Source organism: Thalassospira marina (genome assembly GCF_002844375.1).
Classification (GTDB): Bacteria; Pseudomonadota; Alphaproteobacteria; order Rhodospirillales; family Thalassospiraceae; genus Thalassospira; species Thalassospira marina.
Window position 1 is genome coordinate 1349348 of sequence record NZ_CP024199.1, and the last position, 115343, is coordinate 1464690.

The following is a 115343-nucleotide window of genomic DNA, read 5'->3' on the forward strand; positions in this document are numbered from 1 at the left end:
GCGGGCATTGGCATTGGCGATAACCTCTTCGGCTTTGTCGGACTTACCGGTCAGTGCACCAAGTTTGCGCAAAAGATCTTCGGCATGGTCAAAGGCCGGGCCGCTGCGGTTATAAATTGAATAAACCAGAGTCGGGGCAATATCGCCCAGCTTTTCATAGGCCATTCCCAGGTCGGAACTGATCAGGATTGCATCGGGTTTGCTATCGCGCAGGGCTTCAAAATTGGGTTCGGTACGGGTGCCAAGATTGGTGAAATCATCGGGCAGGGGCGGTTCCACCACCCAGTCGCGATATCCATCCGCGTCAGGAATGCCCACCGGGGCAATGCCCAGCGCCAGCAGGCTTTCGGTCAGCGACCAGTTTGTAGCGGCAAAACGGGTGGGCGCGGTTTTAAAATCGGCCGTACCATTTTCATGCATATATGTTTCTGCTGCTGCTGGCATGGCAATGGCGGGCAGGGCGGCAAATGCCAGCATGCAACCCAGTGCGACCCGGCCGAATTTTTGCAATTGCATGTTTTATCCTGTCCCTGTTTACGGCTGTTTGGTGCGGAAAAATGCGGGCGTTGGTGTGGGGGTTCAGGCAAATGAATTCCTTGCATCCCGCAGCGCCAAAATGCTGCGAATGCTTATCAATTTCGCACCCAAAAAGCAACCGTTACAGGGCTGAAAACAGCAGAAAACAGGCGGATTTCGTTGATATTTCAGGCATCGGTCACAGGCAATCCGTGTGGCTGCCTTGTGCCACATTTTAACGGGGATCATAATTTTGGGGCGGGGTTGGATGCTGGCCTGTTTATACCCAGGAAAAAGCACGTTTTAGTTCGGCAATGGCGTTGCTGTCATACCAGCGACCATGGGCCAGAATGACGCGATCGGGTTTCCAGGCGATCATTTGGTCAACCGCGTTTCGCAGGGCCGGTTTATGGCCCATAAAGGTTGCCCGCATATCACGCGGCGCGGCACCATGCGGGTCCATCGAGCCAAATAACCGCACCAGAAACCGCCAGATCGGGCTTTTGATTTTGCCGGGTTCAAAATTTTCGATCAGATCGGTCAGGATCAGGGTGCGTGATGCCCGATGGAAAAAGACCGCCTCGGTCAGATAACCGCCGCGCACCACCAACTGGTCAATTTCGCCAGACCAGCCGGGGTCGGCAACATCGCCCAGCAAATGATCAAATTTAACCTCGATGCCATTGGCTTTGGCGCGTTTGGCAATGCCTTTCACCCCGAAACTTTGCGCATCCGGATAGGCGCGCTGCCATTGCGGAATGCTGGCATAATGGATGGTATTGGGCGCAATCAGGTATCGGACGGGGCCTAGCGCATCGATCTGCACCTGCAAGGCGGGCGACAGTTTAACCGGCGAATGCAGCCATATTTCCCCATTGCTTTGGCGGATGATGGTCATGCGGGTAGGAAAAGGCAGGCTTAACCCCAGATAGCGAAAACCGATCACCGGGCCATCTACCAGCCAGATATCGTTATCAACCTGTTTTAAAACATTCAGGGGGTGATAGGTTTCAATTTCAAACATGATCTTCCGCCTGCTGCCAACAGACCGATAATGTTATTTATGGTTGATAACCTTGCCCGGGTTCAAGGTGTTTTGCGGGTCCAGCGCCTGTTTGATTGCGGCTAGCAGTTTTATCTTTGCCGGGTCGGCATAATGCACCAGTTCATCGACCTTCAGGCGGCCAATGCCGTGTTCGGCACTGATAGACCCGCCAAGCCCGGCGACAATGTCATGAATATCGCGGTTAAGGTCTTCCCAATGGGCCAGAAATTCGGCCTTGGGCATGTTTTCAGGCTGGCTGAAATTGAAATGGATATTGCCATCGCCAACATGTCCGAACGGGCAGGGGCGAATGCCGGGAATACGCTTTTGCGCCTGTTTGATGCCCTGTTCAATCAATGCAGGAACGGCTGATACCGGCACGGAAACATCATGTTTGATGCTGCCGCCTTCAAGGGTTTGTGCCTCCGGTATGCCTTCGCGAATGGCCCAAAGATTGGCGCGCTGCTTTTCGGACTGGGCAATGGTGCCATCCAGAATAAAACCGCCCTCAAGCGCACGTTCCAGCACCCCTTCCAAAACCGATGCCAGGTCATCCCTGGGGCGTGATGATGTGATTTCAATCATCGCATACCAGGGCGCACGGGTTTCAAGCGGGGTGATACAATTTTGAATATGGCTGATGCACAAATCCTGCGCAAACTGGCTCATCAGCTCGAACGCGGCAATGGCATCGCCGGTTTCGCGCCGTGCCAGTGCCAGCAGGTCCAGTGCCGCCTCAATACCGGGCAGGGCCACCCAGGCGGTGGCAAGGTGGCGCGGGCGCGGAAACAGCTTTAACGTACAGGCGGTGATAATGCCCAGTGTGCCTTCGGCCCCGATAAACATATCACGCAAATCATATCCGGTATTATCCTTGCGCAGTTTGGAAAGCCCGTTCCAGACCGTGCCGTCGGCCAGCACAACCTCAAGACCCAGCACCAGATCGCGGGTATTGCCATAACGAATAACATTCAGCCCACCGGCATTGGTGGCGATGTTACCGCCAATCTGGCAGGACCCTTGCGCCCCCAGGCTCAGGGGAAATAACAGGTCGTGGTCTTCGGCAGCCTGCTGGATATGATGCAGGATGGCACCGGCCTGCACCGTCATGGTGAAATCGCGGGCATCGGTTTCAAGGATTTTATCCATCCGCGCCAGATTGATCAGGATTTGCCCCGGATCGGCCACCGCCCCGCCGCACCGCCCGGTATTGCCGCCCTGCGGCACCAGGGCAATGCCAGCTTCGTGGCACAGGCGGGCGCATTGGGCGACTTCCCCGGTATTGGCGGGGTAAAGCACCAGTTCGGCCATGCCGGTGAATTTGTTGCGGGCTTCGCGGTTATGCTTTGCCAGAACATCCTGTTCCATGCTCCAGCCGCGCGGGCCAAGAACGGCCTGTAATTCGGCGACCAGCCTGGCAGGCAGGTTTGTTGCGATGGTTGATGAACCGGCAGGTGTAACCGTGGATGGCATGAAAAGCCCCATAAACTGGTGGGTCAGAAAAATCGTTGCGGATCAGGGCTGATCATGCCCGTCCACAGGATTAAATCGGTTTGGCAGGCGTAATGCATACAGGGCCAGATGGCCTGGCATGGTGTTAATGATCCGGATGATCCCAATGATCCCAATGATCCCAATGATCAATCCGCATCTGTTGCAGGCATACGTGGTGCCGCCGCCCGTTTCATGCGGTCATTGATCGCAATGCCCAGCCCCTGATGGGGGATGGGGGCAACGGCAATGCCCTTTACCCGGCTTTGATCCGCCTGATGCAGCAGGGCAAACAGGTTGGCGGCTGCTTCGCGGTCATCCCCGGTTTTGGACAGCCATAACACTTTGGCAAAGCCCCGCGTGGCACATTCCGGGCCAAAGGCCAGCAATACTTCATCGCCAATATTTGCATCTGGCTCGGTCGCATCCAGGCGCACCGGCAGACCGGGCGCATAATGGCTGGTCATCATGCCCGGTGATTTGGGTGCGGTATCATCGGCGCTCGCCATAACGATGTCGCAATCCAGAACGGCCTTGATCTGCTCGGCCGTGATGCCACCGGGGCGCAGCATAACAACACGGTCGGTCGTCAGGTCGATCACGGTGCTTTCCAGGCCAACGCCGCACGGGCCACCATCCAGGATCATGGAAACCGCATTGCCCAGCGATGCGGCAACATGGCCCGCCATTGTCGGGCTGATCCGCCCGGACCGGTTGGCCGATGGGGCGGCAATGGGCCGGTCGGCCGCGCGCAACAGGGCACGGGCCATATCATGGGCCGGTACGCGCACGGCAATGCTGGGCAGGCCAGCGGTGGTCAGTTCGCAAATGTCGCTGTCATCGCGTTTGGGCAATACCAGCGACAGGGCACCGGGCCAGAAGGCAGCAGCAAGTTTATCGGCCCGATCATCAAATACCGCGTGGCGCGCGGCGGCGTCACGATCGGGGAAATGGCTGATCAGCGGGTTAAAGGACGGGCGCTGCTTGGCGGCAAAAATACCGGCAACGGCATCCTTGTTGGTGGCATCCGCGCCCAGCCCGTAAACCGTTTCGGTTGGGAAAGCCACCAGCTCCCCCGCGCGCAATTTGCCGGCTGCCTGCGCCAGGGCACCTTCGGAATAGGGACGTATGGTCAGGGCGGGGGACATGGCACCACCATTGATGAAATTGAAATCTGCTGAAATACCTAGCGATGATGGCCCGGAATGACAAGCTGGAACCGACTTTATCGCTGTTTGAATTGATCGATTGATCCGCACGTTTTAGGATATTTGCCACAGGAAGAACCATGGGATGCGATCATGGTTCGCGCGTGGTGCGTGTTAAGGCCTGTATGTTTTGCATTTCCGGCCTGTTGCAAACACCCGCTCGGGCCCCTGCGCGATGAAAGCCATCGCAAGGAGGGCCGCTTTGCCTTTGCGGATGAATAAATTTTTCCGGTTTCCGGCTTTGCCCACACGCATTGCGGTGCCCCTGGCGCTGGTTAATCTGGCGTCATTTGTCTCGCAAATCATTCAGATCGGCGTGATTGATACATTATTGCCGCTTGCCCTGACCAATGCCGGGCTGGGCGAACAGCATGGCGGCATAATGTTATCGCTTTACTGGCTGGCTGATTTGATTGGTGGTTTTTTTGTTGCGGCAATTTTGCGCAAAACCCATCCCGTCATTCCCCTTGTTATCAGCGGATTGTCGTTCTTCATCCTGATCGTGGTGGTGATGTATGCGCCGCAATCATCCTTTGTTTTACCCGCAACATTGTTTGCCGGGCTGGGGCTGATTTTGCGCTGGGTGGTGTGTGATGGCCTGATCGTGCAACTGGCCCCGATTGATAAAATGGGGCGGGTTGTCGGCTTTCATGAAACGCTGATGGGGCTTGGCATTGTTTTGGGGCCAATCCTGATTGGCTGGCTGGGCGATGATGCGCTGGTGTTATCGGGTATTGCTCTGCTGGCGGCGATTGTGCCGGTTCTGTGCGGTTTTGCCCTGCCACCTATTGAAATGGCATCAACACAAAAAGGCGCCGGTGCTGCCCTGCAACGCTGGATCAGCCATTGGGATCTGGTCCTGATTGCTTTTGCCGCGGGTTTTATCGAAATCTGCTTTTTATCGGTTTTACCCCTGCAGGCACAGCGCGATACCGGCCTTGCCGATGGCGGCCTGTGGCTTGCTGCGGTGTTTGTTTTTGGTGGCACGGTTTGCCAGCCCTTTATTGGTTATATGTCCGATAAAAGCGGGCCGGTGAAACTGGCCTGGATGTGTTTTGCCCTGTTGCTGGTTGGTGCCATGCCGCTTGCGCTGGCCGGTTATGGTGCGTTTGCTGCCATCGTGCAGTTCGCTTTGGGTGTTGCGGTGGCGGGGCTTTATACTGCTGCCGTGCTGATTGCGGCCAGTGGCCGGGGCAAAGGCGGCTATCAGGTGGGCGTGCTGGTGCTGGTGTCGCAAAGCTATACGCTGGGTGCCATTGTTGGCCCGTCTGCGGGAACCGCCCTTTTGGTGATGATTGGCAATTGGGCGTTGCCGATACTGGTTTTGGCTGCTGCGGGGATTTCGGTGGGGCTGCTTTGCATGCGATATTTGGCTCAACGGGCACAACGGGCAAAAATTTGACCCGGACACCGCAGAGCCGCCAATAAATGGCGGCTCTATTTACGCTCTAGTTCGGTATCGCTCCGCGGTAGTGACCCGAACCGCGTCGCCGTGATTCCGGCGGCTATTTACGTCACCTACAACAATGTGTGGCGATGAATATATGCTGCGACAAATTTGCCAAAAAGTCAAGTTTTCTGCGGGTTCTGGGTGGTGCCTGGCATGCGCGTGCCATGGTGCATTGCCAACATGCCAGGCATATGATTGTGAAATGAAATTCCGGCATTTTGCGGCGGCGCAGCACGGCGCTGTTACAAGGCACCATAAATTTTGCTCAACCCGCGTGATATTTTTGCAGCAATTTAGTGTGTTGTTGCCGGGTTTGGCTGCGCAAGGGGGTTACGCGGTGGTTTGCTGGCGATTTGCGTAATCATTAACCCGGCAAGGATCAGGGCAACACCCGATATACGCAGCAGGGTAACGGGTTTTACCGGCAGGCCCACCAGCCCGAAATGGTCAATCAGCAGCGATGCCATCATTTGCCCGGCAATTACGGCAACAATGAAATTGGTTGCCCCCAGTTTCGGGGCCAGCAGCAGGGCGGCGGTAATGTAAATAACGCCCGCCGCACCACCCAGCCATATCCACCACGGGCCTTTTAACGTGGCGGAAAATGTCGGGGCAGAAACCTTGAAACCCGCCATCACCGGAATAATGATGGCACTGCTGATGATCAGCGACACCAGCGTTGCCCACAGGGGATGGCCCAACATACGGCCCAGCGTGGCATTTGCCCCGGCCTGAAAGGGCACAACCGCCCCGGCCAGAAGGGCAAAACCCAGCAAAAGAAGCGATGACATATTTTGCATGATTGAAACTCCCGAAGGTGAAATGCCTGTGCGGGTGGTTATCGATCATTCAAATTGTGAATGGAAATTCGTAATTGGAACATTCAATATATGTTCCATGAATAATCTTGTGGCAATTGATCTTAACCTTCTGGTGGTGCTTGATGCGCTGTTGGCGGAACAGCATGTTTCGCGCGCGGCTTTGCGCCTGAATAAAAGCCAACCCGCTGTTAGCCACGCGCTGGGGCGGTTACGCCTGCTGCTCGATGACCCGTTGCTGGTGCGCCGGGGTGGAAAGCTGTTAGCCACCCCCTTTGCCCGAAGCCTGGCACCGGAGCTGGCGGCGGTGTTGACGCAGCTTCAGGCATTACTGACCCTGCCGGGGTTTGACCCGGCAACGGCACAGCGGACATTTCGCCTTGCCATGTCCGATTACGGGGCGGCCCTTTTGCTGCCGCGCCTGACAAAATTGCTGCGTACAGAAGCACCCCTTTGTGATCTGGTTGTCAGCCAGGCCGGGCGCGAGATGATGCAATCGCAGGTGATTGAAGGCGATATTGACCTGGCATTGGGTGTGTTTCCCGACGGTCGGGCGGATGTGCAGGCACAGGTGCTGTTTTCCGAAGATTTTATTTCGGTAGCAGACAGGGCCAGCTTTGCAGGGGCAACGACCTGTAGTTTGGCCGATTATCTGGCGCGACCGCATATTCTGGTGGCGCTAAATGCCGAAAGCACCAGCGAGATTGAAACGGCCCTTGGCCACCTTGGCGCGTTTCGGCGCAATGCGGTGATTGTGCCGCACTGGCATATGGCGGTGGATCTGGTGCGCGGGACGGATTTGATCTTAACCGTGGCGCGGCGCATTGTGCCGGTCGGGGATCAAACAGGCGGGCTTTTTGTGTTTAAGCCGCCCGTCGATATCCCCAGCTTTGCCTTTCGCCAGATTTGGCATCAAAGACGCGATAATGACCCGGCACATATATGGTTGCGCCAAACGGTCGCCCGGTTGCTGTCGGATTGATGTTTTGCAGCTGAACAGCAAAGGGGCTTGTCCGGCAGGGCGGGTTACAGTTACGCCCTGCCGGATGAAAGCGAAATTTGGCGTTTAGCCCTGATATGTCACCGGCACAGACGGGCTGCGCGCGATGAAAAACGGGTTGGCGAAATCACCCTTGCCATAGGCAAACTGGCTACCATCCAGGTTTTCAACCACACCACCGGCCGCGGCCAGCACGGCGTGACCCGCCCCAATATCCCATTCCATGGTGCGGCCAAGGCGCGGATAAAGGTCCGCCTCGCCCTGCGCAACGAGGCAAAGCTTAAGCGAGCTTCCTGCCGGGCGCATTTCCTGTACTTTCAGGTCGCCCAGAAATGCCTTCATTGCCTCCGGGTCGCCGTGCGACCGCGAACCGACAACAACAACACCCGCATCGGGCATCTCGCGCACGGAAATAGTTGTGGTGACAGGATCGCTGTCATTTTCAATCAGCTTGGCGCCATCCGGCCCGCCGAAATAAAGCTTTTCAATTGCCGGGGCATAAACCACGCCCATCACGGGTACGCCCTTGGCGATCAGCGCGATATTGACGGTGAATTCACCATTGCGTTTGATAAATTCCTTGGTGCCATCGAGCGGGTCAACCAGCCAGAAAAAATCTGTCCCGGCGGAAACATCGGGCACATTGCCTGCCGCAACGCTTTCTTCCGATACGATTTTGACATCGGGTGTCAGGGCGTGAAGGCCGGGCAGGATAATGGCTTCTGCGGCTTCGTCGGCTTCGGTTACCGGCGATGCATCATCCTTGGAGCGGATTTCAAATTCGGTTTTATAGATTTCCATGATCGCGGCACCGGCTTTGCGGGCAATTTCGATCAGGCCGTTTTCAAGGGCTTGGGCATCAGCGGGCAGGCCGTTGGTCATGGGAAATCCTTTATTTCAAAATGCATTTACGCTGCTGTGTTGGACGATGACCTAGGCAATTTTCAGGCAAAGGTCCAGCCCCTATTCCAGCCCGGATTGTGCCCACAGGCTTTCACCGGGGAAAATATCGTGGCTTTCAATGCCGCGGGTCACAAAACGCTGCGCCTGCAGGGTTTCCGACCAGTAATCCATCGAAAAGCCCGCCTTGCGTTTTAAATGGCGCAAAAAGTCGCGCGGGTCGGGCAGTTGGTCCCACACTTGCGGTAAAAACAGGCCACGGCGGGCGCCGTCGCTCAGGATAACGCCATCCTCAAACGGGGTTAACCGCGCAATCAAATCCGCCTCATCTTTAAACGGAAAAGGCTTGGGTGCAGACAGCACGGAAATCGACATGGCAAGATCGCCAGTTAGCTCCGCTGCGCTGATTTTGGCAAAACGCGGATCGGCAAAGGCCGCCTTGAAAGCGTTTTCACAAATATCCTGCCCCAGGGGCCGGTGCGCAATGATGGAGCCAATGCAGCCGCGTAAAGTGCCCTGTTGTTTAAGCGTAACAAAACACGCCCCAGCTTCACGCAGGGCAGGCGGCAGCGTGGTCATATCCGGTGCCAGCGGCGCCCCATTCGCAAGACCATGCTGGATGGCAGCACTGGCAAGGCGCAGCATGTCGCGCCCATGCTGTTTGATAATGGCCTCCGTCCCCTGTGCAAATTCTGTTTCGGCGGTATCGTCCTGGCTGGCTTTTGGCACAGCGCCAGCTTTGCCGTCAAAAAACGCCCAGGCACCATAACCCACCACGCGGGATGTATCGCCGCTGGCAGTGCTGGAATTTTGCATTGAAAGCGTTTTCACTTTCATCGCCCGTTTGCGGGCTACGCGCAACAAGCCGACAATCGGCAGGCAGCCACAGGCATCGTCAAATCCCAGTTCTTCGGCGGTGAAATTCTCAATCAACTGCCGTGTGCGGTCATCCATTTTGCGGGCGGTGGCATCATCATGGAAATGCGAAAGATCCGATGAAATGACAATCAGGGTTTCCGGCCCGGCCCATAATTTTTCAACCACTTCTTCTACCTGATGTGCGGCACAGCGGCTGACCAGCAAGGGCACGATGGCAATATCGGGCTGGTTGGCAAAAATATGCTGGATAAAGGGCAGTTCAATTTCCAGCCCGTGTTCCTGCACATGGGCGGCGTTTAACCGCTGCACCTGCGGCAGGGCTAGAAGGGCATTAATCGCCCCTTCATCCACCGGCACATTCCCCAGCGGGGTGGCAAAGGCCGTGGCATCGGCAATGGCAATGCCCTGAAACGCCATGCGATGCGCCGGGCCGATAATGACGATGCGGCGAATGGTATCTGCCGCCGGCAGGATGGTGGCAAAGCCATCGGCCGCAATGGCACCAGAATAAACCAGCCCGGCATGGGGTACGATAATCGCTTTGGGAATGGCGGCATCCGCACCCGGCTGCCCGGCCTGCGCCATCAGGCTGGCAATGGTGCTGCGCAGGGTTTGGGCATCGGCGGGGTAAAAACTTCCGGCGATGGCGGCAGGGCGAATGACAGTCATGACGCATCCTTGTAACCGGGATGACCCGTTTGGGCTGGCGATCCTTTGCAAAAGATAACGCGGCGCGATAGATTTTCAAAGGATGCTGCATTTTCACAACGGGTGGAAATTTCGCCATGACGACAACCATGACAAGCGGGCAGGGAAACAGCGACGTGGTGCCGGGGCGCTACTGGCACCATCTGGATGATGGTCGTATTCAGTGCGATGTTTGCCCGCGTTATTGCAAGCTGGGCGAGGGGCAGCGCGGGCTTTGTTTTGTCCGTGCGCGGCAGAATGACCAGGTGGTGTTAACAACCTGGGGCCGGTCATCGGGGTTTTGTATTGATCCGGTCGAGAAAAAGCCGCTGAACCATTTTTTGCCCGGAAGCCCCGTTTTGTCCTTTGGTACGGCAGGGTGCAATCTGACCTGCAAGTTTTGCCAGAACCACGAAATTTCCAAGGCCCGGCAAATGGATGCGGTAGGCAGCCTGGCGACACCCGATATGATTGTGCAAACCGCACAACAATGGGGATGTTCGGCCGTCGCCTTTACCTATAACGACCCGGTGATTTTTCTGGAATATGCGGTGGATGTGGCCAAGGCCTGCCGCGCGGCGGGCATTAAAACCATCGCGGTGACGGCGGGTTATATTGGCCGCGAAGCACGGGTTGAGTTTTTTCGCCATATGGATGCCGCCAATGTTGATTTAAAAGGCTTTACCGAGGCGTTTTATCATAAGCTGTGTTCGGCCCATCTGGAGGATGTGCTGGAAACGCTGGTTTATTTAAAACGCGAAACCGGCGTTTGGTTTGAGCTGACCAATCTGGTTATTCCCGGTGAAAATGATGGCGATGATGAATTTGATGCCATGACGCGCTGGATCATGGACCATCTTGGCCCCGATGTGCCCCTGCATTTCAGCGCCTTTCACCCCGACTGGAAAATGATGGACACGCCGCGCACCCCTGCCGCCACCCTGGGCCGGGCGCGCGACATCGCCCTTAAAAACGGGCTGCGCTATGTCTATGTCGGTAATGTGCATGACCACGCGGCATCCAGCACCTATTGCCATCACTGCCATACCCGCCTGATTGGCCGGGACTGGTATGAGCTTTCGGACTGGAAGCTGGATGAACAGGGAAATTGCACAGAATGCGGAACCGCCTGTGCCGGTGTGTTTGCTTCGCAGCCGGGGCAATGGGGCCGGAAACGCCAGCCGGTGCGGCTGCAAGCATCGAGGAACGTAGCAGGAAACCAGCGTTAAAGAATGGTGGATCACAAAGAAATGTGGGTGAGGCGCATGGGGGCTGCTATAGCAATTTGTGAGGGCAGGCACCGGGCCGCCCGGTTTGCAGGATGGCACGATTGAACATAAGACCAGCGATAAATAGCGACGTAGATGCCGTTTTTGCCATTCGCCTGAAGGTGCGCGAAAACGCCCTGACACCGGCAGAGCTTGCCGCGCGCGGCATTACCAGGGCCGCCTGGCCGGGCTGGTTTAGGGAAGGCTATGGTATTTGGGTGGCGCAAATGGGCGATGATATTGCCGGTTTCGCCATTGCCGTACCCAAGGAAGCCACCCTGTGGGCGCTGTTTGTGGACCCGGATTTTGAAGGGCGCGGTGTGGGATCGGCCCTTTTGAAAGTGGCGGAAAACTGGCTGTTTGACAAAGGATGCCGGGAAATATCACTGACCACCGATGCCAACCCGAATGTGCGCGCACACGGGTTTTATGAACGTCATGGCTGGATTTTAACCGGCGATGCCAATGACGGGCAGGTGGAATATATCAAAGGCTATATTGATGATGCAGATGGTTTCTGGAGTGACGAGATGCTGGACCGCCCGGTTTGACATCCCGTCATATCCATGACGCTTAATGTGGATCAGGCCTTTTTAAGCGGTGCGCCAGTCAGGACCGGGGCGTAACGCAGTAAAAACAGCACCCAGCCACCAACCCAGCACAGGGTGGCCGCGGCCAGAAGCATAATATAGCTGCCGCCAAAAACCGGGGCGAGCAGGCGCAATGCCGTTGCCAGCCAGATAAGGGCAAAGGCGGCAGTAAAGATTTTACCCGCAACCAAAGCGCGCCCGGTATGGCCCAGTGCGGCCCGCCCGCCAATCGCCATGATCATGCAGGCCATTGCCCCGGCCCCCCCGGCATGAAGGGCATCATTTACCGCATAAAGGTCGGGTCGGAGCATGGCAAAACCCACCAGAAGCAGGCTGGTCGGCAGCCAGAAATAGGCGGCATGCAGCATGATCACCAGCGGATCGGCGAAGGTGTGAATGCCACGCCAGCGCGACAGGCGGGCGAAATGCAAAAACCCGCTTGCCATTAGCATAACACCAGCACCCTGATGCCAGGGGGTGAATACCAGCGCGATGGAAGCCACAAGCGCCCCCATGCACAGGGCATCAAAACGGTTAAAGGAAACAGGTTCGGCAATGGCGGGCAGTTTGCCATTGCGCATCAGCCAGTTGCGGGTAAAGCCGGGAATAATGCGCCCGCCAATAAGGGCGATCAGCAGCAGGAAAATGAAAATACCAGCGCGCGGGAAAATTTCGGCATCAAGCGGAATGGTATCTGTCGCGGCCAGCACAAAAACCGCATCAATCACGGCAAGAAGGCCAATAATGGCAAGGATTTTAAGGTTACGGCGGTTGTTGCCTGCAATCAGCTCGCGCGCGGCCAACCCCAGCAGGGCAAGGTAATAGGAAAGCTCGATCACCAGTAAAAGGGCGGTGCTGGTTTGGGCCGCAAAAATCATTGCGACCCGGCCTGCCAGCCACAGGGTGGTGAGGGCGATGATGGGCGCGCCTTTAAGGGCTGGTCGGCCTGTCCAGTTGGCAATCGCGGTAAGCAGGAACCCACCCAGGGCGGCCCCGCCAAAAGCAAAAATCATTTCATGGGCATGCCAAAGCGATGTGGTGCCCAGTTGCGGTGCCCAAAGCCCGTGGATCATGGCGCTCAGCCACCAGACAACCCCGATAATCGCCTGCAAACCGGCAAACAGAAAAAGCGGGCGAAAAGCACCGCGCCAGAACGGCAGGGGTTGGGACAGGGAAGAAGCTGCATCGGCCGGTTCGGTCGGCAGAATGGGGATCGGGCGCGAAACCATGATGTCACCTTGCATTACCCGGATGTTTCCGGGGGATTTTCAAGCAATTTTTGGATGTGTGAGGGCCATGGTGCACCGATGAAAAATTGCTGCCTTGATATTTCGCAATTTTTGCCTGGCGGGCCTGCATGGCTGGAATGATTTTTTTGTTTCTTTGCCGGATAACCCTTTATTTCGGCTGGTATCAGGTTAAATTGGGAAGATTGGGTTTTGACCCAGATAGGATATGTCCGCAAACGGGTGGCGGGCCGAGACCAATTCACAGACCCAGAAATTTTCAGGAGTCCTTTCCGATATGAAGATCACTTTTTCCGATCTCGCAGTTCCGGCTTCCGGCGCGGTTGTGGCCTTTGCCACCGAGGGCGGCGATCTGATGCCAAGTGCCGTTGCGCTTGATGAGGCAACTGGCGGTGCCATTGCCCGCGCGATCAAGGCATCCACCTTCAAGGGGAAGGCTGGCCAAAGCCTGCAGATCCTTTCACCCGCAAATGTCGAACTGTCGCGCATTGTTATTTTCGGTATCGGTAGCGAAGCCGAATTTGACGTGGTTGCCGCCCAGAAACTTGGTGGGCAGGTAACGGTTGCCGCACAGGGCACGGGCGAAAAGGAAGTTACCGTCCTGTTTGATATGGACGAACTTGCCAGCGATTTTGCCACGGGTGCCGCCCTGCGCGATTACCGGTTCGATAAATACCGCACCACCGAAACCAAGGATGACAAGCCTGCGCTTAAATCCGTTGCGGTGGCGACCAAAGAACCGAAAGAAGCCAAAAAGCAGTTTGAAAACGCCAAAAAAGTTATCGATGGCGTGTTCTTTACCCGCGATCTGGTTTCCGAACCGTCCAACATTCTTTATCCGGCAAGCTTCGTTGACGAAGTCAAGGCGCTGGAAAAGCTTGGCGTCGAGATTGATGTTCTTGACGAAAAGGAAATGAAAAAGCTGGGTATGGGCGCACTGCTGGGTGTTGCACAGGGTTCGGCACAGAAGCCCTATCTGGTGGTGATGCGCTGGAATGGCGGCAAGAAAAAAGAAGCTCCGATTGCCTTTGTTGGCAAGGGTGTGACCTTTGATACCGGCGGGATTTCGCTGAAACCTGCTGCCGGTATGGAAGACATGAAGTTTGACATGGGCGGTGCCGGTGTTGTTTCAGGCCTGATGAAGGCCCTTGCTGGCCGTAATGCCAAATCAAACGTCATTGGCGTGATTGGCCTGGTTGAAAACATGCCGTCCAGCACCGCGCAGCGCCCGGGCGATGTGGTAACTTCCATGTCGGGGCAGACGGTTGAGGTGATCAACACCGATGCCGAAGGCCGCCTGGTTCTGTGTGATGCGCTGACCTATGTGCAGGAAAAATACGATCCCAGCCTGATCGTGGACCTGGCAACCCTGACCGGGGCGATCATTATTGCGCTGGGCCATGAACATGCCGGCCTGTTTTCCAATAATGATACGCTTTCTGCCCAGATCACCAATGCTGGCCTGGCCGTTAATGAACCTGTCTGGCGCATGCCCCTGGGCAAGGCCTATGACGACCAGCTGAAATCCGACATTGCGGATATGAAAAACGTTGGTGGCCGTCCGGCAGGTTCGATCACGGCGGCACAGTTCCTGAAACGCTTTATCACCAAGGACCGCCCGTGGGCGCATCTGGATATTGCGGCAATGGCCTGGGCCACCAAGGACAGCGAAGTGACGCCGAAAGGCGCGACCGGCTATGGCGTTCGCCTGCTGGACCGTTTTGTGGCCGATAACCACGAAGCCTGATTTTGATGGGATGAACCGGGGCATGGGCAACCTTGCCCCGGTTTTCCTTTGCCCGATTGCCCAAGCCCAATTATGATCCCGTCATGAGCGATATTTGGTTTTACCACCTGACCAACACCCCGCTGGAGCGGGCATTGCCGACCCTGTTGTTTAAAACAATGGAGCGGGAAAAGCGTGCTGTGGTCATGACCAGTAACGATGCCAGGCTTGAGGCATTAAATACCCTGCTTTGGACCTATGAGGCAGCAAGCTGGTTGCCGCATGGCAGTGCCGAAGATGGCGACCCGGAATTACAGCCCGTCTGGCTGACGGTGGGGGATGAAAACCCCAACGGGGCGCAGTTTCTGTTCCTGACCGACCGGGCCGATAGCGAAAAGCTGGCAGATTATGAACGTGTGATCATGCTGTTTGATGACCGCGATTACGATGCCGTGGCCGAAGCCCGCACCCGCTGGAAAACCTGGAAAGATGCCGGGCACAAGCTTTCTTACTGGCAGCAAACCCCAAGCGGTTCGTGGGAAAAGAAAGCGGAAAGCTGAGAACGGCGTTCTGCGCCTCGCATGTTATGTGCTGAGCATTTAACGATACATATCTGCCGCTGGCTGAAGGCTGCGGCCAGATAGCCTTCCGGGGGCATAACCCCCGCAATATCCCCGACATTGGTGATTTTTATCCCGCGCCGGTCTTGCCGGTTCTGGCGGCGGTAAAATTGTATGGGTCTTATCTTCTTCGCTGTCTGGAAGTGGGGGGATGCTATCCCCAAGTGTAGAAAGTGGTTTCTTTGCTGCGCGGTAAAAACCGTGCTCTTGGGAATGCGCAAAATCAAAGCAAGGTACAACCGGCGCATCTAAAAGCGGATGCAGAAAAGCCGGGATAACATCGTGAGGAAAGTCGGAATGCTTAGTCTGAGTTCGGTAAAAATCAGCAGGCGATTGCTGTTTATTGTCGGGGGCGCCGTATTGGCGGCCATATTGGTGGGGGCCTTTGGCCTGTCTGCAATGCGAAGCCAGATGATGGCGGATCGCAAGGATAAAACCCGTGCGCTGGTCAATGCGACGGTGTCGCTGATTGATCACTATTATCAGCAGGCAACATCGGGGGCGATGACCGAGGAGCAGGCAAAAGAAGCCGCAAGCAAGGCTGTCGGGGCGTTGCGCTATGATGAAACCAACTATTTTTTCGTCTTTGACCAGCAACCGGTTGTGCTGATTCACACCGTAAAGCCAGAACTGGTTGGCAAGAATTTGTCGCAATCGGTTGATGGCGCGGGGAAGCGTCACTATCAGGCATTTGTCGATATGGTGAAGCAGAATGGCGCGGGATTTGTTGATTACACCTACATCACGCCCGATAAATCGCGCACGCGTCCAAAGCTTTCCTATGTCAAGATGTTCAAGCCCTGGGGCTGGATTGTGGCAACCGGCATTTACGTGGATGACGTCGAAGCGATTTTCGAGAAAAACCTGCTGACGATGATTGCGGTGGTCGTGGTGATTGCCGGTGGCGTTGTCTTTATTTCGCTGATGATCGGGCGGGGCATTACCCGGCCATTGCAAAACATTTCGGATAATATGTTGCGTCTGGCCGAAGGCGACCATTCCATCGAGGTGGAATATACCCATCATCGCAGCGAAATTGGTGATCTGGCGCGGTCGATGGATATTTTCAAATCCAAGACCATTGAAATGGAAAATCTGCGCCGCCAGCGTGAAGAACAGGAAAAACGCGCCGAACAGGAAAAACACGCTGCCCTGCTGGCAATGGCCGAAAGTTTCGAAGCAAATGTTGGCCATGTCGTTGAATATGTGACCAAGGCCGCAGGCAAAATGCAAACGTCTGCCCGTTCGATGAATGTTACGGCCCGAACGGCAGGTGAAAAATCGACAATTGTGTCCTCGGCCTCGCAGGAAATGTCGACCAATATTGATACAGTTGCAGCCGCGGCAGAGGAACTTTCGGCATCAATCGGGGAAATCAGCACGCAGGTATCGCAATCCTCACAGGTGGCGAACGGGGCTGTTACCAAATCCGAAGATACCTATAAAAAGATCGAACTGCTGGCCGATGCGGCAAACCAGATTGGCGAGGTGATTTCGCTGATTTCCGACATTGCCGCGCAAACCAACCTTTTGGCCCTGAATGCAACAATTGAAGCCGCGCGTGCCGGGGATGCCGGCAAGGGTTTTGCGGTTGTCGCAAACGAGGTCAAAACACTTGCCAGCCAGACGGCAAAGGCCACCGAAGATATCCGAACGCAGGTAAGCGGCATTCAAACGGCAACAGATACCGCCGTCACCGCCATTGGCGAGATTGCCGAAACCATCCGCCAGCTTGATGGATCAACGGGGGCAATTGCCGCCGCTGTTGAGGAACAGGGTGCTGCCACCCAGGAAATCGCCCGCAATGTGGAAGAAGCCGCCCACGGCGCGCGTGATGTGACCCAGAATATCGGTGACGTTTCCACATCGGTTGGTCAAACCCAAACCGTGGCAGGCGAGGTGCAGACCTTGTCTGACGAGCTTGGCCATCAGGCGACGGAACTGAAATCTGCCGTTTCGGCATTTCTGGCCGAAATCCGCCATAAATAACGGCGGGCGATACCATCGCTGGAACCAGATGAAATACAGGCCGGGTCCCCTCGCGCCTGTATTTCTTTTTGGGTCAAAGGCTTGTTGGTTTCGCCATTTTAAACAAAAAATCAATGTAGTTAATTTCGGACTCATACAAGGCATGCGTGAAATGCATAAAAAGGGGCGTTGAATTACATATGCAGACATGTTTATATGATCGCCATCCAACGCGCCGATTTGCTCCTCAGCTTGCGGGCGCGATAAAAATGCGGCTAAAGCGAGAGGGCGTACACGCTCCGAATGTACGACCGCCTCGGTAATGCCGCGGCGGTTTTTTTATGTTCGGAAAGGTTGGGACCATGATCAGGCTCTCGAACGTCCATAAGACTTATCCTGCCCGTCGGGGCAGCCCGGAACATGTGGCATTGCGCGGTATCGACCTTGATATTGCAGCAGGCGAGATTGTGGGCGTTATCGGCCGTTCAGGCGCAGGGAAGTCAACCCTTATCCGCTGTATCAATTTGCTGGAACGCCCGACATCGGGCAGCGTCACAGTGGATGGTACGGATGTGACCACCCTGTCCAAGCGCGATTTGCCGTTGTTTCGCCGCCAGCTTGGCATGGTGTTTCAGCACTTCAATCTGCTGTCTTCACGCACGGTTTACGACAATATCGCACTGCCGCTTGAACTGGCCGGTGCAAGCAAGGCCGACATTGCCGCAGCCATTGACCCGCTATTGCCGCTGGTTGGCCTGGAAGACAAACGCAACCGTTATCCTGCCGAACTTTCGGGTGGGCAGAAACAGCGTGTGGGCATTGCCCGTGCCCTTTCCAGCAACCCCAAGGTTGTTTTGTGTGACGAGGTCACATCGGCACTGGACCCGGAAACCACCCGGCAGATCCTGGCACTTCTGCGCGATATCAACAAACGCCTGGGTCTGACCATGGTGGTGATTACCCACGAAATGGCCGTGGTCAAACAGCTATGTGACCGGGTTGCGGTGATGGATGGCGGCGTGATTGTCGAACAGGGCGCGGTTGATGGCATTTTTGCCAACCCGCAACACCCAACGACCCAATCGCTGCTGGCAGATGAATTTCTTGATTATCCGGTACGCCCGGCGGCACAGGCCGACGCGCGCGAAACCACCAACGGGCAGGAGGCTTGATCACCATGTTTTCAACACTTGCACCCATCCTGCTTCAGGCAACGCTTGAAACCTTTTCCATGGTGCTTTCGGCATTGTTGCTGGGCACACTGTTTGGCATGCCCATTGGTGTGCTGCTGGCAACGTCCGGGCGTGGCGAGCTGTTTGAAGCCCCGATTTTCCATAAAATCATGGGGCCGATTGTGAACGCCACCCGTTCCGTACCCTTCATCATTCTGGCGGTGGCGATTATTCCGTTTACCCGTCTGGTCGCCGGTACGTCCATTGGTACGGCGGCGGCGATTGTGCCGCTAACGGTGGCGGCGATCCCGTTTATTGCGCGCATCATCGAAGGCGCCATTCGCGAGGTTGATGGCGGCCTTGTCGAAGCCGCACAGGCCATGGGCGCACGCCCGTTTCAGGTGGTGACCAAGGTGCTGCTGCCCGAAGCACTGCCCGGCATCATTCATGGCCTGACGCTCACAGCGGTAACCCTGATTGGTTATTCCGCGATGGTGGGGGCAGTCGGGGCCGGTGGGCTTGGCGATCTTGGCATTCGTTATGGCTATCAGCGTTTTCGCCCCGATGTGATGGCAGCCGTTGTCGTCACCCTGATTGTGGTGGTGCAACTGGTGCAAAGCCTGGGTGACTGGCTGGCGCGCAAGGCCGACAAACGCAATATCTGATCGCTTTTTTCGTTTTATCTTTTTGAATTCCCGCAAAACACCACAGTAAACAAGGAGTTTTACCATGCGGTTTCTGCTTAAACTGACGGCTGCTGCCGTTCTGACCGCTGCCCTGACCGGGCAGGCACTGGCGAATGAAAAAATCAAAGTTGGCGTCACCCCGGGTGCGCACGAAGAAGTCATGGAACAGGTCGCCAAGGTTGCGGCCAAAAAGGGCCTTGATATCGAAATCATCAGCTTTTCGGATTACGTGATTCCGAACCAGGCGCTTGATGATGGCGACCTTCAGGCCAACAGCTTCCAGCACAAACCCTATCTGGATAACCAGATCAAGGATCGCGGTTATCATCTTTCGGTGGTTGGTTATAACATCCTGACCCCGATGGGCATTTATTCCGACAAGATCAAGGATCTGAGCGAACTGAAAGACGGCGCGGAAGTTGGTATTCCCAACGACCCGACCAATGGTGGTCGCGCGCTTCTGGTGCTGCAGTCCCAGGGTCTGATCAAGGTTGATCCGGCAGCCGGTCTTTCGGTCAGCCCGCTTGACGTGATTGAAAACCCGAAACACATCAAATTTGTCGAACTTGATGCCGCACAGCTTCCGCGTTCGCTGACCGATCTGGATGCATCGGCGATTAACACCAACTACGCGCTGGAAGCCGGCCTGAACCCGATTAAGGATTCAATCGCGATTGAAGGCAATAACAGCCCGTATGCCAACGTGATTGTTACCCGCACCCAGGACAAAGACGCACCGTGGGTCAAGACGCTTGTTGAATCCTATCACGATGAATCGATCCGTAAATTCATCGAAACCAAGTATCAGGGTTCGGTCCTGCCGGTATTCAAACTTCCTGAATAATCCGCACGACCCGCCTTCATGACAAAAAATCCCGCAGGGTTTGCACCTTGCGGGATTTTTTATTGTGCGGCGGTTTTAACCAGCTTTAACCGGTTCAGGCGTCGGCACAGTCCGTATTTTCCGGTGCGACGGGTTCCACCACAGATAGCGGCGATTGCGATGGAAATGCCGTTTCATTAACGCGCAGCGAAAACACATCGGGCCGTGCATAATGGCCGGCAACATCCAGATCATAGCGGCCACGAATGCACTGGTCGGTATCGATATCGGCCCAGATAACGGCTTCGCGGTCATAAACCGGTTCGGTCAGGCGGGTGCCCATCGGGTCGATGATCACGGAACCACCCCGGATCAGGGCGGTTTGCGGATCGTTGCCCTGGATGCAGTCGTAATCTTCGGGGGCGTCAGCCCGGGTCATATATTGGCAGGCGCTAAGTACAAAGGTGCGGCCTTCATAGGCGATATGACGCATGGATGTTTGCCAGATTTCCCGTTCATCAACAGTGGGCGCACACCAGATATTGATGCCCTTGTTATAATAGGTCTGGCGCAATGGCGGCAGGTAGTTTTCCCAGCAAATGGCAGCGCCGATATTGCCAATGTCGGTTTTGAAAACCGGCAGGGTGGACCCATCGCCCTGACCCCATACCAGCCTTTCGCTGGCGGTGGGCATCAATTTGCGGCGTTTGCCCAAAAGGCTGCCATCCGGGCCGAAAAACAGAACCGCGCAGTAAAGTGAGCCTTTGTCGCGTTCAATAACACCGGTGACAAGATGGGCCTTCATTTTGGCGGCAAAGCTGCCAATCGTGCGGCATTCCAGGCCGGGAATTTCGATGGCGGATTTCCAGTAACGCAAATAATCGTCACGGCCCGCTTCGCTTCGCGTGCCAACACGCGCGCCAAAATCCAGGCCTTTGGGGTATCCGCCCACATAGGCTTCGGGGAAAACGGCCAGTTCGACACTGTTTTGCCGGGCTTCCTCGCACAGGGCCGACATGCGTTCCAGCGTGCGTGGCGTATCGAAAAGCGATGTCCCGGCCTGAATGACGGCAACACGATGTTGCGATGAAGAATGGGTTTTTGAAGACGGTTGCGACATGGAAAACCTGCTGGTTGCGGGACGGGGTTTGTGGATGCCGGTCATCTTGACGGGGGAAATTTTATCAGTCAAATTGGTGTTTATGGTTCAAACTATTAATCTAAATGATATTGCGCGTTTTGATTTTAACCTGGCCATTGCCTTTATGGCGATCTGGCAGGAACGAAGTGTTTCGCGTGCGGCGGACCGTCTATCGCTGAGCCAGTCGGCGATCAGTGCTGCATTGGCACGTTTGCGCGAGGCGGCAGGTGACCCGTTATTTGTGCGTACACGCGGGGCCATGCAGCCGACCCCGCGCGCCATTGAAATGGCAAAAAGCATTGAACAGGGCGCACTGCTTATTCGGGGTGCTTTTGCCAGCGGGCAGGATTTTGACCCTGCCGCAGCCGTGCATCATTTTTCGTTGGGTATGTCGGATGATTTTCAGTTGGCAGTAGGCCCCGCCGTATCAAAGCGGTTATTGCGCGATGCGCCGAATGTTTCGGTATCCTTCCATCAAAGTAACCGCCATACCGTGGAAAAAATGCTCGATACCGGCGAGCTTGATCTGGCCGTTATTGCCCGCCCGCCGGAACGCTCCTGGCTGATGGCCGAACAGGTGTCGCAATCGGGCTATGCCTGCCTTTTTGATGCGCAGGCATGTGGCTGTGATCTGCCCTTGTCGCTGGATGATTATCTGGCACTGCCCCATATCCTGATTTCCTATTCCGGGCGGGAAGGCATCGTGGATGAAAAACTGCGCCCACTGGGTCGCAGTCGCAATATCCAGACCGGGCTGACGCAATTTGCCGCCGTACCATCGTTTTTGCGCGGCGTGGCGGCGGTTTCAACAATCCCGACCCATGCGGCAATGACGCTGGCACGGATCAGCGGTTTGCAGATATGCCCGCCACCACTGGATTTGGGGCACTATCCGGTTTCGCTGGTCTGGCGCCGTGAAATGCAGGACGACCCCGCCATCGCCTGGATGCGCGGGCTGGTTCGTGATGCAGTGAATGAGAATGTAAGCATTTAACAGGTAATTGTTTGTAGACGAGGTTCTTTAACAAAGAAGCTTGTAGTTTTATTAAATTTTGAGTTTTATTTCATGGGATATGTTTCATAGTAATGTACTCTATTGAGTAATAGTCTGCGCTTGTGGTCGGAATTTTTGGGGGGCGTGAATGGCAAAAAAAAACAAAGAGGGCACGTTAACAGCTGAAGAGAAGCCAATTGTAAAGGCATTGCTTTCGCGTGGGTGGCGAAATCAAGATATTCAGTATTTGTTGAATCGGGAAAGAGTTGCCACCATCAATAGTGCCCGGATAACCGAAGTCAAGAAGAATCAAGAAATTGTTCCTGCTAGTGATGATGACGTTGAGTTCTTTATTGTTAAGAAAAAATCTTATGATCCAGTGACGGGGCTAAATTTCTACGACGATGAGAGATTAATTCGTTCTCGAGAAGCAATGATTTTAGCTGTTCAAAGTTTCAATAGCCCTACTTTAAAATTTAAGACAGAACAATTTGCCGTTCAGTCCAACATAGCGTGGACATATTTGCTTCATGAATATTTTGAGCGGAAAATTGGAAAAATAGAAGGCAAGGATGGTCGGACTCTGCTCTTGTCTCAAATGATAAAACGTCGAGATTTTCCTTTGTCACGGGGCGTGGCTAACAATATCAGGGATATGATTGATATCCGACATAATGTCGAGCATAAGATTTTGCGGCATGCAGATAGGCAATTTTTTTCTCTTTTCCAAGCGAATTGCTTGAATTTTGATAAATCGATTTGTGAGCTGTTTGGTGAAAGACTATCTCTTCAAAACGAGCTTTCAATCGCTTTGCAGTTTTCGAGGTTGGATTTTACTCAAGCTATTGAGATTCAGAAGTTCGATGTGCCTGAACATATTGAAACCTTGAACGCTGATCTGCATAACCGATTGAGTGAAGATGAAAGGCGTGATTTGAGTTATAGGTTCCGTGTTGTTTATACACTCGATCATGCCTCAAAAAGTAAGGCTTATTTTGAGTTTATTCAACCTGGCTCAGAAGAAGGTAAAAAAATCCATAGCGTTTTAGAAAAACGAGTGATCGCTGACGATCAATATCCTCATAAACCTTCACAAGCTGCCAAAATGATAAAAGAGAAGTCGGGGCGGGAGTTTACATCTTATAATCATACCCAAGCATGGCGGCGTTATAAGGTGCGACCTACATCTGGATCTAAGGAGTGTGGGCTAACTAATAAGGATTTTTGTATTTTTCACAGATCTCATGGTGATTATACATATAATGATTCGTGGGTTGACTTTGTTGTGGAGAAAATTTCATCAGATGCGGAGTTTTCCGAGTTGAAGAAGGTATCTGTTCGATAATTCTCATGGTGCACGTTTGTTTTGTGAACAAAGTGTGGGTATGTGTTTTATTTAAAATTATTTTTGGCAAGCCAGGTTTCGCGGGTTAGCGACCAGTCAACTTCGTGCCAGCCCTTTTGGGTCATCCAGTCCGGGCCGGGGCGGCTTTGCGTCAGCGTGGCGCCAAACCAGGTGGCAAGATGGGTGATGCGACGATTGCCATTGCCGGTGGAGCCAGTAATGGTGCCAAGGCCCAGTTGGTTAAACCCGTAATCCAGCATCAGATTGATGGCATCTAGCGCCAGTCGATAACGCCCCCAGCAGGCCGGGGCCAGTTCCAGCCCCATAACTGCGACATGGGCGGGCATATCTTGCTGGCGCAGGCCAATGCAGCCCAGGATTTCGTCACTTTTGGCATCAAAAATGCCGATCTGGAAGTTTTTGCGCGGTGTTTCGGCCTGCCAGCCCAAAAAGCGTTCAAAAAGTGCGGTGCTGGTGGTGCGGGTTTCGGGGCTGTCGGGCTGGTTATAAAGGGCGCGATAGCGGGCATCCATTTGATAGGCAACAAAGCCGTCGCAATCAGCAGGCGTAAAATCGCGCAGGGTGATGCGATGATGTTTTATCAAAACCGGATTATTCGCAGCATTTGGCATTGGGTACCCGCATATGAAAATACCCGCCACATGCGGGGCGGGTATTTGTGCGGCCTGTTGGTTAAACAGGCAAGTCTTTATAAGGGGATAGGGGCGTTTTAGGCCACCAGCCCTTCATATTCTTCCTGTTTTTCAAGCCAGACATTTTCGGTTTCGGCAAGGTCGCTTTTAACCTTTGCCATATCGATTTGCAGCTTGTTCAAACGGTCGTTATTGCCGGATGTATACAGGGTCTGATCGGCCAGTTCGGCTTCGATGGCGGCAATTTTGGTGGTGCATTGCGCCATCTGCTTTTCCAGCTTTTCGATTTCCTTGCGCAACGGTGCGGCATTTTTGCGTTTTTCGGCGGCCGCCTGGCGTTCGGCCTTGCGGTCACGTTTTTGTTCTGGCGTTTGCGTGGCTTCTTTGCCTGCTTTGCGGTCCGCACGGGCACGGTCCAGCAGATATTGGCGATATTCGTTCACATCACCGTCAAAGCTGGTCACCGTGCCATCGGCCACCAGAACCAGCCGGTCGGCACAGGCCTCGATCAAATAGGGATCGTGGCTGATGATGATAACCGCACCTTCATAATTGTTGAGCGCATGGTTCAACGCATCACGGGCATCAATATCAAGGTGGTTGGTCGGTTCGTCGAGGATGAGCATATGCGGGGCATCCAGCGTCATCAGGGCAAATAGCAGGCGTGCCTTTTCACCACCCGACAGGCTTTTGACCTTTGTATTGCCTTTATCACCTTCAAAGGCGAAACGGCCAAGCTGCGCGCGCACCTTGCTTTCAATCGCATCGGGCATCAGGGCGGCAAGGTGATCGTAGGGGGTATTTTCCAGGATCAGCTCGTCGGTCTGGTGCTGGGCAAAATAGCCAATGCGCAGTTTGCTTGATGACTTCTTTTCACCGGCCATCAGTTCCAGTTTATCGGACAAAAGCTTTGCCAGTGTCGATTTACCGTTACCATTGGCACCCAGAAGGGCGATGCGGTCATCCATATCGATGCGCAGATTAAGGTTGCGCAGCACCGCCTTGCCGTTATAGCCGACTTCGCCATTATCAATGGTGATGAGCGGCGGCGGCAGTTCCTGCGGGCTGGGGAAGTCAAAGCTGATGGATTTGTCTTCGACCACAGCAATGGCCGGGCCCATTTTTTCCAGCATCTTGATACGGCTTTGCGCCTGTTTGGCCTTGCTGGCCTTGGCGCGGAAACGGTCGATGAAGGATTGCAGGTGTTTTTGCTGCGCGATCTGCTTGTCATATTGTTTGGAGGCAAGCTCCATTTGCTCGCGCCGGGTTTTGGCGAACTTGTCGTAATTGCCGCCATAAAGGGTTAGCTGCGCGTTATGCAGATGCACAATCTGCTTTGCCACCCGGTTCAGAAGGTCGCGGTCATGGCTGACCAGGATGATCGTGCCGGGATAGCTGATAAGATACTGTTCCAGCCAGATGGTAGCTTCAAGGTCAAGGTGGTTGGTCGGTTCGTCAAGCAGCAGCAGATCGGGCTGCAGGAACAGGGTTGCCGCCAGGGCCACACGCATGCGCCAGCCACCGGAAAAATCATCACAGGCGCGCAGTTGGGCTTCGCCATCAAATCCAAGACCCGAAAGAATGGCCGCTGCGCGCGCTTCGGCGGTGTGCGCGTCAATATCGGCCAGGCGGGTGTGGATTTCGGCAATGCGGTGGCCGTCGGTCGCGGTTTCGGCCTCGGCCAGAAGGGATGCGCGTTCGGTATCGGCAGCCAGAACCGTATCAAGCAAAGAGCGCGACCCAGCCGGGGCTTCCTGCGATACCATGCCCATGCGCACACGGGCATTCAGGGTAATGTCGCCACCATCAAGGGTCAATTGACCCGAAATCAGCTTGAGAAGGGTTGATTTCCCCGCACCGTTGCTGCCGATCAGGCCAATTTTATGGCCGGCCGGGATGGTAAGGCTGGTCTGATCCAGGATCACCCGGCCGCCAATGCGGTAGGTGACATTTGAAATATTCAGCATAACGGCGCCTGTATTAGGGAATCTGTTGTTTCGTAAGCCTCTCAATAGGGCAGGGGAGGCCGTTAGGCAAGGATTCTTCAAATTGTAATGAAGGTTGTCAGTGCGTGGGCTTACAGGGGAAAGGCCGCAGAAAAGCGGGCTTTTGCGCATGAATGTTAACCGCAGGGATGATTTTGCGCCGATGCGTGAAACGCAGGGCTGTAATGCGAATGGTTAACTATGTGTTGCTTTGCCACGAAAGGCCGTTTATATAGCGCCAACCTGTTTTGGGGGTAATGAAATTTTACAAGTAGCTAGGTGAAACCAATGGCTATCGAACGCACTTTGTCCATCATTAAGCCTGACGCAACCCGTCGTAACCTGACCGGCAAGATCAATGCAGTGATCGAAGAAGCTGGTCTGCGCGTTGTTGCTCAGAAGCGTGTCCGTCTCACCCGTGAACAGGCAGAAGGTTTTTATGCCGTTCACAAAGAACGTTCGTTCTTCGGCGAACTGGTGGACTTCATGGTTTCCGGCCCCGTCGTCGTCCAGGTTCTGGAAGGCGAAAATGCCGTTGCTAAATATCGCGAAGTAATGGGTGCAACCAACCCGGCAAACGCCGACGAAGGCACCATTCGCAAGCTGTTTGCAGAATCCATCGAAGCCAACTCGGTTCATGGTTCTGACTCGCTTGAAAACGCAGCTATCGAAGTTGCTTACTTCTTTGCCCAGACCGAAATCGTCGGTTAATCCGGGCCTGTCGCAGTAATTGCGGCGCGGAAGTAAAAAACACCCCGTACCGAAAGGTGCGGGGTGTTTTGTTTTGGGCATATGCCGGGCAGTTGTCCGTGGCGATGTTGCGCTCTCCGCCCGGACCTTCCGCTAGCGATGATCCGGGCTGGCAAAATACAAAGGCGGCCCTTGGTGCGACGGGCAAAGGGCGTTAGTTGCGCACCTGTTTGAAAAAACCATCCACCGAATGGCGCAATGAATTGGCGCTGGCACCAAGTTGCTGGGCGGCGGCGGCAAGGTCGCTGGCGGAAAGCTGGCTTTCATTGGCGGCATCGCGAATGGAACTGGCCTTCTGGGATGCCTGGAAGGTGCCATCCGATGCCGATTGAACGTTCTGGGCGATGTTGCGGGTGGCGTCGGCCTGCTGGGTCATGGCCTGGGCAATGGCCGAGGATATTTCATCCATTTGCGAAATCACGCGCGAAATTTCCTGAATGGCGGTGACGGATTCGCGGGTGGCGGTTTGAATGCCAGTGATCTGGCTGCTGATTTCATCGGTTGCGCGCGAGGTTTGGGTGGCAAGGTTTTTGACCTCGGATGCGACAACGGCAAAACCCTTGCCGGCATCGCCCGCACGGGCGGCTTCGATGGTGGCGTTAAGGGCCAGAAGGTTGGTCTGGTTAGCGATATCGGAAATCAAACCCAGAACCTGGCCGATGTGATCGGCCGAATTGGCAAGCCCTTCGACCAGTTCATTGGTGTGCTGGGCCTGGGTAACGGCCTGACGGGCAATTTCCGACGAACTGTTGGCCTGTTGCGTGATATCGCGAATGGATTGTGTAAGCTGATCAGCCGCCGTGGCAACGGTTTGCACGCTGCTATTTGCCTGGGACGAGGCATCGGACACATCTTCGGATGTGGAAACACTGGTGCGCGCGTTGCGGGTCAGGGTATCGGATGTATCGCTGATTTTGCCTGCCGCGCGGGTCACATTGGAAACAACGCTGGCAATTTCGTTGTCAAAGGCGGTAATGGCGGCGTTGCGTTTTTCATTGGCACGCGAAAGCTGTTCCTGCTGGCGGGCCTTTTCGGTGGAAAGGGTTTCGGCGCGTTCCATGGCCTGCTGGAAAATCTGCACAGACCGGGCCATTTCGCCAATTTCATCTTCATCATCAAGATAGGCGATTTCGGCCTGGGCATTGCCCGATGACAGGTCCTTCATGCTGCCAGACAGGCGGCCAATGCGCCCGGAAATGCGTTTACGTGCCGAGACTGTAAAAAAGCCTGCAACAACAAAGCCAAGAATGGTGATGATCGTCATGGTGATGACGGAACCGCGCACATGGGCGCGCATTTCTTCAACGCCGACATCCATATCATCGTGGATCAGTTCTTCGGCCTGATCGGCAAGGGAAATGAATTCGTCAAAGGTGGCATCAAATTTGGCATCGGCCTCGGACCCGGCCTTGAGGTTGGCACCGCTGCCCGCTGCCTCGCGGGCGTCATAGCGCTGATGGGCGCTAGCGGTGAATTCGGCAATGGCGGAAACCACCGTTTTCATCTTGTCGCGCACCGCCTCGCTTCTGCTGGCGATAAAGGTGCCTTCATCGTTGGCGCCACCATTAAGAATGGCATTTGCATACCATGCGCTTTCGGCCAGCAGGTCCCAGACTTCGTTGATGTCTTCGCTGCCGTCCCCCGACATGATTTCTTCAAAAACCAGATGCGCCTTTGTGGCGGTCAGTTTGATTTCCATGGCCGCATCGCCCAGCGGGGCAAGTTCGACGGAAACCCTGTCGCCTTCGTGGCCTGTGGCAATGGTGAAATAGATGCCGGCACTGCCAATGGCAGCGGCGATCAGGGCCATGGCGGCAAATGCCAAAAGCAGGCGCTGGCTGATATTCCGGGTAAGTGACATGGCGAAACCCCAATTTAGAAACTCAATTCGTAAATTGGGCGCCTTTGAAATTGTTCAATATCCAGATGCGCTAAAAGACCAAGAAACCGGCAATTTTGCCGATGGTCCAATGATCGCAAGCATCGCCCGGGCGGGCAAACTGGCCGGGATGGAGCCCGGCCAGTCTGACAGGATCTGATGGGGGAATCAGAGAAAAAAGATCATCAGGAACAGCAATGTTGCTGCTGCTGCCAGCACGTTTGTAAAAAGAAACCAGGCAAATTTATGCCATGACTTCCCTTGTTCCCGGACCAGATGAGGGTCGTATTCACTGCCTTGCATGTTTTCCTCCTTTAAGAAGGCATTGCTTGTGGCCAACGTTGATGTGACCCTTTTTTGATGGAATCATTAAGCAACACCAGAAGGGTGAATTTGTGCCGGGAATGTAACAATTTAATGGCGATCAAATTAAAAATTTTAGTGCAAAAATTGAACTTTTTCAGAGGGATAGCCCGTAAAAACCCTGACGCCATTCCGCCGTGAAAAAGGCAAAAAAAAGCCGCCTGTGCGCAACAGGCGGTTTAATTGCTGCCGGGCGCAGATGCGCCACGGGCGAAATTTTTAAAGTGTCAGGTCGCTGTTTTTACAGCAGAAAAAGCGCCATCAGAACGACAATCGCAATCACGCTGCCGGTGGCATATTTTACAAAACGGGTATAGCCAGCATAGATATCCTTGTGGGTGCTGGTCAGTTCGTAATCATTTCCCTGCACAGGGGCCTCCATCCGATAAAAGATTACAGCCAGAACAACAGGGCACGAAATTGCCATATTGGGGCGCCACCGGCCGCATTTTGCCAGGGCAATTGCGGTGGGGCAGACTGTTCTGGAGTCATTCTTGTTATAAACGCGGGCATCATCGCGTGCAAGACGGGTTTTGACAACATAATTCAACCATTTGCGTAAAACGCCATGGTTGAACAGGGCCGGTTGGGCAAAAGTGCGGCAACACCGGAATATGCGGCCGGGGGCTGGGCCGGGATGATGCCAGAAACCATGCTGGCGCCAGATCCGGCGCCAGCGGTTCTTTCATCCGTTTGCCAATACCGGGTTGATATGGGCGAAATCCGGGCTTTGCGAATCGCGCACGGTAACGCGTCCGTCTTCGCCAACCACAACCCGGTCTTCGGCGATCGCGCGAATCACCTGCGGATAGATCTGATGTTCCTGGCGCAAAATGCGCTGACCCAGGCTGTGGGCATCATCGCTTGCCAGAACCGGAACAACGGCCTGGGCAATGATCGGCCCTGCATCCATTTCGGGCACAACAAAATGCACCGTGCAGCCGGAATATTTAACCCCGGCGGCGATGGTCTGTTCGTGGGCATGCAGCCCCTTGAACGATGGCAGCAGGGACGGATGAATATTGATCAGCCGTCCTTCCCAGCGTTTAACGAAGCTTTCGCTGACCAACCGCAGATACCCCGCCAGAACCACAAGGTCGGCACCGCTTTGCGCGATCAGTTCGCTGACAGCATGGTCATAGGCTTCGCGCCCGCCGGGATAGCCTTTATGCGCAAGGCTTTTGGCCTCGATCCCGGCGTTGCGGGCGCGGTCCAGGCCTTTGGCATCGGGCTGGTTGGAAAAAACCAGGACGATTTCGGCCGGGTAACCGGCGCTATTGCAGGCATCAATGATGGCCTGCAAGTTGCTACCACTTCCTGAAACCAGAACTGCCAGTTTCAGCCGGTTTACTTTTCCCATGCCCGGCCCATGTTTTTGATGATGACCTGCGGGCCATCGCCAGCGCGCGGCCCGATGGTGCCGATCTGGCTGACGGTTTCGCCATGTTCACGCAACAGGGCCTCGGCTTCGTCAGCTTTGTCGGCCGGGACGATTACGCACATGCCAATGCCGCAGTTAAAGGTACGGGCCATTTCGGTTGCCGGAATGCCGCCTTCGCTTGCCAGCCATTTGAAAATCGGCAGGTAATCCCAGCAATCGGCATCAAAAACGGCAGTGGCATTTTCCGGCAGAACGCGCGGGACATTTTCCGTCAAACCGCCACCGGTGATGTGCGCCAGTGCCTTGACCAAACCGGCCTTATGCGCAGCAAGGCAGCTTTTGACATAGATTTTGGTGGGTTCCAGCAGGGCTTCGCCCACTTTCTTGCCCGGTGCAAACGGCGCTTCGTCGTCATAGGCAAGGCCTGCTTTTTCAACGACCTTGCGGACCAGCGAATAACCGTTGGAATGCACACCGCTGGATGCCAGACCCAGAATAACATCGCCTTCGGCAACATTGCTGCCATCAAGCAGTTCGCCACGTTCGGCCGCACCCACGGCAAAACCGGCCAGGTCATATTCGCCATCGGCATACATGCCCGGCATTTCGGCGGTTTCACCACCGATCAATGCACAACCGGCCTGTTTGCAGCCATCGGCAATACCGGCAACAACGTCGGTTGCCTTTTCAACGGCAAGTTTGCCTGTGGCAAAATAATCAAGAAACAGCAGCGGCTCGGCACCCTGAACGACCAGGTCATTCACGCTCATGGCGACAAGGTCGATACCAACGGTGTCGTGTTTGTCAGCCAGGAAGGCGACCTTCAGTTTCGTTCCGACGCCATCGGTGCAGGAAACCAGTACCGGGTCGTTATAACCGGCTGCTTTAAGGTCGAACAGTGCGCCGAATCCACCCAGTCCGCCGGAAACACCGGAACGGCTGGTGGCCTTGGCCAGGGGTTTAATTGCATCGACAAGGGCATTACCGGCATCAATATCAACACCGGAGTCCTTATAGGTGAGGCCGTTGCGGGCGGTCATGGGCGATCCTCGCACTCACTGAATTTGAAAGGGAAAGCGGGAAAGCCCGCGTTTTTCATCGTCACCCGGAAATTGGTAACATGGTAGCGATGATAAACGCGGACTTGATAAATTCCGCTGGCCCGAAAATACTCAAACCCGTGATGAATGCAATGATCTGCTGTGCATGGGAGACTTTTCTTTCCGTCATGCGTTACCTATGCAACAAGGTCTTTGTAAAGCCGCGCTGCTAGAAGGCACAGGCGAACCAAATTCAGGGGCCTGAACCATGACCAAACGGGCAAAGAGGCAAACGTGCTGGATCGATTAAAACCAATTCATCTGCTGACCGGAATGATCGCCGGTATTTTCGTGCTGGTTTCTGCCGGGAATGTTACCCGGGCATCAGCACAGGATTTGTATACTGTTAGCGGTGTTCATGTTGATGAAAGTGCCGATAGCGCCACAAAAGCCCGCGACGCGGCACTGGCAAGCGGGCAGCGGGTGGCATTTTCGCGCCTGATCAGCCGTTTGACCAGCGCGGATAGCGGCGCATCGGTTGGCATGCCCGACCAGAACACGATTACCAATATGGTGCGCGATTTTGGCGTATCGAACGAAAAAACATCGTCGGTGCGCTATATCGCCGATATGAGCGTGCGTTTTAAGGCCGATCAGGTGCGCCGGTTCCTACAGAATCGCAATGTGCCATTTGCCGAGACAACAGCGCGCAAAGTTCTGATTTTGCCGGTATTTTCAGACCAGGGTTATACCAACCTGTGGGATGACCCGAACCCCTGGCGTGATGCCTGGAACCAGGTTTCGGGCGAAAGCGGGCTGGTGCCCGTGACCCTTGCTGTGGGTGACCTTGACGATATTGGGACGGTTTCGGTGGACCAGGCCCAGGCCGGTGACCAGGCCGCGATTGACAAGATTGGCCAGCGTTATGGCGCAAATGTTGCCGTGGTCGATGCCAGCATCAGCGGAACGGGCGATGCGCAGGCGGTTGATGTGTCGGTAACCCGTTATGATGCATCGGGATCGCCGCAGGTATTTGGCGTGCATGAAAACATGGCTGCGGGCGAATCGGTTAACGATATGCTAAAGCGTGCTGCATCGGATGTGCGTTCCCAGCTTGAAAACAGCTGGAAACAGGCGAGCATGATCGATTATGGCGCCGGTGGCGAATTGATGCTGTTTATTCCGATTACGGGCATGGATGACTGGGCCGGTATTGAAAGCCGCCTTGAAAACCTGCCGGTGATCAAACTGATGCGGGTTGTCGCCATGTCGCGCCGCGAGGTGCAGGTCGATGTCGAATTTGCGGGCACCAATGACCAGTTCCGCGTGGCCCTGGCACAGCAGAACCTTGCCTTGCAGCAGATTGACCAGTTGTGGTTTGTCGAACCGTCGGGCAGCAACCGGCTGGCAAAGCTGATGGGCAATCCGTGATCGGGTAAATTGCCTTTCGTCCTGATCGGGCAATGATATAAGGCCATGTGGGCCGAAATTTATGCGGGCGCACGAACACGGGTCGTGTGCCCGTAAATTTGCGTTTACCCATCATCACGGGTTGATCTTGGTGATGGGGCGCGTTATTCGCCGCTGCTCCGGGGATGGGGTGGCATTTGCCATTGAACGGCACAGGGAAAACGGGAAACCGACATGACGATCCGCGATCAGGTGCGTTTCTGGCTTTTGGCCTGTGGCGCGTTCTTTTTTCTGATATGGCTGTTTTCGGGCATTTTGCTGCCGTTTGTGGCGGGCATGGCGATTGCCTATTTCCTCGACCCGCTGGCCGACCGCCTTGAAGCACGCGGCCTTAGCCGCACGCTGGCGACCACGATTATCACGGCGCTGTTTTTCCTGATTTTGGTCTTTGTGCTGTTGTTGATTGTGCCATTGATCGGCAGCCAGCTTGCCGGGTTCCTTGAACGTCTGCCGGGTTATATCAGCGACCTTCGCGCCCAGGCGGCCCCCTATATTCAGCATATTGCCGATAAAATCGCCCCTGAAACGCTTAACAGCGTTGGGGAATCGATTAAGGGGCAAACGGCCAATGCCATTAAGTGGGCTGGCAATATTCTGGGTAACCTTTTGACGGGCAGCCTCGCATTGCTGAATTTCCTCAGCCTTGTGTTCATTACGCCGGTGGTGTCGTTTTACCTGCTGCGCGACTGGGACAAGATTGTTGGCAAGGTTGATAGCTGGCTGCCGCGCTGGCTGGCGGGGGATATTCGCCAGTGTGCGCGCGATATTGACCTGACGCTGGCCGGGTTTGTGCGCGGGCAATCAACCGTCTGTTTGTTGCTGGGCCTGTTTTACGGGCTGGGATTAACGCTGGTCGGGCTTGAATTCGGCTTTTTGATCGGCCTTATGACCGGCATTTTATCCTTTGTGCCCTATTTCGGCATGCTGGTGGGGTTTGCCGTTGGGGTTGGCGTTGCCATTGCCCAGTTCGGGTTCGGTCTGAATGTTGTTTTTGTGGTGGGCGTGTTTTTGCTGGGCCAGTTGATGGAAGGCAATTTCCTAACCCCGAAACTGGTGGGCGATAAGGTTGGCCTGCATGCGGTGTGGGTGATGTTTGCCCTGCTGGCGGGCGGCGCGATGTTTGGCTTTTTGGGGGTTATGCTGGCGGTGCCGGTGGCAGCCGCAATTGGCGTTCTGGTACGCTATGCGCTGGCGCGCTATCTTGAAAGCCGCCTTTATGACCACGCGCCACAACCACTGGCCAGCCTTGCTGGTGGGGGCGATATGGATATGCCGGTTGCCAGCGCGGGCAGTTCTGCCAGCACGGCGGGGCAGGATGTGAATGCCAGCGTTGCAAGCCAAAAACCCGCCGGGCCGAAGGCTGCTGCCGATGGCGGCACAAATGATGGCAAGACTGGCGGATCGGACAAGCCGCAATCCTGATGAATTTGAAACCATAATTATGAACGCACCGACCATGGAAACCCTGATCCCGCAACAATTGCCGCTGGCGCTGGAAATGCGCCCGGCATTGGCGCGTGCGGATTTCATGGTGACCAATTGCAACCGCGAGGCGGTGGCCTGGATTGACCGCTGGCCGGAATGGCCGGTGCCAGCCCTGTGCCTTTATGGTCCTGCCGGGTCGGGTAAAAGCCACCTTGCCGAAGTGTGGCGTGCGCGATCCGGTGCCGCAAGTATTGCCGGAAGCGATCTGATCGGCGCAAATCCCGATGCGTTGCTGGGTGACGATACCGGCCTTGTGATTGAAGATGCCGATATGGCGCTTGATGAAACGGTGTGTTTTCACCTGTATAACATGCTGAAGGAACGCGGTGGGCATTTGCTGCTGACGGCACAACAGCCGCCATCACGTTGGAAGGTGGATCTGGCGGACTTGCGATCGCGCCTTGGCGCGGCATTGGTTTGCGAAATTTCCCCACCCGATGATGATTTGCTGGTGGGTTTGCTGATCAAACTGTTTGCGGACCGGCAAATTGCTCCGGCACCGCAAATTGTCGCCTATATCGTGCCGCGTATTGAACGCTCCTTTGCGGCACTGACCCAGCTTGTCGCCGCGATTGATCGCCGGGCACTGGCGGAAAAACGCGCCGTTACGCTGCCGCTGGTGCGCTCTGTCATGGAAGAAAACCAGTAACCTGCCGTTTTGATCGGGCTTGTCTTGAAATCGTAGCTGTGGCGTGTTAGCGGGCAGGCCACGGGCGTGCGGCTTTTCTTGCAATGCTTCCAGATCGTGCCAAAGTGAAAAAGTCCTGTGTCTTGCAAGAGGTGCGTTAACCTATTGGCATTATACAGGGTGCTTCATTAACAGGCGGGATCAGGTGTGTGGTCGAGAAACGCAGTACGGTTAAGAAGTCCCTTAAAACGCAAACCGATGCCCTGGTGGCGGGGGGGCATGTTCTGGGTTGGCGGGAATGGATCGGCTTGCCCGATTTTGGCGTGCCCCTGATCAAGGCCAAGGTCGATACCGGCGCACGAACGTCGTCTATTCATGCGACGCATCTTGAACTGGTCGAAATTGATCATAAAAAATTCGTCAAATTTGTCTTGCCGCATTATCGCGGGGATGGGCATGGTCCGATACATTGCAAGGCGCCGCTGGTTGCCATTCGCGATATTCGCAGTTCCAACGGCGAGCAGGACGAACGCTATATTGTCTCAAGCCATATCGCGGTGGGGCATCACCGGGTGAAGGTAGAAATATCGCTGGCGAACCGGTCGCTTATGGGCTTTCCCATGCTGCTGGGGCGCACCGCAATCAAGGCCGGAAGATTTTTGGTTCAACCGGCAAAATCTTATCTGGCGGGAAAGCCGGAACAGGTTTATATGGCCGATCCTTCGGTCACTGAATAAAGCTATCCGGCTGGTTGTTGTCCGGTTCGTCGGGTGTTCCACCTGGTCATGTTTAACGGGAGTCCATTTTATGAAAATCGCGATGCTTGCGCGTAACCCCAATCTGTATTCCCACAAACGGCTGGTGGAGGCCGCCGAAGCGCGCGGCCATCAGATCGACGTGATCAATACGCTGCGCGTTACCATGAACATCACCTCGCTAAAGCCCGAAGTTTATTATGGCGGCGAAAAGCTGAGCGGTTATGACGCGATCATTCCGCGTATTGGTGTGTCGGTAACGTTTTTCGGGCTGGCCGTGCTGCGTCAGTTTGAAATGATGGGTGTTTACCCGCTGAATGAATCGGTCGCCATTGGCCGCTCGCGCGATAAATTGCGGTCACTGCAAATTCTGGCACGGCGGGGTATTGGCCTGCCGGTAACCGCCTTTGCCCATGACCCGCGCAAAACCGACGAAGTTTTGTCCATTGTTGGCGGTGCGCCCGTGGTGATCAAGCTTCTGGAAGGAACACAGGGCATTGGTGTGGTTCTGGGTGAAACCGAAAAATCGGCCAAATCCGTGATCGAGGCATTCCGTGGTGCCAATGTGGACATCATGGTGCAGGAATTCATCAAGGAAGCAGGCAATACCGACATTCGCTGCTTTGTTGTTGGCGGCAAAGTGGTTGCCAGCATGGAACGGACCGGCGCGCCGGGGGATTTCCGTTCCAACATCCATCGTGGTGGTGTGGCCCGGTCTGTACGTATTACCCCGCAGGAGCGCGCAACAGCCGTTGAAGCCGCAAAGGCAATGGGGCTAAATGTTTGTGGTGTTGACATTTTACGCTCCAACCATGGTCCGGTCGTGATGGAAGTCAATTCCTCGCCGGGGCTGGAAGGCATTGAAGGGGCAACCGGCAAGGATATTGCCTCCATGATTATCGAATTCATGGAACGTGACTGTCGGCCCGGCAAGGTAAAGACCAAAGGCAAAGGATAAAACGTTGCAGGAATACGACGAAACGGCAGCGCAGAAGCGCCAGAAAAACCCTGATTTCAAACTTGGAAACAGGAAAGTCGCCCCGGGGGCCCGCCAGCTCGTTGATATTCCGATCTCGCTTTTATCGAACCACACACCGGTAAACCTGACGGTGAATGTGGTGCATGGCAAACGGCCGGGGCCAACCCTGTTTGTCAGTGCGGCGGTGCACGGGGATGAAATTGTTGGCGTTGAAATTATTCGCCGTGTTTTGAAATCCCCGGTATTGCGCCATTTGCGCGGTACGCTGCTGGCTGTTCCTGTTGTGAATGCCTTCGGGTTTTTAAACCATACCCGCTACCTGCCGGACCGGCGCGATCTGAACCGCTGTTTTCCCGGCAGTGCGCATGGGTCGCTGGCCGCACAGCTGGCACATCTGTTTTTGAAAGAAGTCGTTGAACGGTCCGATTTCGGGATCGACCTTCACACCGCGGCGGCAAACCGGGTGAATTTGCCCCAGGTCCGCGTGAATGAAGGCGACGACCATATCATGAAATATGCCGAATGTTTTGGTGCGCCGATCATTCTGACATCGCCACTGCGCGAAGGGTCGCTGCGTCAGGCGGGCAAGGATGTTGGTGTGCCGATCCTGCTTTATGAAGCAGGCGAAGGGCTGCGGTTTGATGAAATGGCCATTCGTGCCGGGGTTTCCGGGGTTTTGCGCGTGATGCGCGAATTGGGCATGATTGCCGAAAAAGCCGTGCGGGCACCGCGTGTGCCATCGTTTAAGTCATCGGCCAGCCAATGGTTGCGTGCGCCGGTGGGCGGCATGTTGCGCACCTTCAAACTGGCCGGCGAATTTGTGCGGGCAGGCGATGTTGTTGCCGCCGTTTCCGACCCGTTCGGGCAAAGCGATACCGAGGTGCTGGCAAAGCAGGATGGCCTGATCATTGGCCGCACCAATTTGCCCATCGTCAATCAGGGTGATGCGCTGTTTCACGTTGCGACCATCAAGCGCCCGGCAGAATTGCAGGAACGCATGGATGCCATCGAAACGCATCTTCAGTCTGATCCGCTGCTGGATGAAGACGAAATCATTTAAACCATGTGCCCAATTTCCGTATGATAACGGGCAAGTCACTGGCGCAGGGCGCTAGGCAATGTTATAGCAGGGTTCATGGAAACAATTACAAAAACTGAAGAACTTCGCGTTCTGTGTGAAAAGCTGCGGCAATATGATTATGTGACGGTCGATACCGAATTTATGCGGGATTCGACCTATTGGCCGCAATTATGCCTGGTGCAGCTTTGCAGCCCGGATGCTGCCGATACCGGTGCCGCCGTGGACCCGCTGGCCGAAGGCATTGACCTGACCCCGCTTTTCGAACTGATGCAGGATGAAAGCGTGATCAAGGTGTTTCACGCTGCCCGCCAGGATATCGAAATTTTCGTTCATCTGAATGGCAAGGTGCCGCATCCGGTATTTGATACCCAGGTGGCGGCCATGGTTCTGGGCTTTGGCGACCAGGTTGGTTATGAAACGCTGGTCAACAAGGTGGCGCGTAAAAACATTGATAAATCAATGCGCTTTACCGACTGGTCGCGCCGGCCGCTTTCAACCAAACAGCTTAGCTATGCCCTTTCGGACGTAACGCATCTGCGCACCATTTACGAAGACTTCCACGAACGGCTGGCCGCCAATGACCGTGCGCCGTGGCTGTTTGAGGAAATGGAACGTCTGACCGATCCCGGCATTTATACCGTTGACCCGGCAGAGGCCTGGTTACGCCTTAAAACCCGGTCCAACAGCCCGAAATTTCTGGCCGTTGCCAAGGCACTGGGTGAATGGCGCGAAACCGAGGCGCAGCGCAAAAACCTGCCGCGCAACCGTATCTTGCGGGACGATACCCTGCTTGATATTGCCGCCCGTCAGCCGCAAAACGACAAGGACCTGGATAAAACCCGGGGTGTTGGCCGTAATTTTGGTGCCAGCAAACAGGGCATGGCGATTATTGAAGCCATCCAGAACGCCCTGGCGCAGCCACAGGAAACGTGGCCGCAGCCCAAGGCCCGCACCGAACTTCCCGCTGGTATCGGCCCGACGGTAGAGCTTTTGAAAGTTCTGCTGAAGCTGTGCAGCGAAGAAAAGGGTGTTGCCCAGCGACTGGTCGCATCAAGCGATGATTTGCAAAACATTGCCGCCGATGACAATGCCGATGTCGCCGCCCTGCATGGCTGGCGTCGCGAGCTTTTTGGCCAATATGCCCTGCGTTTGAAACACGGGCAGATTGCGCTGAAGCTTGAAAAAGGTGAAGTCGCACTGGTCGAGCTTGAGCAGAATTCCTGATAATTACCGGCACGGGTTGCATGCAGCCGGATTGCCAAATGATCAAAGACCCCGCCAGCCTGGCGGGGTTTTGCTTTTTGATATTATCGGCGTTTACATGGTATCGCGGCTTACACGGTGGGAACGGTGCCGCCATCAATGGTGTAATCGGCACCATGGATGGACATCGCCCGGTTTGACACCAGAAAAGCAGCCAGTTCGGCGACTTCATCGGGGCGGCCGGGGCGACCAATGGGAATGCCGCCCAGTGACTGCATCAGCTTTTCGCGGGCTTCATCAGCACTGCATCCATCCTGCGTGGCAAGGCGGTTGATCAGGTTGGTGGCGGCGGTGGTTTCGATAAAGCCCGGCGAAATCGTATTTACGCGAATGCCTTTTGGCCCCATTTCCTTTGCCAGTCCCTTGCTATAGGTGCTAAGTGCGGCCTTGGCGCTGGCATAGGCAAGGGTGGCCTCAAACAGGGGCAGGCGGCGCTGGATGGATGAAATATGCAGGATAACGCCATTCTGGCGGTCGATCATGCCGGGCAGAAAACCGCGATCCAGGCGCACCGCGGCCATCAGGTTGGTGTTCAGGGTATAGGCCCAGTCATCATCCGACAGGCCCAACGCCCCGCCACCGGGCGCGATAGACCCGCCAACATTATTGATCAGAATATCAATGCCGCCCAGTTCAGCCATTACGGTATCGACGATTTCGGCTGTGCCTTCGGCGGTTGAAATATCGGCCGAAATAAACAGGCCGGGATGATCGATTGGGGCGCTGCGTGCCGTGCTGGCAACCGTGGCCCCGGCATGATGCAGGCGATGTAAAATGGCCTGGCCCATGCCTTTGGTCCCGCCGGTTACCAGAACACGGCGATTTTTGAATTCGGTCTGGTCAATTTCAAAGGGGGCTTTGTGCATTATTCGATCTCCAGCCCGGAAATTTTGCCGTTTTGCAGGGTGAAAAGATAACCCAGCGTAACAGGGGACCCTTTGAAATTGCCCGAAACCCGCGCCGTGACAGAGATTTTCCCTGCTGTCATGGTTGCAAGTGATGCCGCAGCCGGGGCATCGGCCGAGACGGGTGTGGCATCGATCATTTCGTGGATGGCATCGGTGCTGCCAACGGCGTGCGATATCCATTTTTCGATGGCTTCATGACCATCGATATTCTGTTTTTCATCATAAACATGGGCATCATCGGTAAAGCAGCGGGTGACAGATGCCCAGTCCCGGCTATTGCAATGGTCAAAAAAGCCGTGCAGTGACGGCGGAAGTGCGATTGACATGGTTCATACCTTGCAGCGTGAAGGCGCGCGGGAAGCACGCCGTTATTGTTGTTGGTGCAGGCTGCCGGTATGATGAAAAAAGGACAAGAACCGACAAAAAAGTAAGGTACTTACCCATGAGTAAGAAATGGGGTTTTGGGGCCGATACGCCCGCCGCCGGTGTCGAAGAAATTTTGAAAATGCTGGAAGGCCGATGGAAACTGGTGATTTTGTTTCACCTTTTTGGCGGGCAGGTAAAGCGATTCTCGGAACTGGAACGGGCGATTGATGGCATTTCGCAAAAAATGCTGATCCAGCAGCTTCGCCAGATGGAGGCTGACGGCATTGTGCGCCGTATTGTGTATCACCAGGTGCCGCCCAAGGTGGAATATTGCCTGACAGACTGGGGGCAATCCCTGTGCCCGGCACTGGATGCCCTGTTGAAATGGGCGGATCTGAGGCCGCTGCCCGCACCCACCGGTGAAATGGCGGACAACTGATTAAGGACCAAGGGCTTTGGTCAGGCAAAGGCACCACGACGCATGGCGGAAAATGAAAAAGGCGGGCGCATCATTGGCACCCGCCTTTTTTGCTGTCGCGAAATGCGAACAGATGGGGATCGTTATTTCTGTGCCAGGGCGTCGGTCAGGAAGGCCTCGACCGTTTGGGGCTGGCGGCCCAGAATGTTCGCAGCATCGGCGCTGACATCGTCGTAATCACCGTTTTTCGCCGCAACATACAGGCCGGAAATGGCGATAACCGCGTGTTCCGGCAGGCCAACATTGCGCAAAATGCCTTGATAGACTTCATCAGGCAGGTCAGCGAAGCTGATATCCTTGCCAGTAACCTTGCCGATGATGGCTGCAATTTCGGCATGGGTGATGGCCTTGGTCCCCGTCAGGTCATAGGTTTTGTTGACATGGTTTTCCGGGTTGGCAAGGACGATGGCGGCAATTTCAGCCAGGTTGCTGCGGCTGATATAGGTGATGCCGGCATCTGCGGCCGGGGCGGCATACTGCCCGGTTTCCATGGCATGGGGCACGCCACCCAACAGCAGGTCAGCATAAAAGCTGTTGCGCAGGATGGTGTAATTCAGGCCGCTTTGGGCGATGAATTGTTCGGTATCGGCATGGATCGCCGAATAGGTAAAGGCACTGTCGGCGCGCGGGTCAATGACGCTGGTGTAAATTACATGTTTGACCCCGGCATTTTTGGCAGCCGTAATGGCGTTGCGGTGCTGTCGGATACGGGTTTCGTTATCGGCCTCGGCCGAAACGATCAGGGCGGTATCAATACCGGCAAATGCCTGTTCCATCAGGGCCTGGTCGTCAAAGTCACCTTTGCGAACTTCAACGCCTTTGGCGGCAATAGCATCGGCCTTTTCGGGGTGGCGGGTGCTTACCGCGATGTCGCTGGCAGCAAGGCGGGTCAGGGCATGGTCAAGGGCGAGGGCACCAAAGTTGCCAGTAACGCCGGTAATCAGTTTTTTCATCTTCATTCTCCGAATTTCTGCGGGTTACCGCGTGATTGGCGGTGATCCTGCCGGGAAAATGGCATATGATCAATTCGATGGAATGAATGGAAATCATGCATGAAATTCGATGAATTAGATCTGGATTTTCGGCTGCTGCAGTTGTTCATAACAATTTATGATCAGGGATCTGTCACCGCAGCGGCGGCATTGCTGGGGGTGGGGCAGCCCACGGTCAGCCACGGGCTGGAACGGCTGCGCAAAATTGTGGGTGATCCGCTGTTTGTGCGCGCCGGACGCGGGATTATTCCAACCGCCCATGCCTGTGAAATGGCCCCGCGCATTCGCCAGATGATCGAGGAAATGCGCAGCCTGACGCGCGCCAACGCCTTTGACCCGCATAACCCGGAACACAGCCTTCATTGTTCGATTGGCGCCAATGATTACGAAGTCACGGTGATTTTATCGGTGCTGTTTCACCGCCTGCAGGATTATGAAGCCGATATTGCCTTTAAAATTCGTCCGGTTCGCAGCGGGCAGGAACAGGTGGCGAAATTGCGTGACGGATCGTTTGATTTAACCGTTGCCGCCGATTATGGCGGGGATGCCAGCGACATTATCCAGCGCGCCCTGCTTGATGAAGAAATGCATTGTTATTACGACCCGGCCTTTCATACCGTGCCGCCCGATACGCTGGATGTTTATTGTGCGGCGTCCCATGCGCGCATTGTCTTTGGCGATGATGACAGTGCCGCAATTGACGAGGAACTGGCAAAAATGGGCCGCCGCCGCCGCACGGTTTTGCAGGTGTCGTCCTTTGACAATATCCCGCGCCTGATTGCAGGAACACCGGTCATCACAACATTGCCCACCCGCCTGGCCGGGACAGTGATGGCGGGGTTGGCAACCTGCCGCTGCCCGGTTTCATTGCCGTCGGTGCGGTTTTACCAAAGCTGGCATGTGCGCAATGCGGCATCACAGGGGCATCGCTGGCTGCGGGATCAGATATTTCAGATCGCCCGATCTATTGAATGCCAGGAAGGCAAGGCCGAAAGCTAACTACCATTGGCAGTTGCTGATGGCTGGTTGCTGGTGGTTAAGCGATGGGGGGGCGTGCTGGTCGTTCAGATCAGCGCCTTGCGGGCTACATCCCAGTGCGGGCATTTGCCATCGGCCGTAATTTTTACGCCGCCAACCCAGCGGGTGCCGCAATAGGATGCGAAAAAGCGCTGGTTTCCCCGCATTGTTTCGGTGCCGGTCTTGGTGATGGTCAGGGTGCGCTCTGCCCAGGGCAGTTTGCTGTCATCAATCTCAAACAGGGCTTCGCTGCCGGGGGCGATGGTCGTCATGTCCTCTAACACATGCCAGAACATCAGATCGCCTAGGAAAGGAAGGGGTTCCTTATCGCGCATCAGGCGACCAAAAACACGACCAGCCGTAAGCGGTCCGGCTTCATCAAGAATTTCAAGAACCAGTTGCTGGGTCAGGGACAGGTCATTGTCGCTGGCGGGCAATTCGGCAAGATGGCGTTGCAGGGCCTTTGCCATCAGGGCAATCGGGCGGGTGGCCGATGCCGATTTGGCAAACAGGGCCAGTTCAGCCGGGTCCGAAGCACGTACAGCCTTCCAGACCTTGCGGCCCAGTTCATAGTGGGAATCGCCCACAAGGGTGCGGGTATTTTCCCATGCCCAGCGCAGCTGATCGGGGGCAAGCTGGCCCAGACCGGTGAATTTGCCAACATCAGGCACGGAATTAATGCAGATCAGTTCGATTTTGCCTGGCAGGCGAAGTGCGCCGAAAAAGTCCAGCAGGAAGGCCAGAATAAGCTGATCGTAGCTGTCATGTTCAAACCACAGCACGATATGGCGATAATCGCCAGCGGCCATCAGGGCGCTATATTCAGCATGCTGTCGGTTTTGGGTTTCATCGATATTAAGGCCATAGGCATCGGCGATGAAATCAGCACGGGTCTGCATTAAAACGGGCAGGGGCAGTTCCGGCACCGGCCCCTGGCAGAACGGGTCGGAAAATTCCTGAAAATGGCCCCGAAAACCGGCCAGTTCCAGGGTATTGCGAATATCGGACCCACAGCGGATATGCAGGGTGCCGGGCGTATCGGGCACGGTTAACCAGCCGGTCGCCAGTTGCTGTTCGGTCAGCACCATCTGGTCGATATGGGTTTTCATTTCCGGCCAGCTGATAAAGCCGTGTTCGCGCGCCAGAATTTGCTGGGCATCGGAAACTTTAAGATCGGCGGCCTTGCGATTGGCCCCTTTGGGATGGTGTTCGCGCAGGCGCTTGCGGGCGTCGGCCTCGTCAGCGCGCAATGACTTTAACAGGGTGCGGGACTGCTTTTTAAGTGCATCGATATTCAGGACACCGCGGGAAATTTTTTCATTTACCGTTTTCGTGCCAGTCATTTCGTTGCGATCCCCATTAAAGGCCATGATGTTGTGCGATGCTCACAGCCTGCTTTGGATACAAGCGGGCGGTATTATCCACCCCATATTGTATACAGAATCAAACCGTGAGCTTCCCCCATATCAGGTTGCATCAACAATTTCTATTTTACTGTCACATTCCATCAATTTTGCCAGCTTGGACAGGCGCTGATCGACGACTTCACCGTTAAGATCGCCAATCTTGCGATGAAGGCGCAGGATCAGGGTTTTGTCATCCAGCACCAGTTCGCTATGCGGCAGGATGCCTTCAACACCGCCCGAAAGGGTGTGGCCCAGCCGGATGGCATGACCAAACAGGCGGCCGCTTTTGCGGGTGTCTTCGTCAAGCAGGCGGTCAAAGGCCGCATCACCCCGGAAATTGCCGGTATAGCGCGAACCGATGGTATAGGCGAGGAAGACGCGGTCCACATGGCTCAGGTCAAGATAGGGATGGCGCACCACGCGGTTATAGCTTTGTTCGGCGCGGTAATCGGGGTGGTCGTTCCAGCCGATATCACCAATGATGCAGGCCGCCAGACGCAGGCGGCGCAGATTGGCGGGCTGGTCACGGAAGATGGGATCGGTCCAGCGGTAAAGTTCTTCGCCATGCTGGTGGAAACGTTCGCTGTCCTCGGCAAAGCTGAGGCAGGTTTCAAGCAGCGGGTCGCGATCGCGGACTTCCTGGGGCAGGGCTTCAAACATCCAGCCTTCACGCAGGCCATGGCCGGAAAAGATAACTTCCCTGGCCTTCATGCGGTTGATCAGATGATGCATGACCAGGGCTGCATGGGGCAGGCTGTCGGTTCGGCGTTTGGAAACACCGCCGATTTTTTCCAGCGACGCCCGGCTTTGCTGGGAAATGATTTTGGTCAGGTCAGCGATTTCGCCAAAGGGCATGGTCATGTTATGCACGACCGAAATGGGGTAGTTTTCCTGCGCGATATAAAGTTTGGCTATCGAACGCCAGGAACCACCAACGGCATAAAGCGGCAGTTTTTGATGTTCGGTAAGCCAGGGCACGCTATCAAGGTGGCGGTTGACCTCGTTTTCAAGGGCGTCGCGCTGGCTGCCAAAAACGGTATGCAGGCGCATGGCCCCCAGCGGCAGGCTGACACGTTCCTGGATTTGCCCCTGATCAAGCAGCACCAGTTCAAGCGAGCCACCCCCGATATCCCCCATGATGCCGGTGGCATGCGGATCACCCGAAATAATGCCAAGGCCCGACAGGCGGGCTTCTTCAAGGCCATCAATGATTTTGACCGTCAGGCCGGTTTCATCGAAAACGCGACGACAGAAATAATCACCATCGCTGGCGGCGCGCACGGCAGCGGTTGCCAGCACGTCGACGCGCGAAATTTTCATGGCCAGCAAAAGGGTGGCAAAACGGCGCAGCGCACCGATTGCCATTTCAACCCCTTCGGCGTTCAGTTTACCCGATCCATCAGGGTCACGGCCCAGACCGCACATGACCTTTTCGTTGAAAATGGGCGCAGGGGCGCGCGTTTGACCATCAAAAACGACAAGCCGGACAGAGTTCGACCCGACATCAATGATGGCAATGCGCTTGGAGACCCTTTGATCGGTAAGCATATGGCTGAAAATACCTGGTTATTATTCGTCGAGAACCAGCACCGGCACAGAAGACACGCTGTCTTCATCAAGGGCACTGCCCCGGCCCGAAAGGGACGGGTTGGTCATGAAATAGTCGTGGGCCGAAAACGCATCCTTGCCCGCTTCGCAGCGTTCATAGGACCCGTCAGGTTGCAGATACCAGCTTTGGGCGGTGTCCTTCAAATTCGCAATCATGATTTGTTCGATGATCTGGCGATGGCAAGTGGGATTTTCAATTGGCACCAGACATTCGACACGGCGATTGAGATTGCGCGGCATCCAGTCGGCCGATGAAATGAAAGCCTTGGCCTTGCGCGATGGCAGTTTTGCGCCATTGGCGAAAACCACGATGCGGGAATGTTCAAGGAAACGCCCGACAATCGATTTGACGCGAATATTTTCCGACAGACCCGGTACACCGGGGCGCAGGCAGCAAATACCACGCACCACCAGATCAACCGGCACACCCGCCTGCGAGGCGCGATAAAGGGCATCGATCACCACCGGATCGACCAGGCTGTTCATTTTCGCCCAGACGCCGCAGGGTTTGCCAGCCTCGGCGTTTTCAATTTCCTTTTCGATATTGGCAACCAGGCTGGGGCGCAGGGTGTGCGGGGCAATGGCAATTTTTTCAAGCGAGCGCGGCGTGGCATAGCCGGTCATGAAGTTGAAAATGCTGCCTGCATCGCGGCCCAGTGCCGGGTCACACGAAAAGAAGGAAATGTCGGTATAGAATTTGGCCGTGATCGGGTGGTAGTTGCCGGTGCCAAAATGGCAATAGGTGCGTAGCCCGTGGGTTTCGCGGCGCACAACCAGCGATATTTTGGCGTGCGTTTTCCATTCAAGGAAGCCGTAAACCACCTGGCAGCCAGCACGTTCAAGGTCGGCGGCCCAGCGCAGGTTGGCTTCTTCGTCAAAGCGTGCCTTAAGCTCGACCATCGCGGTAACGGATTTGCCCGCTTCGGCCGCCGCAATCAGCGCCTTGACGATGGGGCTGTTTTCGGATGTGCGATAAAGGGTCTGTTTGATGGCAACCACATCGGGGTCGCGCGCGGCCTGCAACAGGAACTGCACCACCACGTCGAAATCCTCGAACGGGTGATGAACGACCAGGTCCTTTTTGCTGATTGCGGCAAAACAGTCCCCGCCAAAATCACGAACCCGTTCGGGGTAACGCGCGGCATAGGGCGGGAACAGCAGGTCGTGATGCAGGTCGGAATCAATAAGCTGTTTGACGTCCACCACACCCAAAAGGCCATCGACCTTGACGACCTGTTCGGGGGCAACGTTAAGTTCATCGATCACGAAATTCAAAAGGTCTTCGGGGATCGATGCATTGACCTTGAGGCGAATGATGCTGCCACGGCGGCGGCGCTTCAGCGCGGTTTTAAACACGCGCACAAGGTCTTCGGCTTCTTCTTCGATTTCCACGTCCGAATCACGGATGACACGAAACAGGCCATGTTCGATCAGGTCAAACCCGGGGAACAGCTTATCAAGATACATCAATACCGCATGTTCGAGCGGCAGATACCGTTCGGTGCGGCCCGGCAGGCGCAGGAAGCGGCCAATTTTCGGCGGCATCGGGATCAGCCCGCGCATATTGTGCCCGTCTGAGGGGTCAAACAACTGCATGACAATGGCAAATCCCAGGTTCGGAATGAACGGGAAGGGATGTGACGGGTCAATGGCAAGCGGCGTCAGGGTCGGGAAAATTTCCCGCATGAAATAGCCATCAAGCCATTTGCGGTCGGTCTGGGTCAGATCATCGGGTTCGATAACGGAAATGCCCAGATGGTGCATATCGGCGCGCAATTGCTGCCAGATGCGCTGCTGATCCTGCAAAAGCTGGTTGGCATCATAGGTAATGGCGCGAAGCTGTTCGGACGGGCTTAAACCATCCTGGCTAATATTGGTCATGCCTGCCCGGACCTGGCCAACAAGGCCGGCCACACGCACCATGTAAAATTCGTCCAGGTTGCTGGCCGAAATGGACAGGAAGCGCAGACGTTCCAGCAAGGGGTGATTCTGGTTTTGGGCTTCTTCGAGAACGCGGCCATTAAATGCGAGCCACGACAGTTCGCGATTGATAAAGCGTTTTTCCGAATCAGTGGTGATTGCACTGGATTGAATTGCCGCAGCGTGTTTCACGCAAAGCCTCCTGCCATGAGCCATATGGTGTTGGAATTAAAACGCCACCATCTCTCTTGCCCGCGAGTATACGATAACTGTTTGTTAAACTGCAATTTGTAACCCGGAAAAAGCAATTGCCCCGATGACGGCCAGATAGATTCGACGTGGCAGAATAGCCAATAAGATGGTCCTGAAATCCTACAATTATATGTCAGTTTTTTACGTGGTGCCGATGCCCACCTTATGGCATGTCTGTGGGCGAAAACATTGATCCATCGTAAATGGGCAAAGCGGGCGAGAAATTCATGAAAACCTTGTTGCTGTTGCGTCATGCCAAATCCAGTTGGGCGGATCCGGGCCGGGCGGACCATGACCGCGAACTCAACCCGCGCGGCGAAAAGGCCGCCCCGGTGATGGGGCGTTTTTTAATGCGCGAAGGGCTTATGCCCGATCTGGTGTGGTGTTCAACCGCCGCCCGCGCGGTGCAGACACTGGGTCTTTTGGGGCGGCAGTTTGCCGGGGACGACCAGGTGATTTACGCCCAGGACCTTTATATGGCGAGCGAAACAGCCCTGCTGAAATGTTTGCAGCAAACCCATGCAGAAGCCGACCGCGTGATGATGGTGGGGCATAATCCGGGAATGGAAAGCTTTGCCCTGGCATTGACCGGAATCGATGAAAATGGCCATCGCCCCGATATGGAACGCAAATTTCCCACCTGCGCACTGTGCCAGTTCAGCTTTGATGTTGCGGACTGGTCGGCCGTGAAATGGGGGGCAGGGCGGCTGGAACGTTTTATCAAGGTCAAGAATTTGCAGGGTGATGCCCGCCCGACCAATGACGACAGTGACGAGAGTTCGTCCCCTGATAGCGCCAATACTTGACGCGGGCAGGCGAGAAGCGTTTTATACGGAAAAATGAGGGTACTGAGCGGTGCCTGAAACAAGGATGTTTTCGCAAATGCCGCCTGGGGGATGCCGATATGGCACCGCAAGGAGGGGATTTGCGCGTTTTTTGTTTGACAGCGCCGGTCAGCCATGCACCTTTGCGCCCAAATCGCGGCCCAAAATATAACGCAACCTGGAAAGACCATGCATCCTTATCGCTCACATAATTGCAATGCACTTCGCGTTTCCGACGCCGATGCCCAAGTCCGCCTTTCTGGCTGGATCCACCGCAAACGCGACCACGGCAACCTTCTGTTTGTCGATTTGCGCGATCATTATGGTATCACCCAGGTCGTGATCGACATTTCCAGCCCGCTGTTCGAACTTCTGGACAAGGCGCGTGCGGAAAGCGTGATTACGGTTGACGGCAAGGTCGTGAAACGTACCGCCGAAACCATCAACCCGAACCTGCCGACCGGTGAAATCGAAGTTTATGCCTCGAACATCGAAGTGCAGTCCTCGGCTGATGTGCTGCCGATGCCGGTATTTGGTGATGTCGAATATGGCGAAGAAGTTCGCCTGCGTCACCGTTACCTCGATCTGCGTCGCGAAAGCGTTCACAAAAACATCGTTCTGCGTTCGCAGGTCATTTCGGCCATGCGCCAGAAAATGACGGCACAGGGTTTCCTCGAAATCCAGACGCCGATTCTGACCGCGTCCTCGCCGGAAGGTGCACGTGACTTCCTCGTACCTTCGCGTACCCATCCGGGCAAATTTTATGCCCTGCCGCAGGCCCCCCAGCAGTTCAAACAGTTGCTGATGGTTTCGGGGTTCGACCGTTACTTCCAGATCGCACCTTGCTTCCGCGATGAAGATGCACGCGCTGACCGTTCACCGGGCGAGTTCTATCAGCTCGACTTTGAAATGGCCTTTGCCACCCAGGACGACGTTTTCGCTGCGATCGAGCCGGTCCTGCACGAGATTTTCGTTGAATTTGGTGGTGGTCGCGAAGTAACCGATTTCCCGTTCCCGCGTATTCCGTTTGATGAATCGATGGCGAAATACGGTTCGGACAAGCCCGACCTGCGTAACCCGCTGGTGATTTCGGATGTGACCGAAGCATTCCGTGGTTCGAATTTCGGCATCTTTGCCAGCAACATCGAAAAAGGTTCGGTGGTCCGTGCGATCCCGGCACCGGGTGCCGCCAACCGTCCGCGCAGCTTCTTTGACAAGCTCAACGCCTGGGCCCGTGAAGAAGGTGCGGCTGGTCTGGGTTACATCGTTTATGATGAAAACGGCGAAGCCAAAGGCCCGATTGCCAAGAACCTGGATGCTGAACGCATTGCATCGATCAAGGAAACCACGGGTGTTGCCAATGGCGATGCCGTGTTCTTTGCCTGCGACAAGCCGCTTCCGGCTGCCAAATTTGCGGGCAAGTCGCGTGAAAAGATCTGTGATGACCTGGCCCTGCGCGAAGAAGGCAAGTTCAAGTTCTGCTGGATTGTTGATTTCCCGATGTTCGAGGAAGATGACGACGGCAAGATCGAATTCAGCCACAACCCGTTCTCGATGCCGCAGGGTGGCCTGGACGCGCTGGAAAACATGAACCCGCTTGATATCAAGGCGTGGCAGTATGACATCGTTTGTAACGGTATCGAGCTGTCTTCGGGTGCCATTCGTAACCATCGCCCGGACATCATGTACAAGGCCTTTGAAATTGCCGGTTATGGCAAGGAAGTGGTCGAAGACCGCTTTGGTGGCATGCTGAACGCATTCAAATTTGGCGCACCGCCGCACGGTGGTTCGGCCCCGGGTGTTGACCGTATCGTCATGCTGCTGGCCGATGAACCGAACATTCGCGAAGTCATTGCCTTCCCGCTGAACCAGCAGGCACAGGACCTGATGATGAATGCGCCGTCGGTTGTCGAAGACCGCCAGTTAAAAGAACTGCATTTGCGTGTTCAGTTGCCGCCGAAGGCGAAAAAAGACTGATCACGGCATATGCCGCTGACTGAAATCTCCAAAAAGAGCGATTGGCGATGCTGATCGCTCTTTTTTGTTGCGAATTTGCAACTGGTGTTACCCATATATTAAGGTGCTGTGCGTCAGAATTGGACAAGGACGTATTATTCGATGGGAGACGGGCAGTGAAACGGTTTCTGATAGCAGCAGCCCCCCTGTTTCTGAGCGCTTGTGGCGGGTCGGGGGATGACACGACATTATCCAAACTGGCCGATGATCTGATCAGCTATGTCACGACGGGGCGCACGGTTGCCGAAAACCAGCGTGCACTTGTCGCCGGACAGGGCTGTGGTACGGATGCGTCGCTGTTTGGCAATGGCGATTGCAAGGTCGGTTCCGGTGCGGCAATGGGATTTGTTGATCGCGACGGGGCGGGGGCAACAAACCCGCTTTCTGGTGCGCGTTCCACCACCATTTACGCCGTTAATACTCCGGTCGAGGATTGGAGCAAACCCGGCAGCGCCCGCCTGCATCCGTATCAGAATTCGGCCGATATCATGATTGTGGCGGTCCCGCCCGCAGCAAGCCAGCTTGACCAGCGTGCTATTGCCGCCCAGGCATCGGCGGAACCCGCAGACATGGCCGCGCAGGATAACGCGCAAAGCATGGCTGTGGATGACGCCCCCAAGGCGGAAATGGCAGCTTTGCCGGGGGATGATGCCAGCACGGCAATGGAAACAACGGAAATGGACGCGGCCAAAGAGGATGCATCGAGCCAGCCCGGTGGGTTGGATGCTGCTACTGCCGCGACTGCGAAAACCACAAGCAAAGATGTCCGCCCACCGGCACCGGCCAAACTGGAAAGCAGTGATGTGCGCCATAAGGCCATGCTGCCACCTGCACCGGCCGGGGCTGGTGCAGGGGCGGTAACTGGTGCAAAGGCACCAGCGAATGCGTCCCTGAAGGGAGATGCCGCCGGGCCGGATGGCCAAAAGCAGGCATCGGGCAAAGATGCCCTGGCGGGCAAGCAGGTATCGGCACAGCAAAGTGCGCCCGGTGCCCCGGCGAATGGCAAATATGTGGTGCTGGGCAGTTTTACCAGCCACAAACGGGCCCAGATGGCCCTTAATCAATATGCGCAATATCATCCGCAATTGATTCCTGCGACGGTAGAGGGTACGCCTTATCTTAGAATTGCAGTAGGTCCAATGGATATGTCGCGTGCAAATAATCTGCGCCTTGTTACGGCCAAAAATGGCGTCAAGGATTCGTGGATTGTGGATATCGTCGGCAGCGGAGAGTAGATTTGCCAAACATAATGCGAAATGCGGCAGGCCGTTATGCAACAATTGCGGCCGCGGTGGTATTGGGGGCTGCGCTGGGTGGTTGTAGCGCACAGGCAGGACCTTCACCGGCGGCAAATGGTCTGGTTTCGCATGTCGCGGAATATCGGCTGCGCCTGATTTCGACCAGCGCGAACAGTTCGGTTATTGCTGCGCGCGGGGCATTTGGCTTCCGGTTTGAAAAGGTCTGTGACGGCTGGATTTCGGAATTGCGCAATTCGCTGATTTTGCAGGGGCCGCAGGGAAGTGCGATCAATTCATCCTACAGCATGACCCAGTGGGAAGATTTCGCGGCAAAACATTACCGGTTCCGTGTGCGTGATTTTCAGGATGGTTACCTGACCGACGAGGTAAACGGCAACGCCGAACGCCAGGATGACAAGGTTGTCGTGCATTACGAAAAACCGGTTGATGTCACCGAAGAACTGCCTGTTGATACCCTGTTTCCGACCCAGCATTCCATCAAACTGTTGCAGCATGCCATTGATGGCGATGTCTTTGCCAGCGACCGGGTTTTTGATGGCGGGGGCGATACACCGACCTATCAGATTTCAGCCGTTGTCTCCGGCGCGATGGATGCGGACAATAAGGCACGCGATGAAAACCATATCGCAGACAAGCCGTTTCACCGCATCAGCATGGCGTTTTTCCCGATTGATAGCGACGATGACCGCCCGGCTTATGAAATGTCGATTGATTACGGCAAAAACGGCGTTGCCCAGGGGCTGGTGCAAAATTACGGCGATTTCAAATTGCAGGGTGATCTGATCCGCGTGCGCGAATTGCCTGCGCCGCAATGTGATTAAAGGGCTTTAAGCTGCCCGTGATCGGGTCGGCATGTGCGACCCGCCATATGGGGCAGGCAGATGATCAAATAAAATGGCCTGCCGCATCCCGATGACGGCAGGCCATTTCTTTTATGCCTGGGATGCGCGCATGCCCGTTTTATGCGACGTCACTTTCCTCTGTGTCGATGCAGTAAAGCTCGTAGAGGGTTTTGATAACGCGGATGGCTTCATCACCGTGCAGGGAATAATAGATTGTCTGTGCTTCGCGCCGCGTCTTGACCAACTGGTCCCGCCGCAATCTGGCAAGATGCTGGGAAAGCGCAGACTGGCTGAGCCCGATGATCCGTTCAAGTTCACCCACGGATCGCTCGCCATTATGCAACTGGCACAGGATCATTAACCGGCTCTGGTTGCTCATAGCTTTGAGAAGCCCACTAGCCCGTTCGGCCTGTTGTTCTAGTTCTTTTATTTCCATTTGCCTCACTTCATCCCGGATTTACTCCCGGTTGCGAAAGTGTGATAGTTTACCCCGCTATCACAGATGAGACTATGCTCATTTTTTCACAACCATGGCGTTTTATAGACTTATGGGGATAAGCGCAATCCCGTACGCGCTGAAAATGCTGTTCTAAAGTATCGTCTTTTACCTGTTTGAGCAGGTGCCACCTGCGAATTGGGAATTTTGACATTATTTTACGGCCATTTCCGGAAAACTGTCAAAATTGGACTTTGGTAGAGTTTATTTGCAGTTGCGTGTGGTCTATGCCAGGGCAGGTTACGCCAAACGGCGCAATGAAGGGTTAAATTGCAATCGTTTCTTCGTTGCGTCAACCCAAGTGTTACGTAAGGTTACAAGAAGCCGCGCCTGTGGCGACATGCCGCAGGTGAATGCCCGTGTGATGTGCACATATGCAGGGGCAGGCACAAAAAACGGGAGGCAGCAGACAGAAATGGCAACATTGTTTGTCACGCATCGGGCCTGTATCGAACATGATCCGGGGCCTGGCCACCCCGAACAGCCAGACCGCCTGCGGGTGATCCAGCGTGTGCTGGAGGCCGAGGAATTCATGTTCCTGCATCGGGAGGAGGCCACGCGCGCCGATATCGACCTGATCAAAAAGGTGCATGACCCGGCCTATGTGGACCGTATTTTTGCCGCCATCCCGGCCAAGGGCGAAATATCGCTTGATGGCGATACCTATATTTCACCGGCATCGGGCGAGGCGGCCCTGCGTGCGGCAGGGGGCGCATGTGTTGCCGTGGATGCGGTGATGCAGGGCCACGAACGCAATGCCTTTGTCGGGGTGCGCCCGCCCGGTCACCATGCCGAATATGAACGCGCAATGGGCTTTTGCCTGTTTAACAATGCGGCGGTGGCAGCCCATTATGCGCGCGAAAAATACGGCATCAAACGGGTGGCGGTGATGGATTTCGACGTGCATCACGGCAATGGCACCCAGGACCTGTTTTATCACGACCCGGACCTTTTTTATTGTTCGACACATCAATGGCCGCTTTACCCCGGCACGGGTGATCCGATGGATCGGGGCTGCGCAAATAACATTCTTAACGTTGCGCTTTCCGCCGGGGCGGCAACGGCCGAGCTGCAAACGGCCTTTCAGGATTATGTCATTCCGGGGCTGACGGGGTTTGCACCGGAGCTTCTGATAATCTCGGCGGGTTTTGATGCCCATCGCAATGACCCGCTGGCGGGATTGTCGCTGGTGGAAAGCGATTTTACCTGGATGACCGAACAGCTTTTGGCAGTGGCGGCCCAATGCTGCGAGAACCGGGTCGTGTCGATTCTGGAAGGCGGGTATGATTTGCCGTCGCTGGCATCCTCGGTGCTCGCACATGTGCGTGCCCTGATGATGGGATAATATCGCGCCGATATCGCGTGTTTGGGTGCAATTGGCGTGTTACGCGAAAAGAACGGCAGGGCTTTGTGTTGCCCTGCTGTTTCCTTGCGCGTAAACTCCGCCCAGCCAATAAAAAGGAGCAAACATGTCGGACGCAAATCCTGTAATACCCGAAGATATCGCCAAACTGAGCTTTGAGGAGGCCCTGGGCCAGCTTGAAAATCTGGTGCGGCAGCTTGAACAGGGGCAGGTGGGCCTTGATGACGCGATTGCATCCTATGAACGTGGGGCCGCGTTAAAGCGTCATTGCGCTGACAAATTGCGGGCTGCTGAAGAACGCATCGAAAAGATTACCCTGGGTGCCGATGGCCGCCCAAGCGCAACAGCTACCGAAATCGAATAACCACATTCAAGGCGGAGTCCCAGGTGAGCTATGACCTGATTTCTGCGCTGGGAGAGGCTTCTGCCGATCTTGGCGACATGCTTGACAAGATCCTGCCCCGTCCCGATGGACAGATTGAAGAACGCCTGTTTGAAGCCATGCGGTATTCCACCATGGGCGAAGGCAAACGGCTGCGCCCGTTTCTGGTGATGGCATCGTCCGGGCTGTTTAAAGTTTCGCGGACATCGGCATTGCGCGTGGCCGCCGCGATTGAAATGGTCCATACCTATTCGCTGATCCATGATGATCTGCCTGCCATGGATAATGACGATTTGCGTCGCGGCAAGCCGAGCTGCCACAAGCAGTTTGACGAGGCAACCGCCATACTGGCCGGTGATGCCCTGCTGACCCAGGCATTTGAAGTGCTGGCTGATGAAGAAACCCACCCTGATCCGCGTGTCTGCACCCAGCTTGTGCGTGCCATGGCGCGCGCGGCAGGCCCTTACGGCATGGTGGGCGGACAGATGATTGATCTGGCCGGCGAAGGGAAAAGCCTGAGCGAAACACAGGTAACGCATTTGCACCTGCTGAAAACCGGGCGCATGTTTGCCTTTGCCTGCGAAGCCGGGGCGATTTTGGGCAAAGCCCCCACCAGCATGCGTATGGGGCTTCGGGCCTATGCCCATGACATGGGCCTTGCCTTCCAGATCAAGGATGACCTGCTCGATGTGGAAGCCAGCAGCGATGATTTGGGCAAAACCGCAGGCAAGGATGCCGAGCAGGAAAAATCCACCTATGTAAAGCTTTTGGGCCTGGAACAGGCGCGCGAGCAGGCACAGATGCTGTGTGATCAGGCCATTCATCATCTTGATGCGTTTGATGGCGAGGCAGAACCGCTTCGTGCCGTTGCCCGCTTTGTGATTGATCGCAAACGTTAAGCAAAGCGCGGATTGAAGGCGGATCAATGCCCGATACACAGGATAAGCCCGCCTATAGTGCAGGTTTTCGCGACCGGATTTTTGACAAGGATCCGTTCCCGCTGGCTTTGTGGTACCCGGCTGTGGGCGAGGAAACACCCGTTCGCCATATGGGGGTTGCCAGCAAGGTCGCCCGCAATGCCGAATTTGCGCTAGGTGGGCCGTTTCCGCTGGTGATCATTTCGCATGGTTCGGAAGGGCACCGTTTTGTGCATTTCTGGCTGGCGGAACATCTGGCGCGACGCGGCTATATTGTTGCCGCCCCCCAGCATGAAGGCGACAATTACATTGATGCCGGTGATGCTCGGTCGCTGACCATTATCGAACGGCGCCCGTTCGAGGTAAGCCAGGCGCTGGATTTGATTTTGGCGCGCGAGGATATCGCCCCGCATATCGATCAAGGCCGCATTACCGCCCTTGGCCATTCGGCTGGTGGGGCAACGGTTTTGAAACTGGCAGGCTGGCAGTTTGATGCCGGGGAATGGCAGCGTTATTGCGAGATCAACCACGAATCTGATCGCGTGATTTGCGAATTTGTACCTGGCGACCATGATTTGAACCGCCTGGCTGGCAGCCACGGTGCCCCGATTGTACCGGCACGCGATGGGCGGATATCGGCCATCATTGCCATTGCACCGGCCTTTGGTGTGGCGGCAACCCCGGCGGGGTTTGAAGGTGTGGATATTCCCATGCTGGTGATCGAGGCGGATACTGATGAAGTGTTGCTGCATGATGTTAACGCTGCCCGCTTTCGCGAATTATTGCGCGGCAGGGCCCGTTTTGTGCGGGTAAAGGGGGCCGGGCATTATTCGTTTTTGCCGCCCTGTACGGAATATATTGCGCAAAATTTTCCGCATTTGTGCCGGGATTTTGGCCGGGAAAGACACCAGATCCATGACAGCGTAAAGCAGCTTGTTGCGCACTTTTTGGATCGTGTTCACGCGGGCTGATTTTGGCGCAATTTCGGGGTCGCTAATTTTGTGCAACCCCGCTATTTTACGCCCCTTGCAATGGGATCACCAAAGCGTCACCCTGTTGTCATGAAATTCAACGCTGAGAGAACACAAAAATCGAGTTCGGCATGACCACCTCCAAGACCCCGCTGCTTGACACTGTTACGATCCCGTCAGACCTGCGCAAGTTGCAGCCAGCCCAATTGCGCCAGCTTGCCGATGAATTGCGACAGGAAACCATTGATGCCGTCTCGGTCACCGGGGGGCATCTGGGGGCTGGGCTGGGTGTGGTCGAATTGACCGTTGCCATCCATTACCTGTTTGATACCCCGCATGACCGGGTGATCTGGGATGTGGGGCACCAGTGCTATCCGCATAAAATTCTGACCGGGCGGCGCGACCGTATTCGCACCCTGCGTCAGGGTGGCGGTCTTTCCGGTTTTACCAAACGTTCGGAATCCGAATATGACCCGTTTGGTGCGGGCCATAGCTCAACCTCAATTTCGGCGGGTCTGGGCATGGCAGTTGCCAACCAGCTATCGGATGACAAACGCAAAAACGTGATTGCCGTGATCGGCGATGGTGCGATGAGTGCGGGTATGGCCTATGAAGCCATGAACAATGCTGCGGCCACCGATCAGCGCCTGATTGTGATTTTGAACGACAATGACATGTCGATTGCCCCGCCGGTAGGCTCCATGTCGGGGTATCTGTCCCGTCTGATTTCGGGCAAAAGTTACCAGGGCTTGCGCAATGCGGCCAAGGGCCTGACCAAACATCTGCCCCGCCAGATCGAGGAAGCCGCCCGCAAGATTGAAGAATATACCCGTGGCATGATGACCGGGGGCACCCTGTTTGAAGAAATGGGTTTCTTCTATGTCGGGCCGATTGACGGGCATAATCTGGATCATTTGCTGCCGGTTCTGAAAAATGTACGCGATGCCGACCTTGATGGTCCGATCCTGATCCACGCTGTGACGCAGAAGGGCAAGGGCTATGCCCCGGCGGAACATGCGGCGGACAAATATCATGGCGTTGCCAAGTTTGACGTGGTGACGGGCAAGCAGGCCAAGCCGACCCCCAATGCACCATCCTACACTAAGGTTTACGGTGAAACGCTGGTCAAGCTGGGCCAGAAGGATGAAAAGGTAACGGCGATTACCGCTGCCATGCCGTCAGGCACGGGGGTTAACCTGTTTGCTGATGCGTTCCCGGAACGCTCCTTTGATGTGGGGATTGCCGAACAGCATGCCGTAACCTTTGCTGCCGGTATGGCATGCGAAGGCTACAAACCGTTTTGCACCATTTATTCCACCTTCCTGCAGCGCGGTTATGACCAGCTGGTGCATGATGTGGTGGTCCAGAACCTGCCGGTGCGTTTCGCACTGGACCGGGCCGGTCTGGTGGGGGCGGATGGGGCAACCCATGCCGGGGCCTATGACCTGGCCTATCTGGGATGTTTGCCCAATATCGTGCTGATGGCCCCGGCGGATGAAGCCGAACTGGTCCATATGACCACCACGGCCTGGGCCATTGATGACCGCCCCAGCGCGTTTCGTTATCCGCGCGGCGAAGGTGTGGGTGTTGAACTGCCTGCCGAAGGCCAGGTTCTGGAAATTGGCAAGGGGCGCGTTTTGCGCGAAGGCAGCAAGATTGCCATTCTGTCTTACGGTACCCGCCTTGCTGAATCCCTTTCTGCGGCCGAGGATCTGGCTGCACGTGGCCTTTCAACCACGGTGGCCGATGCCCGCTTTGCCAAGCCGCTGGATGGCGAGCTGATTGAAAAGCTGGCACGCAACCACGAAGTGCTGATTACGATCGAAGAAGGGTCGATTGGCGGCTTTGGTGCGCTGGTATTGCAGCATATGGCAGGGCATGGCCTGCTGGATCTGGGCCTGAAGGTTCGGACCATGACTTTGCCTGATACGCTGCTTGATCATGACAAACCCGAAAAACAATATGCCGAAGCAGGGCTTGATGCTGCCGCAATTGTCAGCACCGCACTGGCAGCATTGGGCCTCGATGAAAGCAAGGCACGGGCCTGATTTTAAGTTATCCCATGGCCTGATTGGCCGTTGGCAAACACCTATCGCGCACATAAAAACGCCACCCGGTTTTTCGGGTGGCGTTTTGTTTTTGGGTGCTGTGCCTGTTGGCAGGGTGATCAGAAATCAACCGTCAGCGAAAGTTTGGCCGTCAGCGGTGCGCCCATGGTCAGATACCCGCCATTGGCCGATGCCCAATAATCGTTATTGGTGACGTTTTCGACATTGGCCCGCATGGTAACCGGATAATTGCCAAGTTCGGTTTCATAACGTGCGCCAAGGTCAAGGCGCGTCCAGGACGGAATTTCAAGGGTATTGGCGGCATCGGCATATTGTGATGCCGTGTGGATGACGCGGGCATTGACCGTCGCCCCGTGAAGGAACGGCAAATCATATTCCACGCCCAGTTTTGCAACATAGTCGGGCACGGCGATGGGGCTGTTGCCATTGTTGGTGCCGTTTTGGGTGTCGGTCAGCTGGGCATCCAGCAGGGTGACGCCGCCCAGAATACGTGTGCCTTCAACCGGCTCGCCAAATATCTGAAGTTCCAGCCCACGGTTGCGCTGTTCGCCATCGGCGGCAAATGTGTTGCTGGCATTTTTATAGGCCGACGGCTTTTCGATCTGGAACAGGGCGATGCTGCCGCCAATGGTGCCGTAATCGGCTTTGACGCCGATTTCATATTGTTCGGACGTGTAGGGGGCAAGCTGTTCGCTGGGGTTGGTCAGGGTCGGGTCCGAACCGGCAGAGGGGGCCGTTTCACCCGGCGAAAGTGATTCCATGTAATTGGCATAGACAGAGACCTGTTCGGTCACGTTTCCGACGACACCAAACATCGGCGTGTATTCATCGGCGCTGTAATTGATGGTGCGCGCACCACTGGTCAGGTCGAACTGCCGTGTGGTGACGGACTGGCGACGAACTCCGGCGGTAAAATGAACGCGGTCATCAAGGAAGCTAAGCGTATCGGCAAGGAAATAGCTGGTCAGGTCGTTGGTGTTACGCAGGCCGGGATCGTTCAGATCGCCGGTGGCTGCCCCCAGTGCCGGATAGGATGACGGCGTTTCGCCATAGATATTGCCGCTGTTCCGAGCAAAACCGCTGGCAAAGGCCCAAGCCTGGTGGCTTTTGCTCCACATGCCCGATGCGCCAACATTAAGCTCGTGTGAAATATCGAGTGTATCGAATTTCACCCGTGCGCCGCCCATGGCACTGTTGGTGGTATCCTCACGCACGATATAGGAGCTGCTGTAGCTCATGGTGCCATCGGTGCCATCAATCCGCGAGGTGGAATAAATACCGGATTCTTCCATATGGCGCGTGCCAATGGCGGCATAGCCCATCACATTTTCGCTGAAATCATGTTCAACGCGGCCCTGGACAAAATCATCCTGCAGGTCGGCCCAGGTGCCATCGGCGTTAAAATTATGGGATGCAGACGGGGCATCGGGGATCGCAGTCAGTGCGCTGTTCAGCGTGATCGAGGTGCGGCCATGATCGGTGTTTTTTTCGTTATGGCCGCTATCGATGGTGATGCGGGTGTCGTCGCCGCGATAGTCAAATGACAGGGCACCAGCGATGGTTTCGCGTTCTTCATCATCAATCGCTGTTTCGCCGTCGCTGTATTTCAGATTGGCGCGGATGCCAAACTGGTTGTCCTTGCCAAAACGGCGGCCCACATCAAGGTGGGTGCCAACTTCGCTATCCATGCCATAGGTCGTGGTCAGGCTGGTAATTGGCGTGTCAGTGGCGCGCTTGGGCACCAGGTTAATGGCCCCGCCAATGCCGCTGCCGCCCGGTGACATCCCGTTGATAAAGCCCGATGCGCCCTTGGTGACTTCGACACGATCATACATCGATACATCGACAAGCTGGCGCGGTGCCGTGCCATACAGGCCATCAAGCGAAACATCATCGCCATCAAGCACAAAACCGCGGATCATGTAACGGTCGCCCGACCCGCCATAGCTGTAGGATGTGACAACGCCGGGGTCATTATCGACCACATCGGCAATGGTATCGGCCTGCTGGTCCTTGATCAGTTTTTCGGTATAGGACGATGTGTTGATTGCCGTATCAAGCGTATCCTTGTTCCCCAGAATACCGGCACGCCCGCCGGTGGCAACCTGGCCGCCCGCATAGACGGGTGGGGTGGGATCGCCGGCTTCCTGCGCTGCCTGGCCTTCGATGGTGATCGGTTCAAGTTCGATGGTCTGGTCATCGGACTTCTGGGTGGTTTTGGTTTCCTGTGCAGAAACACTGACCGAAGAAAGTGCAAGCAGACTTGCCGATGCCAGCAAAGCCAACCCGAACGGGCTGCGGCATTTCGCAGAAAGTGACATATCGATTCCCCAAGAATTTTGCGCAGATCCGTGATCTGCAAAACTGCCCTCCGATATCATTATTAATAATCAATCGCAATGATAATGATCATGATTATCAATAGCGATATAAAAGTTCAGTTTTGCAATTTGCCGTTTCAGCAAAACAAAACCTGCGCGTGTAATATTTGGGATTTTTCGGGGATGTTGCGCCTTATGCGGGTATTTTTCCCGTGCTTATGCCAAAAGGCTGGCAAAGGCATTCCTTCGCCAGTCCGATGCTGAAACTGCGAATTTGAAATATTGCGAACGAGTCGCAGATATGCGGGGGTCAGTCCTGATAGATCATTTTATGGGTCATGCCGCCATCAATGCGCAGCGTCTCGCCGGTGATAAAGCCGGACTTTTCCCCATCAAGCAAAAAGGCAACCGCATTGGCAATGTCCGCCGGGATACCCACACGCCCGGCGGGGTGCTGGTTTTTATCCTGTTCGCTATGGGCGGGTGTTGTGCGCCGGGATGATTTTTTCCAATCGCCAACCTCGATCCAGCCCGGTGCAATGGCATTAACGCGCACCGCGCCTGCAAGGCTGACAGCCATCGCATGGGTCAGGGCAACAATACCGCCTTTGGTCGCGGCATAGGCTTCGCTATCTGCTTCGGACTGAAAGGCGCGGGTCGAGGATATATTCACAATCGCCCCGCGGCTTTTGCGCAAATGCTGGGTCGCATGTTTGGCCGCCAGAAACACCCCCCCCAGATTGACATTGATCACGCGCTGCCAGTCATCCCAGTCCAGATGTTCAAATGACCCGTTATGGGGATTGGCGATACCGGCATTGTTAACCAACCCGTCAATGCGACCAAAGCGGTCAATGGTGCGCTGAACGGCGATGGCGATATCCTTTTCACTGGCAACGTCACCGGCAAAAAACAGGCACTTTTCGCGCAAGTCTTCATCAAGGGCGTCCATCGCCTCGCGCCCGGCTTCTTCATCCAGATCGAACATCATCACCTTCCAGCCCGCATCAAGAAGATGGCGACTGATGCCAAGCCCCAGGCCCTGTGCGCCACCGGTTACAAAGGCAACGCGGGGGTGATGTGTGTCGGTCATGAAGATGTCCTTTCAAATGTCGGGCGGGCAGGAAGGATCGAAAACAGGCAAAGAAAATACTGCCACACCATGAATTCAGAATTGCAGCACCGGTTTTTCCAAACGCCCCGGCTGATTGAAATAGGTAATGGCATCTTTCCAGTCTGCCAGGTCAAAAACGGCGATGGGCGGCAGGGTTGCGTCACGCAGCAGCGGCCAAAGGTTTGTGAACCAGTCCTGCCATTTTTGCGCCGAAACGGTTTCAAGCCGGTCACGGATATGAAAACGCTGAATGCGGGCCTGGGCATTTTCCGGCAGGGCAAATAGCTGCCCCGATAACAGGCCATAGGATACCAGGATGCTTCCGGCGGGCATGTGGGCCAGTAAATGGCGGGCAAGATCACCACCAACGGCATCAAATACAAGATCGGCTTTGCCCGCAGCGTTGGTAAGTGCGGCTTCGCTGGCCATATCAATGGCATCGGCACCAAGGGCGGTAATACCGGCCTTGCGCGACGGGCTGCGATAAATACCGCACACCGATGCCGCACCCTGTGCCAGTGCCCACTGCATCAGCAACCCGGCGCAGGATGATCCCGCTGCCGTGATCACGACGTTTTTGTCCTTCACCGGCCAAAGATCAAGCATCAGCCAGGCGGCAAGCGGGTTGATATAGCCGCGCAGGGCAATTTCATCGTCAATGTCATCGGGGACAGGCACCATCCAGGCCGGGTCCGCATCGACAAAATTTTGCCAGGTGCCATTGGCGCGAAGCGGTAATACACGTTGCCCCAGGCCAAAGGGGCAGGTGCTGCCGGTCGGGATTTCGGCAATCGTGCCCAGCCCTTCATACCCGGCAACAAGCGGTGGGGAAATACGGTGGCGATAGGCGCCGGTAATCGGGATCAGGTCAGACGGGTTAATGGGTGCCGCCATCATTTCGACCCGGACCAACCCCTGTTCCAGCGGGGCCAGTGGTGCGGATTTAAGGGATAGAACATCCACCGGCTCGCCAAATTGCCGATACCAAAGGGCCGAATTATTCATGTGAAATTGCCTGCTGCCAGAAGAGAATGCCGACCTTAATGCCTTTGGCAGATAACAGCCAGCCCGATCCCGTTTTTATGCTGCCTTTGGCGTAAAGGGGATCGGGCTGGTGATGGTTCAGGTTTTAACAGGCGTCAGGGAACCAGCAGGATCGCCCCGCTGGAAGACCGGCCTTCAGCCAGTTCGTGGGCGGCCGGGGCGTCTTCCAGGGCGAAGCGCGCACCGATCTGGACTTTGACAAAGCCACGGCCAATTGCATCAAACAGGTCGGCGGCATTGGCGCGGAAACGTTCAGGGTCGGCATTATGCGGGAAAACCGACGGACGGGTTAAAAACAGGCAACCCTTTTTATTAAGGATTTCCGGGGCAATTTCGGGTGCCGGGCCGGATGCCGCACCATAAAGCACCACCATGCCAAACGGTTGCGTCAGGTCCAGCGAATGCAGGAAGGTGTGTTTGCCAACCGAATCATAAACCACGCGGGCTTTGCGGCCCTCGGTTGCCTCCAGCAGTTTTTCAACCCAGTTTTCGCTGTGGTAATTAATGGCAATATCGCAGCCTGCGGCGCGTGCAATGGCGCATTTTTCATCCGATCCGGCCGTGCCAACCACAAATGCGCCCAATGCCTTGGCCCAGCCCGAAAGGATCTGGCCAACACCACCGGCAGCGGCATGCACAATTACCATGTCGCCGGGCTGAACCGGGCAGGTATGTTTCAGCAGATATTGCGCTGTCATGCCCTTGAAAATCGTGGCGGCGGCCTGTTCGTCCGACACATTGTCAGGCAGGGGCACCAGCTTGTCCGCACTGACATTGCGCATATCGGTATAGGCCCCAAGGCCCGCATTCATATAGGCCACCCGCATGCCAACCTTAAGGTCGGTAACGTCGCTGCCAACGGCTTCAATCACGCCGGCGGCTTCATGCCCAATCGGGCTGGGCAGGGAAAGCCGATAGGCACCGCTGCGCTGATAGACATCGATAAAGTTAAAACCAATGGCAGTTTGACGAACGCGGACGTCGTTCGGGCCGGGTTCGGCCAGGGGAATGGTTTTGACGGCCATGTTTTTGGCCGGGCCATGTTCATCGATCATGACCTGACGGGCTGTAAGCGAAGACATTGTTTTGTTCTCCACAGATAGGATGTTTCCGTAATGGGAGTATTCGACAGGATAAAAAGACGCCGGACAACAGCAATTGTTGACCGGCGCAGCAAGGTGAAGCAATTGGTCGGCAGCGGGGCGGCTTTTGCATGTCAAAAGCGCCTGCTGCTGGCAAATCACCGGGAGATCATTTTGTGCCGCCTGTGAAGGTATCGGCATATTCATTGCGCAATTGGGCCTTTTGGACCTTGCCCATCGTGTTGCGCGGCAGTTCATCAATTTTCCAGATGCGTTTGGGCACCTTGAATTTCGCCAGCTTGTCCTGGGTACGTTTGATCAGTTCCTGTTCATCAAACCCGGCGGCATTTGACGGGACGATAACCGCGGCAACCGCCTCGCCAAAATCGGGGTGCGGCAGGCCAAAGACGGCAACTTCGCCAACTTCGTCATAATCACCGATGATTTCTTCGACTTCCTTGGGATAGACGTTAAAGCCACCTGAAATGATCAAATCCTTGTCGCGGCCAACGATGGTGACATATCCATCATCGCCCAGCGTTGCGAGGTCGCCGGTAATAAAGAACCCATCGGCGCGGAATTCGGATGCGGTTTTTTCCGGCATCTGCCAGTAACCCTTGAACACATTGGGGCCGCGAACTTCCAGAACGCCAATTTCGCCATGTGGCAGGATATTGCCATCCTTGTCGCACACCCGGGCTTCAATGCCAGGCAGGGTCGGGCCAACGGCACCGGGGCGGCGTTCGCCATCCAGCGGGTTGGACGTGTTCATGCAGGTTTCGGTCATGCCATAACGTTCAAGGATCTTATGGCCGGTCCGTTCAAAGAACTGGTCGTGCGTTTCCGCCAGAAGCGGTGCCGAGCCAGAAACAAACAGCCGCATGTTTGATGTAACATCGCGCCCGAAACCCGAATGCGCCAGAAGACGGGTATAGAAGGTGGGAACCCCCATCAGAACGGTTGATTTCGGTAGACGTTCGATCACGTCATCAGCATCGAATTTGGATAGCAGGATGATCTTGCCGCCATTAAGCAGCATGATATTGACCGCAACAAACAGCCCGTGGGTGTGAAACAGCGGCAGGGCATGCAGCAACACGTCATCGGGGCGGAAACCCCACGCCTGATGCAGCGTCAGGGCATTCGATGTCAGGTTGCCATGGCTAAGCATAGCCCCCTTTGAACGGCCCGTTGTACCCGATGTATAAAGGATGGCTGCAATATCATCGCGGGTGACATCGGCAATATCGGTGCTGGCGGCGGCGGTGGCGGCCTCGTCATTTAAGGTGCCATCGCCATTGGTGCCAAGGGTCAGAACGGCGGCAACATCGTTTTTGCTGGCCAGGTCCCGGGATGTTTCAAGGCGGTCCGGGCGGCAAACAAAAACACGCGGTGCCGCATCACCCAGGAAATAGGCAATTTCATCGCCGGTATAGGCGGTATTCAGCGGCAGATGGATGGCACCCAGTTGCAGGCAGGCCAGATAAAGCGCGATCACATCGGATGATTTATCGACCTGAACGGCAACGCGGTCTCCCTTGATCACGCCTTTGGCGGCAAGAACGGTGGCATAGCGGCCGGTGCGGTCCAGCAGGCTGGCAAAGCTGACTTCTGAGCCATCATATTCAACCAGGAACGGGCGCGAACGATCGGCCGGGAACCGTTTGATAAATTCTAAAAGCAGATTTTCTGACATGGAAGGCTATCCTTGATTACCGGCAAGCTGCGAAACGGCACGCGACACGGCGATTTTACCGTCATTGACCAGCGATTCGTGGTTTCGTTCAATATCATCGAGATGATAGGCGTAGTTCACCATCAGCCCGCCAGACTGGCGCAGGCCCTTGGTCGAAATATCACCCATCCAGTTAAGCCGTTCGAGCCGCGCCCCATTGCCAAGATGGAATCGCGCGGTGGGGTCCAGCGGCGATTTGCCGCGTTTGGCATGGGCAAGATAACGGGCGCAAAGCTGCATGGTCGGCTTTTTAAGGGCTTCGGCACGCGCGGTATCGTTAACCCAGTTATCGTCTTCCATTGCAGTCAGGATATCGGCGGCCTGTTTTGCATCATCGGCCTTGGATTTTTGCCGCGTGCGCAACCAGCCCATAAAACCGGGAATGGGCGACAGGGTGGCAAACTGTTCAAGTTTGGGAAATTCGCGTTTAAGTTCCTCGACCACCTGTTTGATCAGGAAGTTGCCAAATGAAATGCCGCGAAGGCCGGTCTGGCAGTTGCTGATCGAATAGAAAATGGCGGTGTTGGCTTTGGTCTGGGCGGTTTCGTCAATTTCCGGTGCCAGCAGGGCCTGCACACTATCGGCCAGGCCATGAACCAGGGCGACTTCCACAAAAATCAGCGGGTCATCGGGCATGGCCGGATGGAAAAAGGCGAAACATTTGCGGTCATCGGCGAGGCGGCGGCGCAAATCATCCCAGCCCTGAATTTCATGTACCGCTTCATAACGGATCAGTTTTTCAAGAACCGATGCCGATGTTTCCCAGTCAATATGGCGCAGTTCCAGAAAACCACGGTTAAACCAGCTTGTCAGCAGGTGCTGCATATCCGCATTTAGCGGTTCAAGATGGCGGTTTTCCTTCAGCGCATTCAAAAGCGAATTGCGCATATCAACAATGGCGCGCGTGCCACCCGGTGCCATATTGATCCGGCGCAGCAATTCCTGGCGGGCTGGTTCCGATGCCTGGGTCAAGGCCGCAAGGTTGCTTTCATTGGGATCGGCCTTATAGGCATCCGATGCGGCAATAACAGCGGCCCGGTCGGCGGAAAATTCGTTCTGCATCATATTGAAAAAACGCAGATGGTCACTTTCCGCTAGGTTTTCCCAGCCACGCACCACTTCGCGGGCAAGGGCGGTGCCACGGGCTTCGCCCTTTTGCGACACCAGATCATGGCACAGCGTCGCCAGTCGCATGAACGGGTCCTGCGGGGCGCTTAGCGGCAGGTCAAGCAGCTCGCGCCCCCGGTCGGCGATGGATGAAATCCAGTTGCGAACAGAAATTCCAGACATTAGCGGCCTCCTCCGATCATGGCGTTGGGCAACCAGGTGGCAATTTCAGGGAATACACACAGGATGATGATGGCAACAAACATGCAGGCCACATAGGGCATTGCGCCTTTAAGAATGGTCTGCAGGCGGATATCCGGGGCGATGCCGTTAATGACATAAAGGTTCAGGCCAACCGGCGGGGTGATCAGGCCGATTTCCATATTGATCGTCAGGATCACGGCAAACCAGTAGGGGTCAAAACCGGCATTGATGATAACAGGCAGCAGGATCGGTGCCGACATCAGGATCACGGCAACCGGCGGCAGGAAAAAGCCGCTGATCAGCAGGAACACATTGATGAAAATCATCAATACCCAGCGATTGACATCCAGATCCGAAATCCAGTGGGCGATGGACTGCGTGATGAACAGGCTTGAAAGCATGTAGCTAAACAGGCCAGCCGCACCAATGATCAGCAGGATCATGACCGATTCACGGGTGGTATCACGCAGGATGTGCCACAGTTTGGAGGGCTGCCACATGCGGTAAACAACAACCGCCGTCAAAAGGCAGAACAGCGCGCCAACACCGGCTGTTTCCGAAGGTGTTGCCACCCCGCCATACAGGGCAAAAAGCACAGCGGCAATAATGACCAGGAAGGGCAGGATACGCGGCAGGATTTCAAACTTTTCTTTCCAGCTATAGGAAACCGATGCCAGCGCGGTGCCCGCATGGCCCTGACGCCAGGTAGAATAGATCGACCATGCCATGAAAAGTGCAGTCACCATCAGGCCCGGCATCAGACCAGCCAGAAACAGGCGGCCAATCGATGTTTCGGTGGAAATGCCATAAATGATCATGGTGACGCTGGGCGGAATCAGAATGCCAAGGGTGCCACCCGCAGCAATGGAACCTGATGCAACAGTATCGGGAAAGCCTCGTTCGCGCATGGCCGGAATGCCCATTTTGCCAATCGCCGCACAGGTTGCCGGTGACGAACCCGACAGCGCCGAAAAAATGGCACAGGCACCAAGGTTGGAAATGACCAGCCCGCCAGGAACGCGGGTAAGCCAGCGGTCCAGCGCGGAATAAAGGTCACCGCCAGCCCGCGACGAGGCCACAACCGCGCCCATCAGAATAAACATCGGAATGGCAAGAACTTCAAAACTGTCGAGTTTGCCAAACAGGATTTCGGGCAGAAGCGGCAGCGAGCTTGCGCCATCGAAAATCATGATAAAGCCGACACTGATGACCAGAAGGCCAATACCCACAGGGATGCCGGAAAAAAGAACAAGGGTGGTCGAGATGCCGACAAGGGCAGCAAGAAGCAGGGGATCCATCAGGTGCTCTCCTTATGCAGCGTCTTCGGGGATGTCAAAGGGCAGGGTCCGGTTGGTGACCAGCCCCAGGAAATCGGCCAGGAATTGCAGGAACAGCAGGCAAAAACCAATCGGCAGCGCGCTATAGGGTTTCCAGAGTGCGACACCCCAGACCGTTTCGGAACGCCAGCCACCATTGTAGGATTCAATCACCAGTTCGATGCCGTAAAAGCCAAACAGGCCGCTGATAGCCAGACCGAACAGAAGAATGATGACAGCAAGGATTTTGCGGTTGCTGCGTTTCAGATACATCGGCAGCAGATCGACATTGACGTGCCCGCGGATCATCTGGACATAGGGCAGGCCAACCAAGGTTGCGCCGATCATCAGGAAAATAACAGCTTCGGTTTGCCAGACGGTGGAAGCGTTCAACACGTAACGCATGTAAACAAGCTGGCAAATGATCAGCATGGCAATGGTAAACATGGCAGCCGACGCGGCACCGCATACCTTTGAAAGCATATGCACGCCGTGAATGAAGGCGCCAATCGCGCCGCCTTTGGGCGGGGTTGCCTGACTGCTTCGCGCCGATGTTTCATCTGGCAGCGGTTCGATATCAGGGGGCGGCGGAAACGCGGAATTCGAAGATTTGGTCTGCACAATCCGGGTACTCCCGTAGGGTTCGGGCATGTCAATCGGAAGCGACGGGGAATGGGGGGCGGCGTTGCTCACGCGTGGCCTCCTTATGCAATATTTCTTGTCGGAAAACCGGCGCCGCAAAGGATGCGGCGCCGGGACAACATCATTTTACCGACAGGGCGAGATCAAGCAGTTCCTGACCACCCGGGGTTTCCTTGACGAATTCGGCATAAGAGGTTTTCTTTGCCAGATCCTGCCATTTCTGGAAGTCTTCGTCGGTCAGATCGGCAATCTCAACGCCGTTATCCTTGAAAACCTTAACGCTGGTTTCGTCTTCCTTGCGGCCTTCCGCATCATAGAATGCTTCGGCTTTTTCGGCAGCAGCAGCAAGGGCTGCTTTCTGTGCGTCGTTCAGGGCGTCATAGCTTTTCTTCGACATCAGAACCGGCTGATACATGAACCACAGGGCATTGGCTCCTGCCGGGGTGTAGCATTTAACCTGTTCATAGATGCGATAGGAAACGAAGCTGGACGAGCTGGTATTGGTGGCATCAAGAACGCCGGTCTGCATCGCCGGATAGATTTCCGAGCTGGGCATTGCCGCGATGGATGCACCGGCACCCTGAAGCATCTGCTCGAAGGATTTGCCAGCCGCGCGGATCTGAAGGCCCTTTACGTCGTCCGGGGTGCGAATGCAGCCCTTGGTCGAGGCAAAACCACCGGCCAGCCAGCCATGGGCAACCGTGACAACACCGCTGTCATTGAGGATCTTTTCAAGGCGACCCATGAATTCGGATTTGTTCATGCGGTTGGCGTGATCATGGTTTTTGATCAGGGCCGGCATCAGGGTCAGGTTGAATTCAGGGTGGCGGCCACCGGCATAAGCCAGCGGATAGACGATCATGTCAAGCTGGCCACGTTCCATCGGGGTCCACTGTTCTTTGGCTTTGAACAGCGAGCCGGACGGGAAAATCTGGATTTCCAGATCAACATTGGCGGCTTTGACTTCGTTGGCGATGATTTCAGCAACTTTGTGACGGACGTCGCTGGTGGACCACTGGTGGGAAAGTTTCAGCGTGGTTGCCGATGCAATATTGGACATGCCAAAGGCGGTTGCTGCCATTGCGAGGGCGGCCACGGATGCTTTCAAAGACGAGTTAAAAATCTTCATCAAATCCTCCCGGATGAAGCTGCGTTTCGTTAAATCGCATATACGCGTTGTGCGCTTTTTTATTGTGACGTTATTCGCCATGAGGGAAAGCGTTACAGATTTCTGGCATGCTGTCTATCTGTTTTTGTATACCAGATTGGCCTTTTGCAATGCCACATGGGGAAGGCTGGCTGAAACGCTTATAATCCCGGTTTTGTGCGCTTTCACATTTCGCAATGCAGCGAAAATCAGTGCATTTTTTGCGCCGAATTTCTTTGAAAGACACCGGAATATATGTTCTGGTATACCACGCTTGGGCTTTTATGGAGGGTGCCTTATGGCGCGAAATGGCAAACTGGCAGAAGATCTGGTACAGGCGCTGGAGCGTGATATCGTAACCGGTGTGCTTCAGCCTGGTGACCGTCTGGATGAACGGGGCCTGAGCGAACGGTTCAATGTATCGCGCACACCCGTACGCGAGGCATTGCAATCCCTGGCCCGAAGCGGGCTGGTCGCAACATTGCCGCGCCGGGGGACGGTTGTGGCTTCCATTACCGTTGGCGAACTGATCGAAATGTTCGAAGTCATGGCCGAACTTGAAGCCATGTGTGCCCGCCTTGCCGCACGGCGTATGGCCAAGGCCGATATTGACCGGCTTTTTGAACTTTCCGCCGAATGTGATGCCCTGCGCGGGCAGGTGGATGCCGATGCCTATTACGCGGCAAATGTGCGTTTCCACGAAGCCATCTATGCCGGCTGTCGTAATTCCTATCTGGAAAAGCAGACCAAAACGGTGCGCAACCGGCTTTCGCCCTATCGGCGTTTGCAGTTGCACCGCCCGGGCCGGGTGGAAAAATCCAATAACGAACATGCCGAGATTCTCGATGCGATTGCCAGTGGCAAGGCCGATCTGGCAGCCGACCTGATGCGCGCCCACCTTGCCGTGCAGGGCGAAGCCCTGAATGACCTGCTGGCAATGGTGCCGCGTGTGTTTCTCGAACCACTTGCAAGCTGACCCGCTCGTTTGGTGTGCTGGCATGTTTTAACGGCGTGTTTGCCTGTGCCCCGGTCGTTGCAGGATCAAAAAGCCGCCATCGCGCGGCTTTAACCTTTGCCAAAAACCGGGCGTGATTTTTACCGGCAGGTGCGTTACAAACTGGCATGGCAAAAAAACGTTTGGATCAGATGCTTGTCGACCGCGGCATGGTCGAAAGCCTTGCAAAAGCCCAGGCCCATATCATGGCCGGGGATGTGTTTACCCGCGAGCAGCGCCTGGATAAACCCGGCATGCAGGTACGCGATGACATATCACTCACCCTGCGCGGGCAACCGCACCCGTGGGTTTCGCGCGGCGGGCTGAAGCTGGAAAAAGGGCTGGTTGAATTTGATATCGATGTCACCGGTTTTACCGGCATTGATGTCGGGTCTTCGACCGGCGGCTTTACCGATGTGCTGCTGCATAATGGTGCGACAAAGGTTTACGCCATCGATGTGGGGCAGGGCCAGCTTGACTGGAAACTGCGTAATGATGACCGTGTCGTGGTAATGGAAAAAACCAATGCCCGCCACGTCACCCAGGAAATGATCCCTGATCCCATCGATATTGTGGCGTGCGATGCCAGCTTTATTGGCCTGCGCACGGTGTTGCCCGCCAGCATGGAACGGGTAAAACCCGGTGGCTATCTGGTCGCGCTGATCAAACCGCAATTTGAAGTTGGCAAGGAACGGGTCGGTAAAAAAGGTGTGGTTCGCGAACCCGAACTGCACCAGGAAGTTTGCGATACCATTTCCGACTGGCTGGCAAACCTGCCGGGCTGGCGCGTTCTTGGCCTTGCCACCAGCCCGATCACAGGCCCGGAAGGAAATGTTGAATTCCTGATTGGCGGTCGCAAGGATGGTAGCGCGGATTAAGGCTGCGCGCTGTTATAGCCCGGAAATCAAAAGACCCGCGATTTTGTCGCGGGTCTTTGTTTTAGGTGTGAATTTGTGGTCGTTGTTTAATGCCCGTAAACCATATTGGGCAGCCAGGTAACGATACCGGGCAAAAGGATGCACAGGGCAAGGCCCAGCGCCTGCAGGGCCAGGAAAATCAGCGATGATTTGAAGATCGTCGCCATCGAGATTTCCGGCGGGCAGACACCCCGGATGTAAAACAGGGCATAACCGAAAGGCGGGCTTAGGAACGACATCTGCATATTGACCAGATAAAGCACGCCAAACCACAGAACCACATCATCACCGGGAACAGCAGGCAGGCCAAACAGGCCATCAAATGTCAGTGCCTTGACGATCGGTACAAAGATTGGCACCGCCAGAAGCAGAATGCCGACCCAGTCAAGAAACATGCCCAGAATAACCAGCAGCACCATCAGCAAAAACAGAATGCCGTATGATGACATGCCGGTGCCCAGGATCGCCTCGGTAATGAAGGTCTGGCCGCCCTGCAGGATGTAAAAACCCACAAAGATTGACGCGCCAAACATGATCCACAACACCATCGCGGAAGCCTTGAGCGTACCGATCGAGGCTTCGCGCAGGGCAGTAAGCGAAAAGCGTTTATGCATCATCGCCACGATCACGGCACCAAAGGAGCCAATGCCCGCAGCTTCGACCGGGGTGGCAACACCGGCAAAAAGCAGGCCCAGCACCAGAAATACCAGAATTAACGGCGCGATCAGATCACGCAGCAGGCCCAGTTTTTCCGCAAAACTGATGCGTTCGGAAACGGGAACGGGCGGGCCAAGTTTGGGGTTTTTGATGCTGCGGATAACGACATAGGCAATATACATGCCCGACAGCAAAAGCCCCGGTACGACCGAACCCAGATAAAGCTCGCCCACGGATTGCTGCGCAACAACAGCATAAAGAATGGCAAGGATGGAGGGCGGAATAAGAATGCCCAGCGTCCCGCCTGCCATGATCGAGCCAATGGCAATTTCCGGGTCATATTTGCGTTTCAGCATGGCGGGAAGCGCGATGATGCCCATGGTCACAACGGCTGCGCCAATAACGCCCACCATGGCCGCCAGAATGGTCGATGCCAGAATGGTTGCCGCCGCAAGACCACCGCTTAGACCGCCCAGCCATTTGTAAACGACATTGAACATTTCCTCGATCAGGCCGGCACGTTCCAGCATGGATGCCATGAAAATGAAAAGCGGAATGGCGGCGAGGTCGGAATTGGTCATCATCGGGAAGATACGACCGGGAATGATGTTTAACATGGTGGAATCCCCCACCAGATAAATAAACACCACTCCCAGCCCGCCCGTGACAAAGGCCAGCGGCAAACCCATCATCAAAACGATGACCAGCGACCCAAACATGATCCAGGTCAGTGTGCTGATATCGACATTGGCCAGGATACCGGCAGAGCGGAACAAAAAGACCTCGTCGCCCCACGGGTCATAAAACAGGATATTGATGATCTCGACGGCCAGCACAAAGACGGCAATGATCGAGGCGATGATCAGAAGCCAGGTGCCAAAACGGCCGACAGCCGTGTTTTTGGGGCCGCGCGCGGGGACGGATGAAGTTGCTGGCGATGTCATCTTGCGCCCTCCTTGCCCATTTCAATGAACAGCATGATGTCCTTGATCAGCTTGGACAGTCCGGCCAGCAGGATTAAAACCGCACCCAGCAGCATCATGCCTTTGACCGGCCAGTATTGAATGCCCCAGGTTTCCACCGTGGTTTCCCCCATGTCATAGGAATCGGTGAAGAACCGGAAGGACGTGCCTGCCAGTGCAAGGGCGAAAATGAAAAAGAAAATCGATGTAAACACATCCATGCCAACCCGCCCGCGATCAGGCAGCAGGTTATAGACAATATCGACCCGCACATGGGCGCCGTGCAGCATGGCATAGGCCCCGGCCAGCAGATATTGCATGCCAAATAACAGGAAGGATGCTTCATGCACCCAGATGGTAGGCATATTGAACAGATAGCGCATCACCACTTCAAAGAAGTAGAAAATCACGGTGTTGATCGTCCAGAATGCGATGAACAACCCGGACTTTTCACTGATACAGTCGATGATGCGGGTAACGATATTGCCCTTGATCCCGTAACGGATCAGCGGGTCTTCTTCGGCCAGTAGCTCCGCTGCCGGATCTTCCTGGTCCGGTTTTGGGGCTGCATTTTTTGATGTGTGGTTTTCCCACGCAATCATGATCAGGGGCATGACGGCCAGCCACCCCCAATACAGCCAGTGCGGCATGACAAAGCCGAAACCTTCTTCAAGGCCAGACATTCTATTCCTCCCACGCAAAAAGAAACCGGGGGCAGGGCAGGCCGGTGAACCCGGCGCAATGCCCCCGGTATCACCAGATCAGAGCGACTGGCCCTTGATGTCGTCGGGCGAGATATAGCCGACAATGTCATTCATCATGTAATCAAGCTGCAGCTTGAAAATCGCCTTGGCATCGTCGTTTTTATTGGCCCAGCGATACCAGACAGGAATGGCCGCACGGCGGAATTCCTGCATGTCTTCGGCGCTGAGACGCGAAACCTTGGACCCGGCCTGTTTGAATTTTTCCAGGGCTTCGACATTGCGTTTCTGGATGGTGACATAGTGATGCAGCGAATAGGCATGAACCTGGTCTTCGACCAGTTGTTTCATCGGATCGGGAAGCTGCGTCCAGGCGCGCATATTGACGGTAAGGTCCATCAGGTCAACCGGCTGATAAACTGACATCACGCCCGGGGGGCCAAACAGGATGTTGTTGGTGACCTGGGCAAAACCAAGATCCCAGTTCACAGCCGGGCCAACATAATCGGCGGCATCAATGGTGCCTTTTTCAAGGGCGGGGAAAATGTCCGACCCTGGCAGGCTGACGGTGGAAACGCCAAACTGTTCAAATACTTCGGCAACCATGCCCCCGGGCAGGCGGATTTTCATGCCTTTCAGGTCGGCAAGGCTGTTTACCGGCTTTTTGGAATGGATGATGTTGGCGTCATGGTGGATCGGCCCGACATAGAACATGCCGTATTTTTTATAGATCTCGCGGGTTTTTTCCAGCATGCCAAGACCATAGAACATGGTGTCCCATTGCGCGGGCTGGTCCGGCCCGGCCGGATAGGATGACAAAAATACCGATGCCGGAATTTTCCCCGACCAATACAGGGTAAAGGGGTTCATGGCCTGCAAAACGCCGGTACGGACTGAATCAAACAGGGCATTGTTATCCGCCGCAACGGCCTTGGCCGGGAAGGGCTTGAAGGTCAGCTCGCCGCTGCTTTTTTCGGCCATGTTGTTACACCATTCCTCAAACAGGGTGTAACCCACAGTCCCGGCATCCCACACCGACTGGATCTTCCAGGTGGTGCCAGCCGCCAGTGCCTTGGTGGAAATAAAGGGTGCGCTAACAGCGGCCCCCGCCGCTGCCAGTGTGGTGGTACGCAGAAAATTCCGGCGGTCCATGCCGGTTTTGGTTACGTCACTCATCAGTTTCCTCCCTTCGAGGTAATGGACGCATGCCGTGTTTTTATTGTTCGGTCGGCGTCCGGGGTGAAACGGCGCGGCTTGCGCCATTTCGCATTCTTTGGTGGGCAGTCTCCCATTTCTTTGGGCGGTGCAGGCGCCTGTGGCAGCCATGCTTTATGCGTGTTGAAAATGCTGTTTCAGATCGATGCCAGAAAATGGTCAATCCCCGCCTGGGCGCAGTCCATATCCTGTTGCGGTGTGCCCGAACTCAGGCCAATACCGCCAACCACTTCGCCATCAACAATAACGGGCAGGCCACCCCCAACAATCGAAAGCCTGCCGCCAACCTCGGTATGGATGCCAAAGGCAAGGCTGCCAGGCTGGGCGGCGGCGTTATATTCGTGTGTTGCCTTGCGTGCGGCAGCGGCCGTAAAGGCCTTGTCCTGCGCAACAACCGTGCTGGTTACTTTGCCGCCATCCATGCGTTCAAACGCAATTAATGTGCCCGATTCATCGGTAATGGCGATGCACATGGGGATGCCAATTTCGGTGGCTCTGGCCCGGGCGCCATCAATCAGAATTTTGGCATCATCAATGGAAAGGCGTTTGATCGTCAGCATGAAGGCTCCGTTTATTCAAAGGCAAAAAAGGGGGACGAAAACAGGGGCAGCAGCCTGTGGTGAAACCGCCAAAAACCGGGCTTGCGAGCGGATAGGGCATTTACAATATGGCCGCACAAAAACATTCCGGTCTGCACGGCAAGGTGCCGTTCCGCGTGGTGATTGGCTTTTCGCCTCCCTGAATCTGGTGCTGGTCGGGAATTTCATGTTTCAACCCTGACGCAACCAACTTGTTTATCAAATTCTATTTGAAGGTCTTTCGCGGAAGCAAATGTTTTAAATTTGCTTTTCACATCGTGGAAAGACGACGACCGCACGCATGCCGCTGCACGATGGAAAATCGCACCGGGATCGATATTAAGATGCTGAATAATTTGAAGTTTTCAGGTCTTTCTGCCCAATGGGCACCAATAAATCACGAAACCTGCGTTTCGCGGCCAAGTGCCGAAATCGCACTTGGCGCGAGTTCGAGCAAGGCGGGTGTGGCTTCATCGCGAAGTGGCACGTTTCCCGTCGCCAGGCCCGATCCGCAAGTTTGGAAGCGGGTTTAAGGCGACGGGAAATGCATAGTGTTTTGATCAGGTGCCAGATGTGTTCAGATCACCATTCATAGCGGCCACCCAGGATAAAGCTGTGTTCGGTTTGCTTGCTGCCAAATGATGGATTGTAACTGGCGAATGCCTGGAACGAATCGCCAAATTTAAGCGCGGTACCAATTTTGGCCGCAAGCATGTTGCGGTCTTTGGGCGTGCCATTTACGATAAAGTCGCTGCCGCCACTCGTGAAATGCAATGTGCTGCTGTTATCTGTCGCGCCGATATGGTGTTTGAGGGCCAGACCCAATTGTGGAAGCAGTTTTTTATTGTTGGCAAGGTCATATTCGCTTGAAAACCGCACACCGAAGGTCGATGTGCCAACAAGATCGGTATCGTCATCCCGCCCCAAATTGGCACCGGGTGCCCCGGTTTCGGTAAATTCGCCCAGATATTGCTGCAAAACCGATGCAGAAACATAGGGTTCGAACCACATATTCTTGTCGATTTCAAAGGTCCGGGCCAGTTCGGCATCCAGGGCAAGGCTTTGGTCGGTGTAATCGGCACGGGCTGATTGATCAAAACCACCGATTTTAAGGTCACGTCGGCTTTTTGATGAAATACGGCTCCAGGCCACTTGGCCACTGGCGCGCCAGTCATCGAGGCGATATTCGCCATAAAGACCAGCTGTAAAGGTATCGGTATCGATCCGGGAACGGATTGCTGTTTGTTCGCTGTTTCCGTTGATATAGCCGAAAAATGCGCCAAGGGTGAATTCAGGGGTCAGCGCTCTATCATAGCCGCCAATAACACCAAGCCAGTCATAGCCTGTTTTAACGGATTCCCCGTCCGCATCGATAATGCCTTTCCCGCCGACTGTTTGGGACCACAGGCCATTGGGGGATTTATCGGGTGATGTATTGATCCGTGAATTTGAAAGACCCAGGGATTCCCCGATAGGTCGGGTAATGTCGATCATGCCTTGGGGTTGGGCAAACCCAGCCATTTCTGCCGCACTGAAAGACAGACCAGCCTGCCCGCCAGCCCCTGTCGAGGTGCGCAAAGCGGTCAGGCGGGTGCCAACCTGCTGGCTGACTTGCTGGTTCAAATTGACACTGGCCTGGCGGGTTATCGGGTAAATATTCCCCGTAAGCTGGGTATAGGCTTCCTGCACAGCAGTTTCTGATAGCGATAGAAGGTTATTTAGCAGTTCGTCGGCGTTTTTCAGGGTGTTCAACACAATGGCGACGGATTTCTGGTTGGGTGTTTTGGCAACGTCCACATAGCCCGTCGAATTGCGTTTGAGGGTCAGCATCACGTCGTTACCCGTGCCGCTGGTGTAGTCGACACTGGCATCATAAAAGGCCAGATCATCGGTTATCGAGGCAAAGGTGCCGGTGATCGCAGATGCGCCCTGATTGTCGATAATGATTTGGGAAAACTCGGATTTGGCGAAATTTCCCTGCAAGCCAATAATCGACAATGATGCATTATCAAGACTGACAGTGCCGTTATTTAGCACTGCAATTTTGTCCATGCTGCCGGTGTCATCGACTTCAATCTGAAGGGTTGAACCATTGGCCAGGCTATAATTGCCATTCACCGTTTGGGTGCCGATGCCTTTGTTTCCGGGGGCGTGCGTGCCGCCGGTCAAAATTGACAGGGCACCGATGCTGCCGGTTCCACCAAATGTAGCAGCACTGCTGACCGTAACGGACGAGGCGGCATTTGACCCATTGATCCAAAGGCTGCCCTGATTAACAGATGTGTTGCCACTATAGGTATTTGTTCCCGTAAGGAACATTTCGCCGCTGCCGGTTTTGGCGAGGGCGCCGGTGCCGGAAATGACCCCGGAGAGCGTGAGTGCGGTATCAGCAGCTGTGCTGATTTTTCCTGTTTTTGCAGTATTCAGTGTGATGTTTTGCGATGCTGTGAAGCTGCCGGTTGTTGCCAGCGTGCCGCCATCAAAAACAAGGCTGCCAGCACCAAGCGCGGATTGCGCGCCAACAGATAACGTCCCGCCAGAAAGCGTGGTCAAGCCGGTGAAATTGGAGTTGTCGCCTGTCAGGCTTGTGGTGCCAGCCAGGATTTTCAGTGCACCACTTCCGGATATATTTGCGCCAAAGCTGTAATCCTGCGTGGTGTGTTTGAAAATGATCGATCCGGTCCCGGACCCGAAACTGACACTATTTGCCGCAACGATACCGGCTTCGGTCGCCGGGTCATTGCCTTCTGCCGCGCCAATATTCAAAACTCCCTGGGAGCCTGCGCTATAGGCAATATAGATACCACGGGTCCGATCCGTTACATCGACTGTGCCGCCATTGGATAATGTTGCCGTGCCGCTCCCCTGATAGCCGATCATGGTGTAAACGTCGGACACCACCTTTGACCCTGTGCCATCGACAACAAGGCTGCCGATGGAGCCAGTTGAAAAACCTGCAATGATCTGCTGGGCACCCGTGATAAGGCCGCCCTGCGATACGGTTGCGACCGCATCGGTGCCGGATGTTCCGATGCTGAGATAATAGTTCTGATCGTAATTTGTGCCATCAGCAGTAAGTTTCAGTGTGCTGCCGGTGCCCGTTACGTTCAACCTGCCTGTTGAACCTGCCCGTGATCCAACCTCGACACGCTGGCCAGCTTCAACAACGGCACCTTCACTGATATCAAGTGTGCCATTTCCGCTTGATCCGACAACCAGCGCTGCATCTATCAAATCAACGAGCGAGCCACTGCCTGAAACACTTAATTTACCCGATATATTGGCATCCTGCCCGATGGTGATGCCTTTGTCGGTGACGGTCGTTGCACCATCCTTGACGATAAATTCACCGTCCCCCTGTGCGCCAATAACCATGCCGTTATCGGCCTTAATCTGGCTTCCTGTGCCGGAAACAGTAACTACGCCTTTATCGGTTTTGCCAGGGAAGCCAACGGTCAGCATCTGGTTTGAGTTATAGTGCGCGCCATCCAGAACGTTCAGGGCACCGCTATCAACACGCGAGGAATTGGTGGTTGTCATGGTTGTGCCCTGTCCCGTCAGGGTCAGGGTGCCGTGATGTGAGGCTTGTGTTGCAAGCATGGGGTTGAAGGTGCCAACAACCAGACTATCAAGCGTGAGCGTTGATGCATTCTGTATGGTGACGATGGGGCCATCTTGCGCGTCGCCGCCAATAAAGAGGCCAGTCGCAGATGTGGTGTTGTTATCCAGTGTCAGGCCACCGGCCCCCACCCGGATATATTTGTATGTCTGGTCCTGATTTAGCGTCAGGGTCCCGGATCCTGTTTTTTCCAGGTCTACCGGGTCTGCGCTATTGGTCATTGCACCCGAAAGGGTGGCATTTCCTGTTAGCACTTCGACGGTAATCGCAGCATTTGCCAATTCAATGTCATTGCTGATTGTAACACCATCCGCAAGGCCCAGCGTGCCGCCGGTAATGCTGAGTTTTGATGTGCCAATTGCGCTGTTCGTGCCAAGGGTAAGAGTTCCCCCCTCAAGCGAGACATTGCCGCTGAAATTACTGCTGGTACCTGAAAGCGTTGTTTTGCCGGCGATGCTGCGGATCGTGCCTTTGCCAGCCTGCCCTGAAATATTGTCATCAATGACATAGTCTGTCTCGGTGTGGTTCAGGACAATTGTGCCGGTTCCCTCGCCAAATTCGATGCCATTGGCAGTTTCAAAGCTGCCCGCCGCAACGGCAGCACCATCGGCAGCTGCGCCAATAATCAGGGTTCCGTTTCCGGTTGCGCTATAGCCAATGCGCAAAACGTTATCCATGGTGAATTTGGCACCCTGCTGCAGCGTCAATGTCCCGGTACCATCAACGCCGATATAGCCATTGCCCGAAAAACTGTCATGTATCGATGACAGCTTGGTATTGGTGCCAGTCAGTAAAACACTGCCGGTTGAGCCAAGGTCATTGCCGATACCCACCACAGAAGCGGAACCCTGCGCTCCGTCCGAGATGGTCAGGCTGCCGGTATTATTGCTGGGGCCATTTCCGCTGCCGCCAACATAAAGCGACAGATGTGCGTTCCAGGTTGTATTCTCGCCGGTAACAGTCATGGAGGCAGTGCTGCCGGTTCCATCACCGTTTACATAGCCTGCGTCCGATTCAAGTGTGGCGCCGTCGGAAATTGTCGCGGTGCCGGATTCAACATTAAAAAAGCCATCCGCACTTTCCCAGTTTGCCGGAGTGCCGGGATTGGCCGTACCGACTTTGATGGATGTGCCGGCACCCGATGCAATGAATGTTGCACTGTTAAGGTAAACGCCACCCGCGACAGTTTCAAACTGGGCGCCGTCCTTAACCTCAAACGTGCCTTTTTTGAAACTGACATGCGATTGTGAAATCAATTTCGACCCGGTATCAGAAATATAGATTGATCCCGTACCGGCATCAGTTGCTGTTTTAACCTGGCCAGCGGAGACGGTGCCTCCCTCGGAAATGTTTAATGTTCCTGTGCCTTTATAACCGATCAGCAATGCTGTGGAATTGTCATTCCAGATCGCGTTTGTGCCGGTCACATTAACGGTTCCGGTTGCTCCGGTATCGGTACCGATAAATGTTTCTTTGGCTGACGGGCCGGAATTGGTGCCGCTATTTAAAGTTGTGCCCGCGCCAACATTCAGGATTGCTGATCCGGAATTGGGTGCTGATCCGACCTCAAGGTAATCGTAGCTCTCAGAGCCCGATACGGTGTGAGTATCGTTATTAATAATCAGATCAGCAGCCAGCCCCGGATTGGTTAAACCAAAACAATCCGTTGCAACAGATGCCAGTAATAGCAGTGTTATTTTTCCACGCGAAAAATTGAACATGCTCCCCCCTATAAGGCATGGTCACGGAATAAATTTGGGCTGCATTCGCTATTCGTTCGGGAAATCAGTTATGTTAGTCGATTGTTTTTATTGTTTTTAAAAAGCGGGCACGTCGTAGGCCGCCTGAAGCCTGAGAAGCCTTTGCGTTAACCGGTCACAGAGTTATTTTGTTACGGAAATTTTATTTTTTTTCTGCGAGGTCGCTGGCCAGTTTTTTACGCTTTTCAGAAATTTTGCGTAAATATCTCTCTCTCTGGATTACCTCGAAAGTATAATCAGTTTTTCCCTTTTAAATAAAGAGGGTGATTTTACTTCTCAAGGGTTGGTGGTATAGTACGAAATTTTGTGTAAAAATACGTTTGTATAATTATTAATCTTTTGATTGAGAAAAATATCTATTCAAATGGATTGGTTTGGATGTGTTGAACCTGCACTGTTAAGTGCCGAAATCGCACTTAGTGCGAGTTCGCGCAATGCAGGTGTGGCCTGATCGCGGATTTTAAGGGCGATGTCGATTGGGGGCAGGGGCGGCAGGTCGGGGCTGGTGATGATATGCAGCCCTTCATGATGCGCGGTACAGGCGGGCATCACACCCATGGCATGGCCGCCGCGTACTGCGGTGACCAGCATGGAATTGGCATTGCTGCTGTGGCTGATGCGATGGGGAATATCGTTTTGGCGCAGGGCGGCAAGGCCGCTGCGCCGCACGGAACAGGCATCGTGATAAACGGCAATCGGCAAGGGGCGCTGGCTTATTTCAAATTCAGGCAAGGCAACCCATACCAGCGGTTCGGAAATCACATGCAGGCTTTCGCCGTCGGGTTCGGCCGTCATGATGGCAAGGTCCAATTCCCCCTGCGCAACGCGTTTACCCAGATCAACGCTGTATCCGGCATGGCAGCTTATCTCGGTATGGGGCAGGCGCTGGGCGGCGGATCGCAAAATTTCGGGCAAAAAGATTGCCGCATAATCATCAGGCAGGCCAATGCGCAAAATCGCCGGTGCCGCTTCAAGCAGATCGGCGATCATGCGGTCATTCAACCCGATGATGCCTTCGGCATAGGATTTAACCACAAGGCCGGTGGCTGTAGGGATAATCTGGTTGCGGTGGCGGGAAATCAGGGGCGTGCCAACGGTTTCTTCCAGGCGTTTGATCTGCTGGCTGATGGCGGGCTGGGTGCGCAGAAGAATTTCGGCAGTGCGGGTGAAACTTTGGGTTTCCAGCACCTTCAGAAATGTTCTAAGCCAGTCAATATCAACATTAAGCAGCGCCATAAGTATCTGTTATTTCCGTTATAAGCCGAAGCAATTTCCCTTTTGACCGCGTCACTGGCAATGTGCCGGTGCAGGCAGTCAACGGGCATAATCTGGCGGCTGTTGTTGCGCAAAACAATGATTTTGTCACAAAGGCCACGGCAATGCAGAATTCCGCCTGTTTCAATGGGGCATCGGGATGCCAGAATATCAACGCACAGCGCACAGCAGGCGATTGTAGCACTGCGCACAGCGAAGACTCCCGCGAATTTGTGGCAAAATCATCAGCGTCGCATGCCCCGGTCAGCGCATCAAAAAGCATGATCTGGCCGGTCCTGGGCTTGTTGCTGGCGGCAAGCCTGATGGGGCTTGGTCCGATATTTGTGCGTCTGTCCGGCATATCGGCAGAGGCATCGGCCTTTTGGCGGGCGATGCTGGCCGCCCCGGTATTTCTGGTCGCCAGCCAGGGGCTGGCACTGGCCGGTTATGCCGGGCGCAAAACAGCCCGGAATGATGCCGCACATACCAAAACCGCCACAGATGCCCGCACGACCACGACACGCAAAACGGGTTTGCTGATTTTGGCTGGTGTGCTGTTTGCCGCCGATCTGATGTTTGCCCACCTGGCAATCGGCATGACAACGGTTGCCAATGCGATTTTGCTAAATAATCTGGCACCGCTTTTTGTGGGGTGCTTTGGCCTGCTGGGGTTGGCGCGGCGGCCCAGTCGCCGGTTCTGGCAGGGTTTGCCGATTGCGATGCTGGGTGCATTTTGCCTGTTTCTGGCAAGTTCACATGGCAGCGGGTCGATGCTGGGCGACGCAACGGCGATTTTGGCGGCTGGATTTTACGGGGCCTATTTCGTCGTAATCGCCAAGCTGCGCCAGGATCATTCCGCCCTGCAGATCATGCTATGGAGCACGATTGTCACCGCGATTGTGCTTGGGCTTTATATGCTGGTTTTTGATGGTGGCGTCGGTATGCCCGCGGTCATGGGCGGGTGGCTGGCCCTGTGCGGGTTGGCGTTTTTAACCCATATTGGCGGGCAGGGCATGGTTTCGGTCTGTTTCAAGCGGGTTGATGAAGCGACCGGGTCCATCATTTTGCTATGGCAGCCCTTTATGTCGGCCCTGTTGGGGGCATTGGTACTGGGCGAGGTTTTAAACCCCTGGCACGCCGTCGGGGCGGCCTTTGTGATGGTGGCCGTGGCCTATATCACGGTGCGTCGGCGGCGAAAGGCGGCGTAAATTTGCTTAAAGCGCTTTGCCGATCATTGATCAGGGATTAAGCATCAGCCACAGGGTGATAAAGGGGAAAATCACCGCCAGCATCCCCAGGAAATTCCATAACCGGGCGGCTCGGTAATAGGTTTCAGGCAGGTCGGTCTGGTTATGGTCGCATGCATTGCGCGCAATTTTTGCCATGCGCCGTTGCAGCGGGATAAGCCCCAAAAGCCAGATCACCGCAGCCAGAATGAACAGGAAAATGCCGCTTTGCAGGTTAAAGCGGGCGGCAAGGTCAATGCGCGCAATGTGATACATGCCAATGCCACCAATCGCGATCAGGGCAACGCCGCCTGCGGTAAAGATCAGGTCGGTGATTTTGATCAGGCGGCACGAAAAGGCAATGATGGCAGGGTTACGGGTTTTGTCGGCCAGGTTTTTCCATACCGCACTGACCGTGATGTTCCCCAGAAACAGGATCACGCCCAGAAGATGGATAAATTTGATAAAGGCAAAATCCATGTGGGGGCCCCCTGTTTGCAAATACAGGATCAGGGATGCCCCGTTTCACTTGCTATTGCAAGCCGTGATCGGCCCAAAACCGGTTATTGGGCCTTTGATTTTAAATTGGCGGGAATGCCAAGGTCTTCGGCCAGCAGGCCAAAAACAAAATCCTGCAGGGGCTGGTCGGTTGGTGGCGAAATCATGCCATCGATAGCCAGGGTGGCAATGCCGTGGGCGCGGCTCCAGGCGGCAAGGGCGCGGTTATAGGCATTGGCCGCATCGGCCAACGTCATATTGCCGCGCTGGTCCAGATTGGTGACCGATCGTTGCAAAATATCAAACACGGCATCGGCGGCATCGCGCAGGTCGGGATACTGGTCCAGCGGTGGGCGTTCGCGGCCAAAAATCAGGCGGAAATGCTGCGGGTTTTCAATGGCAAATTCAACATAGGCCGCACTAAGCGCCATGATGCGTTCTTCATGGGGCAGGTTGCGCTGGGCGGTTTCTTCCAGCCGCTCGCCAAAGCGTTTTAAGGCCGCAATCGCCACTGCCGCCAAAATGCCATCCTTACCGTCAAAATGCCGATAGGGTGCTGCTTCGGAAACACCCGTCAGGCGGGCAAGGCGGCGCAGCGACAGGCCGCCGGGGCCTTCGGATCGCAAAATGGTTTCGGCCTCGCGCAGCAAAACATTGCGCACATCGCCGTGATGATATTTGGACATTTGCTCGGTTCGGTCTTTTTTATGTTAATAATGTTAACATAAACAGTCACTTCGATATGGTCAAGTAAAAAGTCGCAGAAATCCGCCATTTTTTCAGGTTGAATTGCATGCGTAGACCCTCGCCCGCACCCGAGTTTATCGCCCGGTTTCGGGGTTTTAAGGGGGCAGCAATCAGATTGCAATTGCGCAAATCCAGCACCGGTTGATTTTCTGGCGGATGGCCTGTTATTGGATTTTGGGGGCTGCGATTGGGACGGGGAAAGGGCATGGTGCCATGCATTTTGGTCCTCCCGCTCGCGGCGTTAGGGGGCAAAGGGCTTTAACGCTCAGGCTGACCAGCCTTGGGTGACTGCTGGTTCCCAACGTTACCCGGATGACAAGCGCGCAAACAAAAACGGCAGACTGGGAATGATCTGCCGTTTGCAATTTTCAGGCCTGCCAAGCCCCGGCCCGCGAGGGCGGTGCTATGGCGTTATTTCAGGCTTTGTTCCAACCTTCGCACTGCGCACGGTGGCGAAGCAGGTGGTCAGCAAGCACGATGGCTGCCATGGCTTCGCCCACCGGAACGGCACGAATGCCAACGCAGGGGTCATGGCGGCCCTTGGTGACCACATCAACATCCTTGCCAGCCGTATCAACACTTTGGCGCGGGGTGAGGATGGAGCTGGTCGGTTTGACCGCAAAGCGAATGATCACGTCCTCGCCCGATGAAATACCGCCGAGAATGCCACCCGCATGGTTGGACAGGAAAACCGGTTTGCCGTCTTCGCCCATGCGCATTTCATCGGCGTTTTCAATGCCGGTCAGTTCGGCAGCTTCAAAGCCATTGCCAATTTCAACGCCCTTGACGGCGTTAATCGTCATCATGGCCTTGGCAAGGTCGGCATCCAATTTGTCGTAAATCGGGTCCCCCAGGCCAACCGGCACGCCAGAGCAAACCACCTCGATCACGGCACCAACGGACGATCCATCCTTGCGCAAGCCATCAAGATATTCTTCAAAAACCGGTACGGCTTCGGGATCGGGGGTGAAGAAGGGGTTGTTATCAACCTCGTCCCAGTTCCAGTTGGCGCGATTGATTTCCTTGGTGCCCATTTTAACCAGCGCACCGCGAATTTTGATGTCATCGCCCAGAATTTTGCGGGCAACGGCACCGGCAGCCACCCGCATGGCGGTTTCACGGGCGGATGAACGCCCGCCACCGCGATAATCGCGAATGCCGTATTTTTCCCAATAGGTGTAATCGGCATGGCCGGGGCGGAACTGGTTTTTAATCTCGCCGTAATCCTTGGAACGCTGATCGACATTTTCAATCAGCAGACCAATCGGGGTGCCGGTGGTTTTGCCTTCAAACACACCCGAAAGGATTTTAACCTCGTCAGGTTCGCGGCGCTGGGTGGTAAAGCGCGACTGGCCGGGTTTGCGTTTTTCCAGATATTTCTGAATGTCGGCTTCACAAAGATCAAGACGCGGGGGAACCCCATCCACCACGCAGCCAATGGCCGGGCCGTGGCTTTCGCCGAAGGTGGTGAAACGAAACAGGGACCCAAAACTGTTGCCAGCCATCAGAAAATTCCAGATTTGATAGGGTTAATATTCTAAACAGACAAAACGGGCCGCCCGCGGGCGACCCGGTTTATCGGATTTTGGCGGGGTCAGGACTTGCTGACCGTGATGTCCGGGGCATCAACCTGTTTCATGCCAACGGTGTGATAACCGCAATCGACATGGTGGGTTTCGCCCGTCACACCCGAAGACAGGTCGGACAGGAAATACAGGCCGGAATGACCAACATCGTCAATCGTGACGTTGCGGCGCATCGGCGAGTTATATTCGTTCCATTTCAGGATATAGCGGAAATCGCCAATGCCCGATGCGGCAAGCGTCTTGATCGGGCCAGCCGAAATCGCGTTAACACGGATATTATCCGGGCCAAGGTCGTTGGCCATGTATTTGACGCTGGCTTCAAGGGCTGCCTTGGCAACGCCCATGACGTTGTAATGCGGCATGACCTTTTCCGCCCCGTAATAGGACAGGGTCAGCATGGAACCGCCATTGGGCATCATCTTTTCGGCGCGCTGGGCAACAGCGGTGAACGAATAGACCGAAATGTTCATCGACATGGCGAAGTTTTCGGGGGACGTATCAAGATAGCGGCCACGAAGTTCGTTTTTGTCGGAATAGCCAATCGCATGGACGATGAAGTCAATGGTTTCCCATTTTTCCTTCAACGCGTCAAAAGCCGCATCGATGCTTGCCGGGTCACTGACATCGCAGGGCAGCACGATATCGCTGCCGATGCTTTCGGCCAGCGGGCGCACGCGTTTGCCAAGGGCATCACCCTGATAGGTAAATGCAACCTCGCCACCGGCGGCGGCAACGGCACGGGCAATGCCCCATGCAATGGATTTGTCGTTGGCGACGCCCATGATCAGGCCTCGCTTACCGGCCATCAGGCCTGAAAGATTTTCGGCGGACAGGCTCATATTCCCTCTCGTTCAGGCAATCTCTCCACAGCTGGTGCGACGCCCGGTCAGGGTTGCGCCCAATACTGGAGACATTCAATATTATCCGCATCCTACACAAAGCCGGGCTAAAATCAATCTGGCCTGTTTTATCTTTGCGTGGCGCGTTACTCTCTCTTGCTGTTCTTACTATAGTCGGAAATTGCACAGGATTAAGCGTTTAATGGAGAATTGGCGAAAATTGCTCGATGACCGCACCGGATTTTGGCGTTATGCCTTTCTGCGGTTTCTGCATGACAAATCCCCGCAACGCGCCAGTGCGCTTTCATATACCACCCTTCTGGCGATGGTGCCGTTCCTGGCAATTGCGCTGACGGTGCTGTCTGCTTTTCCGGTTTTTGATGCCTGGAAAGACCAGATTTCCGGCCTGATCTTTAGCAATTTCCTGCCCCAGACCGGGTCGGAAGTGGCCGATTATCTGACCGGGTTTTTAAAAAATACCGGGCGCATGACAGCCATTGGCACCATCGTTTTGGGCTTTACCGCTGTAATGCTGCTGGGGTCCATCGAAACCGTGATGAACGATGTTTTCAGGGTAACAACACCGCGCAAGCTGTTATCGCGCCTGGTGGTGTTTTGGGCATTGATCACGGTGGGGCCTTTGTTGCTGGGGCTTAGCCTGTCGCTGGCATCCTATATTTTTGCCATGCGCCACTTTGTCGGGGGCGAAGCACTCGATGCGCAAATTGGCCAACTGGGTTTTCTTGCTCCCTTCTTTTTGTCGGCCATTGCCTTTTCGCTGCTGTTTTTGGGTATGCCCAACCGGTCGGTTGTCCTGATTGACGGCATAATTGGTGGGGTAGTGGCGGCCTTCCTGTTCGAACTTCTAAAAAAGGGGTTCGGCCTTTATGTCAGCACCTTTCCCACCTATCAGACGATTTATGGTGCCGTTGCGGTCGTACCAATTTTCCTGATCTGGATGTATCTGACCTGGATGGTGATTTTGCTGGGCGCGCAGGTGGCTGCGGCCCGGTCGGAATGGCGGGCAGCACGGGCAGCTGGCCTGGTGCCCGACCCGCGCGGCGGTTTGCCGGGCCAGACCGAACGCCTGATTGCCGTGCTGAAATTGCTGGAATATCTGCAAAACCGGTTTCAGCAGGCCGAAAAACCGCCAACCTATCGCAAGCTGCTGCATGAATTGAAAATGGGTGGGCGTGATCTTAACTGGGCCTTGGCCGCCTTGCGCCGGGAAAAGCTGATTGATCGCAGCGAAAAGCATCGCTGGCTGTTATCGGGTGACTTATCGCGCCTGAAACTGGGCGATCTGATGGGCAAACTCGGCCTGTTTTTAGATCAGGACCGGTTTTTGCTGGTGGATGTCAAAAGCGGTTGGCCGATGCGGGTGCGCGATAAACTGATCGAACTGGAAGACAGCCGCAAAGGGTTGCTTGATGTGTCGATTGGCGAGCTGTTCCAAAGCCCGCGTCCCGACGACAAGGTGCCCGAACCCCTTGAAAAAGACGATGACGACAGCAAAAAGCGCGACAGGGAAATTGATCATAACGATATGACAAGCCAGATCGACTAGCGTGACGGGCTGCCATTTTTTGCAGCTATGAAAAATGCCGGCGCCATTTGGGGCCGGCATTTTGTTTGGGCGTTTGCCCGCCAGGTATTTGGAGCAGGGCGATCTATCAGGCGTCGATTTGTGTGGTGGGGGCAATGGCAATCAGGATGCTACAGGGGGCATGCGCCAAAAGCGATGCGCCCGTCGAACCACCCCACCAGCGCGACAGCGCACCTTGTTCACGGTGGCCCACTACGATCAGATCAGACTGGATCTCCTTGGCAACGCGGCCAATTTCACCGGCGGGAATACCGTTTTCAAGGCGCGTTTCAACCGAAAGCCCCATCCCCTGCAGCTTGGCCTTGCCTTCGTTCAGGCTTTCCTGAATGTCGGCCAGCATCCGGTCCGGCAGGTCGGACGGCACCGCTGCCTCGGCATAAATCACGCCGATATCGGGGGCCAGAACGGCCAGCAGGCAAACTTCTGCCTGGCACATAACGGCCAGTTCCGCGCCCTGTTTCAGGGCCGCGCGGCCTTCCTGGCTGCCATCATAGGCAAGAAGGATTTTTTTATACATGATGAGGGCCTTTTCTGTGAAAAGCTGGTGGGAACAGGATGTTACCCGATGCATCCGCCTGTGCCAAGTTCAACAAGAAAAAGCTAATTTAATCCCGGGTTAGGGGGCGGGGGCCAGGGCAGCGGTGTTTGGCTGCGGGTCAATGGTCCCTATGGCCCCAAAGCCCCCAAAGCGCCCAATGGCCCCAACCGCCGCGAAGGTCGCGTTACTCAGGCGCTGGTATTGCCGTCATCGTCACGGCTTTCCCCGGTTTGTGGGCGGTTGGTTTCGTCGGGTGCATTTTTTGCAGCCTGGCTGACCTCAAACCGCAAAGGTTGCCTGCCGGGGTGCAGGTGCAGGTCACGCTGCGGGAAGGGGATTTCGATATTATTGGCTTTAAACTCGTCCCACACATTAAGCAGCACTTCGCTGATGATATTGCCGCGCCCGTTTTGCGGGTCGTTGATCCAGAAACGTATTTCAAGATCAACCGAATTATCGCCAAAGCCGCGCAACAGCGTGTTGGGGCCGGGTGTTTCAAGTACCCGTTTGCAGCGCGCCGCCGCAGCATTGCAAAGCGCAATCGCCTGACGCGGGTCATTGTTATAGGAAATGCCGACCGGGACTTTCAGGCGTAGCTGAACGTCAGTGTGGCTCCAGTTTTCGACCTGATTGGTGATCAGGTCTTCGTTGGGAATCAGAAACTCGGTGCCATCACGGGTGCGAACGGCGGTATAGCGTGCGCCAAGCGACTGGATCCAGCCAAAGGTATCGCCAATGGCAATGACATCGCCGGGTTTGATCGACCGATCCAGCAGCAGAATCAACCCGCTGATCAGGTTGGCAACAATGCGTTGCAGGCCAAGGCCGATCCCCACACCAACCGCACCACCAAAGACGGCCAGTGCCGTTAAATCCACGCCAATTGTCGACAGGGCGAAAAAGACCGCGATGGATAGCAGCACAATTTTTAAAAGTTTGACCAGCAGCACCTGCACAGAAGGCGTTAGTCGGTGCACACGATTAATGCGCTGTTCAAACAGATGCGATGCAAAGGATGCCACCCACAACAAAATCGCCAGCGACAGCACGGCCTTGATCAGCCCGTAAACCGACACACGGACACTGCCCAGTTCAATGGCGATGCCATCAAGCATATCGATGGTCGGGGTAAGCAGGCCAACAATGTTAAGGGCGGCGATGCTCCAGGCGATAATGGCAATGGTCCGGCCCCAGACCGGGTCATTCATAAAGGCGCTGGCAAGGCGAATGAAAATCCAGGCATTCAGCAGGCTGGCAACCAGCCGCAGCACATTATGCGGATAGGGCGCCTGGGTGGCGATGCCATCAAGAACCCAGACAATCAGAACAAATACCAGCGGAAAGGACAGGCCGGGCAGGGTGGCGCAAAACCGCCGCAAGCCTGGAATGTGGCTTAGCCCATGCCAGTTTTGCAATCGCGACAGCAGCCGTGCCACCGGCTTTGCCAGCAACACTGCCGGTACCGCCGCAAGCGCGACCGCCGCAATTTGCAATAAAATGGGAACAAGCAGAAGGTTGGCTTCTACCCAGTTAAGGGCCTGTTCAAGCCACGCCACTATTCGGTCAGATTGCCAGAAACCGTCCATCCATGCCCGCCCGACTGAAATGATCCGCCCTGTGTGAATGGCCCGGTCTTATGCCGGTTTATTCGGGCGCTTAACGTATCCTATACGGTGATCATAACATTCTGGCTCAGAAATTCAGCCAAAACAGTAACCTGGGTGCTGGCGTGGCGCATTTGGATGGTCTGGCACGGGAAATCATTCCATGCCAGACGCGCTAAAGGGCTTTGTTGCCGGGTGATCAGGGTTTCATGGTGCCATGCAGGCGGAAATTGTTGTGCCATGAAAAGGCTTCTTCGATCAGGTGCGGGGTATGGCCGCCCCGGGCAACGGCGCGATTGAAATAATCGGTCAGTTCCACCCGATAGGTGGGATGCACACAATTGGCGATAATGGTTTGGGCCCGTTCGCGCGGGGCCAGGCCACGCAGGTCGGCCAGGCCGGTTTCCGTGATCAGGATATCAACATCATGTTCGGTATGGTCAACATGGCTGACCATCGGCACCACGCTGGAGATTTTGCCGTCTTTGGCGATGGATTTGGTCACAAAGATCGACATATGGCCATTGCGGGCAAAATCGCCGGACCCGCCAATGCCATTCATCATGTGGGTGCCGCCGACATGGGTGGAATTGACATTGCCGTAAATATCAAATTCCAGCGCGGTATTGATGCAGATAAGCCCCAAACGCCGGATGACTTCGGGATGGTTGCTGATTTCCTGGGGACGCAGGATCAACTGGTGTTTATAGCGGGCAAGATCGGCAATCACCTGTTCATAGCGTGGTTGCGACAGCGTGATGGATGAACCCGATGCAAAATCAAGTTTGCCCGCATCAAACAGGTCAAAGGTCGAATCCTGTAGCACCTCGGAATACATTTTAAGACCGTGAAACGGCGTATCGATAAAGCCATGCATCACGGCATTGGCAATGGTGCCAATACCGGCCTGCAGGGGCTGTAATTCATTGGTCAGGCGGCCTTTTTTGACCTCAAATTTCAGAAAATCGGCCAGATGTCCGGCAATGGAACGGGTGTCGTCATCGGGCGGCAGAACGGTTGATGAACTGTCAAGTTTGCGGGTAACGACAATGGCTGCGATTTTGTTGGGATCAACCGGGATAAACGGAAAACCCACCCGGCTTTCGGGGGAAACAACCGGGATCGGCTGGCGCGTTGGGCGACGCGAAGGGATGTAAATATCGTGCAATCCTTCCAGCGTTTCGGATTGCGACAGGTTGATTTCGACAATCACCTTTTTGGCGAGAATGGCAAAACTGGCCGAATTGCCAACCGATGTGGTCGGAATGATGCCGCCCTGTTCGGTGATGGCAACCGCCTCGACCACGGCAATGTCGATGCCCGGTATCTGATCGGTGCGAAGCTGCTCAACCGTTTCGGAAAGGTGCTGGTCAATAAACATCACCTCGCCAGCATTGATGGCCTTGCGCAAGCCCGGATCGGCCTGAAAGGGGATGCGGCGCGTCATCACATGGGCCTCGGCCAGGGTCCGGTCCAGGTCATTGCCAAGCGACGCCCCGGTCATCAGCGTGATTTTCAGGGGATGGGTCTTTGCCCGCTCGGCCAGCGCCATTGGTACGGCCTTTGCCTCGCCCGCGCGGGTAAAGCCGCTCATGCCAACAACCATGCCATCCTTGATCAGAGCGGCCGCTTCTTCGGCGCTGACAACACGTTCCTGAAATTTGGGATGGCGAATACGCTGGCGATGCATGGGGCTTTCCTTTGTGGCGGTAGGGAATTTTCAAATACAAGGTGTAATTGAGCGGCAAGCACAAAGGGTGTGAGAAATTCGCGCATGCCTTTGTATTTTCTGCAATGCTAATATAATTGGTGCAATTAAAAACTGCAGCAGGGCAGAGGAACATCAACAGGGTACGGGGCACTCTGTTGGGGCAGGGCGCACTCTGTCGGGGGCGACCCACTTTAATCGTCAGGTGATCAGATATTCGCAGGCGCTCCGCTCTGGTAACAGGGGCTCAGCCGGGCAGGGATTGCAGGAAATGGTCAATGGCAGCAGCGCACTCATCAAGGTTTTGGTCCTGCGTGCGGCCCGATGCCTTGCGCGGGGTAAAATCATGGTTGCCATCGGCCACCCAGTGCAGGCGGATGGCTGGTGACAGGTCATAGCCCGCAATTTCATCGGGGCTGCCAAACGGGTCGCGTGTGCCATGGCAAATCAGGCTTGGTGTCGTCAGGGTCTTTAAATGGTCGGTGCGCGGTTTGTCGGGTTTGCCGGTCGGATGAAACGGATAACCCAGGCACAGCAGGGCATGGACCCCGGCCGTATCGGCAATCATGCTGGCAATGCGCCCGCCCATGGATTTTCCGGCGATTACCAGTTTATTCCCAGGTGTGATGTTGGCATCGGCAATGGCGGTTTGAAAGGCGTCCATCAGGGCTGGTGCGCGGTCGGGTGGGCGTTTTTTGCCATCGTCGCGGCGTTTGACCATATAGGGAAATTCAAACCGGCCAACGCGGTATCCCTTATTCCCCAGTTTTTCGGCCATATCGGCCATAAAGGGGCTGTCCATCGGCGTGCCGGCGCCATGGGCAAACAGAATGGCTGTTTTTGCATCATGCGGGCCGGTCCAGATGAAACGGGTGGTCATGGTGGCATCCATTCTGTTTGGCAGATTTAACAAATAAAGGGCCGTTACAAACCAGTCTGTAACGGCCCTGTGTGGTTTTGGCGCGATGGGGGTAAATTACCGCGCGGAATAGGGATGTTCGCGCGACCATTTTTCGATGAAATCGATCAGTTCCTGGTCACGCTTTTCCGGCAGCTTGACGGTCAGATGCACATATTGATCGCCTCGCTTGTCGCCCCGGTTATAGGGCGCACCTTTGCCGCGCAGGCGCAATGTGGTGCCGCTATTGGCATTGGCAGGCAATTTCATCGATACCTTGCCATCGATGGTCTGAACCTCGATCGACCCCCCAACGATTGCCTCGCCAAGCGAAATTGCCATGTCGCAATGCAGGTCATTGCCTTCGCGGCGGAACTGCTGATCGGCGTGAACATGCAGTTTGATCAGGGCATCACCGGCTTCACCACCATTCATGCCTGCCATGCCCTGGTTTTTCAGGCGCAGGGTCTGGCCATCTTCACTGCCCGGCGGAATGCGAACTTCAAGCTGCTTGCCACTGGCAAGGTTGATGCGTTTGGTGGTGCCCAGCAGGGCATCTTTCAGCTCAAGGCTCAGCTCGTAGCTGATATTCGGGCCTTTGACCCGTGTATTGCGCTGTTGGCCGCCAAAACCGCCACGCGCACCCGCACGGTTGCCAAAAATTTCATCGAAAATGTCTTCGGCGCTGCCGCCGCCAAAACCGAACGGATCGCCACCACCTGCCGAACTGCGATAGCCGCCTGCACCGGCACCCGCACGGCCAAACGGGCCTGTGTCGCGGCCATCGGCATCGATTTCGCCATTGTCGTATTTTTTACGACGATCGGCATCCCCTAACAGATGATAGGCCGCCGATACCTTTTTAAAGCGTTCTTCGATTTTGGCATCGTTCGGATGAAGGTCCGGATGCAATTCACGCGCAAGTTTGCGATAGGCTTTTTTAATCTCGTCCTGCGAGGCCGTTTTGGTTACGCCAAGGATCTTGTATGGGTCCTGCATTGCCAGCCTGGTTGGAAAAGGTGAAACATTGGACCGGCCCCATGACCGGAATCTTTGATATTATTAGCGGGTCTTGACCGCGATCAGAAGTATTTTCAGCACGGTTTTCGATGTTTTGTCCGCCATAAGAAAAACGGCGCAGGCCTGATGCGCTGCGCCGTTTTGTCAAAGCCGTGTCGGTCTTAATTGACGACTTTCCAGGTGCCATCGGGCTGGCGGCATGCCGTGCCAAAGGCTTTCTGTTCTTCGCCGCCAATCATGACGGTCTGCTGGTATTCGCGGCAATATTGTTCGGTTTCCGCTTTCTGATAGGTGCGTGTCGGGGTGATGGTGCCCGAATGGCCGCTATCAGGGTTGGTCCAGCTGCTTGTCTGGCCGACCGGGGCGGTTTCAAGGGTGTGCTGGGTGGTGTTGCGCATCATGGCGCGGTCGGCATTGTCAAGCGACTTGCCGATTTCGCTACCAATCATGGCACCGGCAAGTGTCCCCAGTGCCACGCCCACAAGCTGGCCTTTGCCCTTGCCGAATTGTGCGCCGGCAACGGCACCGCCAACTGCGCCCAGAAGGCCGCCTGCGGTCTGCTTCGTTCCCTGGTTTTCCGCACAACCAGCCAACACAAAAGTGCCGAGCATTACGGGGATGATAAAAAAGCGTGCTTTCATTATATTCATGCCTACCTTGTCTTTACTGTCCCAACCGATATGTATGTGTTTGGCGGACTGGTCTTGTCGTGTGATCCTGTCTGTCGCAAGATGCCAACCAGTTGAGCCAAAATACGTTGTAAAAGGACCGTTTAGGGTAATGGACGAAAAAATTACGACAAAAATTGGGCATGTGGCCCACAATGATCCATTCGATCTTTTTGATGTATGGTTCCGGGAGGCAAAAAACAAGGAAGATGCCTATCCCGATGCCATGACCCTGGCCACCGCCGATGCCCAGGGCCGCCCCTCGGCACGCATTGTGCTGCTTAAGGATTTTGATCCTGAAGGGTTTGTTTTTTATACTAATTATGAAAGCCGCAAGGGAACGCAGCTTGGCGAAAATGCCTATGCCGCCTTGTGCTTTCACTGGAAGAAACTCGAACGCTGTGTCCGCATCGAAGGGCCGACCAATAAGGTAAGTGCAGCCGAGTCGGATGAATATTTCCAGTCACGCGCGCGCGGCAGCCAGATTGGCGCCTGGGCATCGACCCAGTCCCGCCCGATGGCAGGCCGGTTTGATCTTGAAAAACGGGTGGCGGAATTTACCGCCAAATTCGGTTTTGGCAAGGTGCCGCGCCCGGATCATTGGGGTGGTTTTCGTCTTGTCCCGGACCGGATCGAATTCTGGTCCGAAGGCACCTTCCGCCTGCATGACCGCCAGCTTTACACCCGCGATGCTGAAGGCACCGGCTGGCTGGTTGAAAAGCTGTTTCCGTAAAATTTATCCTGTTTGGGGCGGGCAGGTCCGTAATGGTTTGTCCGTTCCTTACGATTTGGCAGGCGGGCAGAACGCTTCCTGCAGGACAAGGATCACCTTCATCACATTGGGGTCCTTGATCGAATAATAGATGGTTTGAGCATCACGACGGGTTTTTACCAGGCCATCGCGACGCAGGCGCGCCAGATGCTGCGACAGGGCGGACTGTTTTAACTGCAATTCGCCTTCAAGCGTTCCCACCGACTTTTCCGTTTCGCCCAGCGAGCACAAAATCATCAGGCGCCACTGGTTGCCCAGCGATTTCAGAAATTCGGAAGCCTCAAGCGCATTATCGTAGAGTTCGTTATAATTCATTTGTTCTGGTCTTTGCCTTTCGGCGCGTGAATCCGCATTCCGGATCGATCATGTTTATGGGCATGCACCCAAATGATATAGTTTTGGTCGTCGCGTCAAAATTAAAACGGAATTTGATGTAACTGTCTGGCTGTTCTTTCTTGTACTGGCTGGGCCGTTTTGTCCATGCTTTGAAGATTGGGACGACCAACCCAAAAGGCAATATTGCATCTGACAATTGCCATGCCACTGCTTTGGAACGAAAATTTGAGAAATTCGAAAGTTTTGATTTCTGACAAAGACGACATGGCTTTTTGACGACAGACTGCCGTTATCAAGGGTGCCTGCGATCCTGTTTAGAAAGTCCCGCCCGCCAGGATGGCAGATGTATCAGGTTCAAACGAATATGGGGTATTTATACCATGGCTGTACGTACGATTTTGGCTCCGGTTGCTGGATCGGAAATGGACCGGCGGGTTCTTGCGCTGGCCTTCAGTGCCGCCCGGCGCTTTGATGCGCATCTGGAAGTTCTGTTTGTTGCCCCCGAACCCCAGGATGTTATTCCCATTGTGGGTGAAGGCATGTCCGGCCTGATCATTGAAGAAATGATGGGGGCTGCTGAAAAGGAAACCAAAAAACGCCTGGCAAATGCCGAGGCGGCCTATCTGGCAGCCCGCCAGGCCGCCGGCATTGACGAGGCCGACGCCCCGCGCGCCACCCTGCAACCCACCTGCGCCTGGCGCCGCGATGACGGGCGCGAGGACGAAACCGTTGCCCGCCGTGGCCGCCTGTTCGACCTGGTGGTGATCGGGCGCGACCCGCGCGAAGCCGCCGCGTCGCTTACCTTTGATGCCTGCCTGATGGAAACCGGCCGCCCGTTGCTGGTGGCACCGGAAACCGTGCCCAATGATGTGGGGTCAAAGGTGATGATTGCCTGGAATGGCGGGGTCGAGTCTGCCCGTGCGGTAACGTCATCCATGCCGCTTTTGCGCCAGGCCAGCGAAATCACCATTGTCAGCGTTGGCGAGGTGCCACATGGCCGCGCAACGGCGCAGGCACTGGCTGACCAGTTTGTCTGGCACGGCGTACAGGCCAATGTCGATTTGCGCCCTGAACAGCCCAACGTTGCCGCCGCCCTGATGGATGCAGCGCAAAAGTGCGGCGCGGACAGCGTTGTTCTGGGGGCGTACAGCCATTCGCGCTTCAAGGAAATGATTTTGGGCGGTGTGACCCAGGATATGCTGGCAAAATGTGCATTGCCCCTGTGGATAATGCATTGACGCAAACGTCATCCATCATATTGAAACTTCATCAGAAATTCGAAATACAGGGTTTCTGACCAGAAAAAGGCGCAGTTTTCTGCGCCTTTTTTTGTTGCGCCTGCGAAGAAAAAGGATCAGGCTTTGATCAAATATTACAAAAAAAAGTCTTATTAGGGTTAGTGGGCGGTTTTCGTCCTGGAGAAATGTCTGGCAAGGGGTGATCCCAATGTTGTCTTTGCGCGATGTAATCGATTTCGCCGCAATGTCCGAAGAACTGGCTTCTGAAATTGCTGAAACTGCGCAACTGCCCGATCTGGGGGCGGTATTTGCGCGCACGTCTCATCGGGTTGTTGATGTTGTTGCACCCTGCGGTGCCAACGATACCGACGCCGAATAAACCAGCCTTTCCATTGCTGGTGCAGCAGGGCCAAAAGGCTTTTGGTCCAAAGTCCCGTTTTCCGGTTTTTACGGCGTATCAAACTTTCTAAAACAGGTCCATCTGGCTGGTGTCTTCTGCCCGTCGGCTGTTGGATTGCGCGTTTTCCGGTTCCTGTTCTTCCCAATGCAATATGCCATCGGGGACAGGCCCCAGCATGTGCCGCACAGCAGCAAAAGGCCGCTTGGCATCCAGCCAGTGATGCAGGTGGTTGGGGCCAATAATGGCGGGCATCCGGTCATGGATATGCGCAATCGACCCGGCTGGTGCGCAGGTAATAATCACCACATCCGTTCCGTTTTCCAGCCCGGCAAATAAAAACGGCTGATGATCGGGCAGGGTGATGTGGTTTTTGTGCCGGTTTCGCCCCTCCTTGCGCCATTCATACCATCCCGTTGCCGGGACCAGACAGCGGCGCTGCAAAAGTGGCCGAAAGGTTGGTTTTTGATCCAGCGTTTCCGACCGGGCATTGATCAGCGGGGCATTGTTGCCGCTGCCAGCCATGTTTTGGGCCTGTACGGGCCGTGGCAACCCCCAGCGGCGCGTGCCCAATGACCATGCCGGGACAATAACCGCCACCGGGTCTGTCGGGCGGCGAATGCCCGAAAGGCCATAAAAGGTGGGATCGTTTTCAGCATTTCCCCCATCATCTCCCCCATCATTGCCATCATCACCGTTATCGCCCGTTTCACCCGAACCAGCGTTGCTATCATTGGACTTTGCGTTGTCCCGTGCGTCGCCTGATGGGCTGAAATCGCCCTGTTGGCCGTTGGCCTTTGTATTTTCATGCCGTGAAAAATCATCGGGTGCATCGTGGGGCGCATAATGGCCGGGTTCGGCAATTTCGCCGGTTGCCCTGCCATAGGGGTCCGGCACATGGCGGATGATTTTTTCCATATCCAGTGCCAGGCGCACCTGAAAGGCGCGGATATCGTCATTCAGGTCAAAGCGGCTGCACATATATTTCCGGTTTCCGTTTGTCGTGCGGTGGCGGTAGCGGCAAATTTGGCCTATATCGGCAGGATACATCAATGCGGACCCGAATGCCTGCTGATTATCCTTTGGCCTGACAGGATATTGGGGCGGGATGCCGTCTATACGCAAAAGGCTTTCGTGATATAAACGGCGCAGCATGTCGCCATCAGCAAGGAAACCATATATGAGCAACGCCACCGCACCAAAAACCGTTGTTCTGACCGGGGCCAGCCGCGGGATCGGCCATGTAACGGTTGGTTATTTTGCCCGGCGTGGCTGGCGGGTAATTTGCTGTTCGCGTGAAGCCCCACCGCCCAGTTGCCCGCGTGACCCCTCGCAGGGCATCCACATCAAGGCGGACCTGTCCAAACCCGAAGATGTCGACATGTTTATTGCCCAGGCCAACGAGGTTTTGGGCGATGACCCGCTTCATGCGCTGGTCAATAATGCCGGCGTGTCGCCCAAAACCCCCTACAAGGAACGGCTGGGCTGCCTGAATGGGGATCTCGCCGGGTGGCGCGATGTGTTCGAGATCAACTTCTTTACACCGTTAACATTGGCGCGTGGTTTCGCCGCGGCCCTGCATCGCGGCAAGGGGGCGATTTGCAATATCACCTCGATCGCGGGGCATTATGTGCATCCCTTTGCCGGTTCTGCCTATTCAACATCAAAGGCGGCCCTTTCCGGGCTGACCCGTGAAATGGCGGTGGAATTTGCCGAACTTGGCGTACGGGTGAATGCGGTCGCACCGGGCGAGATTAAAACATCCATGATCTCGCCGGAATATGAGGCACTGGTCCCGCGTATCCCCATGAACCGCATGGGCACGCCCGAGGATGTTGCCGCCGCCGTGCATTACCTTGTCGGTGATGAATCCGGTTACGTCACCGGCACCGAAATTTTCGTGACCGGCGGGCAGCATCTTTATTAAGCGGTTTGCGCCGTATCAACGGCAAAGGGCTTTAACGCAATTGCCAAAACAAAACCCCGAACCATTAGCGGTTCGGGGTTTTGTTTTGTACTGGCCCCGTTGGCAGGGCAGGAACTGGCAAAGGTGCCTTATGCGTCACGCCTTGGGCTGGTTGCGCAGTTTTTCAGCCTCGGCGTAGAATTTCTTTTCCCATTCCTTGTGGTTATCAAGCCCTTCGCGCAGGAACGGCGTGAAAATGGCAAGGTTCATCAGGATTTTGTGAACCAGCAGGGCCGGGAATTTAAGCGGTTTCTCAAAATCGACAAACAGGACAACACGGGTTTTATCCGTGTGGTTCCAGGCTTCATGTTCATAGGCATCATCAAAAATCAGGACCTTGCCTTCTTCCCAATGGCAGACCTGTTTATCAACACGGATCGCCAGTTTGTCGGCCGGTTCCGGCACGATCAGGCCCAGATGCATGCGCAGCACCCCGTTATAGGGGCCACGATGGGGCGGCAGATGTTTGCCGGGTTCAAAAATGGAAAACATCGCTGTTTTCAGGCCGGGGATCTTATTAACGATGCGCCATGTTTCCGGGCAGCTTTGCACCGCCTTTTCCGATTTCACGCCAAAACCAAGCAGGAAAAAGGTTTTCCAGTGATTGTCGGTCGAAATGGTTTTCACATCGGTTGAAATATCCTGAAAGGATGGCAGGTCGGCCTGACGTTGCAACACCTGTTCCAGTTCCTTGCGGATGGCGGGCCATTCCTTTTCAATTTCGGCTGCCCAGGGAAATGTCGCGTTATCGTAAACCGGCGGATTGCCCAGCTTGGCGTATTTGTAATTCAGCCCTTCAGCCCAGGAAACAATGCCCATGAAAAACCGGGTAATGCGGCTGGGTCTGTCCATCGGGTTGATGCCGTCAGTACCGAAAGTCTGCTTGGGCTCGTAAGACGTGTCTTGTTCAACTGCTGCGTCAGGATGGGACAACTTTACGCTCTTTCAAAAACAGGCACATAAACAGGCGAATTGCCAATTGGTCACGTAATCAAGGCAATATTTTGCAAAAACAGAACACTAGCGTCTCTGCCGGTTATGGTCAAACATGTCTGGAAATTTGTGGGTCGATAAATTTAAACCAGCGGGGGTTGAGTTAGCAAAGCATCAGATAACGCCGGTAACAGGCGAATTGGCGCTCGCTGGTTTTGACCGGCGTGCGACGTACCGTGGTGCGGCATGAAGGCGAAAAGGGAACAGTATCGAAGGGGACGGTAAAACCGGGTGCCGGTCCTTAAACGCCAAAGGCAGCATCGTAAACCAGATGTCGCGCAAAGGTCTGCTTTGCGCCCAAACTTGCCGTTCCAAATCCCAGCGACATTGTGGAATAATTGTTGCAACGATCCTGCTCTGGCACAACGGAACATGGACGCTGACCGGGATTGGCATTTTCTGATAACCCCCGGCCAACTTTGTTGCGGCGCAGACCTGTGCGGCCGCAATTGTTTGACCCATGAAAGGATGATGCATGCGCAATCGAGACCGAGCCCTTCTCGCCGACCTCGATATCTTCGTGACCATTCTGATGCATGGCAGCATGAAGCGCGCTGCGTTGGAATTGGGGGTCAGTGTCTCGGCTTTGAGCCATCGTATGCGTAAACTGGAGGATCAAGTCGGTGTGCGGCTTCTAAACCGAACGAGTCGTTCGCTTGCTGCGACCGTCGCAGGAGAGCGTCTGGCCGAGCAGTTGACAGCAGGATTTGCCACGATCGACGAAGCCCTGACGTCGCTGGCACGGCAGCGAGAAAATCCAGCAGGCCGCCTGAGGATCAACGTTCTGCAGGATGCCGTACAGTTGCTTGTCACCCCGGTTCTTGCCCGATACTCAAAGGCTTTTCCCGACGTTAAGCTTGAAATTCACGCGGATGACCTGATGGTAGACGTGGTTGCTGGCGGCTTTGATGCCGGCATACGCTATGGCGACCGCGTGCCCCTCGACATGGTCGGTGTCGCCCTCAGCGCGCCCACGCGATGGATCGTCGTGGGCACCGACGCGTTGATCGACGCCGTCGGGTTGCCATCGACACCAGAAGACCTGCTCAAGCTCCCATGTATCGAAATCGAGCTTGGAGATGGAAATTCCTACTCCTGGGAACTCGGCAACAATCCCACCATGACACGTTTGGCGGTCCGTGGTCCGGTGCGGGCGAATGGAACAGCGCAGATCATCGCAATGGCGCTCGAGGGGTTGGGCTTTGCCTATGTCCTTGAGACAGCAGTGCGCCGCGAACTCCAGGATGGCCGCCTGCGTGTCGTTCTGGAGGGATGGGCCTCTGAAGGGCCGCCCTTCACCATTTACTACCCGAGCCGTCGCCAGACCCCGCCGGGGTTGCGCGAACTCATCAACTTCATGCGGAAGGGGCAGGGTCTTTCCGCTCTTGGTGCTTGAAACCGCACATGCCAAATTCCGGCCCTGGTCGGAATATTGTTGAGAAATTCTCAATGACGCATTGGCGTCGCTCACCGTCGCCTTAAGAAACTCCCGTGACTATCTTGTCCTCAATAAAAGTTCGTCGCAATGACAAGGATGACAAGATGACCTACCAACCCGCATCGGACCGATACCAGGGCACGATGACCTACCGTCGCGCAGGCAATAGCGGAATTGACCTTCCAGCGATTTCGCTTGGCCTGTGGCAAAATTTCGGCGGCAACGATGATCGCGATATGGCGACTGCGATCTTGCGTCGCGCATTCGACCGCGGCATCACGCATTTCGATCTTGCCAACAATTACGGCCCGCCGCCGGGATCGGCCGAAAGCCTCTTTGGCGAGGTACTCGCAAGCGACTTCTCCAGCCACCGGGATGAAATGATCATCTCCACCAAGGCGGGCTGGCAGATGTGGGACGGGCCCTATGGCGGGATCGGCGGCAGCCGGAAATACCTGATTGCAAGCCTTGACCAGTCTCTTCACCGGATGGGTCTCGACTATGTTGATATCTTCTACTCACACCGCGTTGATCCGACGACGCCGCTTGAGGAAACCATGGGCGCCCTTGCGCACCTGCACCGGCAGGGCAAGGCCCTCTATATTGGCATTTCAAGCTACTCGCCCGAACTGACGCGCAAGGCCGCCGCATTGCTGCGCGAAGAACGTGTGCCGCTCTTTATCCACCAGCCTAACTATTCGATGTTCAACCGGCGTATCGAACATGGGCTTCTCGACACGCTCGAGGATTTGGGAACGGCGTGCATCGCCTTTTCACCGTTGGCTCAGGGCCTGCTCAGCAACAAATACCTTCACGGTGTGCCTGATAACGCCCGCGCCGGACGTGGCGGGTTCGACAAAAGTTTGATCACCGATGAAATTGTTGGACGCATTCGTTCGCTCAACACGATTGCCGAACGGCGTGGTCAGACGCTGGCACAAATGGCTATCGCTTGGACTTTGCGCGATAGTCGGGTGACGTCGGCGCTTATCGGCGCACGGACGGTCGACCAGCTCGACAATTCTCTCAGCGCGCTTGAAAATATGGAGTTTCAGGCAGAGGAACTGGCCGAGATCGAGTTGTATGCCAAAGATGGCAATATCGACTTCTGGCGGGTCTCAAGCGATCTCTAATTCCGGGAATGCGCGCAAGGCTCTAGGGTCAAATGCAGCCCGATATCGCGCCGCCCTGGCTAAACAGGGCGGCGCTGCGCTTTGGGTGGCCCGGTTGGCGAGGCCGCGAAACTTGAATTGGCTGCTGTGTGCGATATCGCAGCGAATGTTCGGAAGGTCCGCATGGCGGACCAACGCGGTTTGCGGCCACCCCCTAAATTTAAACCAGCGGAGTTTGAGTTAGGAAAGCGTCAGATAACGCCGGTAACCGGCGAATTGGTTTAATTGGCTGTGACGGGGGCGACGTATCGTCGTGCGCGATGATGGCGATAAGGGAACGGTATCGAAGGGGGCGAGAAAACCGGGGGCCGGTCCTTAAACGCCAAAGGCAGCGTCGTAATGCACGATGCCGGTGGGAATTGCGCCATCAAACGACCGGATCATGAAATATTCCGCCGGTGCGTGCGGAAAGGTCAGCACAGGGGACGGTGCAAAACCGAACTTGCCATAATAGGCCGGATCGCCCAGCACCACACAGCCGCCAGCCTGTAATCCCGTTTGCAGGTGATTTACCCCCTGCATGATCAGCGCGCCACCAATGCCATGGCCTTGCAGGGCAGGGGTGACGGATACGGGGCCCAGCCCATACCAGTGCGAATTTGCCTGGGACTGATCCTGATCCTGATCCTGATCGATCGTGACGGGTGAAAAGGCGATGTGACCGACAATATCATTGCTCTGAAGGGCAACCAGTGAACAGGCCAGTTTGCCGCGCTCGCGCAGGCGGATGATAATGTCCTGTTCGGTGCCATCGCTATGCGCCGCACCGGCAAATGCCAGTTGCGTCAGGGCATGGATGGCGGTGGCATCGCCGGGTTGTTCGGGGCGGATATGTATGTCAGGCGGTAACAAGGGTCGCAAGCCAGGCACGTTTTTGGTTCAGGCGGGCAATTTCCATGTCGATCCAGCCGATGAAGGCCCCTTCATCATGTTCATGCTGGTCACGCAGGGCCAGTATTCGGTCAAGGTCCAGTTCGCAAACATCCTGCAGGATTTCAACCTGGTCACGTCGGGTTTCATCATCAAGCAAATGCAAAAACCGCATCTTGAGCGCCATGACAAGGCGGGAAAGCTCGCCCGATGTATCGCGCAATGTGCCCTGCATCAGTTCGTTAAACTTGCTGCGGCCCGCATCGGTAAGGGAAAGTTCCCCTTCGCCCTTGCCACCCGCACTGCAGGTTTCACGCACCAGCCCTTCCAGCTTCAGAAGCTGCAAGGAAGACCCCATCATATCAAGGGATGGCCCCATGATATGGGCCGTGAAATGACGGACCTGATTGGCCAGATCGGCATAGCTGATCGGCTTGTCCGACAGGGCCAAAGTCCCAAGTGCACACAGGCGAAGGCATTCTTTGGGCAGCAAGGTTCTATCCGTATACATGGCGGTTCCCGATCCGTTACGGGAACTGACGTTATCGCGAACGGTTCTTAATTGCAAGTTGTTTGATCAAACAGCAACCAGATACCGTTCCCTGAATATAGAACCAAGCCCGCCAATTGCAAACAGGACAAAAACAGTCCGTTCGCTGATGGCGAAGCCTTTGGTGGAGGCGTATTAACCCGCTGGCAGCATCAAGCTGTCAGAAGGGAAAAGGCGGGGATGCAAGCTTCTGCGGGCGATTGATCGGTTCCTGCTGCATCGGCCCAGTATAAGCCAGCTTTCCCTGTAAAGGGTTGGTGATGCAGCAGGCAGGTTTGACCAGTGCCGGTGGTTACTGGAAGTCGGTCGAAAGCGTCAGGTCCCGCCATTGGTCAAAATTATCGCGAAGGGCGGTCAGGCGTTTAATTGCGATATCATAGGCCAGTGTGCCCAAAAGCAGGCGTAATGGCGGGTTTGGGGCCTGAACCGCGGTAATAATGGCCTGTGCGGCACGGTCCGGGTCGCCCGGTTGCTGGCCTGATGCGGCAAAGGTGGACTCGCGCCGTTTGCCCGCTGTTTCGGCGTAATCATCAATAATGGTTTTTGCTGCAATCATGGACCGGCCCGCCCAGTCGGTTCGGAAGGGGCCGGGTTCTACGATTGTAACATTAATGCCCAGCGGCGCTGTTTCATGCCACAGAGATTCCGAAAGGGCCTCAAGTGCGAATTTGGTGGCGTGGTAATAGCCCGTCGCGCCAAAGGCCACCAGCCCGCCAATCGATGAAATATTGATGATATGGCCCGATTTCTGCGCCCGCATAAGGGGCAAAACGGCCTTGGTCAGATTGATGACACCAAAAACATTGGTTTCAAACTGGTCGCGGATTTCGGCATCGTCGCCTTCTTCAATCGCAGCAAGGTAGCCATAACCCGCATTATTGACCAATACATCAATCCGGCCGAAATGCTGCTGTGCCTTTGTAACCGCCGATGTGATGGTTTGTGGTTTCGTGACATCAAGTTCGACGGCAAGTGCCGTTTCGGGATAACGGGCCGCAAGGTCAGCCAGGGTTTCGGGGCGGCGGGCGGTTAAAATGGCGCGGTTACCCGCCGCCAGAACCGCCTTTGCCAGGGCATGGCCCAAACCGGTGGAACAGCCGGAAATCATCCATACAGGCGCTAGATTTGACATTTTTTAATCCTAAATTGGGAACGGAACGCGTTGCGGGCGGTTCTTTGTATGGGTGGCAGGCGTTGGTCGCGTGTTGTGTGCGCAATATCGACCCGCCAAAAAAGCCGCCCTGCTGGAACCAGACATGTCACGAAGCAGGCGGGCGGCGTTATGGCTGCCCGGCCTGTTTCTTGCACAATCGTACCGAAGTGATGCGGTGTGGTTGTGTGCCCAGGGTGCAAACGCGATAAGGTGCCGCAAGCTTGACGGCAGGAAATGTGCCGCCTGCGCGGTGGAGGATAAAATGAACGAAGACCGGTTGCGCCAAAACCTGGCTGACCTGATTGCACGCCATTGCCAGCAGGCGAAACGCCCGACCCTGATTGACGGGTTGACCCTGTATTGTGCGCGCAAACCGGCCATGCCGGTGCAAACCGTTTATAACCCGCGCCTGTGCGTGGTGGTGCAGGGTGCAAAAAACATTGGCCTTGATGGCCGTGATTATCGCGTTGATGCGCAAAACTGCCTGGCGGTTATGGTGGATTTGCCCGTCACCGCCGCCATTACCGATGCCAGTGATGACAGCCCGCATTACGCGCTAAGCCTGGAATTTGACCGTTCGCTTTTGGCCGCCGTCTTTATGGAAATGGCCTATTCCAAACCCCTGGGCGAAACCCAGCAAAAACCCGGCCTTGCCCGCACCCCGCTTGATGAAAACATCCTGGAGCCATTGGTCCGGCTGGTTTCGCTGTTATCAAAGCCCGAAGATATCGGCTTTATGGCGCCACTTGCCCTGCGCGAGCTTTATTACCGCCTGCTGCGCGGCGCACAGGGGCCGCTTTTATGCCAGATCGCCATGCAGGGCAGTTATCTAACCCGGGTGGGCCTGGCAACCGGCTGGCTGCGTGAACATTATGCCGAACCCGTCCAGATCGAGGAACTCGCCCGGCTGGCCGGGATGGGGCGCACAACATTTCACCGCTATTTCCGCGCGATCACATCCTTTACGCCGCTGCAATATCGCACGCATTTACGCCTGCAGGAGGCCCGCCGCCGCCTGATGACCGAGGGCGAGGATATCAGCACCATTGCCTTTGCCATGGGCTATGACAGCCCGTCGCAATTTACCCGTGAATATCGCAAAACATATGGCACCGCCCCCCGGCAGGACCGGGCAGAGTTTCGCAAACGCGCCGGGCTGGATGCCAGTGCCGATGCCGTCGAAAACCGTCACGAGAATCGCGCGTTACCGTAACGGGCGTTTGGGCGACTGGTGCGAAAGGCCCGCTGCAATTGGCGGGATTGAAAAAAGACAAAAGGCCGTTCCATGCAGAACGGCCTTTTGGCATTAACGGTTAAATCCGTGATCAGGTGATCAGGCTGCTTTCTGAATGCCAAGCTGGCTCCAGACGGTCAGCAGGGAATTGATCAGATGGTCGATCAATTCATCATTATGCAGCGGACCGGGGGTAAAGCGCAGGCGTTCGGTGCCGCGCGGTACGGTCGGGTAATTGATCGGCTGCACATAAATGTCGTGATCATAAAGCAGGCGGTCGCTGGCTTCCTTGCACATCGCCGCATCCCCCACCATCAGCGGGACAATATGGCTGGGGGCATCCATCACCGGCAGGCCGGCATCGCGCATGCGCTGACGCAGGGTTTCGGCGCGTTCCTTCTGGGCTTCGCGTTCAACATTGCTTTCTTTAAGGTGGCGAATGCTGGCAAGGGCACCGGCCGCAATGCTGGGCGGATGGGAACTGGTAAAGATAAAGCCGTTACCAAAGCTGCGAACAAAATCGACGATTTCGGATTTACCGGCAATATAGCCGCCAATCACACCAAATGCCTTGGCAAGGGTGCCCTGAACAATGTCAACGCGGTCCATAACGCCGTCGCGTTCGGCAACACCGCCGCCATGCGGGCCATACATGCCCACAGCATGGACTTCGTCCAGATAGGAAAGGGCGTTATATTTTTCGCACAGATCAAGGATCTTGCCGATCGGGGCAATATCGCCATCCATCGAATAAACCGATTCAAAGGCGACAATCTTGGCGCGGTTCGGGCCAAGGTCAGCCAAAATCTGTTCAAGATGTTCCAGATCATTATGTTTCCAGATGCGGCGTTCGGCCTTGGAATGGCGCATGCCTTCGATCATGGAATTGTGGTTGAACGCATCGGAAATAATAACGCAATCAGGCAGTTTGGAGCCAAGGGTAGAAAGCGTGGTCCAGTTGGCAACATAGCCCGAGGTCATCAGCAGGGCTGCTTCCTTGCCATGCAGGCTGGCAAGTTCTTCCTCAAGTGCGACATGAACGTGGTTGGAACCGGAAATATTGCGCGTGCCACCGGCACCGCCACCCTGGCCGGTGATTTCGGCCTGCATGGCATCAAGCACCTTGGGATGCTGGCCCATGCCCAGATAGTCGTTCGAGCACCACACGGTAATTTTGCGCGGTTCTTCGCCATTGCCGGTATGCAACCAGGCGCGCGGGAATTCCCCGACGATGCGTTCAAGATTGGCGAACACACGATAACGGCCTTCAGCCTTAAGGCCACCAAGCGCGTCTTTGAAGAAATTGTTATAATTCATCTTTGCATCTTTCGCCTGTCGCTTCACGGTCTGTGTGCGGTACATCCCGCGAAGGTCCTTATTCTTTCCCGCTGGTCGTTTAACTGGCGGGAACAGCATTTCCGGGCGCGTCCTGTCCGGGGGTGTGATGCGCTTATCGTCCTTTTCGGGTACGGGCGCATTGACCCTCATCAAATTTTTTAAGCGATTCCAGTCTCACCACGAAACATGCTGGCAGAAAGGCGTTCCATCCTGTTGTGTGTCGATCTCGCCCCTGCCGGACAATTTGGCGGTAATAGCCCTGTTTGGCAAGCCTAACTGCCGCAATTTCGCCAGATCTGCCGGGAACGGATCGTGAAATGGCGCAAAACGTGCCTTACCGGGACGGGCCAAACACGGATATGTGATGAAAATCAAATATCTGCTGGTACAGTTTTTAATGCGTTTAAAGGGGCTTGGCGGGCAAAACCCGCCTGTGATGCCAAGCCAGAGTCGCAATTTTACCCCGGCACAATTCCCGCCATGCGCAAAAAACAGTGCAGTTATGCCGCCAAACGCAACAGGGCCCGGCAAACCGCCAGGCCCTGTCGGGATATCCAACTGTCAGAAAATCGAACTGTCAGATCAAAGGGCTTAGATCGCCTGCTGCCATTTGCCCAGGGCGACCTCGATTTTGTCGAACATGTCGTCGATCTGCTCGTCGGTAATAATCAGCGGCGGGCACAAGGCAACGCTATCGCCCATTGCGCGCAAAATCACCCCTTCCTTCAGGCACAGTTCGGCAACGGCCTTGCCAGCCCAGCCGGTGGGGGTAAAGGGCGTTTTGGCGCATTTATCGGCAACCAGTTCAAACGCGCCAATCAGGCCGCGACCACGGGTTTCGCCAACATTGTCAAATTTGTTAAGGTCGCGCAGGCGTTTCTGAAAATGGCCCATCACCTCGCGAACATGGTCAACAATGCCGTCTTCTTCGTAAATTTTAAGGGTTTCAAGGGCAACGGCAGCAGCCACCGGGTGGCCGGAATAGGTAAAGCCATGGCCAAACACGCCCACTTCATCGGCCCCTTTTTTCAGGGCAGCATAAATCTTTTCATTGATGAAAAGGGCCGAAATCGGCTGATAGGCCGATGAAAGCTGCTTTGCCACCGTGATCATATCGGGCTTCAAGCGGTAGGTTTCAGTGGCAAACAGGCGACCGGTACGTCCAAAGCCACAAATCACTTCATCGGCAATGAACAGGATGTCGTAACGCGCCAGAACTTCCTGGATTTTTTCAAAATAGGTGCGCGGCGGCACAACCACACCACCAGCCCCCATGATCGGTTCGGCAATGAAGGCCGCCACGGTTTCCGGGCCTTCTGCCTGGATCAGATCTTCAAGGGATTCGGCAAGGCGGGTGGCAAAGTCTTCCTCGGTTTCATAGGGCTGGGCTTCGCGCCAGAAATGCGGGGTTTCGGTATGCAAAATACGGTCAATCGGCAAATCAAACAGCTTGTGATTGCCCGGAAGCCCCGTTAGCGATGCCGATGCGACGGTGACACCGTGATAGCCGCGTTTGCGCGAAATGATTTTCTTCTTTTCCGGGCGGCCAATGGCGTTGTGATAATACCACACCATCTTGATCGCGCTGTCGGTGGCTTCGGACCCCGAATTGGCGAAAAAGATTTTCGACATCGGCACCGGTGCCATTTCCAGAAGTTTTGCCGCCAGATCAATGGTGGGGTCGGTGCTGCGTGATGCGAAATTGTGGTAAAATGGCAGGGTTTCCAACTGCTTTGTGGCCGCTGCAACCAGGCGTTTTTCGCTAAATCCCAGTGATGCACACCATAAACCCGCCATCCCCTCGATATAGCTGTTGCCATTATCATCGCTGACATAAATGCCGTTGCCTTTGGTAATTACCAGCGGGCCGGTTTTTTCATGTGCGGTGAAATTGGTATAGGGATGCAAAACGCTGGCAACGTCGCGGCTGGCGGCCGAATTGCCCAGGCCTGCGTTTAACGTGCCGGAATCAGATGTGGTCATGGCAAACCTCATGAAGCGATAAATCTGTGTGTTGCGCAGACTTTATCGACTTGATGCAAAGGGGGAAATCATTTCTTGCGGGTTCGTGTAAACGGGGCTGAACAGGGCTGTCCCGGTGTCGCGCACCCGGTGCGGGCTGCACGGGTGAACCGGCAAAACAAAACGGCCAATCAGATGACTGGCCGTTTTGCGAAGGTCGATCAAAGCAATCAGTGCGAGAACAGGACCGGCACCGTCATATGTTTGAGAAGGTGCTGGGTAACACCACCAAGCATCAATTCGCGCAGGCGCGGGCGGCCATAGGCACCGCAAAGCATAAGGTCGATGCTTTCATCCGCAGCACGCGACAGCAAAAGGTCGCCAACACTGATGCCTTCGGCATTCATGGTTTCCTTGCGCACATTCACGCCGTGGCGTGCCAGGCGGTCGGCAATGTCAACACCGGGAACCGGGATGGAATCGCGGGCGGCTTTGTTCGGGTCGGCGCACAGAACCAGTGCCGATTTGGCATTCTCAAGGAAAGACATGCCGTCATTTACCGCGCGAACGGCTTCACGGTAGGGTTTCCATGCCACCATGACGCGGGTGCCAACGGTTTCATATTTGCCATAACGCGGCACAACCAGAACGGGCGCACCCGCCGTCAGAATAACTTTGTCCGGCATTTCCGAGGTCGATGACGGATCGGAACTTTCCGGGTCATACTGGCCCAGAACCGTCAGGTCATGATGGCGGGCATACATGGCAACGGTGTCGGCAATTTCGGTGGCAAGGCAGTTTACTTCCTGCCAGCTAAACGGCACGCCCGCTTTTTCGCAGGCTTCGGTAAAGGCGACTTTTGCTTCGGCGGCACCTTCACGGATGGTGCGGCGCTGGGCTTCCATGATGTCGGCGGAAATCTGGACTTCCATAAAACGCGGGATTTCCGCGCGCGGCAGAACATACACACCCGTCAGATGGGCCTTGTGTGCCTTTGCAACCGTCAGGGCAACCGAAAGCCGTTCGGTGCAGGGTTTGGTATTGTCGATGTGGACAAGCATATCGCGAAACATCTGCCAGAAGCTCCTTCTTCCGCTGCCCGCGTTCTGGTTTGAACGACCGGGCGATAATGATGAAGGCAGGTTAAACCAGTTGTTTGATGTTCACTTTGTTCTATCTCAAAATCGCATTTAATTTCCCATGCCCTGCACGCGTGGGTCGTATGCAGGCATTTCGGGGCAGCGGATTTCGCGTTTTGATGGGCCGGTTCGCCGGTCTTTTTCAGCCAGATGAAGCTATATTTCCCGGTATTGCGCGGCATGTTGCTGGATGCGTAGTTTTATATCGCGTGCATCAGGGAAAATGGCTTAGTTGCCCATTGGCATCATCGGAATTTCTTTTTCCATCGACGGGGCCATATCTGGTGCTCCTGCCGCAGGGCGACGCGGAACATTACCCATCTGGCTGCTGCTGGCGGGCATCTCGTAATTCCCCTGCGGGACAATCGGGTCGCTAAAATCCTCGCCGGAAATAACACCAAGGCTTTGTCGCAACTGGCGCGACAGGTTGGGCCAGTTGACCTGCAAGGTGGTGCAGGATGCGGCATCCGCCTCGGTCAGGCAGCGATTTGCCATGCGATCAAGAATGCCAAGGGCGATGCGGGCTTCGTCCAGTTCGGTTTTCTGCGCTGGCGACAGCATCATGCCCGGCATGGCATTGGCCGCAGCTGGCACAGGAGTCGCCGCCATCATTGCACTATTATGGGTCGGGGCAGGCTGTATGGGCTGGCCCTGATGAACAAACGGCGCCTGATTATTTTGGCTGTCGGCAATGTGGGATTGCGCCGGGACAGGCGATTGCACCGGGGCCGATGTGGGAACCTGGCTGTTGGGCAGGGTTGGCCCCCAGGGTGTGACAATGCCTGTCATGGTGGTGTTGGCGGGGGCAGGTGCGGGTGCCTGTTGCTGATAGGTGGGCGCGCAGGCCAGCAAAGCCAGCATGGCCGCTAGCGGAACAGTACAGCGCAGAATGCCACGATATGTCATGCAAGGCTCCTTTGCCCACCGGTTGCATCGCCCCTTATCGGGGTATCGCCGCCATGACGTTGTTTATATTGATTATTCCAAACCTATTGTGCCGTTTGTGTGTCGTTCTGTCCAGTTGCAGGGGCAATATCGCTATCCGCACGCGGGTCCAGCGCATCCTGCAGGCCATCCCCCAGGAAGTTTACGGCAATCACGGTTACGAAAATCAGCAATCCCGGCCACAGTGCCAGCAACGGCGCATCCCAGATAAATTCCTGCGCATGGGTCAGCATATTGCCCCAGCTTGGCACAGGCGGTTGAATGCCAAGACCCAAAAAGCTCAGCACGCTTTCCATCAGGATGACATTGCCAACCGCCAGGGTGGTGGCAATGATAATGGGTGTGACAACATTGGGCAGGATGTGCCGCCAGATGATCCGGCCCGGCCCGGCACCCAGGGCGCGGGCGGACATCACAAATTCGCGTTCACGCAGGGCAAGGGTGGCTGCGCGCACAAGGCGGGCAACCGTCGTCCAGCCAAACAGCGCAATAATCAGAATAATGCGATACAGGCTGAAGCTTTCGCCATTGATGATTTCGCGCGGAATGCCCAGCTTGCCGGGGTCAATCGCGGCAAGCACAATTAACAGCGGCAGCAATGGCAATGAAATGATGCCATCGGTAAAGCGCATCAGAAAACCATCCAGCCACCCGCCGCGAAACCCGGCAATGATGCCAATAAAGGTGCCGATTATGGCAGCACATAAAGCAGAACTGACCCCCACCATCAACGAAACCTGCCCGCCATAAAGCAGGCGCAACAACGTGTCCCGGCCCAGTTCATCTGTGCCTAACGGGTGTTCGGCGCTGGGCGGGGCATAGCGTGAAAACAGGTCAACCGCCTGGGCATCTGTTCCCAGTAAATGCGCCACCAGGGGCGCACAGGCCGATGCAATGGCAAATAACAGCAAAATAACCAAGCTGATCCACGCCAGCTTGTGGCGCGAAAACCGGCGTGCCGCTAACCGCCACGGGCTGGATGACGTCTTTTGGGCGGCAGCCCCCTGTGCGGGTGGGGTGATTTGCGGTGTGTGATCTGTCATGACAGCTTCACCCGTGGGTCCAGCAGCTTGTAACCGATATCAGCCAGAAGATTGCCAACCAGTGTAACCAGTGTTGCCAGCATCAACCCCGCCATGGCGAGGTTATAATCCGACCCGA

At 55.3% G+C, this 115343-nt stretch carries 103 protein-coding genes and 1 pseudogene (2 of these 104 running past the window's edge); 44 read left to right on the top strand and 60 right to left on the bottom strand.

The genetic code is table 11. The features are described from left to right. From CSC3H3_RS06100 to CSC3H3_RS06115, 4 genes are all read right to left on the bottom strand, one after another. Positions 1-516 carry the 5' portion of an ABC transporter substrate-binding protein gene (locus CSC3H3_RS06100; protein WP_101284289.1) on the bottom strand. 420 nt of this gene lie to the left of the window's left edge, so the window shows 516 of its 936 coding nt (coding positions 1-516); the start codon lies at positions 514-516; its stop codon lies beyond the left edge, outside the window. 280 nt (positions 517-796) lie between these two features. Then, positions 797-1540 (bottom strand): DUF4336 domain-containing protein, encoded by a 744-nt coding sequence (locus tag CSC3H3_RS06105; protein WP_101284290.1) that lies wholly within the window; start codon positions 1538-1540, stop codon positions 797-799. Between the two features lie 33 nt (positions 1541-1573). Continuing rightward, positions 1574-3034, bottom strand: a complete 1461-nt coding sequence (locus CSC3H3_RS06110; RefSeq protein WP_101284291.1) for an FAD-binding oxidoreductase — start codon at positions 3032-3034, stop codon at positions 1574-1576. A 167-nt stretch (positions 3035-3201) separates the two neighbouring features. After that, positions 3202-4200 carry an L-threonylcarbamoyladenylate synthase gene (locus CSC3H3_RS06115; RefSeq protein ID WP_172963397.1) on the bottom strand — a complete coding sequence of 333 codons (999 nt, stop codon included), beginning with the start codon at positions 4198-4200 and terminating at the stop codon, positions 3202-3204. Positions 4201-4501: 301 nt separating this feature from the next. Here CSC3H3_RS06115 and CSC3H3_RS06120 point away from each other — a divergent pair, with 301 nt between their 5' ends. Then, complete coding sequence (locus CSC3H3_RS06120; protein WP_245881301.1) at positions 4502-5662, top strand: MFS transporter; 1161 nt, start codon at positions 4502-4504, stop codon at positions 5660-5662. A gap of 341 nt (positions 5663-6003) precedes the next feature. Here CSC3H3_RS06120 and CSC3H3_RS06125 read toward each other — a convergent pair whose 3' ends face one another. Then, positions 6004-6510, bottom strand: a complete 507-nt coding sequence (locus tag CSC3H3_RS06125; RefSeq protein WP_101284293.1) for a DMT family transporter — start codon at positions 6508-6510, stop codon at positions 6004-6006. A 97-nt stretch (positions 6511-6607) separates the two neighbouring features. On the opposite strand from CSC3H3_RS06125, the gene CSC3H3_RS06130 reads away from it, so the two are divergent. Next, a complete protein-coding gene (locus CSC3H3_RS06130) occupies positions 6608-7510 on the top strand; it encodes a LysR substrate-binding domain-containing protein (RefSeq protein WP_101286120.1) in 903 nt (300 codons plus the stop codon). 84 nt (positions 7511-7594) lie between these two features. Here CSC3H3_RS06130 and cysQ read toward each other — a convergent pair whose 3' ends face one another. Together cysQ and amrB are read right to left on the bottom strand one after the other, a co-directional pair. Then, positions 7595-8410 carry a 3'(2'),5'-bisphosphate nucleotidase CysQ gene (gene cysQ, locus CSC3H3_RS06135; RefSeq protein WP_101284294.1) on the bottom strand — a complete coding sequence of 272 codons (816 nt, stop codon included), beginning with the start codon at positions 8408-8410 and terminating at the stop codon, positions 7595-7597. A gap of 81 nt (positions 8411-8491) precedes the next feature. Next, on the bottom strand, positions 8492-9976 hold the full coding sequence (gene amrB / locus CSC3H3_RS06140) for an AmmeMemoRadiSam system protein B (RefSeq protein ID WP_101284295.1): 1485 nt from the start codon (positions 9974-9976) through the stop codon (positions 8492-8494). 116 nt (positions 9977-10092) lie between these two features. Between amrB and amrS the strand changes: the two genes are divergently transcribed. Then, positions 10093-11223: an AmmeMemoRadiSam system radical SAM enzyme gene (gene amrS / locus CSC3H3_RS06145; RefSeq protein ID WP_245881302.1), complete on the top strand. Its 1131-nt coding sequence runs from the start codon at positions 10093-10095 to the stop codon at positions 11221-11223. A 101-nt stretch (positions 11224-11324) separates the two neighbouring features. Next, positions 11325-11813 (top strand): GNAT family N-acetyltransferase, encoded by a 489-nt coding sequence (locus CSC3H3_RS06150; protein ID WP_157831848.1) that lies wholly within the window; start codon positions 11325-11327, stop codon positions 11811-11813. A 32-nt stretch (positions 11814-11845) separates the two neighbouring features. Here the strand turns inward: CSC3H3_RS06150 and CSC3H3_RS06155 are convergent, their stop codons facing one another. Beyond that, entirely contained in the window at positions 11846-13096 is a 1251-nt protein-coding gene (locus CSC3H3_RS06155; protein ID WP_245881303.1) for an NnrS family protein, read from the bottom strand. A 280-nt stretch (positions 13097-13376) separates the two neighbouring features. Between CSC3H3_RS06155 and CSC3H3_RS06160 the strand changes: the two genes are divergently transcribed. The 6 genes and pseudogenes from CSC3H3_RS06160 to CSC3H3_RS06185 all read left to right on the top strand — a co-directional run bounded on the left by CSC3H3_RS06160 (position 13377) and on the right by CSC3H3_RS06185 (position 20115). Then, on the top strand, positions 13377-14846 hold the full coding sequence (locus CSC3H3_RS06160) for a leucyl aminopeptidase (RefSeq protein ID WP_101269443.1): 1470 nt from the start codon (positions 13377-13379) through the stop codon (positions 14844-14846). Positions 14847-14929: 83 nt separating this feature from the next. Beyond that, entirely contained in the window at positions 14930-15385 is a 456-nt protein-coding gene (locus tag CSC3H3_RS06165; RefSeq protein ID WP_101286123.1) for a DNA polymerase III subunit chi, read from the top strand. A gap of 357 nt (positions 15386-15742) precedes the next feature. Further along, a complete protein-coding gene (locus tag CSC3H3_RS06170) occupies positions 15743-17434 on the top strand; it encodes a methyl-accepting chemotaxis protein (protein WP_101284297.1) in 1692 nt (563 codons plus the stop codon). A 341-nt stretch (positions 17435-17775) separates the two neighbouring features. Continuing rightward, a pseudogene (locus CSC3H3_RS06175) lies at positions 17776-18504 on the top strand (methionine ABC transporter ATP-binding protein); the annotation flags it as partial. Between the two features lie 86 nt (positions 18505-18590). Next, the gene (locus CSC3H3_RS06180; protein ID WP_101286124.1) at positions 18591-19250 is read left to right on the top strand and encodes a methionine ABC transporter permease; all 660 of its coding nucleotides are present in this window, start codon (positions 18591-18593) and stop codon (positions 19248-19250) included. A 64-nt stretch (positions 19251-19314) separates the two neighbouring features. Further along, entirely contained in the window at positions 19315-20115 is an 801-nt protein-coding gene (locus tag CSC3H3_RS06185) for a MetQ/NlpA family ABC transporter substrate-binding protein (RefSeq protein ID WP_101269451.1), read from the top strand. Positions 20116-20209: 94 nt separating this feature from the next. On the opposite strand, the gene CSC3H3_RS06190 is transcribed toward CSC3H3_RS06185, so the two are convergent. Beyond that, entirely contained in the window at positions 20210-21214 is a 1005-nt protein-coding gene (locus tag CSC3H3_RS06190; RefSeq protein ID WP_101284299.1) for a carbon-nitrogen hydrolase family protein, read from the bottom strand. Positions 21215-21296: 82 nt separating this feature from the next. Between CSC3H3_RS06190 and CSC3H3_RS06195 the strand changes: the two genes are divergently transcribed. Beyond that, a complete protein-coding gene (locus CSC3H3_RS06195) occupies positions 21297-22229 on the top strand; it encodes a LysR family transcriptional regulator (protein WP_101286125.1) in 933 nt (310 codons plus the stop codon). Positions 22230-22377: 148 nt separating this feature from the next. Further along, positions 22378-23574, top strand: a complete 1197-nt coding sequence (locus CSC3H3_RS06200) for a DUF3644 domain-containing protein (protein WP_101284300.1) — start codon at positions 22378-22380, stop codon at positions 23572-23574. Positions 23575-23621: 47 nt separating this feature from the next. Here CSC3H3_RS06200 and CSC3H3_RS06205 read toward each other — a convergent pair whose 3' ends face one another. Together CSC3H3_RS06205 and CSC3H3_RS06210 are read right to left on the bottom strand one after the other, a co-directional pair. Further along, on the bottom strand, positions 23622-24206 hold the full coding sequence (locus tag CSC3H3_RS06205; RefSeq protein ID WP_101284301.1) for a GNAT family N-acetyltransferase: 585 nt from the start codon (positions 24204-24206) through the stop codon (positions 23622-23624). Between the two features lie 98 nt (positions 24207-24304). Next, entirely contained in the window at positions 24305-26194 is a 1890-nt protein-coding gene (locus tag CSC3H3_RS06210; RefSeq protein ID WP_101269457.1) for an ABC-F family ATP-binding cassette domain-containing protein, read from the bottom strand. 306 nt (positions 26195-26500) lie between these two features. Between CSC3H3_RS06210 and ndk the strand changes: the two genes are divergently transcribed. Further along, positions 26501-26923 (top strand): nucleoside-diphosphate kinase, encoded by a 423-nt coding sequence (ndk, locus tag CSC3H3_RS06215; RefSeq protein ID WP_101269459.1) that lies wholly within the window; start codon positions 26501-26503, stop codon positions 26921-26923. 193 nt (positions 26924-27116) lie between these two features. Here the strand turns inward: ndk and CSC3H3_RS06220 are convergent, their stop codons facing one another. Beyond that, a complete protein-coding gene (locus CSC3H3_RS06220) occupies positions 27117-28823 on the bottom strand; it encodes a methyl-accepting chemotaxis protein (protein WP_101284302.1) in 1707 nt (568 codons plus the stop codon). Between CSC3H3_RS06220 and CSC3H3_RS06225 the strand changes: the two genes are divergently transcribed. After that, on the top strand, positions 28822-29001 hold the full coding sequence (locus CSC3H3_RS06225) for a hypothetical protein (RefSeq protein ID WP_101284303.1): 180 nt from the start codon (positions 28822-28824) through the stop codon (positions 28999-29001). The genes CSC3H3_RS06220 and CSC3H3_RS06225 overlap by 2 nt on opposite strands. An 8-nt stretch (positions 29002-29009) precedes the next feature. On the opposite strand, the gene CSC3H3_RS25090 is transcribed toward CSC3H3_RS06225, so the two are convergent. From CSC3H3_RS25090 to purM, 4 genes are all read right to left on the bottom strand, one after another. Beyond that, the gene (locus CSC3H3_RS25090) at positions 29010-29144 is read right to left on the bottom strand and encodes a hypothetical protein (protein WP_281262538.1); all 135 of its coding nucleotides are present in this window, start codon (positions 29142-29144) and stop codon (positions 29010-29012) included. A gap of 301 nt (positions 29145-29445) precedes the next feature. Continuing rightward, positions 29446-29574, bottom strand: a complete 129-nt coding sequence (locus CSC3H3_RS24380) for an aa3-type cytochrome c oxidase subunit IV (protein ID WP_157831849.1) — start codon at positions 29572-29574, stop codon at positions 29446-29448. Between the two features lie 315 nt (positions 29575-29889). Next, a complete protein-coding gene (gene purN / locus CSC3H3_RS06235) occupies positions 29890-30564 on the bottom strand; it encodes a phosphoribosylglycinamide formyltransferase (RefSeq protein ID WP_101284305.1) in 675 nt (224 codons plus the stop codon). Continuing rightward, complete coding sequence (gene purM / locus CSC3H3_RS06240; RefSeq protein ID WP_101269468.1) at positions 30552-31625, bottom strand: phosphoribosylformylglycinamidine cyclo-ligase; 1074 nt, start codon at positions 31623-31625, stop codon at positions 30552-30554. Before purM ends, purN begins: the two co-directional genes overlap by 13 nt. A 294-nt stretch (positions 31626-31919) precedes the next feature. Between purM and CSC3H3_RS06245 the strand changes: the two genes are divergently transcribed. The 7 genes from CSC3H3_RS06245 to rnd all read left to right on the top strand — a co-directional run bounded on the left by CSC3H3_RS06245 (position 31920) and on the right by rnd (position 39247). Then, positions 31920-33056 (top strand): DUF2066 domain-containing protein, encoded by a 1137-nt coding sequence (locus CSC3H3_RS06245; protein ID WP_245881304.1) that lies wholly within the window; start codon positions 31920-31922, stop codon positions 33054-33056. A gap of 213 nt (positions 33057-33269) precedes the next feature. After that, the gene (locus CSC3H3_RS06250) at positions 33270-34517 is read left to right on the top strand and encodes an AI-2E family transporter (protein WP_101284307.1); all 1248 of its coding nucleotides are present in this window, start codon (positions 33270-33272) and stop codon (positions 34515-34517) included. 19 nt (positions 34518-34536) lie between these two features. Continuing rightward, on the top strand, positions 34537-35229 hold the full coding sequence (locus tag CSC3H3_RS06255; protein WP_101269624.1) for an HdaA/DnaA family protein: 693 nt from the start codon (positions 34537-34539) through the stop codon (positions 35227-35229). A gap of 188 nt (positions 35230-35417) precedes the next feature. Continuing rightward, positions 35418-35945 carry an ATP-dependent zinc protease family protein gene (locus CSC3H3_RS06260; protein ID WP_101269471.1) on the top strand — a complete coding sequence of 176 codons (528 nt, stop codon included), beginning with the start codon at positions 35418-35420 and terminating at the stop codon, positions 35943-35945. Positions 35946-36015: 70 nt separating this feature from the next. Continuing rightward, entirely contained in the window at positions 36016-36921 is a 906-nt protein-coding gene (gene rimK, locus CSC3H3_RS06265) for a 30S ribosomal protein S6--L-glutamate ligase (protein WP_101269473.1), read from the top strand. A gap of 4 nt (positions 36922-36925) precedes the next feature. Continuing rightward, the gene (locus tag CSC3H3_RS06270) at positions 36926-38002 is read left to right on the top strand and encodes a succinylglutamate desuccinylase/aspartoacylase family protein (protein WP_101269475.1); all 1077 of its coding nucleotides are present in this window, start codon (positions 36926-36928) and stop codon (positions 38000-38002) included. A gap of 75 nt (positions 38003-38077) precedes the next feature. Then, the gene (rnd, locus tag CSC3H3_RS06275; RefSeq protein WP_101269477.1) at positions 38078-39247 is read left to right on the top strand and encodes a ribonuclease D; all 1170 of its coding nucleotides are present in this window, start codon (positions 38078-38080) and stop codon (positions 39245-39247) included. A gap of 110 nt (positions 39248-39357) precedes the next feature. Here rnd and CSC3H3_RS06280 read toward each other — a convergent pair whose 3' ends face one another. Together CSC3H3_RS06280 and CSC3H3_RS06285 are read right to left on the bottom strand one after the other, a co-directional pair. After that, positions 39358-40152, bottom strand: a complete 795-nt coding sequence (locus CSC3H3_RS06280) for an SDR family oxidoreductase (RefSeq protein ID WP_101284308.1) — start codon at positions 40150-40152, stop codon at positions 39358-39360. Continuing rightward, complete coding sequence (locus tag CSC3H3_RS06285) at positions 40152-40520, bottom strand: nuclear transport factor 2 family protein (RefSeq protein WP_101284309.1); 369 nt, start codon at positions 40518-40520, stop codon at positions 40152-40154. The genes CSC3H3_RS06280 and CSC3H3_RS06285 overlap by 1 nt, the downstream gene beginning before the upstream one ends. Positions 40521-40636: 116 nt before the next feature. On the opposite strand from CSC3H3_RS06285, the gene CSC3H3_RS06290 reads away from it, so the two are divergent. Then, entirely contained in the window at positions 40637-40999 is a 363-nt protein-coding gene (locus CSC3H3_RS06290) for a winged helix-turn-helix transcriptional regulator (protein WP_101284310.1), read from the top strand. Between the two features lie 122 nt (positions 41000-41121). Here the strand turns inward: CSC3H3_RS06290 and CSC3H3_RS06295 are convergent, their stop codons facing one another. Then, positions 41122-41991: an SDR family oxidoreductase gene (locus CSC3H3_RS06295; protein WP_101284311.1), complete on the bottom strand. Its 870-nt coding sequence runs from the start codon at positions 41989-41991 to the stop codon at positions 41122-41124. Between the two features lie 99 nt (positions 41992-42090). Between CSC3H3_RS06295 and CSC3H3_RS06300 the strand changes: the two genes are divergently transcribed. Continuing rightward, entirely contained in the window at positions 42091-43029 is a 939-nt protein-coding gene (locus CSC3H3_RS06300; protein ID WP_101284312.1) for a LysR family transcriptional regulator, read from the top strand. A gap of 65 nt (positions 43030-43094) precedes the next feature. Here CSC3H3_RS06300 and CSC3H3_RS06305 read toward each other — a convergent pair whose 3' ends face one another. From CSC3H3_RS06305 to CSC3H3_RS06315, 3 genes are all read right to left on the bottom strand, one after another. Next, positions 43095-44390, bottom strand: a complete 1296-nt coding sequence (locus CSC3H3_RS06305; RefSeq protein ID WP_101286127.1) for a DUF1835 domain-containing protein — start codon at positions 44388-44390, stop codon at positions 43095-43097. A gap of 123 nt (positions 44391-44513) precedes the next feature. Beyond that, complete coding sequence (locus CSC3H3_RS06310; RefSeq protein ID WP_101284313.1) at positions 44514-46001, bottom strand: Ppx/GppA family phosphatase; 1488 nt, start codon at positions 45999-46001, stop codon at positions 44514-44516. 21 nt (positions 46002-46022) lie between these two features. Further along, positions 46023-48173, bottom strand: a complete 2151-nt coding sequence (locus tag CSC3H3_RS06315; protein WP_101269488.1) for an RNA degradosome polyphosphate kinase — start codon at positions 48171-48173, stop codon at positions 46023-46025. A 287-nt stretch (positions 48174-48460) separates the two neighbouring features. On the opposite strand from CSC3H3_RS06315, the gene CSC3H3_RS06320 reads away from it, so the two are divergent. The 4 genes from CSC3H3_RS06320 to CSC3H3_RS06335 all read left to right on the top strand — a co-directional run bounded on the left by CSC3H3_RS06320 (position 48461) and on the right by CSC3H3_RS06335 (position 53153). Further along, on the top strand, positions 48461-49039 hold the full coding sequence (locus tag CSC3H3_RS06320; RefSeq protein WP_101286128.1) for a SixA phosphatase family protein: 579 nt from the start codon (positions 48461-48463) through the stop codon (positions 49037-49039). Positions 49040-49246: 207 nt separating this feature from the next. Then, positions 49247-51034 carry an aspartate--tRNA ligase gene (gene aspS / locus CSC3H3_RS06325; protein ID WP_101284314.1) on the top strand — a complete coding sequence of 596 codons (1788 nt, stop codon included), beginning with the start codon at positions 49247-49249 and terminating at the stop codon, positions 51032-51034. A gap of 155 nt (positions 51035-51189) precedes the next feature. Then, positions 51190-52308, top strand: coding sequence for a hypothetical protein (locus CSC3H3_RS06330; RefSeq protein ID WP_101284315.1), 1119 nt, complete (start codon positions 51190-51192; stop codon positions 52306-52308). 2 nt (positions 52309-52310) lie between these two features. After that, positions 52311-53153 carry an EipB family protein gene (locus CSC3H3_RS06335; RefSeq protein ID WP_245881305.1) on the top strand — a complete coding sequence of 281 codons (843 nt, stop codon included), beginning with the start codon at positions 52311-52313 and terminating at the stop codon, positions 53151-53153. Between the two features lie 139 nt (positions 53154-53292). On the opposite strand, the gene CSC3H3_RS06340 is transcribed toward CSC3H3_RS06335, so the two are convergent. Further along, on the bottom strand, positions 53293-53610 hold the full coding sequence (locus CSC3H3_RS06340) for an ArsR/SmtB family transcription factor (protein WP_101269498.1): 318 nt from the start codon (positions 53608-53610) through the stop codon (positions 53293-53295). 475 nt (positions 53611-54085) lie between these two features. Between CSC3H3_RS06340 and CSC3H3_RS06345 the strand changes: the two genes are divergently transcribed. The 5 genes from CSC3H3_RS06345 (at position 54086) to dxs (ending at position 59351) form a co-directional block, all read left to right on the top strand. Further along, positions 54086-55015, top strand: a complete 930-nt coding sequence (locus CSC3H3_RS06345; RefSeq protein WP_101286129.1) for a histone deacetylase family protein — start codon at positions 54086-54088, stop codon at positions 55013-55015. A gap of 124 nt (positions 55016-55139) precedes the next feature. Beyond that, on the top strand, positions 55140-55397 hold the full coding sequence (locus CSC3H3_RS06350; RefSeq protein ID WP_101269502.1) for an exodeoxyribonuclease VII small subunit: 258 nt from the start codon (positions 55140-55142) through the stop codon (positions 55395-55397). Positions 55398-55474: 77 nt separating this feature from the next. Further along, on the top strand, positions 55475-56314 hold the full coding sequence (locus CSC3H3_RS06355; protein WP_101286130.1) for a polyprenyl synthetase family protein: 840 nt from the start codon (positions 55475-55477) through the stop codon (positions 56312-56314). A 26-nt stretch (positions 56315-56340) separates the two neighbouring features. Further along, complete coding sequence (locus tag CSC3H3_RS06360) at positions 56341-57303, top strand: alpha/beta hydrolase family protein (RefSeq protein ID WP_101284316.1); 963 nt, start codon at positions 56341-56343, stop codon at positions 57301-57303. A gap of 131 nt (positions 57304-57434) precedes the next feature. Next, complete coding sequence (dxs, locus tag CSC3H3_RS06365; RefSeq protein ID WP_101284317.1) at positions 57435-59351, top strand: 1-deoxy-D-xylulose-5-phosphate synthase; 1917 nt, start codon at positions 57435-57437, stop codon at positions 59349-59351. A 119-nt stretch (positions 59352-59470) separates the two neighbouring features. On the opposite strand, the gene CSC3H3_RS06370 is transcribed toward dxs, so the two are convergent. From CSC3H3_RS06370 to CSC3H3_RS06385, 4 genes are all read right to left on the bottom strand, one after another. Next, complete coding sequence (locus tag CSC3H3_RS06370) at positions 59471-61693, bottom strand: TonB-dependent receptor (protein ID WP_157831850.1); 2223 nt, start codon at positions 61691-61693, stop codon at positions 59471-59473. A gap of 310 nt (positions 61694-62003) precedes the next feature. Continuing rightward, the gene (locus CSC3H3_RS06375; RefSeq protein ID WP_101284319.1) at positions 62004-62786 is read right to left on the bottom strand and encodes a glucose 1-dehydrogenase; all 783 of its coding nucleotides are present in this window, start codon (positions 62784-62786) and stop codon (positions 62004-62006) included. A gap of 75 nt (positions 62787-62861) precedes the next feature. After that, a complete protein-coding gene (locus CSC3H3_RS06380; protein ID WP_101284320.1) occupies positions 62862-63812 on the bottom strand; it encodes a zinc-dependent alcohol dehydrogenase family protein in 951 nt (316 codons plus the stop codon). A 134-nt stretch (positions 63813-63946) separates the two neighbouring features. Next, entirely contained in the window at positions 63947-64933 is a 987-nt protein-coding gene (locus CSC3H3_RS06385) for a quinone oxidoreductase family protein (protein ID WP_245881306.1), read from the bottom strand. A gap of 33 nt (positions 64934-64966) precedes the next feature. On the opposite strand from CSC3H3_RS06385, the gene CSC3H3_RS24385 reads away from it, so the two are divergent. Then, positions 64967-65122, top strand: a complete 156-nt coding sequence (locus CSC3H3_RS24385) for a hypothetical protein (protein WP_157831851.1) — start codon at positions 64967-64969, stop codon at positions 65120-65122. Here CSC3H3_RS24385 and CSC3H3_RS06390 read toward each other — a convergent pair. From CSC3H3_RS06390 to dctP (CSC3H3_RS06410), 5 genes are all read right to left on the bottom strand, one after another. Continuing rightward, on the bottom strand, positions 65103-66629 hold the full coding sequence (locus CSC3H3_RS06390; RefSeq protein WP_101284321.1) for a malonate--CoA ligase: 1527 nt from the start codon (positions 66627-66629) through the stop codon (positions 65103-65105). The genes CSC3H3_RS24385 and CSC3H3_RS06390 overlap by 20 nt on opposite strands. A gap of 6 nt (positions 66630-66635) precedes the next feature. Further along, positions 66636-67958, bottom strand: coding sequence for a malonyl-CoA decarboxylase (locus tag CSC3H3_RS06395; protein WP_101269516.1), 1323 nt, complete (start codon positions 67956-67958; stop codon positions 66636-66638). Next, positions 67958-69277: a TRAP transporter large permease gene (locus CSC3H3_RS06400; protein ID WP_101269518.1), complete on the bottom strand. Its 1320-nt coding sequence runs from the start codon at positions 69275-69277 to the stop codon at positions 67958-67960. The genes CSC3H3_RS06395 and CSC3H3_RS06400 overlap by 1 nt, the downstream gene beginning before the upstream one ends. Positions 69278-69289: 12 nt before the next feature. Then, positions 69290-69988 carry a TRAP transporter small permease gene (locus CSC3H3_RS06405; RefSeq protein ID WP_101284322.1) on the bottom strand — a complete coding sequence of 233 codons (699 nt, stop codon included), beginning with the start codon at positions 69986-69988 and terminating at the stop codon, positions 69290-69292. A gap of 70 nt (positions 69989-70058) precedes the next feature. Continuing rightward, entirely contained in the window at positions 70059-71066 is a 1008-nt protein-coding gene (gene dctP / locus CSC3H3_RS06410) for a TRAP transporter substrate-binding protein DctP (RefSeq protein ID WP_101269522.1), read from the bottom strand. Positions 71067-71382: 316 nt separating this feature from the next. Between dctP (CSC3H3_RS06410) and CSC3H3_RS06415 the strand changes: the two genes are divergently transcribed. Next, positions 71383-72060 carry a GntR family transcriptional regulator gene (locus CSC3H3_RS06415; protein WP_101269524.1) on the top strand — a complete coding sequence of 226 codons (678 nt, stop codon included), beginning with the start codon at positions 71383-71385 and terminating at the stop codon, positions 72058-72060. 146 nt (positions 72061-72206) lie between these two features. Continuing rightward, positions 72207-72956: a TlyA family RNA methyltransferase gene (locus tag CSC3H3_RS06420; protein WP_101284323.1), complete on the top strand. Its 750-nt coding sequence runs from the start codon at positions 72207-72209 to the stop codon at positions 72954-72956. Positions 72957-73042: 86 nt separating this feature from the next. On the opposite strand, the gene CSC3H3_RS06425 is transcribed toward CSC3H3_RS06420, so the two are convergent. The 6 genes from CSC3H3_RS06425 to CSC3H3_RS06450 all read right to left on the bottom strand — a co-directional run bounded on the left by CSC3H3_RS06425 (position 73043) and on the right by CSC3H3_RS06450 (position 83723). Further along, complete coding sequence (locus tag CSC3H3_RS06425) at positions 73043-74596, bottom strand: TRAP transporter large permease (RefSeq protein WP_101284324.1); 1554 nt, start codon at positions 74594-74596, stop codon at positions 73043-73045. Next, positions 74593-75297, bottom strand: coding sequence for a TRAP transporter small permease subunit (locus CSC3H3_RS06430; RefSeq protein ID WP_101284325.1), 705 nt, complete (start codon positions 75295-75297; stop codon positions 74593-74595). The genes CSC3H3_RS06425 and CSC3H3_RS06430 overlap by 4 nt, the downstream gene beginning before the upstream one ends. A 78-nt stretch (positions 75298-75375) precedes the next feature. Next, on the bottom strand, positions 75376-76491 hold the full coding sequence (gene dctP, locus CSC3H3_RS06435; protein WP_101269533.1) for a TRAP transporter substrate-binding protein DctP: 1116 nt from the start codon (positions 76489-76491) through the stop codon (positions 75376-75378). Positions 76492-76667: 176 nt separating this feature from the next. Continuing rightward, the gene (locus CSC3H3_RS06440) at positions 76668-77090 is read right to left on the bottom strand and encodes a GlcG/HbpS family heme-binding protein (protein WP_101284326.1); all 423 of its coding nucleotides are present in this window, start codon (positions 77088-77090) and stop codon (positions 76668-76670) included. 600 nt (positions 77091-77690) lie between these two features. Then, on the bottom strand, positions 77691-82448 hold the full coding sequence (locus CSC3H3_RS06445) for an autotransporter domain-containing protein (protein WP_101284327.1): 4758 nt from the start codon (positions 82446-82448) through the stop codon (positions 77691-77693). A gap of 399 nt (positions 82449-82847) precedes the next feature. Then, complete coding sequence (locus CSC3H3_RS06450; protein ID WP_101284328.1) at positions 82848-83723, bottom strand: LysR family transcriptional regulator; 876 nt, start codon at positions 83721-83723, stop codon at positions 82848-82850. Between the two features lie 68 nt (positions 83724-83791). Between CSC3H3_RS06450 and CSC3H3_RS06455 the strand changes: the two genes are divergently transcribed. After that, a complete protein-coding gene (locus tag CSC3H3_RS06455) occupies positions 83792-84949 on the top strand; it encodes a DMT family transporter (RefSeq protein WP_101284329.1) in 1158 nt (385 codons plus the stop codon). 30 nt (positions 84950-84979) lie between these two features. Here CSC3H3_RS06455 and CSC3H3_RS06460 read toward each other — a convergent pair whose 3' ends face one another. The 4 genes from CSC3H3_RS06460 to fabI form a co-directional block, all read right to left on the bottom strand. After that, positions 84980-85447 (bottom strand): DUF2269 family protein, encoded by a 468-nt coding sequence (locus CSC3H3_RS06460; protein WP_101284330.1) that lies wholly within the window; start codon positions 85445-85447, stop codon positions 84980-84982. An 83-nt stretch (positions 85448-85530) separates the two neighbouring features. Continuing rightward, entirely contained in the window at positions 85531-86151 is a 621-nt protein-coding gene (locus CSC3H3_RS06465; RefSeq protein ID WP_101284331.1) for a TetR/AcrR family transcriptional regulator, read from the bottom strand. A gap of 477 nt (positions 86152-86628) precedes the next feature. Further along, positions 86629-87717, bottom strand: a complete 1089-nt coding sequence (aroC, locus tag CSC3H3_RS06470; protein ID WP_101269544.1) for a chorismate synthase — start codon at positions 87715-87717, stop codon at positions 86629-86631. Positions 87718-87806: 89 nt separating this feature from the next. Further along, positions 87807-88637 (bottom strand): enoyl-ACP reductase FabI, encoded by an 831-nt coding sequence (gene fabI, locus CSC3H3_RS06475; protein WP_101269546.1) that lies wholly within the window; start codon positions 88635-88637, stop codon positions 87807-87809. A gap of 202 nt (positions 88638-88839) precedes the next feature. Between fabI and CSC3H3_RS06480 the strand changes: the two genes are divergently transcribed. Then, positions 88840-90204 (top strand): YihY family inner membrane protein, encoded by a 1365-nt coding sequence (locus CSC3H3_RS06480; protein ID WP_101284332.1) that lies wholly within the window; start codon positions 88840-88842, stop codon positions 90202-90204. 106 nt (positions 90205-90310) lie between these two features. Here the strand turns inward: CSC3H3_RS06480 and CSC3H3_RS06485 are convergent, their stop codons facing one another. From CSC3H3_RS06485 to CSC3H3_RS06510, 6 genes are all read right to left on the bottom strand, one after another. Further along, entirely contained in the window at positions 90311-90760 is a 450-nt protein-coding gene (locus tag CSC3H3_RS06485) for a universal stress protein (protein ID WP_101284333.1), read from the bottom strand. Positions 90761-90969: 209 nt separating this feature from the next. After that, on the bottom strand, positions 90970-92337 hold the full coding sequence (locus CSC3H3_RS06490; RefSeq protein ID WP_245881307.1) for a mechanosensitive ion channel family protein: 1368 nt from the start codon (positions 92335-92337) through the stop codon (positions 90970-90972). A 247-nt stretch (positions 92338-92584) separates the two neighbouring features. Continuing rightward, on the bottom strand, positions 92585-94075 hold the full coding sequence (scpC, locus tag CSC3H3_RS06495) for a succinyl-CoA:acetate CoA-transferase ScpC (protein WP_101284335.1): 1491 nt from the start codon (positions 94073-94075) through the stop codon (positions 92585-92587). A gap of 265 nt (positions 94076-94340) precedes the next feature. Beyond that, on the bottom strand, positions 94341-94973 hold the full coding sequence (locus CSC3H3_RS06500) for an alpha/beta family hydrolase (protein ID WP_101286132.1): 633 nt from the start codon (positions 94971-94973) through the stop codon (positions 94341-94343). A 96-nt stretch (positions 94974-95069) separates the two neighbouring features. Next, the gene (locus tag CSC3H3_RS06505; protein ID WP_101269556.1) at positions 95070-95990 is read right to left on the bottom strand and encodes a DnaJ C-terminal domain-containing protein; all 921 of its coding nucleotides are present in this window, start codon (positions 95988-95990) and stop codon (positions 95070-95072) included. A 182-nt stretch (positions 95991-96172) separates the two neighbouring features. After that, positions 96173-96652 (bottom strand): RT0821/Lpp0805 family surface protein, encoded by a 480-nt coding sequence (locus tag CSC3H3_RS06510; RefSeq protein ID WP_101269558.1) that lies wholly within the window; start codon positions 96650-96652, stop codon positions 96173-96175. A 139-nt stretch (positions 96653-96791) separates the two neighbouring features. Here CSC3H3_RS06510 and pdxH point away from each other — a divergent pair, with 139 nt between their 5' ends. Continuing rightward, complete coding sequence (pdxH, locus tag CSC3H3_RS06515; RefSeq protein ID WP_101269560.1) at positions 96792-97412, top strand: pyridoxamine 5'-phosphate oxidase; 621 nt, start codon at positions 96792-96794, stop codon at positions 97410-97412. 48 nt (positions 97413-97460) lie between these two features. Here pdxH and CSC3H3_RS06520 read toward each other — a convergent pair whose 3' ends face one another. Beyond that, positions 97461-97766 (bottom strand): ArsR/SmtB family transcription factor, encoded by a 306-nt coding sequence (locus tag CSC3H3_RS06520; protein ID WP_101284336.1) that lies wholly within the window; start codon positions 97764-97766, stop codon positions 97461-97463. A gap of 401 nt (positions 97767-98167) precedes the next feature. On the opposite strand from CSC3H3_RS06520, the gene CSC3H3_RS06525 reads away from it, so the two are divergent. Both CSC3H3_RS06525 and CSC3H3_RS24390 read left to right on the top strand, forming a co-directional pair. Then, complete coding sequence (locus CSC3H3_RS06525; RefSeq protein WP_101269564.1) at positions 98168-99025, top strand: universal stress protein; 858 nt, start codon at positions 98168-98170, stop codon at positions 99023-99025. Positions 99026-99233: 208 nt separating this feature from the next. After that, positions 99234-99404 (top strand): hypothetical protein, encoded by a 171-nt coding sequence (locus CSC3H3_RS24390; protein ID WP_157831852.1) that lies wholly within the window; start codon positions 99234-99236, stop codon positions 99402-99404. Between the two features lie 87 nt (positions 99405-99491). On the opposite strand, the gene CSC3H3_RS06530 is transcribed toward CSC3H3_RS24390, so the two are convergent. Next, positions 99492-100403 (bottom strand): SOS response-associated peptidase, encoded by a 912-nt coding sequence (locus tag CSC3H3_RS06530; RefSeq protein ID WP_245881308.1) that lies wholly within the window; start codon positions 100401-100403, stop codon positions 99492-99494. Between the two features lie 199 nt (positions 100404-100602). On the opposite strand from CSC3H3_RS06530, the gene CSC3H3_RS06535 reads away from it, so the two are divergent. After that, positions 100603-101349 carry an SDR family NAD(P)-dependent oxidoreductase gene (locus tag CSC3H3_RS06535; protein WP_101269566.1) on the top strand — a complete coding sequence of 249 codons (747 nt, stop codon included), beginning with the start codon at positions 100603-100605 and terminating at the stop codon, positions 101347-101349. 135 nt (positions 101350-101484) lie between these two features. Here the strand turns inward: CSC3H3_RS06535 and olsC are convergent, their stop codons facing one another. Further along, positions 101485-102321, bottom strand: coding sequence for an ornithine lipid ester-linked acyl 2-hydroxylase OlsC (olsC, locus tag CSC3H3_RS06540; RefSeq protein ID WP_101269568.1), 837 nt, complete (start codon positions 102319-102321; stop codon positions 101485-101487). Positions 102322-102856: 535 nt separating this feature from the next. Here olsC and CSC3H3_RS06545 point away from each other — a divergent pair. Together CSC3H3_RS06545 and mgrA are read left to right on the top strand one after the other, a co-directional pair. Further along, on the top strand, positions 102857-103777 hold the full coding sequence (locus CSC3H3_RS06545) for a LysR substrate-binding domain-containing protein (RefSeq protein WP_101269570.1): 921 nt from the start codon (positions 102857-102859) through the stop codon (positions 103775-103777). A 146-nt stretch (positions 103778-103923) separates the two neighbouring features. After that, positions 103924-104952 carry an L-glyceraldehyde 3-phosphate reductase gene (gene mgrA / locus CSC3H3_RS06550; RefSeq protein WP_101284337.1) on the top strand — a complete coding sequence of 343 codons (1029 nt, stop codon included), beginning with the start codon at positions 103924-103926 and terminating at the stop codon, positions 104950-104952. A gap of 354 nt (positions 104953-105306) precedes the next feature. Here the strand turns inward: mgrA and CSC3H3_RS06560 are convergent, their stop codons facing one another. From CSC3H3_RS06560 to CSC3H3_RS06570, 3 genes are all read right to left on the bottom strand, one after another. After that, positions 105307-105843 (bottom strand): GNAT family N-acetyltransferase, encoded by a 537-nt coding sequence (locus tag CSC3H3_RS06560; protein ID WP_245881309.1) that lies wholly within the window; start codon positions 105841-105843, stop codon positions 105307-105309. Continuing rightward, positions 105830-106372, bottom strand: coding sequence for a hypothetical protein (locus tag CSC3H3_RS06565; RefSeq protein ID WP_101284339.1), 543 nt, complete (start codon positions 106370-106372; stop codon positions 105830-105832). The genes CSC3H3_RS06560 and CSC3H3_RS06565 overlap by 14 nt, the downstream gene beginning before the upstream one ends. Before the next feature lie 331 nt (positions 106373-106703). Beyond that, the gene (locus CSC3H3_RS06570; protein ID WP_101284340.1) at positions 106704-107543 is read right to left on the bottom strand and encodes an oxidoreductase; all 840 of its coding nucleotides are present in this window, start codon (positions 107541-107543) and stop codon (positions 106704-106706) included. 283 nt (positions 107544-107826) lie between these two features. Here CSC3H3_RS06570 and CSC3H3_RS06575 point away from each other — a divergent pair, with 283 nt between their 5' ends. Beyond that, entirely contained in the window at positions 107827-108777 is a 951-nt protein-coding gene (locus CSC3H3_RS06575) for an AraC family transcriptional regulator (protein WP_172963399.1), read from the top strand. A gap of 120 nt (positions 108778-108897) precedes the next feature. Here CSC3H3_RS06575 and hemA read toward each other — a convergent pair whose 3' ends face one another. From hemA to CSC3H3_RS06610, 6 genes are all read right to left on the bottom strand, one after another. Continuing rightward, on the bottom strand, positions 108898-110115 hold the full coding sequence (hemA, locus tag CSC3H3_RS06580) for a 5-aminolevulinate synthase (protein ID WP_101269641.1): 1218 nt from the start codon (positions 110113-110115) through the stop codon (positions 108898-108900). Positions 110116-110727: 612 nt separating this feature from the next. After that, the gene (locus CSC3H3_RS06590) at positions 110728-112119 is read right to left on the bottom strand and encodes an aspartate aminotransferase family protein (protein ID WP_101286135.1); all 1392 of its coding nucleotides are present in this window, start codon (positions 112117-112119) and stop codon (positions 110728-110730) included. Positions 112120-112328: 209 nt separating this feature from the next. Then, positions 112329-113171, bottom strand: coding sequence for a universal stress protein (locus tag CSC3H3_RS06595; RefSeq protein ID WP_101269582.1), 843 nt, complete (start codon positions 113169-113171; stop codon positions 112329-112331). Positions 113172-113465: 294 nt separating this feature from the next. After that, positions 113466-114143, bottom strand: a complete 678-nt coding sequence (locus CSC3H3_RS06600; RefSeq protein ID WP_101284343.1) for a hypothetical protein — start codon at positions 114141-114143, stop codon at positions 113466-113468. Positions 114144-114226: 83 nt separating this feature from the next. Beyond that, positions 114227-115225, bottom strand: a complete 999-nt coding sequence (locus tag CSC3H3_RS06605) for an ABC transporter permease (RefSeq protein ID WP_101284344.1) — start codon at positions 115223-115225, stop codon at positions 114227-114229. Then, positions 115222-115343: the final stretch of an ABC transporter permease gene (locus CSC3H3_RS06610; protein WP_101269587.1), read on the bottom strand. Its footprint extends 832 nt past the window's final position; only the last 122 of its 954 coding nucleotides appear in the window; the start codon falls outside the window, past its right edge; the stop codon is at positions 115222-115224. Before CSC3H3_RS06610 ends, CSC3H3_RS06605 begins: the two co-directional genes overlap by 4 nt.

What these genes read in the sequence shown, in the direction of transcription:
- CSC3H3_RS06105 (WP_101284290.1), bottom strand. Translation starts at nt 1,540, where the DNA reads ATGTTTGAAATTGAAACCTATCACCCCCTGAATGTTTTAAAACAGGTT.
- CSC3H3_RS06110 (WP_101284291.1), bottom strand. Translation starts at nt 3,034, where the DNA reads ATGCCATCCACGGTTACACCTGCCGGTTCATCAACCATCGCAACAAAC.
- CSC3H3_RS06115 (WP_172963397.1), bottom strand. Translation starts at nt 4,200, where the DNA reads ATGTCCCCCGCCCTGACCATACGTCCCTATTCCGAAGGTGCCCTGGCG.
- CSC3H3_RS06125 (WP_101284293.1), bottom strand. Translation starts at nt 6,510, where the DNA reads ATGCAAAATATGTCATCGCTTCTTTTGCTGGGTTTTGCCCTTCTGGCC.
- CSC3H3_RS06130 (WP_101286120.1), top strand. Translation starts at nt 6,608, where the DNA reads ATGAATAATCTTGTGGCAATTGATCTTAACCTTCTGGTGGTGCTTGAT.
- cysQ (WP_101284294.1), bottom strand. Translation starts at nt 8,410, where the DNA reads ATGACCAACGGCCTGCCCGCTGATGCCCAAGCCCTTGAAAACGGCCTG.
- amrB (WP_101284295.1), bottom strand. Translation starts at nt 9,976, where the DNA reads ATGACTGTCATTCGCCCTGCCGCCATCGCCGGAAGTTTTTACCCCGCC.
- amrS (WP_245881302.1), top strand. Translation starts at nt 10,093, where the DNA reads ATGACGACAACCATGACAAGCGGGCAGGGAAACAGCGACGTGGTGCCG.
- CSC3H3_RS06155 (WP_245881303.1), bottom strand. Translation starts at nt 13,096, where the DNA reads ATGCAAGGTGACATCATGGTTTCGCGCCCGATCCCCATTCTGCCGACC.
- CSC3H3_RS06160 (WP_101269443.1), top strand. Translation starts at nt 13,377, where the DNA reads ATGAAGATCACTTTTTCCGATCTCGCAGTTCCGGCTTCCGGCGCGGTT.
- CSC3H3_RS06165 (WP_101286123.1), top strand. Translation starts at nt 14,930, where the DNA reads ATGAGCGATATTTGGTTTTACCACCTGACCAACACCCCGCTGGAGCGG.
- CSC3H3_RS06170 (WP_101284297.1), top strand. Translation starts at nt 15,743, where the DNA reads ATGCTTAGTCTGAGTTCGGTAAAAATCAGCAGGCGATTGCTGTTTATT.
- CSC3H3_RS06180 (WP_101286124.1), top strand. Translation starts at nt 18,591, where the DNA reads ATGTTTTCAACACTTGCACCCATCCTGCTTCAGGCAACGCTTGAAACC.
- CSC3H3_RS06185 (WP_101269451.1), top strand. Translation starts at nt 19,315, where the DNA reads ATGCGGTTTCTGCTTAAACTGACGGCTGCTGCCGTTCTGACCGCTGCC.
- CSC3H3_RS06190 (WP_101284299.1), bottom strand. Translation starts at nt 21,214, where the DNA reads ATGTCGCAACCGTCTTCAAAAACCCATTCTTCATCGCAACATCGTGTT.
- CSC3H3_RS06195 (WP_101286125.1), top strand. Translation starts at nt 21,297, where the DNA reads ATGGTTCAAACTATTAATCTAAATGATATTGCGCGTTTTGATTTTAAC.
- CSC3H3_RS06200 (WP_101284300.1), top strand. Translation starts at nt 22,378, where the DNA reads ATGGCAAAAAAAAACAAAGAGGGCACGTTAACAGCTGAAGAGAAGCCA.
- CSC3H3_RS06205 (WP_101284301.1), bottom strand. Translation starts at nt 24,206, where the DNA reads ATGCCAAATGCTGCGAATAATCCGGTTTTGATAAAACATCATCGCATC.
- CSC3H3_RS06210 (WP_101269457.1), bottom strand. Translation starts at nt 26,194, where the DNA reads ATGCTGAATATTTCAAATGTCACCTACCGCATTGGCGGCCGGGTGATC.
- ndk (WP_101269459.1), top strand. Translation starts at nt 26,501, where the DNA reads ATGGCTATCGAACGCACTTTGTCCATCATTAAGCCTGACGCAACCCGT.
- CSC3H3_RS06225 (WP_101284303.1), top strand. Translation starts at nt 28,822, where the DNA reads ATGGCGAAACCCCAATTTAGAAACTCAATTCGTAAATTGGGCGCCTTT.
- CSC3H3_RS06220 (WP_101284302.1), bottom strand. Translation starts at nt 28,823, where the DNA reads ATGTCACTTACCCGGAATATCAGCCAGCGCCTGCTTTTGGCATTTGCC.
- CSC3H3_RS25090 (WP_281262538.1), bottom strand. Translation starts at nt 29,144, where the DNA reads ATGCAAGGCAGTGAATACGACCCTCATCTGGTCCGGGAACAAGGGAAG.
- purN (WP_101284305.1), bottom strand. Translation starts at nt 30,564, where the DNA reads ATGGGAAAAGTAAACCGGCTGAAACTGGCAGTTCTGGTTTCAGGAAGT.
- purM (WP_101269468.1), bottom strand. Translation starts at nt 31,625, where the DNA reads ATGACCGCCCGCAACGGCCTCACCTATAAGGACTCCGGTGTTGATATT.
- CSC3H3_RS06250 (WP_101284307.1), top strand. Translation starts at nt 33,270, where the DNA reads ATGACGATCCGCGATCAGGTGCGTTTCTGGCTTTTGGCCTGTGGCGCG.
- CSC3H3_RS06255 (WP_101269624.1), top strand. Translation starts at nt 34,537, where the DNA reads ATGAACGCACCGACCATGGAAACCCTGATCCCGCAACAATTGCCGCTG.
- rimK (WP_101269473.1), top strand. Translation starts at nt 36,016, where the DNA reads ATGAAAATCGCGATGCTTGCGCGTAACCCCAATCTGTATTCCCACAAA.
- rnd (WP_101269477.1), top strand. Translation starts at nt 38,078, where the DNA reads ATGGAAACAATTACAAAAACTGAAGAACTTCGCGTTCTGTGTGAAAAG.
- CSC3H3_RS06280 (WP_101284308.1), bottom strand. Translation starts at nt 40,152, where the DNA reads ATGCACAAAGCCCCCTTTGAAATTGACCAGACCGAATTCAAAAATCGC.
- CSC3H3_RS06285 (WP_101284309.1), bottom strand. Translation starts at nt 40,520, where the DNA reads ATGTCAATCGCACTTCCGCCGTCACTGCACGGCTTTTTTGACCATTGC.
- CSC3H3_RS06290 (WP_101284310.1), top strand. Translation starts at nt 40,637, where the DNA reads ATGAGTAAGAAATGGGGTTTTGGGGCCGATACGCCCGCCGCCGGTGTC.
- CSC3H3_RS06295 (WP_101284311.1), bottom strand. Translation starts at nt 41,991, where the DNA reads ATGAAAAAACTGATTACCGGCGTTACTGGCAACTTTGGTGCCCTCGCC.
- CSC3H3_RS06300 (WP_101284312.1), top strand. Translation starts at nt 42,091, where the DNA reads ATGAAATTCGATGAATTAGATCTGGATTTTCGGCTGCTGCAGTTGTTC.
- CSC3H3_RS06305 (WP_101286127.1), bottom strand. Translation starts at nt 44,390, where the DNA reads ATGACTGGCACGAAAACGGTAAATGAAAAAATTTCCCGCGGTGTCCTG.
- CSC3H3_RS06310 (WP_101284313.1), bottom strand. Translation starts at nt 46,001, where the DNA reads ATGCTTACCGATCAAAGGGTCTCCAAGCGCATTGCCATCATTGATGTC.
- CSC3H3_RS06320 (WP_101286128.1), top strand. Translation starts at nt 48,461, where the DNA reads ATGAAAACCTTGTTGCTGTTGCGTCATGCCAAATCCAGTTGGGCGGAT.
- aspS (WP_101284314.1), top strand. Translation starts at nt 49,247, where the DNA reads ATGCATCCTTATCGCTCACATAATTGCAATGCACTTCGCGTTTCCGAC.
- CSC3H3_RS06340 (WP_101269498.1), bottom strand. Translation starts at nt 53,610, where the DNA reads ATGGAAATAAAAGAACTAGAACAACAGGCCGAACGGGCTAGTGGGCTT.
- CSC3H3_RS06345 (WP_101286129.1), top strand. Translation starts at nt 54,086, where the DNA reads ATGGCAACATTGTTTGTCACGCATCGGGCCTGTATCGAACATGATCCG.
- CSC3H3_RS06350 (WP_101269502.1), top strand. Translation starts at nt 55,140, where the DNA reads ATGTCGGACGCAAATCCTGTAATACCCGAAGATATCGCCAAACTGAGC.
- CSC3H3_RS06355 (WP_101286130.1), top strand. Translation starts at nt 55,475, where the DNA reads ATGCTTGACAAGATCCTGCCCCGTCCCGATGGACAGATTGAAGAACGC.
- CSC3H3_RS06360 (WP_101284316.1), top strand. Translation starts at nt 56,341, where the DNA reads ATGCCCGATACACAGGATAAGCCCGCCTATAGTGCAGGTTTTCGCGAC.
- dxs (WP_101284317.1), top strand. Translation starts at nt 57,435, where the DNA reads ATGACCACCTCCAAGACCCCGCTGCTTGACACTGTTACGATCCCGTCA.
- CSC3H3_RS06370 (WP_157831850.1), bottom strand. Translation starts at nt 61,693, where the DNA reads ATGTCACTTTCTGCGAAATGCCGCAGCCCGTTCGGGTTGGCTTTGCTG.
- CSC3H3_RS06375 (WP_101284319.1), bottom strand. Translation starts at nt 62,786, where the DNA reads ATGACCGACACACATCACCCCCGCGTTGCCTTTGTAACCGGTGGCGCA.
- CSC3H3_RS06380 (WP_101284320.1), bottom strand. Translation starts at nt 63,812, where the DNA reads ATGAATAATTCGGCCCTTTGGTATCGGCAATTTGGCGAGCCGGTGGAT.
- CSC3H3_RS06385 (WP_245881306.1), bottom strand. Translation starts at nt 64,933, where the DNA reads ATGTCTTCGCTTACAGCCCGTCAGGTCATGATCGATGAACATGGCCCG.
- CSC3H3_RS24385 (WP_157831851.1), top strand. Translation starts at nt 64,967, where the DNA reads ATGGGAGTATTCGACAGGATAAAAAGACGCCGGACAACAGCAATTGTT.
- CSC3H3_RS06390 (WP_101284321.1), bottom strand. Translation starts at nt 66,629, where the DNA reads ATGTCAGAAAATCTGCTTTTAGAATTTATCAAACGGTTCCCGGCCGAT.
- CSC3H3_RS06395 (WP_101269516.1), bottom strand. Translation starts at nt 67,958, where the DNA reads ATGTCTGGAATTTCTGTTCGCAACTGGATTTCATCCATCGCCGACCGG.
- CSC3H3_RS06400 (WP_101269518.1), bottom strand. Translation starts at nt 69,277, where the DNA reads ATGGATCCCCTGCTTCTTGCTGCCCTTGTCGGCATCTCGACCACCCTT.
- dctP (WP_101269522.1), bottom strand. Translation starts at nt 71,066, where the DNA reads ATGAAGATTTTTAACTCGTCTTTGAAAGCATCCGTGGCCGCCCTCGCA.
- CSC3H3_RS06415 (WP_101269524.1), top strand. Translation starts at nt 71,383, where the DNA reads ATGGCGCGAAATGGCAAACTGGCAGAAGATCTGGTACAGGCGCTGGAG.
- CSC3H3_RS06420 (WP_101284323.1), top strand. Translation starts at nt 72,207, where the DNA reads ATGGCAAAAAAACGTTTGGATCAGATGCTTGTCGACCGCGGCATGGTC.
- CSC3H3_RS06425 (WP_101284324.1), bottom strand. Translation starts at nt 74,596, where the DNA reads ATGACATCGCCAGCAACTTCATCCGTCCCCGCGCGCGGCCCCAAAAAC.
- CSC3H3_RS06430 (WP_101284325.1), bottom strand. Translation starts at nt 75,297, where the DNA reads ATGTCTGGCCTTGAAGAAGGTTTCGGCTTTGTCATGCCGCACTGGCTG.
- dctP (WP_101269533.1), bottom strand. Translation starts at nt 76,491, where the DNA reads ATGAGTGACGTAACCAAAACCGGCATGGACCGCCGGAATTTTCTGCGT.
- CSC3H3_RS06440 (WP_101284326.1), bottom strand. Translation starts at nt 77,090, where the DNA reads ATGCTGACGATCAAACGCCTTTCCATTGATGATGCCAAAATTCTGATT.
- CSC3H3_RS06445 (WP_101284327.1), bottom strand. Translation starts at nt 82,448, where the DNA reads ATGTTCAATTTTTCGCGTGGAAAAATAACACTGCTATTACTGGCATCT.
- CSC3H3_RS06450 (WP_101284328.1), bottom strand. Translation starts at nt 83,723, where the DNA reads ATGGCGCTGCTTAATGTTGATATTGACTGGCTTAGAACATTTCTGAAG.
- CSC3H3_RS06460 (WP_101284330.1), bottom strand. Translation starts at nt 85,447, where the DNA reads ATGGATTTTGCCTTTATCAAATTTATCCATCTTCTGGGCGTGATCCTG.
- CSC3H3_RS06465 (WP_101284331.1), bottom strand. Translation starts at nt 86,151, where the DNA reads ATGTCCAAATATCATCACGGCGATGTGCGCAATGTTTTGCTGCGCGAG.
- aroC (WP_101269544.1), bottom strand. Translation starts at nt 87,717, where the DNA reads ATGGCTGGCAACAGTTTTGGGTCCCTGTTTCGTTTCACCACCTTCGGC.
- fabI (WP_101269546.1), bottom strand. Translation starts at nt 88,637, where the DNA reads ATGAGCCTGTCCGCCGAAAATCTTTCAGGCCTGATGGCCGGTAAGCGA.
- CSC3H3_RS06480 (WP_101284332.1), top strand. Translation starts at nt 88,840, where the DNA reads ATGGAGAATTGGCGAAAATTGCTCGATGACCGCACCGGATTTTGGCGT.
- CSC3H3_RS06485 (WP_101284333.1), bottom strand. Translation starts at nt 90,760, where the DNA reads ATGTATAAAAAAATCCTTCTTGCCTATGATGGCAGCCAGGAAGGCCGC.
- scpC (WP_101284335.1), bottom strand. Translation starts at nt 94,075, where the DNA reads ATGCATCGCCAGCGTATTCGCCATCCCAAATTTCAGGAACGTGTTGTC.
- CSC3H3_RS06500 (WP_101286132.1), bottom strand. Translation starts at nt 94,973, where the DNA reads ATGACCACCCGTTTCATCTGGACCGGCCCGCATGATGCAAAAACAGCC.
- CSC3H3_RS06505 (WP_101269556.1), bottom strand. Translation starts at nt 95,990, where the DNA reads ATGCAGGACCCATACAAGATCCTTGGCGTAACCAAAACGGCCTCGCAG.
- CSC3H3_RS06510 (WP_101269558.1), bottom strand. Translation starts at nt 96,652, where the DNA reads ATGAAAGCACGCTTTTTTATCATCCCCGTAATGCTCGGCACTTTTGTG.
- pdxH (WP_101269560.1), top strand. Translation starts at nt 96,792, where the DNA reads ATGGACGAAAAAATTACGACAAAAATTGGGCATGTGGCCCACAATGAT.
- CSC3H3_RS06520 (WP_101284336.1), bottom strand. Translation starts at nt 97,766, where the DNA reads ATGAATTATAACGAACTCTACGATAATGCGCTTGAGGCTTCCGAATTT.
- CSC3H3_RS06525 (WP_101269564.1), top strand. Translation starts at nt 98,168, where the DNA reads ATGGCTGTACGTACGATTTTGGCTCCGGTTGCTGGATCGGAAATGGAC.
- CSC3H3_RS24390 (WP_157831852.1), top strand. Translation starts at nt 99,234, where the DNA reads ATGTTGTCTTTGCGCGATGTAATCGATTTCGCCGCAATGTCCGAAGAA.
- CSC3H3_RS06530 (WP_245881308.1), bottom strand. Translation starts at nt 100,403, where the DNA reads ATGTGCAGCCGCTTTGACCTGAATGACGATATCCGCGCCTTTCAGGTG.
- CSC3H3_RS06535 (WP_101269566.1), top strand. Translation starts at nt 100,603, where the DNA reads ATGAGCAACGCCACCGCACCAAAAACCGTTGTTCTGACCGGGGCCAGC.
- CSC3H3_RS06545 (WP_101269570.1), top strand. Translation starts at nt 102,857, where the DNA reads ATGCGCAATCGAGACCGAGCCCTTCTCGCCGACCTCGATATCTTCGTG.
- mgrA (WP_101284337.1), top strand. Translation starts at nt 103,924, where the DNA reads ATGACCTACCAACCCGCATCGGACCGATACCAGGGCACGATGACCTAC.
- CSC3H3_RS06565 (WP_101284339.1), bottom strand. Translation starts at nt 106,372, where the DNA reads ATGTATACGGATAGAACCTTGCTGCCCAAAGAATGCCTTCGCCTGTGT.
- CSC3H3_RS06570 (WP_101284340.1), bottom strand. Translation starts at nt 107,543, where the DNA reads ATGTCAAATCTAGCGCCTGTATGGATGATTTCCGGCTGTTCCACCGGT.
- CSC3H3_RS06575 (WP_172963399.1), top strand. Translation starts at nt 107,827, where the DNA reads ATGAACGAAGACCGGTTGCGCCAAAACCTGGCTGACCTGATTGCACGC.
- hemA (WP_101269641.1), bottom strand. Translation starts at nt 110,115, where the DNA reads ATGAATTATAACAATTTCTTCAAAGACGCGCTTGGTGGCCTTAAGGCT.
- CSC3H3_RS06590 (WP_101286135.1), bottom strand. Translation starts at nt 112,119, where the DNA reads ATGACCACATCTGATTCCGGCACGTTAAACGCAGGCCTGGGCAATTCG.
- CSC3H3_RS06595 (WP_101269582.1), bottom strand. Translation starts at nt 113,171, where the DNA reads ATGTTTCGCGATATGCTTGTCCACATCGACAATACCAAACCCTGCACC.
- CSC3H3_RS06600 (WP_101284343.1), bottom strand. Translation starts at nt 114,143, where the DNA reads ATGACATATCGTGGCATTCTGCGCTGTACTGTTCCGCTAGCGGCCATG.
- CSC3H3_RS06605 (WP_101284344.1), bottom strand. Translation starts at nt 115,225, where the DNA reads ATGACAGATCACACACCGCAAATCACCCCACCCGCACAGGGGGCTGCC.